Here is an 84,858-nt window from a genome sequence, read left to right as displayed (position 1 = left end):
GCGTCCCCTAGGGGACTCGAACCCCTGTTACCGCCGTGAAAGGGCGGTGTCCTAGGCCACTAGACGAAGGGGACACACTACAACATTCACTCCCTGCTTCGTATCGCTGTGTGCTTTACGCTGCAAGTGGCGCGCATTCTATGGATGGATTGGAAGGTCGTCAACCCCCTGATATAAATTTATTTAAATCAATGACTTCGCCCTGCTTTACGAGCCGATTCGGACTTTTCCGTCGCCCGACGATTGACGCCTATATTCCGCCACTCGCCAAGGCGCTATAGTCCACGGCAAAGGTGATGGCAATCTGCACCCCAAGGGCCAGCATTTATATAAGCAGCCCTGCGGCCGATACAGATTGAGCTTAGTCGATCCAACCCGTCGAGCGGCGCTAGGCTCCTATATGCCAAGCCACTACACTCGCACGCGAACCCTATAAAGAGGTCTTACCGGTGACACCACTCATGATCACCCTGCTAGTCATAGCCGGGATTGCAATCTTGATCGCCATTGGCTACATGAACCATGTGGTGGAAAACACCAAACTGGAGAAGGCCCGCACCAAGGTCGAACTCAACGACCGCCTGCGCCGTTGTGGCGAACTGACCGAAACCTTCCCCGGCCAGTTCATGACCCCGGCCCTCAAGCTGTTGATGACCCGCCTGGAACTGAACGTCTGCCAGCGCCTGCTGAACCTGGAAAAGACCAGCGCCACCACCAAGGCCCGCATCACCGAACTGAGCGCCCTCGTCGCCCAGGGCGAATCGATCCCGGTCAACAACCCGCCGGCCCCGATCCAGACCGAAGCCAAGGCCAAGGACGTCCGCTTCCTTCTTGAAGCCCTCCACGGCCAGATCACCCGCGCCGCCCAGGACGGTTTCCTGCCACCAAACGAAGCCAAGCACTGGATTCGCGAAGTACGCCATATCCTGGTGCTGCTGCACATCGAGTTCTTCAACAACCTCGGCCAGCACGCCCTGCAACAAAACCAGCCAGGCCAGGCCCGCCTCGCGTTCGAACGCGGCGTGCAATACCTGCGCAAACAGCAGGACCCGCAGATCTACGCCGAACAACTCCAATACCTGGAAAAACTCCTGGCCCGCGCCAACGCCCAGGTCATGGACAAGATTGCCCCGGTCGAAGGCGAAGAAAACCAACTGACTGCAGGCCTCAAGGATGTCGAGGCTGATGCGGACTGGAAGAAGAAAGTGATTTACGACTGAGTGCAGTCAGAGAGAAGCCACCGAGAGGTGGCTTTTTTATTGGGCGCGGCAAAGATCAAAATCCAAAGCGCCCTCACCCTAACCCTCTCCCGGAGGGAGAGGGGACTGACCGAGGTGATTGGGAGAGATACGCCGACGTGAAATACCGAGTCGAACTCGGGTTTTGAAACGCATGCAACTCGACTCCTGCTGCTACACCTTCTGCTTCTTCTGCTGCTGCTTCTTCTGCTTCTTCTGCTTCTTCTGCTTCTTCTGCTTCTTCTGCTTCTTCTGCTTTTACTCTTGCTTCTGCTTTGGCTTTGGCTTTTGCTTCCCACCACTCAACACGATGAGCGTTAGCTCGAGTACCGCTTTTGACGTGCCGGCCCCTTCGGCAGGCTGAGTGGAGGGATTTATCCGGGGGTGGGCGCGTAGCGCCGTTCGACGAAGTCGAACACATCGAGAGGAGGTGCAGCGAAGCAAACCGTAGGCGATGCCCCCGGATCAATCCCGGAACGAAGGAACACCGAGCCTCAGCGAGGGGCCGAACGCCGGGGCCCAGCCTTTTGGTTCCTTTTTGGCGTTTGAAAAAGGGACTCGCCGTAAGGGCGAAACCGCCAGCGGCAGCACCCAAAGAAACGGATATTCACACCAAACAACCAGCAACCTGGTCGGCCCAAAGGCCGCCAAGGTCAAATCCAAATCAAAGCCGAAAGTGCCCCACCATCCCCTTGAGCTCACTCCCCAACTGCGCCAGCTCAACACTCGAAGCCGCATTCCCGCGCATCGCAATCGAAGACTGATCCGCACTCGCCCGAATACTGGTCACACTGCGATTGATCTCCTCGGCCACCGAACTCTGCTCCTCGGCCGCCGCCGCAATCTGCTGATTCATCTGCTGAATCAACGAAACCGCCGCCGCAATACTCCCCAGCGCACTTTCCGTCTGCAACGCATCACTCACCGCCAGCTTCACCAGCTCGCCACTGCTCTGAATCTGCTGCACCGACGAATGCGCCGCCGAGCGCAAGGCACTGACCAGCCGCTCGATCTCCTCGGTCGACTGCTGGGTGCGTCGAGCCAGCGCCCGAACCTCGTCTGCAACCACCGCAAACCCCCTACCCTGCTCGCCCGCCCGCGCCGCTTCGATCGCGGCGTTGAGCGCCAGCAAGTTGGTCTGTTCGGCAACACTCTTGATCACTCCGAGCACCGTGCCGATGTTCTGGATTTCTGCGCTCAGGCTTTCGATGCTCGAACTGGCCGACGTCGCCGAATCCGCCAGTTGCTCGATCCGCGCCATGCTCTGGCGCACCACCTGCTGGCCACTCTCGACCTTGTCGTCGGCAGTCTGCGCGGCGAGCGCCGCTTCTTCGGCATTGCGCGCCACGTCGTGAACGGTGGCGGTCATCTGATTCATGGCCGTAGCGACCTGCTCGGTTTCCTCTTTCTGGCTGCTGACCTCAAGGTTGGTCTGCTCGGTCACCGCCGACAGCGATTGCGCGGAACTGGCCAACTGTTCAATACCCGCCTGCAACCCGCTGACGATGGTGCTGAGGCCCGCGCCCATCTGCTGCATGGACTGCATCAACTGGCCGATTTCGTCACGACGGGTCACCTCTACCGTTGCACTCAAGTCACCGGCGGCGATCCGCTGCGCGACATGCATCACACTGCGCAACGGGGCGACGATCAACCGGGTGATCACCCACGCCGCAATCAGACCGACCAGCAGCGCCAGCGCCGACGAGCCGATAATCAGCACCGAGTTCTTCTTCAACTCACCCTGCATCGCGACGTCCTGGGCGACATAGGCCTGATCGACCCGTTCCACTACCTGGGCAGCACGCTGATGCAGTTGCTCATAGACGGTTTTTTCCTGAGCCAGAAGCCCGGTGTACTCGGCGAGCTTGTCATTGAAACCAGCGATGTGGCCTGAGACCTCATTGAGGACCGTCAGATAACCTTCGTCCTTGACCGTGGATTTCAGTTGTTCGGCTTGCGCCTGGGCCTGCGCGGCCTGTTCGATGTTGCCCTTGGCGCTGTCGTCGCCCTTGCGACTCTGATCCAGCCGCACCCGCGCTTCGTTCATGGCCTGCAACATCAGGCGCGAGACCTGGCTGACCTGACTGGCCTGCTCGATGAACTGGGCCCCATCCTTGCCCTCGCTGTCTTTCAGCGTATAGGCGCCATCATCGGCAAGCCCGGCCTGCAGGACGTCGAGGTTGTTGGCGACGCTGGACACCGACCAACTGGCCATTTCCAGCGCCAGGTCCTTGGCCTGGGTCAACGAAACGAACTCATCGAACGCCTTGCGGTAAGCGCCCAGCGACTGCTGGACGTCGTTCATGACCGACTCATTGCCCGGCGACAGAGCCTTGAGCTGATCGGCCATGGCGATCAGACCATCCACGCCCTCGTGCACGGCATCGGCGGTTTTCGGATTGCCGTGCAAGGCGTAGTCCTGTTCCAGCAGACGCACCTTGAGCAGGCCGCTGTTGAGCGAGGACATCTGCTTGAGCCCGTCGAAGCGCTGACTGATGGTTTGCAGGGACCAGACGCCGATGGCCGCCACCAGCGCGGTCAAGAGCAAAACCAGCACAAACCCGATACCCAGTTTTTTCGCCATACCGAGGTTGGCAAAACGTCCTTGCACGGCCGAAATCATTGCGCGTAGTCCCCTGCCAAAGTCTGTTGCCGAAGAGTCGCAACGGCCATGAACCAGCACAAGACTCTGGCGTCGGAATAATGGCAAAAAGCTAGGTGTGCGTCGTTTTCAGAACACTTGAGGTCGATCCACGGCTGTACTGCGAAAGAACTGCCGCGCCCTCGGATCACAAGCGTAGGCCACATTGATCCTCTGCCAGTCACTGGCTTCGCCACTGGGGCTGAATGATGTCGCGCAGGACAGTTGCACACCATGACGCAAGGCCTGCCTGCGCAGGTGCTCGTCATTCGCCAGCGGCGAACGGGCCCAGATGAACAGCCCGCCAGTGGGTTTGCCGAACACTTCCCAATCGGCATCCTCCAGCGCCTGCAAGGCTGCTGCCCGATCGGTATTGAGCCGCTGACGCTGGCGCTGCACCAGTTTTCGATAGGCGCCACTGGCCAGCAGCGCCGCCAGAACCGCCTCGCTGAACCTTGAAGTGCCCATGCAACTGATCATTTTGACCCGCGCCAGTTGCTCGATCACCTCAACACTGGCCATTACGAAACCTGCCCGTAACGAGCTGCTCAGCGTCTTGGAAAAACTGCCGACGTAAATCACCCGCCCGTCTTCATCCAGTGCCGCCAGACGCGTGCCGCTGCCATTGTGCAGATCGGCGTAGACGTCGTCTTCGATCAACCGCAGGTCGTAGGTTTTGCTCAATTGCAGAATACCCCGCGCCACGGCCGGCGCCAGACAGCTCCCCGTGGGGTTGTGGTGATGACTGTTGATGAACAGCGCCGCCGGCCGGAACTGCTGCAACAACGCCTCAAGCGCCTCAAGGTCCGGCCCGCCAGGCGTACGGCGAACCTCCAGCATGCGCACACCGTGCAGCCGCAGGAGGTCGAACAGCGGCGCATAACCCGGTGTTTCCACCACCACACAGTCACCGGCCCGGAACAGGGTACGCACGATCAGATCCAGCCCGTGGCTGGCGCCGGCAGTGGTCAGCACCCGTTCGTCGTCAGCCTTGATATCGAGCAACCCGAGTCGTTTGACGATTTGCTCGCGCAGCGCGGGGAGCCCGAGGGGCGTGTTGTAGTTGAACAGGCTGGTCATGTCGGTGCGAGCCACCTGACGGATCGCGTAGCTGAGATCATCGGGCTCTCGCCAGCTCTGCGGCAAAACGCCGTCGCCCAGTTTCAGCCCTCTTTGCCATTCCGGATCCGTATCACAGCCGTGACGCTCACCCTCGAACGCAGGACTGTCGAAGGCCTTGCAACACTTCGGCAATGTGGCCGCGACCATGAACCCCGAGCCTTGCCGCGAGGCCAGGACACCCTGCGCCACCAGACGCTCGCAAGCTTCCATGACGCTCGACTGGCTGAGCAGGTTCAACCGCGCGATTTGTCGCACGGAAGGCAGGCGCGTGGCTGGCGGCACCTCTCCCTGCACGACCCATTCGATCAATCCATCAACAATCTGCTGCACAACCGGCACCATTGCCTGTCGGTCAATTCTCAATTCCATGAGTACCCAAACTCCTGTCCGTTTTGCCCGCGGCAGTAAATCACAGCCGCGCCGGTCAGGCTGTGCGACAACGCCGTCAAAAGCCACCGTTCTAACTATTTGATACACATTGTTTATCAACGACATGTAACTGACGGCAGACGAAAAAAAACCCGCCGGCGGGCGGGTCTTTTCCTGCATCAATGGACGCGTTTCAGAACGCGGTCACGCCACCGTCCACGGCCAGCGAATGGCCGGTGGTGAACGCTGCACCATCGCTGCACAGGTACAGCACGGCGCTGGCAATTTCCTCGACCTTGCCGATGCGACCCACCGGGTGCATGGCGTTGGCGAATTCGCCTTTTTTCGGGTCGGCCTCATAGGCGCGACGGAACATGTCGGTGTCGATCACCGCCGGGCAAACGGCATTGACGCGGATTTTCTTCTTGGCGTATTCGATGGCGGCCGACTTGGTCAGGCCGATCACTGCGTGCTTGGAGGCGGCGTAGATGCTCATCTTCGGCGCGGCGCCCAGGCCGGCCACCGATGCGGTATTGACGATCGCCCCGCCACCCTGGGCCAGCAGCAACGGCAACTGGTACTTCATGCACAGCCAGACGCCTTTGACGTTGACGCCCATGATTGCGTCGAATTCATCCATCGAACCTTCGGCCAGTTTGCCTTTCTCGATTTCGATCCCGGCGTTGTTGAAGGCATAGTCGAGTCGCCCGTAGGTCTTGATCACCTCGTCCATCAGATTTTTCACATCACTTTCGACGGTAACGTTGCACCGCACGAAAGTCGCTTCACCGCCGGCGGTACGAATCAGCGCCACCGTCCCCTCGCCCCCGGCGGCATCCAGGTCGGCCACCACCACTTTCAGACCTTCAGCGGCGAACGCCTGGGCGGTCGCGCGGCCGATACCGTTGGCGGCGCCCGTGACGACGGCGACCTGACCGGAAAACGTCATGCTCATTGTTATGTCCTCGAATGCGGGGATTGATGAGGGCAGCATAGCCACAGCCACCCCGACAGCGGCAGCACTATCAGAAGGCCGTTTAACCGCCCATGAATCGCAGTGATAAAACGGTGACAGCCACTATCACCCTGTTTGATCGACCTGCATTCGCCTCGTCAGCCAACCTTGCGGCATCACCAAGGAGGGTCTATCAACAAGGCTTCATCCCGTTGAGTGCCTGTCATGACTAACCAGACCAATCGTCAGTTCCTGCTCGCCAAACGCCCGGTGGGCGCCGCCACCCGCGAGACCTTCACGTATCAGCAAGTACCGGTGGGTGAACCGACGGCGGGACAGATCCTGGTCAAGAACGAATACCTGTCCCTCGACCCGGCCATGCGCGGCTGGATGAACGAGGGCAAGTCCTACATCCCGCCGGTGGGTCTGGGTGAAGTCATGCGCGCGCTGGGTGTAGGCAAAGTCATCGCGTCGAACAACCCTGGGTTTGCGGTCGGCGACTACGTCAACGGTGCCATTGGCGTGCAGGATTATTTCCTTGGCGAGCCAAGAGGTTTCTACAAGGTCGATCCGAAACTGGCACCGCTGCCGGTTTATCTATCCGCATTGGGCATGACCGGCATGACCGCCTACTTCGCCCTGCTCGATGTCGGCGCACCGAAGGCCGGCGACACCGTGGTGTTGTCCGGGGCCGCGGGTGCGGTCGGCAGCATTGCCGGGCAGATCGCCAAGATCAAAGGTTGCCGGGTGGTCGGCATCGCTGGCGGCGCCGACAAATGCAAGTTCCTGATCGACGAACTGGGCTTTGACGGTGCCATCGACTACAAGAGCGAAGACGTGTTGGCCGGCCTTAAGCGCGAATGCCCGAAAGGCGTGGACGTGTATTTCGACAACGTCGGCGGCGACATCCTCGACGCCGTGCTGAGCCGTCTGAACGTCAAGGCGCGCGTAGTGATCTGCGGCGCCATCAGCCAGTACAACAACAAGGAAGCGGTCAAAGGCCCGGCCAACTACCTGTCGCTGCTGGTCAACCGCGCGCGGATGGAAGGCTTCGTGGTGATGGATTACGCCGCGCAGTACGCCAGTGCCGCCCAGGAAATGGCCGGCTGGATGGCCAAGGGTCAGCTCAAGAGCAAGGAAGACATCGTCGAAGGCCTGGAAACATTCCCGGAGACCCTGGGCAAACTGTTCAGCGGCGAGAACTTCGGCAAGCTGGTGTTGAAGGTCTGAAAACAATGAAGGGAGCCATCGGGCTCCCTTCATTGCATCTTCAGCTGTTCGATCAGGCCAGTTCGGCGACCACCAAGGCCAGTGCCTTGGCCGGATCCGCCGCCTGGCTGATCGGACGGCCGATCACCAGATAGTCGGAACCGGCATCCAGCGCCTGACGCGGGGTCAGGATGCGACGCTGGTCGTCCTGGGCGCTGCCGGCCGGACGAATCCCCGGCGTCACCAGTTGCAGCGACGGGTGCGCGGTTTTCAGCGCCGTGGCTTCCAGCGCCGAGCACACCAGACCGTCCATCCCGGCCTTCTCGGCCAGTGCAGCCAGGCGCAGCACCTGCTCCTGCGGTTCGATGTCCAGACCGATACCCGCCAGATCCTCGCGCTCCATGCTGGTCAGCACGGTCACGCCGATCAGCAACGGTTGCGGGCCGCTGCGCTTGTCCAGCTCTTCACGGCAGGCCGCCATCATGCGCAGGCCACCGGAGCAGTGAACGTTGACCATCCACACGCCCATCTCGGCAGCGGCCTTGACCGCCATCGCCGTGGTGTTGGGAATGTCGTGGAATTTCAGGTCGAGGAATACTTCAAAACCCTTGTCACGCAGGGTGCCGACGATTTCCGAGGCACAGCTGGTGAACAGCTCCTTGCCCACTTTGACCCGGCACAGTTTCGGGTCCAACTGGTCGGCCAGCTTCAGTGCGGCGTCACGGGTGGGGAAATCCAGGGCGACGATGATAGGAGTCTGGCAGGCGGACATGGATGGGCTCTCAGGCAAGTCGAAATCGGCGCGCATTGTAGCGGAACCGGCGGCGGCGCGGCACCCGATGATCGGTAAATCGTCGCGCCGGACGTGATCAGCATAGCCTTGCAGGGTATTGTGTCGAAGCCGATACACAACCGACACGCCGACAACATGCGTCCGCGCTAGCCTCGCCAGCCGCAACATGTCCTTACAGCAGCCCTTCCCGCCTCACGGCCGGACGCCTATGCTGAAACCACAACCTCGCAGCCTATCTTTGTGGTTGGCGGCCTACTGGCAGATGAACAGCCTCATGCACAACTCCCAAGTCTCCGTGAATGAAGAGCAGAAAGACGACAAGCGCTGGAGCATCCGGGCCCTGATCGTCGACGATGACGTGCCGATCCGCGAACTGATGATCGACTACCTGGCCCGCTTCAACATTCACGCCAGCGGTGTCACCGATGGCGCGGCCATGCGCCAGGCGATGCAGGCCGAACATTTCGACGTGGTGGTGCTCGACCTGATGCTGCCCGGCGAAGACGGTCTGTCGCTGTGCCGCTGGCTGCGCGCCGAATCGGACATCCCGATCCTGATGCTCACCGCCCGTTGCGAACCCACCGACCGCATCATCGGCCTGGAACTGGGTGCCGATGACTACATGGCCAAACCGTTCGAACCCCGGGAACTGGTGGCGCGGATCCAGACGATTCTTCGCCGGGTGCGCGACGACCGCACCGAACAGCGTGCGAACATTCGCTTCGACAACTGGCGCCTGAACAGCGTCCTGCGCCAGTTGATCGCCGACGATGGCCTGGTGGTGCCGCTATCCAACGCCGAATTCCGCCTGCTCTGGGTGTTCATCGAACGCCCGCGTCGGGTGCTCAGCCGCGAACAGTTGCTGGACGCCGCCCGTGGCCGCTCGATCGAAGCCTTCGACCGCAGCATCGACCTGCTGGTCTCGCGCCTGCGGCAAAAACTCGGCGACGACCCGAAAGCCCCACAGTTGATCAAAACCGTACGCGGTGAGGGTTACCTGTTCGACGCACGGGACATCGGCTGATGCGGGCGCGCTTCGACACGCTGTTCGGCCGCCTGTTTGGCGTGCTGTTCGTGGCGATCGTCCTGGCGCACCTGTTGGCTTTCGCCTGGTTCCATCATTACGGCCCGCCACCACCGCCTCCACCACCGGAGTTTTCCGAAGGGATCGACGGCCAACGGCCACCGCCAGATCCGCGCTTCCCACGGCGCCCCCCACGCCCGTGGTTCGGCGGGCCGCTGGTGCCGCTGACCTTTCAGTTCATCTCATTGATGATCGCTGCGTGGTACGGCGCCAAGCTGCTGAGCCGCCCGATCCAGCGTCTGAGCGACGCTGCCGAACGCCTCAGTGAAAACCTCGACAGCCCGCCGCTGGACGAATCCGGCCCGCGCGAAGCACGCCAGGCGGCGCACACTTTCAACCTGATGCAGCAGCGGATTCGTGAACAGGTACAACAGCGTGCCCGCATGCTTGGCGCCGTCTCCCACGACCTGCGCACACCGCTGTCGCGGCTGAAACTGCGCCTGGAAAAGATCGACGACGACAAACTTCAGGGCCAGATGCGTCAGGACCTCAACGACATGATCGGCATGCTCGACGCCACCCTCACCTACCTGCACGAACAACGCACCAGCGAAGCGCTGCAACTGATGGACGTGCAGGCGCTGGTCGAGTCCCTGTGCGAGAACGCCCAGGACCAGGGCGCCGACGTGCAGGTCAGCGGCCACTGCGCGCCCTTGCAGGTGCAGCCGATGGCCTTGCGGTCCTGCATCAACAACCTGATGGACAACGCCTTGCGTTACGCCGGGCAAGCACACATCGAACTGCAGGATCAGCGCGAGCAACTGCTGATCCGCGTCATCGACCACGGCCCGGGCATCGCTGCGGACAAGCGTGAAGCGGTGTTCGAACCGTTCTTCCGCCTGGAAGGCTCGCGCAACCGCAACTCCGGCGGCGTCGGCCTGGGTATGACCATCGCCCGGGAAGCCGCGCAACGCCAGGGCGGACAACTCAACCTCGAAGAAACCCCCGGCGGCGGCCTTACCGCCGTGATTCGCCTGCCCCGCCACTGAAGCCGACTGTGTACCGCCCGGTACAAAATCCACATACCCACGACACCTCCCGCCTTGAGGCTGCATAAGCCGGTACACAAACCGGTTTTCCAGCCCAAGGAGAGAGCCCGATGATCGGTAGCGTGAGCAACTACACGAGCTACACCAGCACCAGCAGCACCACCACGCAAAACGCCCGCAGCCAGCAACTGCAAAAAGAACTGTTCGCCAAACTCGACAGCAACGGCGACGGCGCGGTGGATCAGGACGAACTGAACAGCGCCCTGTCGCAAAAATCCAATGACGGTTTGCTGGTCAACCTGAGCAAACAATTCGGCGACCTGGACAGCGACAGCAGCGGCAGCCTCAGCGCCGACGAAATGGCCGCCATGGCGCCACCACCGCCACCCGACCACAACCAGGCCCCCAACACCGACCTGGCCGACGCCCTGATCAAAGCCCTGGACACCGACGGTGATGGCGCCATCAGCGGCGACGAACTGAGCAGCGGCCTGACCAGCGCCGGCAGCACCGCCGACAGCAGCAAAATCTTCTCCGCCCTGGACAAGAACAAGGACGGCGTCGTCAGCCAGGACGAACTCACCGCCAGCCTCACCCCACCACCACCGCCGCCACCCCGGGTTTCCAGTGACGAACTGTTCAGCCAGCTTGATGCGGACGGCGACGGCAATGTGACGGCGACCGAACTGAGCAGTGCGTTGCAGGCCAGCGACAGCACCTCGTCGAACAGCAGCGACACCAGCGCGGCGTTGCTCAAGGTGCTGGATAGCGACAGCAGTGGTGGCGTGAGCAGTGATGAGTTGAAGGCGGCGTTACAGGCGGGGCGCCAGCGTCCGAGCGATGAACAGACTGCCAGTACTACTCAAACCACGACTGAAGCGTTGAACCGGATGATTGCCAATCTGAGCAAGCAGTATTCGCTCGATAGTGCGGCGTCGGTGGGCAAGTATTTGAATGTGGCGACGTGAGGTAATCCAAAAACAGGATGAGCGTTAGCTCGACAACGCTTTTGATCTTGATCCACCCGCCCCTTCGGAAGGCTGAGTGGAGGTGTTCATCCGGGGATTGGCACGTAGTGCCGTGCGGCGAAGCCGAACTCATCGACGAAGTCGATGCCCCCGGAGGGACACCGGAGCGAAGGAACCCGAGCCTGCGAGGGCCGAACGCCGGGGCGAGCGTTTTTTGCTTACTTTTTTAGGCGCTTGTAAAAAAGTGAGTCGCCGTAAAGGCGAAACCATAAGCCGCCGTTACCGAAGAAACGGATATTCACCCAAAACAACCCAGAGCCTGGCCGGCCCAAAGGTCGCCAAGGCCCACCGTCAACGCCGATCCTCAACCCGCCCCTGACTCTTGCTCCAATCCGTCAACAAACTATAAGCAACCGCCAAAAGCGTAGGCCCGATAAACAACCCGATAAACCCAAACGCAATCAACCCGCCAAACACCCCGAGCAACACAATCACCAGCGGCAGATTCCCGCCACGGCTGATCAGATACGGCTTGAGCACGTTGTCCACGCCGCTGATGATGAACGTCCCCCAGATCCCGAGAAACACCGCCATCCCGTACTCACCCTTCCAGGCCAACCACGCCGTGGCCGGAATCCACACCAGCGGCGGCCCCATCGGAATCAGACTGAGCAGGAACGTCACGATCCCCAGCACCAGAGCCCCCGGCACCCCGGCAATCAGGAAGCCGATCAGCGCCAGAATGGCCTGCGCCGCCGCCGTACCGATCACCCCGTTCACCACCCGCTGCACGGTGCCGGCCACCAACTCGATGTAGTACCCGGCGCGATCACCGATCAAGCGCTCCAGCAGACTGTGCACGAACGCCGCCAGCCGCGGCCCGTCACGGTAGAAAAAGAACACGAAGACAATGCTCAGGGTCAGCTCGAGAATCCCGCCGCCGATCTGCGCACTGCGCGCCAGCAGCCAGTTGCCGACCTGTCCCAGGTAAGGCTTGATCGACACCATCAGCGCCGCGCCCTGCTGATCGACACTGTTCCAGAACCCGACCAGCCGCTCCCCTACCAGCGGAATCGTGCCGAGCCAGGCCGGCGCTTCCGGCAGACCATCGACCTGCACATCCTTGATGAACACCGTGGCATCGCGCACGTGATCGGCCAGGTTGAACCCCAGCCATACCAGCGGTGCCGCCACCAGCACCATCCAGCCCAGGGTCAGGATACTTGCCGCCAGAGATTCGCGGCCGCCGAGCCAACGGGTCAGCAGGCGCATCAGCGGCCAACTGGCGAACGCCAGCACCGCGCCCCAGAACAGCGCCGACCAGAACGGCGCCATCACCCAGAAACTGGCGCCGAACAACACCAGCAACAGGATCTGCACCAGCAGACGATCATTATTGGGCATGTGAAATCTCGAAAAAGTCAGTCAGGCAAAGAGTAGGCGAACACGCCAAACGTGCCCGCCAGAGACACCTTATCGCAACAGATCGATGCGCAGGCCGGTACCTTCGACATTAGCGGTCTCCATGCGTGCCGCACGCACACCCTGGACGATCAACGCCTGACGCCAGGCCTCGGCCTTGGGCCCGGAGACCGTGACCCGCAACGTGGTGTCGAGGTTCAGGCCACGGGACAGCAGACGCAGCCAGGTGTCGTCGGGATCGCCGGTCAGTTTCGGCAACTTCAGCTCACCGGTGTCTTTCAACTGTCGCAACAGGGTCGCAGACGTCGGCAGCAGATCACCCAATGGCGTGGCGGCTTCAAACTGTTCGACGTGCAGATACGCTTTGCGATTGCCGCGAGTGATGCTGTACAGCGCCACCAGCGTGTTGTCACGAGGCGCCGCCAGCCTCAGCAGCAGATAGGCCTGCTGCTCGTCGGCGCCGTACAGCTTGGCGTTGCCGAACACTTCATTGGCCCACAGGCTGCTTTCGCCACAATCCCGGGCCTGACACCAGAACAACAGCTCGGCGTCCTGTTTTTGCAGGGCCTCACGGGCGACGGTGAACGCTTCATTGGCGGAATGTTCGGGCGGTAACTCGTAGGTGACCGAGGTGGTTTGCCCGCGGGCGCCGACCTGGCCGTCGAAACGCAACTGGCCGCTGATCTTGCGGATCGAGCCCATCGGGTAAATCCGCTCCAGTTCCACGGGAGGGCGATAGTCGACGATCTGCGCATCGGCCAGACGCGGCACGATCGGCAGATCCTGACTGCCCGGCAGGTCGGCAGCGAGCAACACGGGACTGAAACAGCACAGCGCCAGCAGACTGAAAGATCGCATGGACAGGCTCATCGGATCGGCATGGCCGGGGCGCCTTTCTGGCTATTCGGGTTCGCAGCGGTGTAGAAATCCATTGTGGTTGTCTCCCATTTCAACCCGCCCAGCCTCGACAGTTGCCCGGGGCAAGTCAAGGAATGGCGAAGAACCGATTGAAACAGTCTGCGACAAGAACCGCACCCGACTCGTCATTCAGGTGCAGATGGTGCCCGCCTGGCAGCTGTTCCCGGTTAAAGGGTAGACGCTCCAGCAGCTCGGGATGTTTGGCCAGCATGCCGTCGGCCGCCACCACCAATTGCGTAGGACAGGCGATGCGCTGGATGAAGGCCATCGCCTGTTCCTGAGTCAGACGCAATGGCGATGGCAGGGTCAGACGATTGTCGCTTCGCCAGGTGTAACCGCCGGGCACTGGCATCAGGCCTCGTTGCGCCAGCAGTTCGGCGGCTTCACGACTGACCGCCACCAGACCTTTCATGCGTGCTTCGATAGCCCGGTCGAGGGTGTTGTAGACCGGTTTGCGTTTTTCCCGAAGATCGAGCTGCGCCTGCAGGGCCATGCCCATGCGTTCGGCAGCGTTTTCGCCTTTGTCCGTCGGAGGAATCACCCCGTCGATCAACGCCAGGTGGGTGATGCGCTCCGGCAACGAGCCTGCCAGCACCAGCGAAACAATCGCCCCCAGCGAATGCCCGAGCAGGCCGAAGCGCTGCCAGCCCAGTTGTTCGGCGACTTGCAGCACGTCATGGGCGTAATCCCACAACGCATAACCCGCTCCAACCGGACGATGTCCCGAGTGACCGTGGCCGGCCATGTCCAGCGCCACGATGCGCAAGCCTTTCAGTTTCGGCGCCAGACGGGCGAAGCTGTTGGCGTTGTCCAGCCAGCCATGCAGGGCAATCACCGGCAACCCGTCTTCAGGGCCGAAAAGATGCGCCGCCAGTTCGATATGCGGCAGGCTCAGGCGCACCTCTTCGACCGCCGGGCTCATGCGCAATCCTTGTGCTGGCGGTTTTCCCAGCGAGTGAACAGTTTTTTCAGCAGTTGCGCGGTGTCCTGCGGGCGTTCGAGCGGAAACATGTGGCCGCCGGGCACGGTCAACGACTCGCCCTGAGGCAGACGGCCGACGAAGCGGGTGTGATGGTTCATCACCACGCGGCTCTTGTGCCCGCGCACCACTGCCAGCGGCACCTGGAGCTGGCGGGTACGCCCGGGACTGGTGTGCGGCACACCGCGATAAATACTGATCTCGGTGGCCGGATCGAAGCGCAGGCGCAATTTGTCGCCAACCTTGTGCAGACCGTGTTGCAGGTAGGCGTCGAAGCACTCGGGATCGAACCCGCGGAACAGGGTCTTGCCGGCAAAATAGCTGCGGGCACTGTCGAGATCGGCGAACTCTTCGCGTCGTCCCAACGTACGCCCGGCCGGGGTTAGTCTGTCGATAAAGCCAAAGCGCTTGGCAGCGCGGATCACCCAGCGATCGGTGCGGGTCAGCACCGGCGAGTCGAGCATCACCACCCCGCGATACAGTTCAGGGCAACGCAGCGCGGCGTGCAGATGCAGCATTCCGCCGAAGGAATGGCCAACGCCCCACACCGGCTCATCCTGTTGTTGCAGGTGATGAATCAGCTCGTCGACCAGGTGGTACCAGTTGTCACCTGCCGGAAAACGCGGGTCGTGGGCATGCTGCTCCAGATGCGTCACCCGGAACTCGGGCGCCAGCGCCGAGAACAGCTTGCCGTAGGTACCGGAAGGGAAACCGTTAGCGTGGGCGAAGAAGATCGGTTGCGACATACGGGCAAATCCATGGGCGGTAAACGTGGCGTTGATTGTCCGTAAGACCGCGCTTCACAGCAATGACCGTAACTGCCAGGAATGATGACAGTCCGGTCAGGGCTATGACGGATCGGTCAGCGTGCCGGCGGCTGTTCGCCCAGCGGCACCACCGCCATGGTCAGCCGCGACACGCAACTGGCCTTGCCTTCATCGCTGGTCAGGCGGATGTCCCAGACGTGGGTCGTGCGGCCGATGTGAATCGGCTTGGCCACCGCCGTTACCCGTCCACTGCGCAGGCCGCGCAGATGGTTGGCGTTGATCTCCAGGCCCACGCAATAGAACTTGCTGGCATCGATGCACAGGTAACTGGCCATCGAGCCGACGGTTTCGGCCAGCACCACCGACGCACCGCCGTGCAGCAGGCCATAAGGCTGGTGGGTGCGATGGTCGATCACCATGCTGGCGGTCAGGGACTCTTCGTCGAAGGACTCGAAACGGATGTCCAGCACTTCGCCGATGGTGTTTTTCTGGATTGCGTTCAACTGCTCGATGTTGGGAGTGGTGCGCCACAAGGTCATCGCAGGCTTCCTTTGTTGTTTTGATCGTCACTCAATCCTGCCACAGCACCGCCTCGCTGCGCTCGCTCCATTCTTCGAAGCGTGCGCCGTAGGTGTCTTCGATGACGTTGCGCTTGATCTTCAGGGTCGGCGTGAGAAAGCCGTTTTCCACCGCCCAGCTGTCCTTGACCACCACCAGACGCCGCAGGCGCTCGTGCTTGTCGAGGGCACCGTTGACCTCCTCCAGCAACTTTTCCAGGCTCGAATGCATTTGCGGTCGCGCTTCCTCGTGGCCGGCGGCCGAAAGCACACACAGCCCCAGCGGTGCACTCAAACCATCGCCGACCACGCAGACCTGCTCGATCCGCGTATGCACGGCGAGGCGGTTTTCGATCGGGGCCGGGGCGACGTATTTGCCTTTGCTGGTCTTGAAGATTTCCTTGAGCCGCCCGGTCAGGCGCAAACGGCCTTCGGCGTCCTGCTCGCCCTTGTCACCGGTACGCAGGAAACCGTCGGCGGTCAGCGTCTCGGCGGTTTTCTGCGGTTCCTTGAAATAGCCGAGCATGTTGGCCTGGCTGCGCACCTGCACTTCGCCAGTTTCGTCGATCCGCACTTCGACGTCAGGGCAAGGCTGGCCGATCCAACCCTGCTTGTACTGACCCGGCAGGCAGATGTGCGAATAGCCGCAGCTCTCGGTCATGCCGTAGACCTCCAGCACATCCAGCCCGAGTTTCTGATACCAGTCGAGCAAGGCCTGCGGCACCGGCGCGGCACCGGACAAGGCCACACGCAAGGCATCCAGCCCCAGCCCGGCAAGGACTTTGTGCCCGCCCCGCTTGCCGATGAAAGGCAAACCGAGCAGGAAATCCAGGCGTTTGGCGGGGATCTTCGCGTACACGCCCATCTGGAGTTTGGTCCAGATTCTTGGCACACCGAACATCGCCGTGGGCCTCGCGCGTTTCAGATCGGTGAGAAAGGTATCGAGGCTCTCGGCAAAGAACACCGTCTGCCCGGTATAGATCGACGCCAGTTCGACGAACATCCGTTCGGCCACATGACACAGCGGCAGATAGGACAGCAGACGATCGTTTTCATTGAGGCCGAACAACTGCGTGCCACGGGTGGTGGCGAAACCGAGATTGGCGAAACTGTGCATCACACCCTTGGGCAGGCCGGTGGTGCCGGAGGTGTAGATGATGGTCGCCAGTTGATCGGCGGCGGGTCGCGGATCGTCCTGGATCGGTGAGCTGCGTTGCAGGTCGTCCCAGTTGAAATCGAACGTGCCTGGCGGGTGCAGCGGCAGGCTGATGGTCGGCAAACCCACCGGCACACCGGTCGACATCCCCGGCCAGTCATCCAGTTTGCCGATGAACGCCAGCACGCTTTCGGAATGGGTGAGAACCTGATTGACCGAGTCGGCAGTGAGATTGGGATAGAGCGGCACCGAAACGTGTCCGGCCATCCAGATCGCCAGGTCGGCGATGATCCAGTGGGCACAGTTTTTCGAAATCAGCGCGATGTGGCTGCCTTGGGGCAACTCCCGGGAGCGCAGCCAGTGCGCGGCACAGCGGGCCTGATGGCCGACGTCGGCCCAGGTCAGCGTTTCGACCTGCCCACCGCCGATGGGCTGCACCAGGAAGCGTTGGCGCGGGTGCCGGACCTCGCGCTCGTAGAACACGTCCAGCGGCAATCGAAAAGCAGCAGACATGCGACTCGCTCCTTTCTTTTTGGGATGGAGCAAGCGTAGCCAACCAAGCAAGTGCTTGGTTGACTATTTCATACAAAAAATTTCACGGATGCTTGAGGCTGTTCAGCGTCATCGACCCGATCAACAACTCGCTGTGTTCGAGCTCGGCGAGCCCGGCGGTGCTGACCTTTTCCGGCGGATAGCCGGCGCCGTGTTGCAGGTAGCTGAGCAGATGCCCGACCAGCGGATTGTGGCTGACCAGCAGCACATTGCTCACCGACACCAGTTGCTCGGCGACACGATCCGGATCGACCTCTGGCGTCAGCCATTCGACCGTGCGGATCTCCGGCTCGAAACCCAACGCCTCGCGCACCAGTTGCGCGGTCTGCTGCGCCCGCAAGTACGGGCTGGCGTAGATGGCCGTCAGTGGCTGGCCCATCAACCGGGCGGCGCTGCTGAGCACTTCCTTGCGACCGTGAGCGGTCAGTTCCCGCTCCGAATCGGGGCGCGAGCCATAGGGCTCGGCCTCACCGTGACGCAATACCCAGAGTTTCATAGCTTGGGTTCCTCATCCCGGGCCGGATGCGGTGCTGGCGCAACAACGTGTGGCGCTTCACCTTCCGGGGTACGCGGCGCCGGCCAGTCGGCGAACGGCCAGGGCTTCTGGTCGCTGTGGAAACTGCCGAACCGGCCGATCTGGGCCAGGAACTGGCTCAGGCTGTCGCCGAAATTCATCAGACCGGCGCTTGGAGCGCCATAGATCAGTCTATACACAAGCTGCACCAGCACCACCGCGCCGAGGATGAACTGCGCCACCTGCCAGACCACGATGTAAACGATCATCCACAACACCCGCAGCAGGATGGATTCGTACTTGGCTTCGGTTTTCGGATCGTTCATGTCTAGCTCCCTTGCCCTGAAATAAAAAGCAATCAGTTGAAACCACTGGTGGAAATGAAGTCGACGTCGGTCTTCGGCTCGGCGCGCATCAACAGGCCGATCACCTGATCCAGCGTGCGCCCTTCGAACAGGATCGCGTGGAGCCCGGCGACCAGCGGCATGTACACGCCGACCTCCTGGGCCTTGGCCTTGAGCACTTTCAGGGTGTTGACCCCTTCAGCGACTTCACCGAGACGCGACACCGCTTCGTCGAGGCTCAAGCCCTGACCGAGGGCGAAACCGACCTGATAGTTGCGGCTTTTCGGCGACGAGCAGGTGACGATCAGGTCGCCGACCCCGGCCAGACCGAGGAAGGTCATCGGGTTAGCCCCCTGATTCACCGCAAACCGGGTCATCTCGGCCAGGGCGCGAGTGATCAACATGCTCTTGGTGTTCTCGCCCATCTCCAGCGCCACCGCCATGCCGGCGATGATCGCGTAGACGTTTTTCAGTGCGCCGCCCAGTTCCACGCCGAAACGGTCGGCACTGGCGTAGACGCGAAAGGTGCGGCCATGCAGCGCGGCCTGCACTTCTTTGCACAGTTCTTCGTCTTCGCTGGCGACTACCGTGGCGGTCAGCGCGTGTTCAGCGATTTCCCGTGCCAGGTTCGGCCCGGACAGCACGCCGATGCGCGCCTGCGGGGCGATCTCTTCGAGAATCTGGCTCATCAGTTTGAAGGTGTGAGCTTCAATGCCTTTGGTCAGGCTGACCAGCATCTTGCCGCTCAGGCGCTCGGCATGAGCCGCCAATACCGTGCGCAGCGCGCTGGACGGCAACGCCACGAAACACAATTCGCAGGCATCGAGGGTTGCCTGCAGGTCGGTGACCGCCGTCACGCCGGGCAGAATCTTGATGCCTTTGAGGTAACGCGGGTTCTCGCGATTGACCCGGATGGCCTCGGCCTGTTCGGGGTCACGCATCCACTGCCGGACTTGATGGCCGTTCTCGGCCAACAGATTGGCCACGGCGGTACCGAAACTTCCGCCTCCCAGGACCGCAATCGGGCGCTGTTCAGTCATATGTAATCCGTTAATCCATACCAGTGGCGATGCGGGCATTATACGGAGCGGCCCCTTCTCGGACAGCCCCGGCGTCAATTACCGGCACTTGTAGGAAGAAGACCAATAAAACCGAGGAAAATGCCCGCAACGTGACTGGAAAAGTCACTGTCCTCGGTTAACATGCGCGCCAATTCTTTGCTATCAAGGCTGCGTCGTGTTTTCTGGCACTCCCTCCCCGCGTTCGTCCCTGCTGTTGGCGCTGCTGTTCAGCCCGATGTTGCTGGCGGACGACCTGTTTCTCGACAGCGAGGCCTTGCCCCAGATCCTCACGGCAACGCGTCTGAAACAGTCCCCGGCGGAAGTCCCCGGCAGCATGACCGTGCTCGACAGCGAACTGATCAACGCCAGCGGCGCCCGGGACATCAGCGAGCTGCTGCGCCTGGTGCCGGGGATGATGGTCGGCAACATCAGCGGCAATCAGGCGGTGGTCAACTATCACGGCACCAACGCCACCGAAGCACGGCGCATGCAGGTACTGATCGACGGCCGCTCGGTGTACCGCGCCGGCCTGGCCACGGTGGACTGGAGCGACATTCCGGTGGCCATGGAAGACATCGAGCGCATCGAAGTCTTTCGCGGCCCGAACACTGTCAGCTATGGCGCCAACGCGCTGATGGCGGTGGTCAACATCATCACTCGCAACCCGGCGGACAGCCACGGCACACGGTTGAAAATCACCCGTGGCCAACGCGGCATCAACGATTTCTATGCCAGTCAGGGAACAGGCTGGAATGGCGGCGACCTGCGTCTGTCGCTGTCCGGCCAGGAAGATGACGGCTTCGACAGCGACCGCACCGGCGCCGATTACCGCGACAGCCGCCGCTTGAACCGCTTCAGCCTTGCGGTCAGCCAGACCCTCAGCGACAACCAGAGCGTGGACTGGCAGCTCAACGCCAAGGACGGGACCAACCAGCGGCCTTACACCTATCGCCCTGTGTTCTCGGGGATTACCGCCGCCGGGAACAATTCCGACGTGGTCGCCAAGGATTACGCCGGTTCGGTGCGCTGGAATCTGGACATCAACCCCGATCACAGCCTTTATGTACAAGGCTCGGCGCAACACTGGGACCGTCAGCAGACCTGGCGCGCCTGCGATGCCGAGGTGTCGTTCAGCCCGCAGCTGACGGAGTTGTGGCAACTCAACCCGAACTACACCGAGCAACTGGCGCGCAATATCACCCGCTTCATCGGGCCCGGTGCTGCACCCGGCACACCCACGGAAATGGCCTTGGCCAATCAAGTGCTCGATCAATGGCGCAATGGCGCCGGCCGGACTCTGTGCGGCGACATCGACCAGAGCGCCCGGGAATCGCGCTATGACCTGGAATTACAGGACACCCTCAGCCTGTCCGACAGTCTGCGTCTGGTCAGCGGCCTGAACTATCGTTACGACCGGGCCGATTCCGAGACCTATTTCAACGGAACGCTGGACGACACCACGTGGCGTGCGTTCGGCCAACTGGAATGGCGCGCCAGCGAACACTGGCTGTTGCAGGGTGGCGCCATGTTTGAAAACACCCAGTTGATCGGCAGTTCGCTGACGCCCAGGTTTGCCGTCAATTACCTGATCAACCCGCGCCACAGCCTGCGTGCGGTGTACTCGGAAGCGATCCGTTCACCGGACATGTTCGAGAACAACGTCAACTGGAGTTATCAGGTGACCAACCTGCGCCCGTCCGCCTTCGGCCAGTCTTCGGCCCGCTACTTCGTCAAGACCCGGGGCCCCGGCGATCTGGACCAGGAGCACATGCGCTCGCGGGAGCTGGGCTACAACGGCTTTTTCCCTGAATGGGGCCTGGCGCTGGACGTGAAGCTGTTCTACGACGAAATCACCGGGATGATCAGCGAGCCGCTGCGCAACAATCAGTACATCGCCAGCAACGCCAATGACTCGCGCTTTCGCGGCACCGAGACCCAGGTGGATTGGCGCCTGAGTGCGGCCGATCGGCTGCGCCTGACTTACGCCTACGTCGACGCCGAGGCGAGCAACCCGCTGGACCAGCAGTTCACCGCGCGCAACAGCGGCTCGGCCGGTTGGCTGCGCGATTGGGGCCAGGGCTGGAACAGCGCCCTCTTCTATTACGGTGACAACGCCCTCAACGGCTATCGCTTCGAGCGGGTCGACACGCGCATCGCCAAACGTATCCCGCTGGGCAAGACCCAACTGCAACTGGCCGGGGTGCTGCAACAGCGTCTGGACAATGAGCCGACCACCTTCGTCGACAACAACTACGACGAACGCCGGGTGATGTATTTCAGCGCCGAGCTGGAGTTCTAGATGCGCTACGCCCTGTCGCGGAAGATGCCAACGGCCGCCCAATGGCTGGCCGGGCTGTGCCTGTTCCTGACAGCCTGGCTGCACGGCGTGGCGGTGCAGGCGGCCGACATTCTTCTGACCGGCGCCGAGGAAAGCCCCGGCGTGCAATCGTTCGTGCAGGCCCTGAGCGAACTGCGCCCGACCGACCGCGTACATTTCCAGCCACTGGCGAGTCTGCCGGCGCCGGGCAAGCTGCCGTCCAGCCTGCGTCTGATTCTGCTGGACCTGCCGAGCCTCGACTGGCGCATGCAGGAACCCCAGGGGCCGGCGACGTTGGTTCTGCGCATCAGCCGTTTGCAGGCCCGACAACGCTTCGGCACTGCGCAACCGCCCCACTTGAGTCTGCTGTGGAGCGATCCGCCGCTGAGTCGCCAGTTACAACTGATCCGACGGATCCTGCCCCAGGCTCAGCGAGTCGGCGTGCTGTTCGATCAGCACAGCGAGTTCCTGCTCAAGGAGCTGCAATCGGCCGCCCAGCCGCTGAATCTGCAAATCGTCCCGCAGCGCTGGGACAACACCCACGACAGTCGCCCGTTGCAGACCGTGCTGAAAAACAGCGATGTGCTGCTGGGTCTCGACGATCCTGACCTGTACAACCCGAAAACCGCGAAAAACCTGCTGCTCAGCAGCTATTCGCGGCAACTGGCGCTGATCGGCCCGAACGTCTCGTTCGTACGCGCCGGCAGCCTCGCCAGTACTTACAGCGACCAGAGCGATTGGCTGGCGGTGCTCGACGAATTGCTCGACCGCCCGCCGGCCACCTGGCCGAGAGCGCTCTATCCCGAGCGTTTTAAAGTATCAAGCAATGCGCAGGTGGCTCGTTCATTAGGGATAGAACCGATGAATGAAGCGTCTGTTGCCGAAGAGCTGGCCCAAGGAGAGCGCCGCCCATGATTTTCCGCCGTTGGGACATCAATACCCGCACCCAGTTGATCAGCCTGGGTCCTGCGCTGTTGCTGACCTTGCTGCTGATCAGCTTTTTCACCTTCGTGCGCATCCAGGATTTGCGTCAGGAGCTGAACCACACCGGCCAACTGATCGCCAACCAGCTCGCACCCGCCACCGAATACGGGGTGATTTCCGGCAACAACGAAGTGCTGGAAAGCCTGCTCAAAGCCACACTGGCCACGCCGAACGTACGCTTTCTTGAAGTACAGGACAGCGCCAACCGCATTCTGGCGTATGTCGAACAACCGTCCGACACGCACAAACGCCCGCATCAGGTCGAAGTGTTCCAGTCGCCGGTGCGGCTGCAACGGATTGCCTTGCACAATGATTTCTTTCAGGACGGCAAAAGCAGCAACGGCGGCGCCAGCGAAGATTATCTGGGGCGGGTGATCGTCGGCCTGTCCAACGATGCCTTCAGTCAGCGCCAACAGGAAATCCTGCTCAAGGCCGGGATTCTGGCGCTGTTCGCCCTGCTCTTCACCTTTGTCCTGGCGCGGCGACTGGCCGGCAGCCTGTCGCAGCCGATCCGCGATATCGGCGATGCGGTCAAGGCGATTCAGGACGGTGACTACAAGACCCCGCTGCCAATTGTCGATGACACCGAGTTGGGCGCCCTTTCGCAACACATCAACAATCTGGCCCAGGCCCTGGAACAGGCTAGCCGCGAACAGCATCAGGCCATGGCGCAACTGATCCAGACCCGCGAAGAGGCGGAAAAGGCCAACAACGCCAAATCGGATTTTCTGGCAATGATGAGCCATGAACTGCGCACCCCGATGAATGGTGTACTGGGCATGCTGCAACTACTCGAAACCACCGAAATGACCGAGGAGCAGATCGAATACGCGGCGCTGGCCTCCGAGTCCACCGAGCACTTGCTCAAGGTGATCAACGACATTCTGGACTTCTCGCGCATCGAGCGTTCGGAACTGGAGCTGGAGCACATTCCATTCAACCTCGCCGACCTGATCGGCGCGTGCGCGCAGTCGTTCCAGCACAGTGCGGCGCAACGCGGCCTGGAGTTGCAACTGCGGATCCCCGAAGACCTGCGCGGCTTGCAGGTGCAGGGCGACCCGACGCGGATCCGGCAGATTTTGGTCAATCTGGTGGGCAATGCGCTGAAGTTCACCGAGCAGGGGCGCGTCAGCATCGAGGCCCAGTGGCAGTCGCTGGATCACGAATTGCTGTGGTTCACCTGCTCGGTGCGCGACAGCGGCATCGGGATTTCTTCGGAAAGCCTGGAATTGATGTTCAACGCATTCCAGCAAGCCGACAGCTCGATTTCGCGTCGTTATGGCGGAACCGGTCTGGGCTTGCCGATCGCACGCACCCTGGCCGAGCGAATGGGCGGCACCTTGCGCGCGCAAAGCGAAGAAGGTCGCGGCTCGGTGTTTACCCTGGAAATTCCGTTGGCTCTATATAAGCAGGCATTGCCTGCACTGGCAGCGCCGCGTGCAATCGATGGCAATGCGCACGGCGAAGGTCGCAATGTCTTGCTGGTGGAAGACAATCCGGTCAACCAGACCGTGATCGAGGCAATGTTGCGCAGTCTGGGCTTCACTGTGAGCGTCGCCACCGACGGTATGCAGGCCGTGCGCAGTGCCGGGGGCAGTCGTTACGAAGCTATCCTGATGGATTGCCGCTTGCCGATCATCGACGGTTACGAGGCGACCCGACAGATCCGCCGCCTGCCCGGCTGCGGTCATGTACCGATCATCGCCCTGACCGCCAACGCGTTGCAGGGCGACCGCGAAAACTGCCTGTCGGCGGGAATGAATGATTACCTGGCCAAGCCGTTCAAACGTAATGACCTGCAGCAGATTCTGCAGCGCTGGGTGCAGTAGGGAGGCCCTTTCGAGCATCTGCGACTGGCGTGAAAAGCGAAAGTGCGGCAGTCTTAGGCACCCGAACGAGCCTCAAAAGGGGCTTGAATAAAAATTTCAGTGCACAAGTGTACATTCATGTCCTTGGTGCTGTGACTTTCACCACAACGCAATAGTCTATGAGTAGGCTGCCGGTTCGAGGCATGAACGCGTCGATCGGTCGGGAAGATTTGCCCCACCTGCCGCATGGGATTATTGAGGAGCTCGCATGACCAAACAAAACGCCTTTACTCGGGAAGACCTGCTGCGCTGCAGTCGCGGTGAGCTGTTCGGCCCAGGTAACGCGCAACTGCCCGCCCCGAACATGCTGATGGTGGATCGCATCACCCTGATCAGCGAAGAAGGCGGCAAGTACGGCAAAGGTGAATTGGTCGCCGAGCTGGATATCAACCCTGACCTGTGGTTCTTCGCTTGCCACTTCGAGGGTGATCCGGTGATGCCGGGCTGCCTGGGTCTGGACGCCATGTGGCAACTGGTCGGCTTCTTCCTGGGCTGGCAAGGTCTGCCGGGCCGCGGCCGTGCGCTGGGTTCGGGCGAAGTGAAATTCTTCGGCCAGGTCCTGCCGACCGCCAAGAAAGTCACCTACAACATTCATATCAAGCGCGTCCTCAAAGGCAAGCTGAACCTGGCCATCGCCGACGGTTCGGTGACTGTCGACGGTCGCGAAATCTACACCGCCGAAGGCCTTCGCGTCGGCGTGTTCACCTCCACTGACAACTTCTAAGGGTTATTCGCATGCGCCGCGTCGTTATCACTGGTCTGGGCATTGTTTCGTGCCTGGGCAATGACAAAGAGACCGTCTCCGCTAACCTGCGTGCAAGCCGCCCTGGCATCCGGTTCAACCCGGAATATGCCGAAATGGGTCTGCGTAGCCAGGTTTCCGGCTCCATCGACCTCAACCTTGAAGAACTGATCGATCGCAAGATCTATCGCTTCGTCGGCCACGCAGCGGCTTACGCCTACCTGGCCATGAAAGACGCCATCACCGACTCCGGCCTGACCGAAGAGCAGGTGTCCAACCCGCGTACCGGCCTGATCGCAGGTTCCGGTGGTGCGTCGACCCTGAACCAGATGGAAGCGCTGGACATCCTGCGCGAGAAAGGCGTCAAGCGCGTCGGCCCATACCGCGTCACGCGGACCATGAGCAGCACCGTTTCGGCGTGCCTGGCCACTCCGTTCAAGATCAAGGGCCTGAACTACTCCATCGCTTCTGCCTGCGCCACCAGTGCTCACTGCATCGGTACCGCCATGGAACAGATCCAGATGGGCAAGCAGGACATCGTGTTCGCCGGTGGCGGTGAAGAGGAGCACTGGAGCCAGTCGTTCCTGTTCGACGCAATGGGCGCCCTGTCCAGCAAGCGCAACGACACCCCGGAAAAAGCCTCCCGTGCCTACGACGCCGACCGTGACGGTTTCGTCATCGCTGGCGGTGGCGGCATGGTCGTGGTCGAGGAGCTGGAGCACGCTCTGGCCCGTGGCGCGAAGATCTACGCGGAAATCGTTGGCTACGGCGCGACGTCCGACGGCTACGACATGGTGGCTCCAAGCGGCGAAGGCGCCATCCGCTGCATGCAGATGGCAATGTCCACCGTCGACACCCCGATCGACTACCTGAACACCCACGGCACCTCGACTCCGGTCGGTGACGTCGCGGAAATGAAAGGTGTGCGTGAAGTGTTCGGCGACAAGGCCCCGGCCATCAGCTCCACCAAGAGCCTGTCGGGTCACTCCCTGGGCGCCGCCGGCGTTCACGAAGCGATCTACTGCATGCTGATGATGGAAGGCAACTTCATCGCCGGTTCCGCCAACATCGACGAACTGGACCCTGAAGTGGCCGATCTGCCGGTGCTGACCAAGACCCGCGAAAACGCCACCATCAACACCGTGATGAGCAACAGCTTCGGCTTCGGTGGCACCAACGCCACCCTCGTGCTGAAGCGCTGGGAAGGCAAGTAATTCCTTCCTGCTGAGCCGCACATGAAAACGCCCCGACTGGTTCGGGGCGTTTTTTTTTCGCCTGGAGAAAAGCGCTTTTTCAGCAGCACCAAGATGAAACTTCTGTCATGCAACTTACTGCCCTGCGACCGAATGTCGCGTATTTGGCGGGCTCCAGGACTGTTGCAGATTTCGCAAGGATACATTGCACGAATCGAGCATTTACTTAGCAGGCTAACAAATTCTATAACAGAGGCCTGCACACGCCTTGCTGCAGATAACAGAGATTGGAGCTAGCAGATGACTGTAAAAGTAACTGAACGCGACGATTCACACATGTCCCATGAAGGCGTAGCCGCCGGTGTACGGATCTGGGATGTGCATCAACAAGACTTGCTGGTCGGCATGTTCCACAACGAGATCGACGCCCACAACTACAAGGCCGAACTGGAACTGCTCGAACGGCAACGTGACCAACGCTCTGCCTGAATCAAACCACAGCATTGAAAACGACAAACCCCGCCATGAGCGGGGTTTGTCGTTATTGGGCGTTTCAGCGCAGCTTCACAGCCCGGCGGGACCCGTTTACCACATCAGATCATCAGGGATCACATAAGCCGCGTACGGATCGTCCTCGGCATTGACCTCTTCAACCTTCTCGTTGAGCTGCACGATGCGCTGTGGATCGCGCTCCTGAATCTTCAGGGCCGCCTCACGAGGAATCACTTCGTAGCCGCCGGCATGGTGCACGATCGCCAGCGAACCGCTGCTGAGCTTGTTGCGCATCAGCGTGTTGACCGAGATGCGCTTGACCTTCTTGTCGTCGACGAAGTTGTAGTAGTCCTCGGTGGTCAGCTTCGGCAGACGCGAGACTTCGATCAACTGCTTGACCTGCGCGGCGCGGGCCTTGGCCTCGGCCTTCTCCTGCTGCTGACGGTTCAGCTCCTGGTCGCGCTTGACCTTCTCGGCCTGAGCTTCCTGGGCAGCGCGCTGCTGGGAGTCGTCCAGTTCGATCTGGCCTTTGTGGGCCAGACGCTGTTGTTTCTGCTTGTCTTTGCTGACCTGTTTGGCCTGCTTTTGGTTGACCAGTCCTGCCTTGAGCAACTGGTCGCGAAGGGAAAGGCTCATTGATGCTTACTCACTTGGGCAACGGCTCAGCCGCAGCTGGGCAAATTCTTTTCCTGACGTTTGGCTTCACCCCACAGGGCGTCCAACTCTTCGAGGGTGCAATCTTCTATGGGTCGGTGGGTGTCGCGCAATGCCTGTTCGATAAATCGGAAACGTCTTTCGAACTTGCCATTGGCGCCACGCAGCGCGGTTTCCGGATCGACCTTCAGATGCCGGGCCAGATTGACCACGGAAAACAGCAGGTCGCCGATCTCGTCGGCCACCGCTTGCGGGTCATTCTCGGACATGGCTTCGAGCACTTCATCAAGCTCTTCGCGCACCTTGTCCAGCACCGGCAACGCGTCCGGCCAGTCGAAACCGACCTGCCCGGCGCGCTTCTGCAACTTGGCCGAGCGGGACAATGCCGGCAACGCGGCGGGCACATCGTCAAGCAATGACAGTTGCTGCGGCGCGGTGGATTTCTCGGCGCGTTCTTCGGCCTTGATCTCCTCCCAGCGCTGCTTGACCTGCTCTTCGCTCAGGCGCGGCACGTCCAGCGGCGCATACAGATCGCCAGTGGGGAATACATGCGGGTGACGACGAATCAACTTGCGGGTGATGCTGTCGACCACACCGGCAAACTCGAACCGCCCTTCTTCCCGCGCCAGCTGGCTGTAATACACCACCTGAAACAGCAGATCGCCCAACTCGCCCTGCAAGTGATCGAAGTCGCCGCGCTCGATGGCGTCGGCGACTTCGTAGGCTTCCTCGAGGGTGTGCGGGACGATGGTCGCGTAAGTCTGCTTGATGTCCCACGGGCAACCGAACTGCGGGTCGCGCAGGCGATTCATCAGGTGCAACAGGTCTTCAAGGCTGTAGATCGATTTCATGGAGTCCGGTTACGCCGCGTCTCGATGATGTTCGGCAACTGGGAAATCCGCCCCAGCAACCGCCCCAGTGCGTCCAGCCCCGGAATCTCGATGGTCAGGGACATCAACGCCGTGTTGTCCTCCTTGTTCGAGCGGGTGTTGACCGCCAGCACGTTAATCCGCTCGTTGAGCAGCACCTGCGAAACGTCACGCAGCAGACCCGAACGGTCGTAGGCGCGAATGACAATGTCCACCGGATAGGTGAGCACCGGCACCGGGCCCCAGCTGACCTGAATGATCCGCTCCGGCTCACGCCCGGACAGTTGCAGCACCGAGGCGCAGTCCTGACGGTGAATGCTCACGCCGCGGCCCTGGGTGATGTAACCGACGATCGCATCGCCCGGCAACGGCTGGCAGCAGCCGGCCATCTGGGTCATCAGGTTGCCGACGCCCTGGATCTGAATGTCGCCGCGCTTGCCCGGCTTGTAGCCGGTGGCCTTGCGTGGAATCAGTTCCAGCTGTTCGTTGCCGCGTTCCGGCTCGACCAGTTGTTGCGCCAGGTTGACCAGTTGCGCCAGACGCAGGTCGCCGGCCCCGAGGGCGGCGAACATGTCTTCGGCGGTTTTCATGTTGGCCTTGTCGGCCAGCTTGTCGAAATCCACCGCCGGCAGACCGAGGCGATTGAGTTCGCGCTCGATCAGGGTCTTGCCGGCTGCGACGTTCTGATCGCGAGCCTGCAACTTGAACCAGTGAACAATCTTCGCCCGCGCCCGGGACGTGGTGACGTAACCGAGGTTCGAGTTCAGCCAGTCGCGGCTCGGCGTACCGTGCTTGCTGGTGATGATCTCGACCTGCTCGCCGGTCTGCAGGCTGTAGTTGAGCGGGACGATCCGCCCGTTGATCTTGGCGCCACGGCAGTTGTGACCGATTTCGGTGTGCACGCGGTAAGCGAAGTCCAGCGGCGTCGCACCTTTCGGCAAGTCGATGGCATGGCCGTCAGGGGTGAAGATGTAGACCCGGTCCGGTTCGATATCGACCCGCAACTGTTCAGCGAGGCCACCGATGTCGCCCAGTTCTTCGTGCCACTCGAGCACCTGACGCAGCCAGGAGATTTTCTCTTCGTAGTGGTTCGAGCCGGACTTGACGTCGGTGCCCTTGTAGCGCCAGTGCGCGCAGACGCCGAGCTCGGCCTCTTCGTGCATCGAATGGGTACGGATCTGGACTTCCAGCACCTTGCCTTCCGGACCGATCACCGCGGTGTGCAGCGAGCGGTAGCCGTTCTCTTTCGGGTTGGCGATGTAGTCGTCGAACTCTTTCGGAATGTGCCGCCACAGGGTGTGGACGATGCCGAGCGCGGTGTAGCAGTCGCGCATTTCCGGCACCAGCACGCGCACCGCACGCACGTCGTAGATCTGGCTGAACTCCAGACCCTTGCGCTGCATTTTGCGCCAGATCGAATAGATGTGCTTGGCCCGGCCGCTGATGTCGGCGTCGACGCCGGTGGCCTGCAATTCGTCCTTGAGCTGCGTCATCACATCGGCGATGAAACGCTCGCGGTCGAGCCGCCGCTCATGCAGCAACTTGGCGATCTGTTTGTATTGGTCGGGTTCCAGGTAACGGAAGGACAAGTCCTCCAGTTCCCACTTGATATGGCCGATGCCGAGTCGGTGGGCGAGCGGCGCATAGATGTCGAAGACTTCCCGGGCGACCCGGTTGCGCTTTTCGTCGTCGGCGGTTTTCACCGCGCGGATCGCACAGGTGCGTTCGGCAAGTTTGATCAGTGCGACGCGTACGTCGTCGACCATCGCCACCAGCATCTTGCGCAGGTTTTCCACCTGGCCCTGAGTGCCCATCACCATCGATTGGCGAGGACTGAGGCTGGCGCTGATCGCGGCCATGCGCTGCACGCCGTCAATCAGTTTGGCGACCACCGGACCGAAGCGCTGGCTGACCGCTGCCAGTTCGATCTGGCCTTCGCGCACGCCACGGTAAAGCACCGCCGCGACCAGCGAATCCTGATCCAGCTTGAGGTCGGCAAGAATCTCCGCGATTTCGAGGCCGGTGCTGAAACTGCCGCTGCCTTCGGTCCAGAGATTCTTGGCCGCATTGGACTGTTGCTCGGCCTGTCGAGCGAACTCACAGGCCTCTTTCAAGGCTTCGCGATCCAGTGCCAGATCGACACTGACCGCATGATCGAGCCAAGCCTCGAGATTGATACTGCCGTCGGTGTTGATCGGCTGGTGTGCTCTCACCTGTACCATCTTGCTTTACCTTCCCTACGACGCAGATTCAATGCGTCAAATCACTGACCTGTATTGCCCGTTCGCACTCGCGGGGCTAAGACGAGCGCTGCACGGGCGGACCAGTCGGATCAGACGAGCCATCCTAGCTCGCTTCAAATAACGCCATGGCCTCGACATGTGCCGTCTGAGGAAACATATCGAGAATCCCGGCACGTTTTAACCGGTAGCCCTGCTTGATCAATTCGACCGTATCGCGCGCCAGAGTTGCAGGGTTGCACGACACATAAACCAACCGCTCGGCACCCAGGGTCGCGAGCTTGCGCACCACCTCGAAAGCACCGTCACGCGGTGGGTCCAAGAGTACCGCAGAAAAGCCGTTTCCGATCCACTCGGCATCGGTCAAAGGCTGGGATAAATCGGCCTGAAAAAACTTTGTGTTATGCAAATTGTTGCTAGCGGCATTCGCCGCGGCCCGATCGACCATCGTCTGCACGCCTTCGACCGCTACTACTTCGCGCACAGCTTTGGCCAGCGGCAAGGCAAAGTTGCCGAGACCGCAGAACAGGTCGAGCACGCGCTCATCGGCGGTTGGTTTCAACCACTCCAGGGCCTGGGCAACCATGGCTTCGTTGACCCCGGCGTTGACCTGGATGAAATCTCCCGGCCGCCAGGCCAGTTCCAGATCCCACGGCTCCAGGCGATAGCCCAGCGACTGCGTGACATCGACCGGTTGCGGCCCGTCTTCGCCGTGCAGCCACAACTGCGCCTGATGGAATGCGCAGAAATCCTTGAGGATCGTCAGGTCGGCCTCGGACAGCGGCGCCATGTGACGCAGCAGAACGGCCAGGGACGAACCACTGAATAATTCCACATGACCCAGCGCCTGAGGTTTGCTCAGGCGACGGAGCATCTCCGGCAAACGGGTCATGATCGGTTGCAAGGGCTGTACCAGCACCGGGCATTCGCTGATCGCCACGATGTCCTGGCTGCCGGCGGCGCGGAAACCGACTTCGAGCGTTTTGGCCTTGCTGTCCCAGCGCACGGCCACCCGGGCGCGGCGACGGTAGCCGAATTCCGGACCGGTCAACGGTGCAGCCCATTCTTCAGGCTCGACACCGGCGACCCGCGAAAGCTGTTCGGCGAGCATGCGCTGTTTCAGGGCAAGCTGTTCGCCGTGGGGCAAATGCTGAACGCTGCAACCGCCACAGCGGCCGGCGTGCTGACAAGGTGCCGGGCGACGCAACTCGCTGGCCGTGAACACACGTTCGGTACGCGCCTCGACCACTTTGCCGTGGGCGCCCAGTACCCGCGCCTCGACCTCTTCACCCGCCAGGGCGCCGAGGACAAACCAGGTTTTGCCTTCAAAAAACGCGATGCCGCGACCGTCATTGGCCAGGCGCTCGATGTTCAAGCGCTGCTTTTTGCCGGTCGGGATTTGCGGGGCCTTGCTACCGCCGGTGGGCTGGAAGCGCAGGCCTCTCTCGTGCTTGGCCATCAGTTGGGCGCGTCGAAAATGCCGGTCGACAGGTATCGGTCGCCACGGTCACAGATGATCGCGACGATCACCGCGTTTTCAACTTCTTTGGACAGGCGCAGCATCGCTGCCACCGCACCGCCCGAGGACACGCCGCAGAAGATGCCTTCTTCGCGGGCCAGACGACGGGTGACGTCTTCGGCTTCGCTTTGCGCCATGTCGACAATGCGATCGACCCGATCGGCCTGATAGATCTTCGGCAGGTATTCCTGCGGCCAGCGGCGAATGCCGGGAATGGCCGAGCCTTCCATCGGTTGCAGACCGATGATCTGCACACTGTCGCTTTGCTCTTTGAGGTAGCGCGACACGCCCATGATGGTCCCGGTGGTCCCCATGGAACTGACGAAATGAGTAATGGTGCCCTGGGTCTGGCGCCAGATTTCCGGGCCGGTGGTGGTGTAGTGCGCTTCGGGGTTGTCGCCGTTGGCGAACTGATCCAGCACCTTGCCACGACCTTCGGCTTCCATCCGCTGGGCGAGATCGCGAGCGCCTTCCATGCCCTCTTCCTGGCTGACCAGAATCAGCTCCGCGCCATAAGCGGTCATCGCCGCTTTACGCTCGGCGCTGGAGTTGTCCGGCATGATCAGGATCATCTTGTAACCCTTGATCGCGGCAGCCATCGCCAGGGCGATCCCGGTGTTGCCCGAGGTCGCTTCGATCAGCGTATCGCCGGCGTGGATCTGCCCGCGCAACTCGGCACGGGTGATCATCGACAGCGCCGGACGATCCTTCACCGAACCCGCAGGGTTATTCCCTTCGAGCTTGAGCAATAGGGTGTTGCTGGTGACACCGGGCAGGCGCTGCAAACGCACCAGCGGCGTGTTGCCGACGCAATCGGCGATGGTTGGGTACTGCAAGGTCATGGCGTTTTTCGCAATCCGGACAGCGGGGGCGCCTATCATACCGGCAAACCTGCGCGGCCCATATCACGCAAAGTGTGGTGCTTATGGTTTCTTGGAATAAGCAGTAAAAGTCGCGCTGGTGGTGCGACTTTTTAATGAGTGTCAGCAGTGCTGACACTTTCTTGTACCGCTCAAACAATCTGCGGGCGATTCATGTTCACTGTGGGAGTTGGCTTGCCAGCGAAGGCGTCGGGAGTGACGGCACTGTCATCCGCCACCAACCGCAAATTCAATCGCAACCCTGACTCGCCGTTCTCAGCCCAAAGGCTCCCGCCCTGCCGCTGCACCGCATTCCTCGCAATGCTCAGCCCCAAACCAAATCCACCGTCCCCCGGCCGCGAGCCGTCGAGTCGGGTGAACGGCGAGAAGATCCGCTCCAGATCCGCCTCGGCCACACCGCCGCCCTCGTCCTCCAGCCATAGATGCCAGTAGTCCCCGTCACGCCGGCCATCCAGCCGCACGATGCCACCCGGTGGCGAATGACGGATCGCGTTGCGCAGGATGTTTTCCAGTGCCTGGGCCAGGGTATTGAGATTGCCGCGCACCCAGCACGATGCGTCCACCGCACATTGCAACTGGCCCACCGGACAGCAACTTTCGTAACAGGCGTTTTCCGTGAGCATTTCCCACAACGCCTGGATCTGGATCGCCTCGTCCGGCAGCGGTGCGCGTTCGGTTTCGAGCCAGGCCAGTTGCAGGGTGTCTTCGACCAACCGCTGCATGCCATCGACTTCGCGGCCAATGCGTTCGCGCAACGGCAACAAACCCTGCTCGCTTTCGCTGGCCACCCGCAGGCGACTCAGGGGGGTGCGCAGTTCGTGGGACAGGTCGCGCAACAATTGCTGTTGCAGGGCGACGGTCGATTGCAGGCGTTCGGACATCGAGTCGAAAGCCCGGGCCAGTTCGCCGAGTTCGTCCGGGCGCTGGGTAATGCCGCTCGACAGGCGCACATTCAATTGATCGGCACGCCACGCGTTGGCCTGCTCGCGCAGGTTGTTCAGCGGCACCACCAGCAAGCGATACAGACCCACACATAGCAGCAGGGTGAACAGGCCGGGAATCACGCCGTTGGTGATCACCCGCCAGAACACTCGGTATTTGCCCGGCAGGAATCGCTCAGGCAACTCGATGACCAGGCTGCCGGCGGAGGGTTCTGCGGGAAAGGGAACACGCAGCCACGGCCGGCCTTTCTTGTGAATCGGCCAGTCGAGCCCACGCAGAAAGGTCAGGTGCTGGATTTCCTTTTCGTTCAATGGATCACGGCTCAGCGACTGCAAGTTGCCGTCGATCACACCGACCCAACCAGCTTCGCGCAATTCCATGCTCTGCAACCAGCGGTCGACGCCGTCACGCTGATCGCGCCGCCAAGCCGCTTCGGCTTCGGCGGCATAACGCGTGAGCGTGCCGCGAGCCTCGTCGGAGAGGAACTGATTGCGCTCCTCCATATAACGGCCCCAGGACCAGCTCAGCCAGATCATCAACAGACAGAACGCCACCAGCAGACAGGCCAGTTTCCAAAAAAGTGAATGGCGGCCCGGCAGGTCAGACACCTTCATCGATGGCGCTCAGTACGTAGCCCTTGCCCCACACCGTGCGCACTTCCCGCTCGGTGTAGCCGATCGATTTGAGTTTGCGGCGGATCTGGCTGATGTGCATGTCGAGGCTGCGGTCGTGGGCCGCATAACCGCGCTGAAGTACATGCTGATAAAGGAAAGCCTTGCTCAGCACCTCTTCATCATTGCGATTGAGGGTTTCCAGCAAGCGGTATTCGCTGCGGGTCAGGCCGGCCGGTTGATTGCAGTAAGACACTTCGCACTGCTCGTCGTCGAAGTGCAGACCGCCCGCCGCAACCGGCTCAACGCTGACCGCCGGACGCCGATCGAGAGCGACCCGACGCAGGATCGCTTCGATCCGCACGTGCAGCTCCGCCATGCTGAACGGCTTGGGTAGATAGTCGTCTGCCCCCAGGCGAAAACCGCTGATGCGATCGGCCTCGGCCCCCAGCGCCGACATCAGCAGCACCGGCGTGGAATGACTCTGGCGCAGTTGCGTCAGCACGTTCAAACCATCGAGGCCCGGCAACAGAATGTCCATCAACACCACATCGAACGGCTGGCGCCGGGCAATGCTCAGGCCTTCGCTGCCGTTCTGGCACCAGGTGACCTGGAAGCCGCTGCGCCCCAATTGCTCGTGAACATAGGCACCGAGCACGGGATCGTCCTCGATGGAAAGAATGCGTGGCTGGCCAACAGAGACAGGAGTCATGACTATCTGCAAATAATTCTCAGTTGGGCGATTATTCAAGATTGCCCGCCGCCCGGCAACCCAAGGTTGACCTGTCGGACAAATGACCGGCGCAGAAACGACGGATCGCGACATGATTTTTCCCGGGAATGCCCGCAAGCAAATCGCTACACTGCGCCCATGCCGCGTGCCGGAAGCACGCAAGAGTCAATGATCAGCGGGATGCAGGAGATAGGCGTGCTCAAGAAACTGGGAATCAAAGGTCGCGTGTTGTTGCTGACCCTGTTGCCGACCAGCCTGATGGCACTGGTGCTGGGCGGCTATTTCACCTGGACGCAGCAGTCCGACCTGCAGGCCCAATTGATGCAGCGCGGCGAAATGATCGCCGAGCAACTCGCGCCGCTGGTGGCACCGGCCATGGGTCACGGCGATTCCGATCTGCTCGAGCGCATCGCCACCCAATCCCTTGAACAGCCGGACGTGCGCGCGGTGACCTTCCTCGCACCCGACCGCTCACCACTGGCCCACGCCGGCCCGACCATGCTCAACCAGGCCCCCAGCGGCGACAGCACGCAACTGCTGCGGCGCAGCGGCAACGACGCCACCCGCTATCTGCTGCCGGTGTTCGGCAAGCATCGCAACCTCGCTGGCGAACTGATCCCTGAAGAGTCCGACCGCCTGCTCGGCTGGGTCGAACTGGAACTCTCGCACAACGGCATGTTGCTGCGCGGTTACCGAAGCCTGTTCGCCAGCCTGCTGCTGATTGCGGCGGGACTGGCCGGCGCCGCACTGTTGGCCCTGCGCATGGGCCGCACGATCAATCGCCCGATCAGCCAGATCAAACAGGCGGTCGCGCAACTCAAGGACGGTCATCTGGAAACCCGCCTGCCGCCCCTCGGCAGTCAGGAACTGGATGAACTGGCGTCCGGCATCAACCGCATGGCCGGCACCCTGCAAAACGCCCGGGAAGAATTGCAGCACAGCGTCGACCAGGCCACCGAAGACGTGCGCCAGAACCTGGAGACCATCGAGATCCAGAACATCGAACTGGACCTGGCCCGCAAGGAAGCGCTGGAAGCGAGCCGGATCAAGTCCGAGTTCCTCGCCAACATGAGCCACGAAATCCGCACGCCGCTCAACGGCATCCTAGGTTTCACCCACCTGTTGCAAAAAAGCGAACTGACCCCGCGCCAGCTCGACTACCTGGGCACCATCGAAAAATCCGCCGACAGCCTGCTGGGGATCATCAACGAGATTCTCGACTTCTCGAAGATCGAGGCCGGCAAACTGGTGCTCGACCATATTCCGTTCAACCTGCGCGACCTGTTGCAGGACACCCTGACCATCCTCGCCCCCGCGGCCCACGCCAAGCAGCTGGAACTGGTGAGTCTGGTCTATCGCGACACGCCGCTGTCGCTGGTCGGCGATCCGCTGCGGCTCAAGCAGATCCTTACCAACCTTGTGAGCAACGCGATCAAGTTCACCCGCGAAGGCACCATCGTCGCCCGCGCGATGCTCGAAGAAGAACACGAAGACAGCGTGCAACTGCGCATCAGCATTCAGGACACCGGCATCGGCCTGTCGAACCAGGACGTGCGCGCCTTGTTCCAGGCCTTCAGCCAGGCTGACAACTCGCTGTCGCGTCAGCCCGGCGGCACCGGTCTGGGGCTGGTGATTTCCAAGCGTCTGATCGAACAGATGGGCGGCGAGATCGGCGTCGACAGCACCCCGGGCGAAGGCTCGGAGTTCTGGATCAGCCTGAGCCTGCCCAAGACCCGCGACGATGCCGAAGACCTGCCCGCCGCGCCGTTGCTCGGCCGCCGGGTAGCGGTACTGGAAAACCACGAACTGGCGCGTCAGGCGTTGCAGCATCAACTGGAAGACTGCGGGCTCGACGTCACGCCGTTCAATACTCTGGAAAGCCTGACCAATGGCGTCACTGGCGCCCACCAGACCGATCAGGCCATCGACCTCGCCGTGCTCGGCATCACCAGCAACGACATGCCGCCGGAACGACTCAACCAGCACATCTGGGACCTCGAACACCTCGGCTGCCGGGTACTGGTGTTGTGCCCGACCACCGAACTGACGCTGTTCCATCTATCGGTACCCAACCCGCACAGCCAGCTCCAGTCCAAACCGGCCTGCACGCGCAAACTGCGCCGGGCACTGTCGGACATGGTCAACCCGCGCCAGACGCGCAGCGAACCCGGCGAACCGCTGTCGAGCCGTGCACCGAAAGTGCTGTGTGTCGACGACAACCCGGCCAACCTGTTGCTGGTGCAGACCCTGCTCGAAGACATGGGCGCCAAGGTGCTGGCCGTCGAAAGTGGCTACGCGGCGGTCAAGGCTGTGCAGAGCGAAACCTTCGATCTGGTCTTGATGGACGTGCAGATGCCGGGCATGGACGGGCGCCAGAGCACGGAGACGATCCGTCAGTGGGAAAGCGAACGCCATTGCACACCGCTGCCGATCGTCGCCCTCACCGCCCACGCCATGGCCAACGAAAAACGCGCACTGCTGCAAAGCGGCATGGACGACTACCTGACCAAACCGATCAGCGAACGGCAACTGGCCCAAGTGGTGCTGAAGTGGACAGGACTGGCACTGCGCAATCAGGCACCGGACCGCAACAGCGAAAGCCTGGCGGGCCATCAGGACCTGCCGGTACTCGACCAGGAAGAAGGCCTGCGTCTGGCCGCCGGCAAGGCGGATCTGGCGGCGGACATGCTGGCCATGTTGCTGGCGTCCCTTGAGGCCGACCGCGAAGCGATCCGCAGCGCCCGCGACAGCCACGACCAGACCGGCCTGATCGAACGGGTGCATCGCCTGCACGGCGCCACCCGCTACTGCGGCGTTCCGCAATTGCGCGCGGCCTGCCAGCGCAGCGAAACCCTGCTCAAACAGGAAGACCCCAAGGCTTCCAGCGCTCTGGATGAACTGGAGCGGGCGATCAATCGTCTGGCGGCGCAGGCGAAGATCAGCGCCTGATCCACGGCAATGCCGATCAACGCCGACGCGGCTAAAGTGGTCGCGGGTGATTCGCGCCCGCGTCGATGCTTCAGGAGGATTGCATGCGCACGATCGTTTTCAGCAGCCAGACCTACGACCGCGACAGTTTTCTCGCCGCCGACTGCCCGGCCGGCATCGAGCTGCACTTTCAACCGGCCCGACTGAGTCTCGACACGGCACCGCTGGCCGACCGGCACGAAGTGGTCTGCGCCTTCATCAACGATGACCTCAGTGCTCCCGTGCTGGAACGTCTGGCGGCCGGCGGAACCCGGCTGATCGCCCTGCGCTCGGCGGGTTACAACCATGTCGACCTGAGCGCCGCCAAACGCCTGGGACTGGTCGTCACGCGCGTACCGGCCTACTCGCCCCACGCGGTGGCCGAGCATGCGGTGGCGCTGATTCTTGCGCTCAATCGCCGACTGCACCGAGCCTACAACCGCACCCGCGAAGGCGATTTCAGCCTGCACGGCCTGACCGGTTTCGATCTGGTGGGCAAGACCGTCGGCATTGTCGGCACCGGCCAGATCGGCGCGACGTTCGCGAAAATCATGCACGGTTTCGGCTGCGAGCTGCTGGCCTTCGACCCGTATCCAAACCCGGCCGTCGAAGCCCTGGGTGCGCGCTACCTGAGCCTGCCGCAACTGCTCGAACAATCGCAGATCATCAGCCTGCACTGCCCGCTCAACGAGCAGAGCAAACACCTGATCAACCGTGATTCGCTGGCGCACATGCAGCCGGGCGCGATGTTGATCAACACCGGTCGCGGTGGTCTGGTAGACACCCCGGCGCTGATCGACGCCCTGAAGGACGGTCAACTGGGTTATCTGGGGCTGGACGTTTATGAGGAGGAAGCGCAGCTGTTTTTCGAAGACCGCTCCGACCTGCCATTACAGGACGATGTGCTGGCGCGGCTGCTGACTTTTCCCAACGTGATCATCACCGCGCATCAGGCGTTCCTGACCCGCGAGGCGCTGGGCGCGATTGCCGCCACCACCCTGCACAACATCGCGACCTGGGCGGCAGGAACGCCGCAGAACCAGGTCGAGGGCTGACAATCGATCGTCAGGCCGGAGGCGTAGCCGGGGAAATCGCCACCCAGAAAATCAGCAGCGCCAGCCAGCCGAAGCCAATCAGTCGCTGCTTGAGGGAATGGCCCCGGCGCAGCAGGAACCAGACAAAGATGATCGGCATCAGGAACGCCATGACCTTCAGCCAGCCCTCCACCGGGCGAGAGCCATCGGCATTCAACTGAAGTTCGACCGCTTGTTCGGCCTGTTGCCGGCGCCGGCGTCCAGCGGCGGCGGGCATTACTTTCGGCGCCGGGGCTGGAGTGGAAGCGGATTCTGCGACGAAAGCGTCGGCAACCGCCTTGTTCCGGGGCAGACTGCCAAAGGAAATCGTTGATGTCGCGGTGGCCGGTCGGGTCGCCTGCAGCGGTGCATGTTTCCCCGTCATCGGAGCCCCGCAATGAATGCAGGTCTTCGCTTCGGGGCTGATGCTCCGCTTGCATTCATAACATTCGATCAGCGCCATGTTCCGTTCCTTAGAGATGAAGGCGGCAGTTTGCCACGACTGTAGTGTCGATTTGAACCGGATCGAAGGTCGCAAGCGCGCGTTATTCTGCAATCAAGCCCGTGCTAGCATGTCGCGCATATTTGGAGGACCCATGGTCGAACACGATTTCCGCTACACCCTGATGAACCCGCAACACACCCTCACCGAATGCCGCGCCCTCGTACCGGGCCGTTATCAGGTTACCGGCAACGGTGGCTCGATCCGTATCGGCGACGTGCTGGTCGTGACCCTCAAAGGCAGCAAGGACTTGTCCATGCGCCTGACCGTCGACACCGTCCGCCACCTGATCAACCCGCCGGGTCAATGGACCGCGATGACCACCGGCCCGGTGTTCGGCGAACTGGCGATCCACACCTGGCAGGTCAACTGCGACAGCTGCGCCAAGGAACTGAGCTTCGAATTCGCGGTGGACGCCAAGCTCGGCAAACCGGCAGAAAAACCGGCCGCCACGGCGCGTATCGCCGAACTGGGCTGGAAAGCCGTCGATGACAAGCACCTGTGCCCGAAATGCCAGGAGCCGGTGTGATGAAACACCTGGCCCTGACCGCCGCTGTCGGCGCCGGCCTGATGGGTTGCGCCGCGGAGCCTGTGCAACTGCAACAGAACCGCAGCTACATTCTGGAGTGGATCGGCGAACGGCCACTGATGGACTACAGCCACCTGACCGTGACCTTGGGCGATGATGGCCGGGCGTATGGCAATGGCGGCTGCAACCATTGGTTCGCGCCTTACACCCTGGAAGGCGACAAGCTCAGCTTCGGCAAGATCGGCAAGACCCGCAAACTGTGTGCCCCGGCGCTGATGGAGCAGGAGCAACGCTTCCTCCAGGCGCTGGAGCGTGTGGAGCGCTGGGATATCTCGCCAATCGAGCAGATGCGTTTCTGGCCTGCCGAGGGCAAGCCATTACGCTGGTGGCTGGAAGAAGGCTGAGCCTTCCAATCGTTCCCACGCACAGCGTGGGAACGATCCTCAGTTGGCCGCCTTCAACGCCTCAAGCTTCGCCATTACCCCCGCCGCCGTCTGCTCGCCCATCAACTGTTCCCGCACCTTGCCCTTGTTGTCGATGATGTAGGTCACCGGCAAGGCTTCGCTGCGCGGCAGTTCGAACGAGTCCGCCGGATCCTGCGCCAGCACGGTGAACTTGATGCCGAGTTTCTCGCTGGCACCTTTCAGTTCTTCGCCCTGCACGTTGTCGAAGTTGACCCCGAACACACCGATCTTCTTGCTCTTGAGCTCGTCCGCCAGATGATTGAGTTCCGGGATTTCCGTGCGGCACGGACCGCACCATTCGGCCCAGTAGTTGAGCACGACCCATTGTTTGTCCAGACGCTCGGACGCCACCTTCTGCCCGTTCTGGTCAATGCCGTAGTCGTTACCGCAGCCCCCCAGCATCAACGCCCCGATGATCGTCAATGCCGCTGCCAGTCGCCGTGTCATGTCATGTTCCTTGTCAAAAATTGAATGCGCCTGCGACCCATCGCCTCCCAAGGTTCTGGATTGCGCGCTGCACAGTTAGAATAGCCGCCACTCTACGCAAGAAGCGACCCGCCCATGACCGATCTGACGCTTTATCACAACCCGCGCTGCTCGAAATCCCGCGGTGCGCTCGAACTGCTCGAAGCCCGTGGCCTGACGCCGAACGTGGTGCGCTACCTCGAAACGCCGCTGGACGCCGCGCAAATCAAGGCGTTGCTCGGCAAGCTGGGAATCAGCGCACGGCAACTGCTGCGCACCGGCGAAGACGAATACAAGACCCTGAACCTGGCCGATGCCAGTCTCACCGAGAAACAATTGATCGAAGCCATCGCGGCGCATCCCAAGTTGATGGAGCGCCCGATTCTCGAAGCCGGCGACAAAGCCGTGATCGGCCGTCCACCGGAGCAGATCCTGGAGCTGTTGCCGTGAGTGCGCCATACATTCTGGTTCTGTATTACAGCCGCAGCGGTTCGACCAACGAGATGGCCCGGCAGATTGCCCGTGGCGTTGAGCAGGCGGGCCTCGAAGCGCGCCTGCGTACCGTGCCGGCGATCTCCACCGAGTGCGAAGCCGTGGCACCGGACATTCCCGATGAAGGCGCGCTGTACGCCACGCTGGATGACCTGAAGAACTGCGCCGGCCTGGCCCTTGGCAGCCCGACCCGTTTCGGCAACATGGCCGCGCCGCTCAAGTACTTCCTCGACGGCACCAGCAACCTGTGGCTGACCGGCGCGCTGGTCGGCAAACCGGCTGGCGTGTTCACCTCCACCGCCAGCCTGCACGGCGGTCAGGAAACCACGCTGCTGTCGATGATGCTGCCGCTGCTGCACCACGGCATGCTGATCACCGGTCTGCCCTACAGCGAGTCGGCGCTGCTGGAAACCCAGGGCGGCGGCACGCCTTACGGTGCCAGCCATCACGCCGGGGCCGATGGCAAAAGCGGTCTCGATCAGCACGAAGTGGCGCTGTGCCGCGCACTGGGCGCACGCCTGGCCAAAACGGCTTTGAAGCTGGGGAACTGAGATGGCGAAAAAGCCGAAAATCCTGCCCGCCGTCGAATGGCTGGAGCCACGGGTAAGGGCAATGCGGGTCGTCAGTCTGCTGTGTTTCTTTGGATTGGCCGGACTGCTCGCCGCTTATTACCTGCTGTTCGCCGACCTGCATGGTGCGCGGCCGTGGGTGATTCTGCTGATCGAGCTGATCCCGTGGATCGTGCTCGCACCGGGCATGATCATGGGCAGCGCCCGCGGGCATTCGTGGATGTGCTTCGTGGTGAACCTGTATTTCATCAAGGGCGCACTGGCGGCGTATGACCCGAGCCGGCAGCTGTTCGGCGTGCTGGAGATGATCGCCAGTCTGGCGGTGTTCTGCTCGGCGCTGCTGTATGTGCGCTGGCGGTATCAGCTGAACCGCAAACTGGCCGGCGAAGGCGAAATCTCCGTCGCCTGACAGCTGTCCCGAGATCGTTCCCACGTTTAGCGTGGGAACGATCACTCGGTCTCAATGATTGACGGTATACGCCAGCATCATCGATATCTGGCTCATCGGTCGCCCGCCGCTTTCTTCATGCCACTGGTTGAACGCGCTCTGCACCGTCGCCAGATCCCGCAGACTGCTCGGCACCTTGTCGACGATCTTCTGTGCATTCAACGCCGCGACCACGTCGTAGCTCGGCACGAACGTGTCCTTGCCAACCATCCGCAGAAAGCGTGGCGCCGACAGCCCGCCCAATTGATGGCCGTGCTTTTTCAGGTAGGTCCACAGGCCAACGATATCGGTCACCGGCCAGTCGGCGAGCAACGCGCCGAAACTGCCCTTCTCTTTCTCGACGTCCAGAATGAACTGCGCATTGCGCGGCACACTTTTGAGTTTGCCCAGGTGGCGGATGATCCGCGCATCCTGCATCAGCCGCTCAAGGTGTTCGGCGCTCATCAGCACGACTTTTTCCGGGTCGAACTTGAAGAACACTTCCTCGAAGGCCGGCCACTTGGCGTCCACCAGACTGTGCTTGAGCCCGGCGCGAAATACCCGCAGGGCCATGGTCGAGAGATAACGGTCGTCGCTGATCTGGCGCAGTTGCGCCGGGGTCTTGGGAACGGGCAGATGGGCTTCCAGTTCAGCCGCCGAACCGAAGCGGTTCAGACAGTATTCGTGCAGCCACTTGTAATCGCGCATGCCCTCTCCTAGAAAACGAATTGAAAACGGCGCCCGCGAGCGCCGTTTTTTTTCAAGCGATCGGATCGCTTACAGGTTCACCACGTTGACGAAACGCGAAGCGGCGGTTTCATCAATCTTCAGGCTGGTGAAATCGAACAGATTACGGTCAGCCAGTTGCGACGGGATCACGTTCTGCAGGCTGCGGAAGATGCTTTCGGTACGACCCGGGGTCTTGCGTTCCCAGTCCTGAAGCATTTCCTTGACCACCTGACGTTGCAGGTTTTCCTGGGAACCACAGAGGTTGCACGGAATGATCGGGAATTGCTTGAAGTCCGAGTAGGCCTGGATGTCTTTCTCGTTGCAGTAGGCCAGTGGACGGATCACCACGTTGCGCCCGTCGTCGGCGCGCAGCTTCGGCGGCATCGCCTTGAGGGAGCCGTTGAAGAACATGTTGAGGAAGAACGTCTCGACGATGTCGTCGCGGTGATGACCGAGGGCCATTTTGGTCGCGCCGATTTCGTCGGCGAAGGTGTACAGCGTGCCGCGACGCAGGCGCGAGCACAGCGAGCAGGTGGTCTTGCCTTCAGGAATCAGCTCCTTGACCACCGAGTACGTGTCTTTCTCGACGATGTGGTACTCGATGCCCAGCTCTTTCAGGTAGGCCGGCAGCACGTGCTCGGGGAAGCCCGGCTGCTTCTGGTCCATGTTCACGGCGACGATCTCGAACTTGATCGGTGCAACCTTCTGCAGGTGCATCAGCACGTCGAGCATGGTGTAGCTGTCCTTGCCCCCGGACAGGCAGACCATGACCTTGTCGCCGTCTTCGATCATGTTGAAGTCGGCGACCGCTTCGCCGGCCAGGCGGCGCAGGCGCTTTTGCAGTTTGTTCTGGTTGACCGTAAGAGTGCCCATGACGCGAAATCCGTGAGGTGTGACGAAAGGCGGGCATTTTACGCAAAAACACCGGGGTTGTGGCCACAGGTTGTCGCCCCTTCGATTGCCCGTTTGCACAGACCCCGACGCGATTACCCCGCCGGTTTACAGCGCGATTTGCTCTAAGACCCTATCACCTGTGCGGTTAAGACCTTTCTATACTGCGACATAAGGTCGCACACAATCTGAAGACCTGTATTTGCTCGGCCACATTGGCCCGTAGGCGCTCCGCTGGGGGGCGATGGCAATAACGAGAGGAGTGACTGGCATGATCCATCACGTAGTGGGACTTTTTACCCACCCCGATCAGGAATGGAAGGAAATCCGTGGCGACCAAGAGGAAAGCATCAGCCACATGTACCTGACGCACACGCTGATTCTGGCGGCGATCCCCGCTATTTCGGCTTTTATCGGCACGACTCAGGTCGGCTGGGTGATCGGTAACCGCGCGCCGGTGATGCTCACCGTCGAAAGCGCGATCTGGATGACCGTCATGTCGTACCTGGCGATGCTCGGCGGGGTCGCGGTCATGGGTGCCTTCGTGCACTGGATGGCCCGTACCTATGACGCCAACCCGAGCCTGGCCCGCTGCGTCGCGTTTGCCACCTACACCGCGACGCCGTTGTTCGTCGGCGGGCTGGCGGCGTTGTATCCGCATATGTGGCTGGGGATGATCGTCGGCACGGCGGCCATCTGCTACACGGTGTACCTGCTGTATGTGGGTCTGCCGACCTTCATGAACATTCCGTCTGACGAGGGATTCCTGTTTTCCAGCTCGGTGCTGGCAGTGGGTCTGGTGGTGCTGGTCGCCATCATGGCGTTTACCGTGATTGTCTGGGGACTGGGCGTGGGGCCCGTCTACACCAACTGACGACCGATCCAACCCGAGAAGAACAAGATCCGCCAACACAGGCCGCCGCAAGGCGGCCTTCTCGTGCCGGTTGAAAAAGAGCGACGACCATTCGGCAGTTCGGCGATTCGCAACGCCCCGAGGTTGCGGCATACTCGACGCCTCTGGAGATCCATCAAGCATGCCCGAGCAACTCAATACCCGCGTCGAAGACTGTTTCCAACTCGCTGAATCCTTTTTCAAACGTCCTTTCAAACGCCCCGTGGTGAGCCTCAAGCTGCGCGGGCAAAAAGCCGGGGTCGCGCATCTGCACGAGAACCTGCTGCGCTTCAACCCGCAGCTGTATCGGGAGAACGCCGAACACTTCCTCAAGCAGACCGTGGCCCACGAAGTCGCGCACCTGATCGCCCATCAACTGTTCGGTGACCGCATCCAGCCCCACGGCGAGGAGTGGCAACTGATCATGCGCGGCGTCTACGAATTGCCGCCGGACCGCTGCCATACCTACGCCGTCAAACGCCGCAGCGTGACCCGCTACATCTACAAATGCCCGTGCACCGACAGTGATTTTCCGTTTTCAGCCCAGCGTCATAGCCTGGTCAGGCAAGGTCGGCGCTATTTGTGCCGACGCTGTCGCAACACCCTGGTGTTCAGTGGCGAGATGCGGGTCGAGTAAGTCAGGCGATCACTTTGGCTCGCCGCAATTCGGCAATGCGCTCAACACTCAAGCCCAACTCCCCCAACACCTGATCCGTATGCTGCCCCAGCGCCGCCCCGACATGTCGCGGCGCCGGCAATGCCTCGGAGAACTTCAGCGGGCAAGCGATCTGCGCCTGCGAAGAGCCATCCCCGCGGGGCACCTGCGCCACTAATTCCCGCGCCTGCAACTGCGGATGCTGCACCGCCTCGCCCAGGTTCAACACCGGCTCGACACAGGCATCGATCCCGGCGAACAGCTCGCGCAGTTCAGCAAAGTCATGCTTCTCGAACTCGACCTTCAACGCCTCCTTGAGCGCCCGTTGCTGCTCGGGCTTGGGTGACAAGCCCTGGGCCGCCAGTTCCGGCCGGCCCAACGCTGCGCACAATTGCTGCATGAAGGCCGGCTCCAGACTGCCCACCGACATCCAGCGCCCGTCGCGGGAGCGGTAGTAATCGTAAAAACTGCCGCCATTGAGCATCTGATCCTCCCAGCGCGGTTCTTCACCGCAGGCCAGATACCCGGCGCCAGCCATGGCGTTCAGGCTGAACGCACAGTCAGTCATGCTCACATCCAGGTGCGTGCCCTGCCCGGTTTGCTGTCGTGATATCACCGCCGCCAGCAAACCGATCACCCCGTGCAGCGAGCCACCCGCGACATCCGCCACCTGCATGCCCAGCGGCAACGGCCCGCTGTCAGCGCGGCCGGTGTAGCTGGAGAGCCCGGCCAGTGCCAGATAGTTGATGTCGTGTCCGGCGCGATCCTTGTACGGGCCGGTCTGGCCGTAACCGGTGATCGACACGTAAATCAGCTTCGGATTGATCGCCTTCAGCGCCTCGTAACCCAGCCCCAGCCGCTCCATCACACCGGGGCGGAACTGCTCCAGCACGATGTCGTAGTCCGCCAGCAACTGCTTGACCAGCTCGAGCGCCTCGGGCTGTTTGAGATCCAGCGCCAGGCTGCGCTTGTTGCGATTCAGGTAGGCATGACTGGCCGAGATGCCGTGATCGTGGGGCGGCAAGACCCGCAACAGGTCGAGGCGGGTCGGCGATTCGATGCGCAACACCTCGGCGCCCATGTCCGCCAGCAGCAGCGAGGCGAACGGTCCCGGCAGCAAGGTCGAGAAATCCAGAATCTTCAGTGAGGCCAACGGTGCAGACATGGGCGATCTCCATCAACGATGCTTGCAGCCTAGGCAGCCGTCGGCGATGGGGCAATTACCGGATGCATCAGTTGCTGTGACCGTTGCGCTCAAATCGCCCGCTCAAATCACAGACATGAAAAAACCCGCCGAAGCGGGTTTTTCCAATCAAGCGATGCTTACTTCACGTTGCTCGGGGTTGGGCCTTCGGCCACACCCAGGTCGTCTTCGTGACGCTGGTCAACGATACCGCGACCGCCCGAGGCCAGCTCGGTTTGCAGCACGTCGGTGTCCAGTTCCTTGACCCACTTGGCCACAACGATGGTGGCAACGGCGTTGCCGACCAGGTTGGTCAGGGCGCGGGCTTCGGACATGAAGCGGTCGATACCCAGGATCAGCGCCAGACCGGCTACCGGCAGGTGACCTACCGCCGACAGGGTGGCGGCCAGCACGATGAAGCCCGAACCGGTCACACCGGCTGCGCCTTTGGAGGACAGCAGCAACACCACCAGCAGAGTGATCTGGTGAGTGATGTCCATGTGGGTGTCGGTCGCCTGAGCGATGAACACGGCCGCCATGGTCAGGTAGATCGCGGTACCGTCGAGGTTGAACGAGTAACCGGTCGGGATCACCAGACCCACTACCGATTTCTTCGCGCCCAGACGCTCCATCTTGATCAGCATGCGTGGCAGTACCGATTCCGACGAGGAAGTACCCAGCACGATCAGCAGCTCTTCACGGATGTAACGGATCATCTTCAGCACGCTGAAGCCGTGCATGCGGGCGATACCGCCGAGCACGATCAGGATGAACGCCAGGCACGTGATGTAGAAGCAGATCATCAGTTGACCCAACTGCACCAGCGAGCCGACACCGTAGGCACCGATGGTGAACGCCATTGCACCGAAGGCACCGATTGGCGCGAGCTTCATGATCATGTTGATGATGTTGAACATCACGTGGGCGAAGCGATCGATGAAGTCCAGGATCGGCTTGCCGTAGGCACCCAGGCGATGCAGGGCGAAACCGAAGATCACCGAGAACATCAGCACTTGCAGGATGTCACCGGTGGCGAACGCGCCGACGATGGTGGTCGGGATCACGTTGAGCAGGAAGCCGACGACGCTCTGGTCAGCGCCCTGTGCCACGTAGGTAGCGACTTTCGAGGCGTCGAGGGTGGCGACATCGATGTGCATGCCGTTGCCCGGCTGCACGATGTTGACCACAACCAGACCGACCAGCAGTGCGATGGTCGAAACGATTTCGAAGTACAGGAGTGCATAGCCACCGGTCTTGCCGACCGATTTCATGCTCTGCATGCCGGCGATGCCGCTGACCACGGTGCAGAAGATGATTGGCGCGATGATCATTTTGATCAGTTTGATGAACCCGTCACCCAGCGGCTTTACGGCCACGCCGAACTGCGGGTAGTAGTGGCCGAGCGCAATACCGATACAGATTGCGACGATCACCTGGAAATACAGGGATTTGTACAGTGGCTGACGAGTCGTCATTGCAAAGTTCCTCAAGAGTCCCGCGTAGCAACATCCATCTGTTGAACGCGACACTTGAATTGCGAACCCTCCTGCACTGGAGGGATTTGTTGTGTCGAACGACGCTTTTCCGGACCGGCTCGGCGCACGCTTCTGTCGCTCTTATCGCAAACCTCGTGCCACTTTGGTGCAATTCGCTGCAAGCCTTTTGATATCAGGGGATGCAGGTTTTTCTGTGTCACCATTCGGTTACCCAAGTATGGCGGATTTCCGCCAACGCACCGGGTCTCGTCCTACAATTTGGCGGAAATCCGCCTTGTTGCCGATCAAGGCCGCCGGCTACCATCGGTCGCCAGAGGAAGGATTTGCCGCTTATGCGCGAACGCACCATCGCCAGTCATTTCGCCCGTGCCGCCCTCGGTGGCGCACGCCGTCGCGGGTTCGATTATTCGGGCCTGCTGCTGCAGCTGGGCATCAGTCCCGAACTGCTCGACGAGCCGCGTGCGCGGATCGCCCCGGAACAATTCACCCAACTGATCCAGAACCTGTGGCTGGCCCTGGACGACGAATGCCTGGGCTTCGGCAACGCGCAGAGCAAACCCGGCAGCTTCGCCATGATGTGCCACGCCATCATTCATTGCCGCAGCCTGGAAAAGGCTCTGCAACGCGGCTTATTGTTTTATAGCCTATTCCCCGACGCTCCGCGCCTGACCCTGACCCATGAAGACGAATGGGTACGCCTGAGCCTCGACGATGCGCAATGGTGGGACCCGGATCACTTTCTCAGCGAGAGCCTGCTGGTGATCTGGCATCGCCTCGGCAGCTGGCTGATCGGCCAGCGGATTCGTCTGGAACAGGCTACTTTCAGCTACCCGAAACCGGCGCACGGGGCCGAATACGATCTGCTGTTCTCCTGCCCGCTGGAATTCTCGGCAACGCAAACCAGCCTGGTGTTTCACAGCCGCTATCTGCACATGCCGCTGTTGCAGGACGAGCGCACGCTCAAGCATTTCCTCGAGCGCTCCCCCGCCGACCTGCTGTCACGCCCGGATGACGGCAACAGTCTCAGCAGTCGATTGCGTCGCCTGCTCAGCCATGACAGCGCGCGCTGGCCGGACCTGGAAGCCGTGGCCGCGCACCTGCACATCAGCCCGCAAACCCTGCGTCGGCATTTGCGCGAGGAAGGCACCAGTTTTCAGGAGTTGAAGGACCAGTTGCGGCGGGACATCGCGATTTATCATCTGGGACGTGCGGATCTGTCGTTGCAACAGATCGCCGAACAGCTCGGGTTTTCCGAGCCGTCGGCGTTTCATCGGGCGTTCAAGAAGTGGACTGGGCTGACGCCGGGGGCTTATCGGGCGCAGGAACAGTAGGCAGTCACAACGCCGGAAAATGAATCCTGAACGCCGCCCCGCCCATTGGTGAATCACCCAGCGTCAGTTTCGCGTTGTAGCTCTCGATGATGTCCTTGACCACCGCCAGACCAATCCCCTGCCCCGGATGCTGGCGATCCAGACGCTCACCGCGCTCAAGAATTCGCGCCCGCTGATGCTGCGGTACGCCGGGACCGTCGTCCTCGATGCACAACTCGATCCCGGCCAGGCTTTCGCGCACGCTGATGCGTACTTCGCCGAGGCACAGGCGATAGGCGTTTTCCAGCAGGTTGCCCATCATTTCCAGCAAGGCGCCCTGCTCGATCGGCACGTAGCAGTGTTCCGGCAGGTCGAACGCCACGCGTACGCGTTTATCGCGGTAGACCTTGTCCAGCGTGTCGCACAGGCTTTTGAGCACCGGCCGCAGGTGCACCTGATGGCGTACCAGACCGCTTTTGCGCAGGCTGGCGCGCTGCAACTGGTAGCTGATCTGCTGGCTCATGCGTTCGATCTGGGTTTGCAGCACCCAGGCCTGATCGCGATCTTCGGGGCGCTGGGCCATGTCTTCGCTGACGCCCTGCAACACCGCCAGCGGGGTTTTCAGGCTGTGGGCCAGATCGTCGAGGGAGTCGCGGTAACGGCTGCGCTGCTGGCGTTCACTGTGCAGCAAGCGGTTGAGCGAGCCGGTCAGGCGCAGCAGTTCACGGGGGTGCTGTTCGCTGAGGCTTTCGAGGGTGCCGCCTTCAATTTCGTCCAGCTCCTGACTGAGCCGGCGCAAGGCTTTCAGGCCCCAGGTCAGGCCGATCCACAGCAGCGAGAGCAGCACCAGCAACGCGGCGCCGAAACCGAGGTAGAGGTTTTCCCGCAGGCCTTCGAGGGTGGTTTCGTATTCACGCACCGGTTGCAGCGCGACGATGCTGAACGCCGCATTCTTGCCGCCGAGCAGTTTGACTTCGACGTCGTAGACGAAGAACTCCTGGCCGCTGGCCTCACGAATCCGTGCGAACTCGTTACCCATCCCGTCGTAGCGCGGTTTGTAGTTGATCTGTTCTTCCTGGGTCGCTTTCGAACGCCAGACCAGATGACCTTCGCGGTCGTAGATGTAACCCAGCAGACGGAAATCGGCGAGGTTGAAGCGCTCGTCCGGCAACTGCATCGGCATCACCAGCCGGCCGTTTTCAATCCGCGCGGCAGAAATCAGTGTGGTGACGTCCGAGGCCAGGCGCTGCTCGATCGAATCCTGCAGCGCCAGGCTGAACGCACCTTGCATCGCCGGGAGCAAGGCGAGCATGAACAACACCGCCAACGTGGTGGCAGCCAACATCAAGCGAACACGAAGCGAACGGATCAAGTGCAGCGCTCATTGAACAGGTAGCCGAGGCCGCGCACCGTGTCGATCGGCTTGAACCCGGCCGGGCCTTCCAGCTTGCGACGCAGGCGCCCGACCAGCACTTCGATCACGTTCGGATCACGCTCGTCGTCGTCCGGGTACAACTGCTCCATCAGGCGATCCTTGGGCACCACTTGCTGGTGGTGGCGCATCAGGTATTCGAGGATCCGGTATTCGTAGGCGGTCAGCGCCAGCGGCTGCTCATCGAGGGTCGCCTGCTTGCGATTGAGGTCGAGCAGCAGCGGCCCGGCGACAATGGAAGACTGGGTGAAACCGCTGGAACGACGCAGCAGCGCATTGAGCCGTGCTTCGAGTTCTTCGAACTGGAACGGTTTGACCAGGTAATCGTCGGCGCCGGCGGCCAGGCCTTCGACCTTGTCCTGCCAGTTGCCACGGGCGGTGAGGATCAGGATCGGGAAGCTCTTGCCGTCCGAGCGCAACTGGCGGATCAGGTCGAGCCCGCCCATGCCCGGCAGGCCGAGGTCGATCACCGCCAGGTCAAAGTTGAATTGCCCGGTCTGGTACAGCGCCTCTTCGGCATTGGCCACGGACTCGACCACATGACCGCTTTCCGTCAGGCGGGTTTGCAGGTGATGGCGCAACAGCGCTTCATCTTCGACGACCAACAGTTTCATGACGCTCTCCCGGGCAAATCAGAATCTCCAACAGCATACCTGCGACAACGGTGTACTGCCGCTTTTGAGGGTCCTGTTTATTTCTCCCCTCGGACATGATTCAAGCTTACTGAACCGGGCCTGTACCTGCCCTGAACACACCCTGAACCCGAGCGCAATCAAATGAACTAGGCTGTTTTGACCTTTTATTGTCAGGAGACCCGATCATGCGCCTGTTCCTAGCCCTCACCCTGCTCGCCTTCAGCAGCCTCAGCGCGGCAGCCATCAAGACCGAGGAAATCCCTTACCAGAGCGCCGACGGCACCAAACTGATCGGCTACTACGCTTTCGACGATGCCATAAAAGGCCCGCGCCCGGGCGTTGTAGTGGTGCATGAATGGTGGGGCCTCAACGACTATGCCAAGCGCCGCGCCCGGGATCTCGCCGGGCTTGGCTACAGCGCGCTGGCCATCGACATGTACGGTGAAGGCAAGAACACCGAGCACCCGAAAGATGCCATGGCATTCATGCAAGCGGCCACCCAGAATGCCGATGCGGCCAGCAAACGCTTCCAGGCCGGCCTTGATCTGCTGAAGAAACAACCGCAGACCGACACCGGCAAACTGGCCGCCATCGGTTATTGCTTCGGCGGCGGCGTGGTGTTGAATGCCGCTCGCCAGGGCGTACCGCTGGCGGGTGTCGTGAGTTTCCACGGCGCACTGGCCACCAACACTCCGGCGACACCAGGCAGTGTCAAAGCCAAAGTCCTCGTCGAGCACGGCGCGCTGGACAGCATGGTCACCGCCGACAACGTCACGGCGTTCAAATCTGAAATGGACAAGGCCGGCGCCGACTATAAATTCGTCAGCCTCGACGGCGCCAAGCATGGCTTCACCAACCCCGACGCGGATCGCTTGAGCCATGGCGATCACGGTGGCCCGGATATCGGCTACAACAAGGCAGCGGATGAAAAGTCCTGGGCGGACATGCAGGCATTCTTCAAGAATATCTTTGGCTGAGCCGGAGTATGCTGATCGCTCCCACGTTCTGCGCGAGAGCGATCTGCACCAGCGCACTATTCAGCCTGAAGGCAACCCGGCAAAATGCCCGCCATGAATTCCAGCCCCCTCCTCCCCGCCTGCTGCACCCCGCTCGATGCCCACTGGCCGCTACCGACCGTGCTGCCGGACACCGTGCTGCTGAGCACTCATTTCGACCCGGCGCAACTGCTCGGCGATGACTTCCGCCGCAGCGCCATCGAGCCGCCGCCGAGCATCCAGCGCTCGGTGGCTAAGCGTCAGGCGGAGTTTCTGGCCGGGCGGATTTGCGCCCGGGCCGCGCTGCAACAACTGGAAGGCAAAAGCAGCGTCCCGGCCATTGGCGAGGATCGCGCACCCGTGTGGCCGGCACATATTTGCGGCTCGATCACCCACAGCACCGGCCGGGCCGCAGCGATTGTCGCCAACAAGCAGCACTGGCGCGGACTGGGCATGGACCTGGAAAACCTGCTCAACGCCGAACGGGCCGAGCGGCTGGCCGGGGAGATTCTGACGCCGGCAGAGTTGCAGCGCATGGCTGCCGGCGCCCGCGATCAACTGGCGTTGTGGGTGACGCTGACGTTTTCGGTGAAGGAAAGCCTGTTCAAGGCGCTGTACCCGATCGTCCAGAAGCGTTTCTATTTCGAGCACGCCGAAGTGCTCGAGTGGACCGAACAGGGTCAGGTACGACTGCGACTGCTGACGGACCTGTCCAGCGAATGGCGCAACGGGACCGAACTGGACGCACAGTTCGGGGTGCACGACGGGCAGTTATTGAGCCTGGTCAGCATCCAGGCTTGAGCGGCTTCAGCGCCGCTCCTGATTCCTCGGCCAGCTCAGGCTGAAACACGCCCCGCCAAGACTCTTGCTCTTGCCGATCAGCGCCCGGCCGTCATGCCAGTGGATGATCCGTCGCACGATAGATAAGCCCAGGCCGTGCCCGCCGGATGCCCGCGTACGGCTGTCGTCCAGCCGCAGGAATGGCGTGAAGATTTTCTCCCAGGCACTTTCCGGCACACCGGGGCCGTCGTCCTCGACGTCTACCCGGCAACGCATCTGCCCGACCTGATAACTGACCGTGACCCTTGAGCGCGCATGACGCATGGCGTTACCCACCAGATTCTGCAAGGCGCGATGCAGGTAACGCGGCTCGGCCTCGACCCAGGCATCGTCGCAGTCGGCGGCCGACAGGCACAAACCACGTTGCACCGTGACGTCGGCACGCAGTGGTGCCAGTTCTTCGATCACCTGATTGACCAGTGCATCGAGGTCGATGCGCTGGAACGTCAGCGCCGGTGAACCCTGCTCCAGCCGCGCATAGGTGAGCATTTCGTCCACCAGCTTATCGAGGTCCTCGATGTCGTGGTCCATGCCCTCACGGTACTTTTCCAGCGCTTGCGGGGTGGTGGCCGAACCGATCATTTCCAGACCGAAGCGCAGGCGCGCCACCGGTGTGCGCAACTCATGGGACACCGCACGCACCAGTTCACGCTGGATCGCCAGCAATTGCTGCAGGTGCTCGGCCATGCCGTTGAACGCCGCCGCCAGTTTCCCCACCGAGTCGGCGCCGCGGGCCGGCACCCGGGTTTCCAGACTGCCCTTGGCGATACGCGTGGCCGCCGCTTCGAGGCCACGCAAACGCCGCTCGAGCTGGCGCACCAGTAAATAGACGATAAGACCGATCAGGGTCAGGCCCAGCGCGGCGATCAGCACCAGCCACTGCGGCGGGTACGGATTCATCTGATAGAGCGGGCCGATTTCCAGCACCCACGGCGTACCGACCATCCCGGCGAACACCCGGATCGAGTCCCCGCCCTTGCCCAGCGCCATCACCGTATCGCCTTCCGACACGCGACGACTCTGGTCTTCATCCATGTCGGCCTCGTTCACGGTGACCAACCGCAGGTCGAAACCGAAGCCCTTCTCTTCCTTCAATTGCGCCAGTCGTTTGGGCTGCTCGCCCACCGGCACCCGCACCAGCTCATCGGCCAGCAGATAAATGGTCGCCCGGGCCAGTTGCTCGCTGATCTGCTGCACCTCGCCCACCAGCACAAGCTGCTCCTTGTCGCTGACCAGTCGATAGACCTTTGCCGCGTGCGGCCCGGTCTGCTCGACCAGTGCCTGGCCGCGTTGCACGCGGGTGCGCTGGGTGAGGTCGAGATCGGTCTGGGCGAAGGTTTTCAGTGCCAGCGGAATCCCCAGCAGCCGTTCCCACACCAGCAAGGCGCGGTGGCGCTCGGTCTCGTTCATCGGTTGCAGGTTGTCGGCCATCAGCGAAAACGTGCCGTGGGCCAGGCGCTCTCGGTACTGCTCGCTGCGCACCTGATTGAGCAGGTGCAGCGCCAGAACGCCGAGCACCGCCACCAGAATCAGCGCCGCGCACATGCCGCCGTAGATGCGCAGGAAGATCGAGTTCACAGCGGCAGTTCTACGCAAGCTTCAGGCACGAACAGATAGCCTTTGCTGCGCACGGTCTTGATCAGGCGCGGGTGATCGGGGTCGTCGCCGATCTTCGGACGGATGCGCGAGATGCGCACATCGATCGAACGGTCCTGGCCGTCGTAGCCGATGCCGCGCAGCGCGGTGAAGATTTCTTCCCGCGACAGAATCCTTCCGGCGTTGGACACCAGCAGCCACAGCAGATCGAACTCGGCGCTGGTCAGTTCGATGCCGCTGTCGCTCAGCCAGGCTTCGCGCAAGGCGTTGTCCACCACCAACGGGCCGAATTGCAGACGGCGGGGTTTGCCCGACGCCGACTCCGGTGCGTCACTGCGTCGCAACAACGCCTGGATGCGCGCCAGCAACAGCCGTGGGCGAACCGGTTTGCACACGTAGTCATCGGCGCCGATGTCGAGGCCGAGGATCTGGTCGGCATCGTCGGTGCGCGCGGTCAGCATCAGGATCGGCCCGTCGTACTGGTCGCGCACCTTGCGGCAGATGCTCAGGCCGTCTTCACCGGGGAGCATCAGGTCGAGGATCACCAGGTCCGGTTGCTCCTTGATGATCCGCGCCGCCGCCAGGGCGCCGTTGCCTTCGATCTCCACGCGCAATCCATTGGCTTGCAGGTATTCGCGGGTCAGTTCGGCCAGACGCTGGTCGTCCTCGACTATCAATACCTGCCAGGCTTCTTGCTCCACGGATGACCTCTGCTTGCCGATGTTGCGAATAAAGGAAGGATCCTCCCGTCTTTTTGTCATCTTTAAGGAGGATAAGAATGCGTGTGACAGGGCCGATTGTATAAACGGCGTACAGCGAGATCACAAGTCGGTAAATGCGTTCGGACAAGGCCGTTTTTTGTGATAGGGTTCGCGCCCTTAAAAATCCGCTGAAGCGTTTTTCCCGAAGAGAAAACAGTGACAAACGGTCTAACTCAGCAGGTTCGCGGCCTACAAAGGAATTCCCTGTTTCGCACACAATTTACGCACAGGGTTATCCACAGGCTGTCCGTTGCAATCGCCCCCCAAAACGCATTATCTTGTAGCCCGCGCTCAAAAAAACCCTACATATAGGGTTTGACGCTAAAAACCAAACACAAACCGGACAGTGAATTCAAGGCTTTTTATTGCCATTGTCGGGTTGAACCAAACGTATTTTCAGAAGCCCAAACCGCGCCTGCGGATGGCTACCGTTTTTCAGCCGATCACGGCGTAAACGGTACGGGTGTTGCAGTTCAAAACTGCTCCCCGAAAGGAATGCGGTTTCACGCGTATCGCGCGAACCGAAGACTTCGGCATGGAAGCGGCGCCCACAAGGCCCACTTCCTGAACTGTCCCGAAGTCGTTACCCGGCGCTGGCCGGTCGTAGTGCTTCAGGACGGAACGGTGGGCACCGTGATGGTGCCCAAACAAACATAGAGAACGTGGAGACACCCATGCAAACCGACACAACTCGCGAGAACCCGCAGGGCACCTTGCCGCAGGCCGCCGATTCGAATTCGGATCTGGCTGCCACCGCGCCTGGTCAACTGCGTGTGATCAAGCGTAATGGCACTGTCGTTCCTTACACCGATGACAAGATCACCGTCGCTATCACCAAAGCGTTTCTCGCAGTTGAGGGCGGCACCGCTGCCGCTTCGTCGCGAATCCACGACACCGTTGCCCGCCTGACCGAACAGGTCACCGCGACCTTCAAGCGTCGCATGCCTTCGGGCGGCACCATCCACATCGAAGAAATCCAGGACCAGGTCGAACTGGCCCTGATGCGTGCCGGCGAGCAGAAAGTGGCTCGCGACTACGTGATCTACCGTGACGGCCGTTCGAAAGAACGCGCTGCCCACGCTCCGGCCGAAGCCGCAGTCAACGCTCACCCGTCGATCCGCATCACCCGCGCCGACGGCAGCCTCGCGCCGCTGGACATGGGTCGCCTGAACACCATCGTCACCGAAGCCTGCGAAGGTCTGGCCGAAGTCGACGGCGACCTGATCCAGCGCGAAACCCTGAAGAACCTGTACGACGGCGTTGCCCTGAACGACGTCAACACCGCGCTGGTAATGACCGCCCGTACCCTGGTCGAGCGCGAGCCGAACTACTCGTTCGTGACCGCCCGCCTGCTGATGGACACCCTGCGTGCCGAAGGCCTGGGCTTCCTGGGTGTTGCCGAGAGCGCGACTCACCACGAAATGGCCGACCTGTACGCCAAGGCGCTGCCGGCCTACGTCGCCAAAGGTATCGAGTTCGAACTGCTGAACCCTGTGCTGGCCTCCTTCGACCTGGAAAAACTGGGCAAGGCGATCAACCACGAGCGCGACCAGCAATTCACCTACCTGGGCCTGCAAACCCTGTACGACCGTTACTTCATCCACAAGGATGGCGTGCGTTTCGAACTGCCACAGATCTTCTTCATGCGCGTGGCCATGGGCCTGGCGATCGAAGAGAAGCAGAAAGAAGACCGTGCGATCGAGTTCTACAACCTGCTGTCCTCGTTCGACTACATGGCTTCGACCCCGACCCTGTTCAACGCCGGTACCCTGCGTCCACAGCTGTCGAGCTGCTACCTGACCACCGTTCCGGATGACCTGTCGGGCATCTACCACGCGATCCACGACAACGCCATGCTGTCGAAATTCGCCGGTGGCCTGGGCAACGACTGGACGCCGGTGCGTGCACTGGGTTCGTACATCAAGGGCACCAACGGCAAGTCGCAAGGCGTGGTTCCGTTCCTGAAAGTCGTGAACGACACCGCCGTTGCCGTTAACCAGGGTGGCAAGCGCAAAGGCGCTGTGTGTGCCTACCTGGAAACCTGGCACATGGACATCGAAGAGTTCATCGAGCTGCGCAAGAACACCGGTGATGACCGTCGTCGTACCCACGACATGAACACCGCCAACTGGATCCCTGACCTGTTCATGAAGCGCGTCTTCGATGACGGCAAGTGGACCCTGTTCTCGCCATCCGAAGTACCAGACCTGCACGACCTGACCGGCAAGGCATTCGAAGAGCGCTACGAGTACTACGAAGCCCTGACCGAGTACCCAGGCAAGGTCAAGCTGTTCAAGACCATCCAGGCCAAAGACCTGTGGCGCAAGATGCTGTCCATGCTGTTCGAAACCGGCCACCCATGGCTGACTTTCAAGGACCCGTGCAACCTGCGCAGCCCGCAGCAGCACGTCGGCGTGGTGCACAGCTCGAACCTGTGCACCGAGATCACCCTGAACACCAACAAGGACGAGATCGCGGTCTGCAACCTGGGCTCGATCAACCTGCCGAACCACATCGTCGACGGCAAGCTGGACACCGCCAAGCTCAAGCGCACCATCGACGTAGCCGTTCGCATGCTCGACAACGTGATCGACATCAACTACTACTCGGTACCGCAGGCGAAGAACTCCAACTTCCGCCACCGTCCGGTCGGCCTGGGCATCATGGGCTTCCAGGACGCGCTGTACCTGCAGCACATCCCTTACGGTTCCGACGCTGCCGTCGAGTTCGCCGACAAGTCGATGGAAGCGGTCAGCTACTACGCGATCCAGGCTTCCTGCGACCTGGCTGACGAGCGCGGTTCGTACGAGACGTTCCAGGGTTCGCTGTGGTCCAAAGGCGTACTGCCGCTGGATTCGCAACAGATCCTGATCGAAGCACGTGGCCAGAAGTACATCGACGTCGACCTGACCGAGTCCCTGGACTGGGCACCGGTTCGCGCCCGTGTACAGAAAGGCATCCGTAACTCGAACATCATGGCCATCGCACCGACCGCGACCATCGCCAACATCACCGGCGTATCGCAGTCGATCGAACCGACCTACCAGAACCTGTATGTGAAATCGAACCTGTCGGGCGAATTCACCGTGATCAACCCGTACCTGGTTCGCGACCTGAAGGCTCGCGGTCTGTGGGACTCGGTCATGATCAACGACCTGAAGTACTACGACGGTTCGGTTCAGCAGATCGAGCGCATCCCGCAAGAACTCAAAGAGCTCTACGCGACCGCGTTCGAAGTGGACACCAAGTGGATCGTTGACGCCGCCAGCCGTCGTCAGAAGTGGATCGACCAGGCCCAGTCGCTGAACCTGTACATCGCCGGCGCATCGGGCAAGAAACTCGACGTGACCTACCGCATGGCCTGGTACCGTGGTCTGAAAACCACCTACTACCTCCGTGCCCTGGCTGCGACCAGCACCGAGAAGTCGACCATCAACACCGGCAAGCTGAACGCTGTTTCCAGCGGCGGCAACCACGGTGACGATTCGGTCCTGGCAGCGCCTGCCGGCCCTGCTCCAGTACCGAAGGCTTGCGCCATCGACGAGCCGGATTGCGAAGCTTGCCAATAAGCTGAGCTGAATCGGGCGTTGCGAGACGCCTGATTCCTCCAGACAAAGGAAACCCCCGACAGACTTCTGGTTTGTCGGGGGTTTTCTTTTGTCTGCCAAACACCAAGGCTCTAACGAACAGGTTTCAGCAGATACAAAAAAGGCCCCTTCACAGAAGGAGCCTCCCTATCGGTGCTTACCGACGGCAGCCGCCGTTGTTGAAAGGACCGGCAACACGAACCCAGCCACTGGCTTGCGGAACGTTGCTGCACATAGTACGGCCGGTCGAAGCCGACTCATAAAGCCACCAGGAAGCCGGAGCAGCTTGAACAACGACTGCACCCAACAGCAAACTTGCGGCCAAAGTCAGACCAAAACCAATACGCAGCGACATAACGATCTCCATTTCAAATAAACGTCTCAAACGGCCGTCAGCGCAATAACTTCATAGTTCATCATCTTGCCGACACAACCAGAGACAGCAGTAAGAGTGTTGCAACCGAACACCCATCTTTTCATCAAGACCCTGACGAAAGAGCGCGCACCTTACATTGCGAAACAACTAAAAACAATAAAGAAAATTCCCACAATCGAAATTATTTATTAATTAAATAAACTCAAAAAAATCAACAAACACGCAAAAACCTACAACCTTAATTGCATATAAACCATTGACCCAAATCAAAAAAATACGCTAACTAAAACCAGACACGCGACACAATCTTCCTTAATTAAAAACAACGCTCCAACAAGTTAACGTTTGTCTGCGCAATAAATTAACGCGCGAAGCCTCCGCCCAGCGCCAGGTACAGTCCCATTTGCGCCTGCAGTCGGTCGAAGCGATTCTGCGCCAGCGAAATTTGCGCAGCACGACGGCTCTCTTGCAGATCCAGCCACTCCTTGATACCCGTTTGCCCGCTGCGATAACGAATTTCGGCCAACCCTTCGGCTTTCATTGCGGCGACCAGAGCCTGCTCTCGCCGTCCCCCCTGATCAGCAAACTGCACTTGCGCCGACAGCGCATCTTCAACTTCCGCCAGCGCGATATATAGGCTCTGGCGAAAATCGATTATCGCCGCCTCATAGTCCACCGCCGATATACCCACTGTGTACTTGCGAACATTCCATTGCACAAACGGCAGACTGATACCAACGCCCAATAGACCGACAGGGTTATTGAGCACTTGGCTTAACTCCCGACTACCACCCGTCGCCAGACCGCCAGTCAGTGTGAACGAAGGATAGAAACTGGCACGCGTTGCGTCATAGTTCGACAGCGCCTGGCGTAATCGCCATTCAGCCGCCTGCAGATCCGGGCGTCGATCAACCAGATCAGCCGGCAAGCCTGCCGGCACACTCGCCAATGCCATCGAAGGTAATTGCACAAGTTCTGCAAACCGATGCTCGGGTGCCTGATCGAAGACAATGGCCAGTGCGTTACGCGCCACTTCAAGTTGCTGCAGATAGTCGCTCAATACAGCACGCTGCGTGGCCAGTACCTGCTCGGCTTGCGCCTCTTCAAGTCCGCTCGCCGCACCCGCCAGACGTTGGGACTGCACCAGTTGCAACGTCTGCTCGGCGTACCGGATACTTTCCCGCGCAGACCGGGCCAGTTCGTTGAACAGGCCGATCTGCCAATAAAGGCGCGCTGTCGTACCCACCAGACTCAGCGCACTGGCACGCCGGTCAAAATCGGTCGCCAACAGCGCCCACTGCGCGGCATCGCGCGTACTCGCCAGCCGCCCCCACAAATCAACCTCGTAACGCACCGACGAGTTCGTGGAAAATCGACGCTGGCCTGAATTGTCTCGATGTAGATTCCTGCTCCAGTCCGCCCCCGCCCCCACGTCCAGATCGGGCGTGATATTGGTCCCGGTGAGTCCTGCCTGAAGCGTTGCCCGACGCACTCTGAGCGCAGCCACTGCAAGATCGTTATTGCGCGCCAGAGCGTCGTCAACCAAGGCGTTCAGACGTGGATCATCAAACGTTTCCCACCATCGCTCCCGCACACTCAATGAGCCCTCACGGGATGCGTCACCAAACCAGAAGGCCGGCGTCTTCACTTCCGGTTGACGGTATTCGCTGTGCAGCAGGGCGCTGCAACCACCCAACAACAAAGGCAACTGCAATGCCCAGATCCACTTGCGCTTCATGTACTTCATTCTCGGGACAACGCCTGAATGGGATCAAGCCGGGCGGCATTGCGCGCCGGGATATAACCGAACAACACGCCGACCAGCAGCGAACACAAACACGCTGAAATCATGGCCAAAGCCGTGAACTCCATAACGATTGCCTGCACGAAGTAGCCGAATACCTGACTGATCAACAACGAAAGCAGGACGCCCAACAAGCCCCCCAGCAGACAGACCAGCACAGCCTCGATCAAAAACTGCTGCAGAATGTCTGCGCGCCGCGCGCCGACGGCCATGCGGATGCCAATCTCCCGGGTACGCTCGGTGACCGATACCAGCATGATATTCATCACCCCGATACCACCGACCAAGAGCGAAATGAACGCCACGGCAGAGATCAGCAGCGTCAGGGTGTCCGTGGTTTTCTGTACGATTTTCAGGATGCTGTCGCTGGAACTGAGGAAAAAATCCGCGCGCCCATGACGTGCCACCAACAATGTTTGCAGTGCTTGTTCTGCCGCGGGACTGGCAACCTGCTCCTTGAGCCGAACCTTGATCGAATTGAAATGGCTCTGCCCCAACAAGCGCCCCATTACCGTCGTATAAGGCAAATAGACTTGCAGGCTCGGCCCTGAAAAACCGTCATCGCGACTTTCCATGACCCCCACCACCGTACAAGGCAGGCCACCAACCAGGATGACTTTGCCCAGCGGTTGCTCCCAGTCCTTGAACAGCCGTTGTCGAGTGTTGTGGTCAATGATCAGTGTCTGAGCGCGGCGCATCACATCGCCTGCATTGAACATCGCGCCCTGGGTCACGCGGATGCCCATCACCTGAAAGTAATCCTGGCTGACACCATTGACCGTGGCACTGACATGCAGATTGCGGTAACGAATCGTCCGGCTGCCATTGACCATCGCAGAAACACTGTCTACCCAGGACTGCGCCTGGATGATCCGCAAGTCCACGGGCTGCAATGTCCGGATTGAAGCTGCCTGCTCATCCCCCCAATCCTTGCCGGGATAAACATCGATGGTATGGGTGCCCATCGCACTGATATCACGCAGCACCCGGGTCTGTGCGCCCTGCCCCAGCGCTACCACCGAAACCACCGAGGCAATACCGATGACGATCCCGAGCATGGTCAGCAATGTGCGCATGCGATGGCTGCGCAGAGAGATCCAGGCCATCTTGAAGGCCTCGCTGAAGCGGCGCCAATGCACCGCCGTCGCGTCACGCTCCTGAGTTTGCGGGAGGTCGCCTGGCTCGGCGACCGGCGCCGCAAGCACCTTGCGGTCGGCATTCAAACGATCACCGACGATTTCGCCATCATGTATCTCGATGATGCGGTCTGCGTACTGCGCCACCTGCGAGTCATGGGTCACGATAATGATCGTGTGACCGCTGCGATGCAGTTCACGCAGGATCGCCATCACCTCCTCGCCACTGCGCGAGTCCAGCGAGCCGGTGGGCTCGTCGGCCAGAACAACCGCACCGCCATTGATCAGCGCACGAGCAATGCTGACCCGTTGCTGCTGCCCACCGGAGAGTTGCGCTGGCCGATGCAGCATGCGCTGACCCAGACCGAGACGTTGCAGCAGCCCCCTGGCCTTTTGCCGATGCTCGGTAAACGGCTGATCGGCGTAAATGGCCGGCACCTGCACGTTGGCCTCCGCACTCAGATGCGACAGCAAATGAAAGCGCTGAAAAATGAATCCGAAATGCTCACGACGCAGCGTCGCCAGCTCATCGCTACTCATTTCGGCCATGTCAGCACCGTTGATGCTGTAGCGGCCAGCAGAGGGACGATCCAGGCATCCGAGGATATTCATCAGACTGGATTTTCCAGAGCCCGACGGCCCGACGATCGCTACCATTTCACCGGCGGCGATGGTCAGGTTCACGTCGCGCAGCACATGAGTCCGTGCCTCACCCTCGGCGAACCAACGCTGCACGCCTTCAAGAGCCAACAACGGCGTGACCGGCAGCTCGTCTTTCACGGGATCTGGCGTCCAGCCATGAAGATTACTGGCGCTGCTCATCGAGGCTCCGGCTCTTCGCCGAGAACGACTTCGTCATTTTCCTTGAGCCCGTCCAGCACCTGAACGCTCAGGTCATTTCGCAACCCGGTTGTCACCAGCACCGTCTGCGGCTGACCATCCACCAGTCGGCGAACTTCGTAGCGACCGTCAGCGGCACGCTTGCCCAGCGCAGCCACCGAGACCGTTGTGGCTTTGGGCACCGAGTCGAGCAGAACGCTGACTTGCGCCGTCATCGAGGTGCGCAACGAACGATCGTCATTGGGTACGTCAAACAGCGCGTTGTAGTACACCGCTGCATCGGTGCCGCCGGCAGTCGAGCCACCGCCACCCTGCATTTGATCCTGCCGGGCAATGGATTCGGGCGCCGGCTCTACCGCCCGTATATGGCTGGTAAAACGCCGGTCCGGATCACCCAGAATATTGAAGGACACGGCCTGGCCCGCCTTGACCCGAACCACGTCAGCTTCCGAAATTCGCGCTTCGACCGTCATCCGGTCCAGACGGGCAAGTATCAGCAATGTCGGGACACTCTGTGCGGAAACGACGGTCTGGCCCTGTCTGGTCACCACGGCAATGACCTCGCCGTCCATCGGCGCACTGATCCGCGTATATCCGAGGTTGACTTCGGCGATCCTGATTTCTATCTCCGCCTGGGAAATCTGCGCAGCCAGGGATGCCAGCTCGGCGCGCGAACTTTGCAGCTGCGCCTCGGCAATTTCCAGATCGGCCCGCGATCCGGCTTCACTGGCAACCAGGCTTTGCTTGCGACGAAAATCAAGTTCGTACTGGCGAATCATCGCCTGCCGGGCTTTGTATTGCGCGCGGACACTGAGCAACGCAGCCCGGGATTTGAGCAATTCATTCTGTGGCAGCAACGGGTCGATTTCAGCCAACAGCTGACCCTGGCGAACCGTATCACCCAACCCGGCTTTCAGACTCTGGAGTTGCCCATTGACCTGCGCGCCGACGCTGACTTGCTGGAAGGGCTTGACCGTACCACTGGCCAATACGGTCTCTTCAAGATCTTCAACGGTGACGGTCGCTGTCAGGAATTTCTTTGGAGGGGTGCCCCAGCCTTGGCCCCATACAAACCAGACCAACAAGGCAACAACAGGCAGCGTCCCGAACACGATTCGAGAGCGAGAGAAAAAAACCATGAAGTAGTCGTTACATCCCTGTCAGTGGTTGGGCGAACCGCTCATTGGCGCCCGGGTATAGCGTGAGCAGGCGTGTGAATACACGCGCGCAAATGCGAATGCAGCGGACGAGTGGCCCCGGCGCGCGCATTAAACAAGAAAGCCCCTCAAAGAGGGGCTTTCCGTTACAGCTTTTTACAAAGCATCGAGATCAGGTCATCTGAATGATGGTCTGCATGATGGTGCTCTGGGTGGAGATGGTCTTGGCGTTCGCCTGATAGTTGCTCTGGCCCTTGATCAGGTCTACCAGTTCGTTGGTCAGGTTAACGTTGGACTCTTCCAGCGAGTTGGACTGGATGGAGCCCAGAGTGCCGGTTTCCGGAGCGTCATAACCCGGAATGCCCGACGCGAAGGTTTCCTTCCAGCTGGTGCCGCCGATCGCTTGCAGGCCTTGTTCGTTGGTGAAGCTGGCCAGCGCAACCTGGCCGATGGCCTTGTTCTGATTGTTGCTGAAGTTGGCAAACAAAGTACCGGTGCCGTCGATGGTCAGGTTAGTGATCTGGCCAGTGGCATAGCCGTCCTGAGTCGGGATCGAGCGCGCGGTGTCGGCGTTGTACTGAGTGGTACTGGCCATCGAAATGGTGATGCCGGCCGGGTTTGCTGCTGCACCGTTAGGCTTGAAGGTACCGTTGACGACATTGCCTGGTACCCAACCGCTGATCTTCAGGTCACTGCTGATCACCGGACCAGGCAGAGTGCTGACCTGAGTCAGCTTGCCAGCAGAGTCGAAGGTCATGGTCGAAGGCACCGGGGCGGTGGTTTTCGGATCACTGCCGGTAGCGTCCGGGTTGCGACCGTCGACCAGGGTGTAGACCTTCCAGGTGTTGGCACCGGTTTTCACCACGTACTGATCCATCGGGTGCATGTTGCCCTGGCTGTCATAGATCGGGGTGCTGAACGACTTGGTGTAGGTCGCCAGGTTGGTCGGGTCGAATTTGCCGGCTGGAACCGTGTCGTCGATCACCGGAGCGGTCGAGTTCAGGTTGATGGTCGAAGTCACCAGCGAAGTGGACTTCGGTGCCAGGTTCGAGGTGTCGATCTTCAGGTCGGTCAGTACGCCGTTGATGACCTTGCCGTTGGCATCCACACCATAACCTTGCAGGCGCGAGGTGTAGTCGGTGTTGGTGATGAAACCCTTGTCGTCGACCTTGAACGTACCGGCACGGGTATAGGAAATCGAGCCGTTGTTGCTCATGGTGAAGAAACCGGAGCCGTTGATGCCCATGTCCAGCACGTTACCGGTGTTGTTGATGTCACCCTGGGTGAACTGCTGGGAAACGTTGGCCAGGCGCACGCCGTTGCCGATGACCTTGCTGCCGCTACCCAGGCGAGTCGCCGAGTAGACGTCTTCGAATTCTGCGCGGGACGATTTGAAACCGGCGGTCGCGACGTTGGCGATGTTGTTGCCGGTCACGTCCAGTTGCTTGTTGGCTGCATAGAGACCGCTAAGGCCGATATTGAAAGACATATTCCACTCCTTTGTGCCGGTTAGTCGGCTCTATATACCAATGGTTTGTACTTTGGACAGGGCAACGGTGCCCTTGCCGGACAGGTTGAGCATCAGCTCGCCGCCGGTCTGGCTGATCGTCACGCTGGTGACGGTGGCCGGCAGGTAGGTCGCCATATCGGTCGCGGTGCCGTTGATCGATGCGTTGGCCTTGACGGTATAGGTACCGGTCTTGACCAGATTGCCGTCCTTGTCCTTGCCGTCCCAGGTGAAGCTCGCGGCGCCTGCGGCGCGACTGCCCAGATCGAGGGTGCGAACAATCGTGCCGCTGCTGTCGGTGATGCTGACGGTGCCGCCGGCAATCGACGACGGAACGGTGACCGAACCGGTCATGCCTTTGCTCGGATCGTCGAGCTGGACCGAGTTGGTCTGCACGATCACGTTGCGACCGACCAGCGAAGAAGCCTGCAGGGCTTGCGACGAGTTGTAATTGCCGGCCAGCGAACTCACGGTGCTGTTGAGGGTAGTAATACCCTCGAGGCTGCTGAACTGCGCCAACTGGGCAACGAATGCGCTGTTGTCCTGCGGGTCGAGCGGGTTCTGGTTTTTCAGCTGGGTTACCAGCAATTGCAGGAACGCGTCCTTGCCCAGGGCCTGGCCGCCGGTGGAACTGTTAGTGGCCGAAGCAATGCCATCGGTTGTCGAACTGGTCTTTTTCGACGAGTTCGCCAGGATGTCCTTCATGCTCAGGCTGCTGGTGGTATCGGAAACACTCATGGCAGTCGCCCCTTATTACTGACCGAGGGTCAGCACCTTCTGCATCATGGTTTTGGCCGTGTTCATCATTTCAGCGTTGGTCTGGAACGAACGGCTCGCGGAAATCATGTCAGCCATTTCTTCCACCACGTTGACGTTCGGGTAGTAGACGTAGCCCTTGGCGTCGGCGGCCGGATGGTTCGGCTCGTAGCGCGCTTCGAGGTTGCTCTGGTCTTCGACCACGCCCATGACCTGCACGCCCTGGCCGGCCGCGTCCTGGTTCTGGAACAGCGAGTTGCTGCCGCCGCTCTGGCCGCCCTGGAACATGGTGGCGAACACCGGGTGACGGGCGCGATAGGTCTGGTCGATGCTCGACGAAACGGTTTCGGCGTTGGCGATGTTCGAAGCCACGGTGTTCAAACGCGTGGTCTGTGCGCTCATGCCGCTGCCGGCAATGTTGAAAACGCTGGACAGGGACATGGATTACTCTCCGCGCAGGGCTGACACCAGCCCTTTGAATTTGCTGTTGAGCAGCGTGAAGCTGGCCTGGAAGCCGACGGCGTTTTCCGCGTAGTTCGACTGTTCCAGCTGGGCATCAACGGTGTTCTGGTCGATCGACGGCTGCATCGGCGTGCGATACATCAGCGACTCGTCGCCATTGCCCAGGCCTTCAGCTTCGATGTGACGGCTGTTGGTCATGTTCAGGGCGATAGTGCCGTTGGCGTTCTTCTGGCTCTGTGCCTCGAGCACTTTGGAGAACTCAAGATCCCGAGCCTTGTAGTTCGGGGTGTCGGCGTTGGCGATGTTGTTGGCCAGGACTTCGGCACGCTGGGCGCGGAAGCCCAGGGCTTTTTCGTGAATTCCGAGCGCTTTATCGAAGCTGATGCTCATGTCGGGAACCTTCAGGTGACCGGGTTTTTCGTAACTGGGTTATAGCAAGCGTCGTGCCAGTTTTAAAAAGCCCCGGATTCCGGGGCTTTGCAGGGGATCGGCAATGCGGCAATGCCAGAAAAGCGGCAACGGGTTTCCGCCGGATGCCGCTTTTCTGCCGCTTGCCGTCCCTGCAAAAACGGCCAGGCATAAAAAAACGGGAGCCCCTGAGGACTCCCGTTTTTGTGTTGCCGGTGCCAATCACTTCGCCTGGTAAATGATCCCCGGGCTGCACTGGACCATCTGGTAATGGTCCGGCAAACCGTTCAGCGCTTCGGAAGCGCCGAGGAACAGATAACCGCCCGGCTTCAGCGTGCTGTGGATACGCAACAGGATGTCTTTCTTCACCTCGGCGGAGAAGTAGATCAGCACGTTGCGGCAGAACACGATGTCGAACTTGCCAAGGCTTGCGTAGCTGTCGAGCAAGTTGAACGAGCGGAACTCCACCCGGTTCTTGATCGGCGCCTTGATCACCCAGCGCCCCGGCCCTTTCGGGTCGAAGTAGCGCTGCAGACGATCGGCGGACAAGCCGCGACCGATCGCCAGGCTGTCGTACTCGCCGGTCTTGCAGTTGGTCAGCATGCTGCCGGACAGATCCGTGGCAACGATCTGTACGCCCATTTTCAACTGACCGATGTTGGTCCGTTCGAACTCGTCGATCGACATCGACAGCGAATAGGGTTCCTGACCCGACGAGCACGCCGCCGACCAGATCCGCAGACGCTGGTTGGGAGCAGCCTTGATCGCTTCGGGCAGCACCTTGTTCTTCAAGACTTCAAACGGATAGGTGTCGCGAAACCACAGGGTTTCGTTGGTCGTCATGGCATCGACCACCTGCTCGCGCAAACCGCTGCGCGGCTGGGTCTGGATGCGCTGTACCAGCTCACCCAGGGACTTGATGCCTTGCTGCTCCATCAGTTTGTTGAGACGGCTCGAGACCAGGTACTGCTTGTTTTCACCGAGCAAAATGCCACAGGCTTTTTCCAGGAAGACCCGGAACTGTTCGAAATCCAAATTACCCGTAGACAAATGATGCCGCCTCTTAAATCGTGTTGATCGCCAGGGACGAAAAGTCCCTAGCTGATATCTGCTGCTTTGATCCGGTCGACTACCCGGGATGCCAGGTCATCAGGACGGAATTTGGCCAGGAAGTCATCGGCACCGACCTTCTTGACCATCGCCTGGTTGAACACACCCGACAACGAAGTATGCAGGATGATATGAAGCTTTTGCATGCGAGGGTCGCTGCGGATTTCGGCCGTCAGGGTGTACCCGTCCATCTCCGGCATTTCGATGTCGGAGATCATCATCAGGAACTCTTCTTCCGGCTTCTTGCCCTCATCGACCAGCTTGCGCAGGTAATCCAGCGCCTGCTTGCCGTCGTTCAGCGCCACCACTTCAACGCCAACCGTCTGCAGGCAACGCGTCACCTGCTTGCGCGCCACCGACGAGTCATCGACCGTCAGCACCCGCAGAGACAGCGCCTTGCTCTGGGTCTCGACATCCACCACGCCGACCGAAATCGCTTCCGGTGTCGGTGCGACTTCCGCCAGCACCTTCTCGACGTCGATGATTTCGACTAACTGATTGTCCACCCGAGTCACAGCGGTCAGGTAATGATCACGACCGGTCCCCTTGGGTGGCGGATGGATCTCTTCCCAGTTCATGTTGACGATACGTTCCACCGAGCGCACCAGGAAACCCTGGGTCTTGGTGTTGTATTCCGTGATGATCACGAACGGACTGTTCTTGTCTTTCAACGCCCCGGAGCCGGTTGCCATTGCCAGATCAAGGATCGGAATGGTCGCCCCCCGGATATTCGCCACCCCGCACACGACAGGACTGGACTTGGGCATCAGCGTCAGTTGCGGGCACTGCAGCACTTCCCGAACCTTGAACACGTTGATCCCGTAGAGTTGCTGGCCGTCGAGACGGAACAACAACAGCTCCAGGCGATTCTGCCCCACCAGTTGCGTGCGCTGGTTCACCGAATCCATTACACCAGCCATGCCCAGACTCCTACACCAACGCCAAGTGTTGTTGCGACGCACATTCATTGCTAAACGGCACGGCGCTTGCTTTTTAACTCTTATGAACATTCAAACGACATTTTTCCGACGCCTGACATCCCCCCTTCGCAGAGGACTTTGCGCGGTGTCTGCCGCTTGCCTGTTTTTCGCGGGCAGCCCTGCCATTGCTGATGCGGTTACCTTGCCTGACATGCTTATCGGCGTCACTCAGGGCTTTCTTGAATTCACCGTAGAAGACTATCTGGCTACCAGTCAAACGGAAGGGCGTTATGAAATCGAGGTCAAGCAGCTCGATCCGCGCATGCACATGCCTATGTGCGACAAGGAATTGACAGCGTCGCTGGAGAGCCCGGCACGTCCTTTGGGGCGCGTAACCGTCAAGGTTCGCTGCGAAGGCGCCTCCCCCTGGACCGTGTTCGTACCCGCTCAAGTCCGCCTGTTTCGCCCGGTCGTGACCACCACTCGCCCGCTCAAGCGCGCCGGGATCATCGAGCCTCAGGACGTGACCCTGCGCGAGCATGATGTGAGCCTGATCAACCAGGGCTTCCTGACGTCGGTGGATGAGGCGATCGGGCAAAAATTAACCCGACCAACGGTCGCCGACCAAGTGATTACCCTGGTGCATCTGGAACAGGCGGAAGTCGTTCGCAAAGGCGATCAAGTGGTGATTACCGCCCGCAGCGGCACGCTCTCCGTGCGCATGCCGGGCGAGGCCCTGTCCAACGGTGGCCTGAAAGAACAGATTCGCGTGAAAAACCTCAATTCCCAACGGGTCATCAAGGCGCAGGTCATGGCGCCGGGCCAGGTGGAAGTGGCAATGTGAGCAACGACTGGAGCAATGACAGGAAAGCCTCGTGAGGGATCGCGCAGAAAACTGGCGCCAACCTGAGCTGTTCCCTAAACTGTGCCGCAGCAGGATCTGTGCGGCGCATGCAGGCTCATTGGTAAAAGAGCCTAAAGTTTTCCAGGGGATGGCCGAGAACATGGCAAGCGTCCAAATTCCCAGAGGTTTTTAACATGGTCATCGATTTCAGCCGTTTGAACAGCTCCTCGTCACTTACGGGCAGTACACGTACCAGCACGCCTAAGGAAACCGCCGAAACCGGTACTTCCGCGACGCTGAATACCCCGGCCGAACAGGCCAGTACCGCAAAAAGCGGGGAATCGGTACACCTCAGCAATGAGGCTCAACAGTTGCAGAAGGTCACTGACAAGCTGCGCGATCAGCCTGCCGTCGACAAAGCCCGCGTGGCCGAGTTGAAAGCAGCGATTGCCGATGGCAGCTATAAAGTCGACAGCAACCGTGTAGCCAGCAAACTGCTCAACTTCGAAGCCCAGCGCTAGGCCTCGGTCAGCGCCAGGCTTTTGGACGCTTAAAACCCAAGGCCAGCCATGCACGACACTACTTTATTGCAACTGATCACCGACGACTTTGCTCCAGCTCAACAATTGCTGGAGTTACTGCAATCCGAGTCCCTCGCCTTGCACGGTCGCGACATGCCGCTGCTGGAAGAAATTCTGGCGCGCAAACAGGCATTGATCATTCTGCTTGAGCAGCATGGCCGCAAACGCAGCGAAATCCTCGCCAGCCTCAATCTGTCGCTCGACCGTCAAGGCCTGGAACAACTGGCCAGCCAGTCGAGCATCGGCGAGCAGTTGCTGACCCAGAGCGACGTTCTGACCGATCTGATCGCCCAGTGCCAGGCGACCAATGCCAAAAATGGCCAGTCGATCGTGATTCAGCAGGCCGCCACGGCCAATCAGCTGAAAATCCTCACCGGCGGCGAGCCACCCGCGCTCTATGACGCCAGTGGCACCTTCTCCAAACTGCAGAAACCCCGCGCGCTCAGTCAGGCGTGATGCGTTCTTCTATGCTTGCGCCCTATCAACGCGCGAAACATGCTGGCAAAATACTGGCCAGCCGTAGTCAAATTTTGTCTGGAGATTGATTTAACGTGTCCAACGTCCTCAGCGCGGATGATTCTCCGCAGCCACCAAAGGTGCTCACCACGCCTCTGGAAATCTCCAGCAACCTGCGCCAGCTGCAAGAGAGCCACGATCCGCTGATCATCACCTTTCACGAACGCAGCCAGCGCTTCCAGAGTTACCTGATCAAGGTTGACCGGGATACCGCCACGATTGCCCTGGATGAAATGATCCCGCGCGATGGCGAACGCTTCCTGCTGGCGGGCGAGCCGTTCAAGGTCGAAGGTTTCCATGAAGGCGTACGCATTGCCTGGGAATGCAACGGCACGCTGGATATCAAGGAATCCGACGGTGACCGCTTTTACATTGGCGAGATGCCCACCGAAGTGGTCTATCACCAGCGCCGCAACGCCTTTCGCGCGGCACTGAAGCTGACCGATCTGGTCAGCGTCGAACTGGGTGGCGAAAAGCTCAAGTCGCCGATCGGTGGCAAGTTGCTGGATATTTCCGCCACCGGCTGCAAGCTGCGTTTTGAAGGTGATATCACCGACCGCCTGCAACTGGGCCAGGTCTACGATCGCCTGATCGCCCCGCCGCTGTTCGGCAATCAGCCAACATCGGTCGAGCTGCGCTACCTGCACTTCGAAGAAAAACTCAACATCACCTTCGCCGGCCTGCGTTTTCACAACATCAGCGGCCCGGCTGCGCGTAACGTCGAGCGTTTCGTCTATCAGCTGCAACGTGAAGCACGGCGTTTCGACAAAGACGATCTCTGATTCGTACGCACCATGAAAAACGGGCAGTCCCTTGCGGTGACTGCCCGTTTTTTATGCTTGGTGTTTTTTCAGAATCAAGGCCTGGCGCCGCTGATGTCCGGCGCAGGATTGTCGTTGCCGGCCTCTGGCTCCACAGGTGACTCAGATTCAGGTGCGGACTCAGGTGCCGGTTCAGGCGCGGCGTTATTCTGCATCTGCTCCTGCACCACTTGCTCATCGACCCGCGGGTCGAGCGCGGCCACCAGCGGCGAACTGGACATGCTGTCCGGCATCGCCACGTGATGCAGCGGTGCGTCGTCGACCTGGTGCAGATTGGTCACGGCTTTCGGCCGGATGCGCCACACCAGCACCAGCGCGAAGAAGCTGAAGAACGCATACAGGCTCTGGCTACCGAACATTTTCATCAACACACCGGCCAACAACGGCCCGATGCTGGCGCCGACCCCGTAGGTCACCAATAGCATCGCCGTCAGCGAGACCCGCCGATCCCCTTCGACATGGTCGTTGGAGAACGCCACGGCCAGCGGGTACAGGCAGAACTGCACCAGCGAGCACAGGAAACCGACGCCGAACAAGACCTCCAGTGGCACCTGCGGCAGGATCGCCAGCGGCAACGCGGCTACGGCCAGAAACCCGGCAAAGCAACGGATCAGCAAGGCCCGGTCATAGCGGTCGGACAACCAGCCCAACGGCCACTGCACCAGCAGCCCGGCGAAAATGCAGGTACCCATAAACAGACCGACCTGCTCGGTGGACAACCCCTGCTGCGACGCATAGAGCGGCGCCAGACCGTAGAACGAACCGATGATCAAACCGGCACCGAGTACCGTACTCAACGACTGCGGTACGCGCTTGATGAAGAAGCGAGGTTCCATCGGTGCCGGATGCAGCGGCGCCGGGTGAATCCGTCGGGTCAGTGCCACCGGCACCAGACACAGGGCAAAACACAGGGCGACCAGCATCAGCAGTTCCAGGCCCAGCCCCGGGTGCATGACCAGAATCAGCTGACCGAGTACCAGCCCCAGGTACGAGGCGATCATGTAGCCGCTGAACACCACGCCGCGCTGGTTGGCGTCAGCCTGTTCGTTCAGCCAGCTCTCGATCACCATGTACTGGCACATCATGCCGAGGCCGACGATGGTCCGCAGCACCAGCCAGGCCGGCAACCAGTCCACCAGACCATGACCGAGCACCGCCGCGCCGACGATCCCGGCACACGCCGAGTAAGCACGGATATGCCCGACCCGGGCAATCAACCGGTGACCGATCTTGCCGCCCAGCACCAGACCGAAATAGTTGGCCGCCATCAACGCACCGACCCACAGTCCGTCGACATGGTCGGCCGCCAGACGCAAAGCCAGATAAGTAGAAAGAAGGCCCGAGCCGATCAACATCATCAGCGAGGCGAAATACAGCGCTCGAAAGGATTTCCAGATTTGGCGCATCGGCGTTCCGAGCGGCTCCTTGCGGTAAGTATCGGGCTATCAAACGATAGCCCGATGGCGACAGTTCGTCAGGCCTGGGCAGCTAGAACACGCCGTTCCCAGGGAGTGATTTCATCAAAGAAACTGGTCAACTCCATGGTTTTCGAAGCGATGTAGCCTTCGATGAACTCCTTGCCGAACAGTTCCTTGGCCAACTGGCTGCGTTTCAGACGCTCAAGTGCAGCGTGCATCGTGCACGGCAGCGAAAGATTGTCCGGCACTTCGAATTCACCCTGGATCGGCGCGCTCGGCTCCAGCTCATGTTCGATACCGTGCAGACCGGCCGCCAGACTCGCGGCAATCGCCAGGTAAGGATTGGCATCGGCGCCCGGCAAACGGTTCTCGACCCGACGGGCGACCGGCGAACTGGCCGGAATCCGCAGGCCCGCAGCACGGTTGTCGTGGGACCAGCAAGCATTGTTCGGCGACGCAAACGGATGGCACAGGCGCTGGTAGGAATTGACGTTCGGTGCAAACAGCGCAGTGAAATCAGCCATGCCCGCCTGCTGCCCGCCGATGAAGTGGCGGAACATCGCGGTCGGCTGACCGTTCTCATCGCTGAACACATTCTTGCCGCTGCCGATTTCGACGATGCTCTGGTGAATGTGCATCGAACTGCCCGGCGTGTGCGCCAGCGGCTTGGCCATGCAGACCACGGTCAGGCCATGCTTGAGCGCGACTTCCTTGAGCAGGTGTTTGAACAGGAAGGTCTGGTCGGCCAGCAACAGCGGATCACCGTGCAGCAGGTTGATCTCGAACTGGCTGACGCCCATTTCGTGCATGAAGGTATCGCGCGGCAGGCCCAGGGCCGCCATGCATTTGTAGACTTCACTGAAGAACGGTCGCAGACCGTTGTTGGAGCTGACGCTGAAGGCCGAGTGACCGTCCTCGCGACGACCGTCGAGACCGACTGGCGGCTGGAACGGTTGGGTCGGGTCAGTGTTCGGAGCGAACACAAAGAATTCGAGTTCAGTCGCCACCACCGGCGCCAGGCCGAGAGCTGCGTAGCGAGCAATGACTTTCTTGAGCTGGCCACGGGTCGACAGGTTGGAGCTTTCGCCGGTCAGTTCGTCGGCATCACAGATGGCCAGCGCGCGCGGCTCCTGGCTCCACGGTAGAGGATGGATTTGCGCAGGGTCGGCCACCAGCGCCAGGTCGCCATCATCGCTGCCGTAGAACCGCGCAGCGGGATAGCCCCCCATGATGCATTGCAGCAGCACCCCCCGGGCCATCTGCAAACGCCGCCCTTCGAGGAAACCCTCGGCGGTCATTACCTTGCCTCGTGGTACGCCGTTCAAATCCGGCGTGACACATTCAATCTCATCAATGCCCGTCAATCGCTGCGCGAGTGAACGCTGGCCATCGGTTGTCATGACGCAATCCTTGTTATTGTGCGAGCCGCGAACGGCGACCCGGACAAAATAGGCTTCAGCTGTTCGGAATATCAAGCAGCGGCCAACAAAAAGACTTCGAGTCGATGAATCCGTGATTCAGGGCAGGTAAATACTGAACACACCACCACCCAGTGGCCCGCCATTGCGGATCTCGGTCCGGCCGCCGACACCGTTGCGCTGATGCAGTGCCGCAATGCGCCCGGCGAAGTACAGACCGAGGCCGGTACTGCCGCTGCTGTGATTGATGCCCTGCACATAATCGGCCTGGCGCTCGAGCATCTCGACCGGGTAACCGGGGCCATCGTCATTGATGCTCAGAACCAGCTGCCCGGCCTCGTCGCTGACAGTGATCAGCAGCGATTCACGGGCGTAACGGATCGCGTTGTTGATGCAGTTGCCGAGCACCGAGGCGATCAGTTCCCGGTCGAAGAAACCCAGGGGGCTGAGCGGGTCGACTTCATAAGTGGCAATGATCCCGCGACTGGCGAAGACCTCTTGATGAGCCGCCAGTTGCGCCTCGATGAAATCGTCCAGCTCGTGATAGGCCGGCTGCAACGGCATCTGGTTGACGCCAAGCTTGTACAGCCCGAGCAACTGCACCAGCATGCCGTTGAGGTGAGCGAACTCGAAGTCGATCACGCCCTGCTCCGGCACCTTGCGCTGAGCCTCGGGCAGACGCGCCAGCCATTGGCTGTGGGCCTGCATCAACATGGCCAGAGAGTTCTTCATGTCGTGCACGGTGGAGGCAATCACCGTGGAAAAATCCAGTGCCTGCTCGTCTTGGTTCATTCGCCAAACGCCTTGCTTTTCAGCTTCTGATAACGCGGATAACGCGCGTCGGTGTCGGGCATCATGCCCACCAGTTTCAGGCAGGCCCGACATTCTTCCAGCTCCGCCGACGGCACACTGGTGTCGGTGCCATGCAGCAGCGACTGCGCCATGTTCAGCGCAATACTGATGTTCTTCGGTTGCATCTTCAGCGCCTTGCGGAACACCTCGCGGGCCTCCACCAGGTTGCCGGTCTTGTACACGCGCACGCCCTGACGGTTGAGGTCGGCGGCGGCATTGCTGGAGCTGAGAATAGTCGGGTCGTCGGTGAGCTTGGCGATGTCTTTCATCACCGTCGGGTCATCGCCGTAGATTTCCGCGCAGCTCTTGAGCATCGACGTGCCCGCCTCGGCCTGGCCGAGCATCTGCAATTGCTTGGCGACCAGCAGCGCGGCTTCGGGGCTCATGAACTGCTCCATGCCGTCGAGACGCATCAGCGCTTGTTCGGTGAGTTTCTCGGCAGTTTCGGCGTCGTTGAGCAGCAGACTGGTGGCCTTCATCAGACGCGCACGAATCTGCAGGCCCGGGTCGGTCGGGTTCTCCTTGGCCACGGCGCTGAGGGTGGTGTTGATCTCCAGTCGCGTGCGGGTATCGAGGCCTTTCTCGCTGCCCTTGCTGATCAGCGCATGGGCCAGGCCCAGATTGCTCTCCGGGTCCTTGAAGCGCGACTGCGCGCCTTGGGACACGGCCTGACGGTAGGCCCGCGACGCCGTGTCGAAATCCTCGTTGGCCATCGCCAGTTTGCCGAGCAGTGCCTGGCGACGTACCGCCAGCGGCGACAGACGGATCGCCTCTTCCAGCACCTGTTGCGCGCCCTTGGTGTCGCCTTCAGCCACTAGGACATCCGCCATGCCGTCGTACAGCGCCGGCATCATCGGGAACACCTTCAGGGCTTTTTCATACACGCCTTTGGCCTGGGCAATCTGACCGCGCTTGAACAGCAACTTGCCCAGCCCGGCAAATGCCCATGGCAGCGGTCGGTCGGCGATGATGCTGTCATACAGCCGCTCGAGTGCTTCGTTCTGGTTCATGTCGCGCAAGGCATCGGCGCGGTAACGCAGGCACAGCGGCGAATAGCGGATGTCCTGTTTGCACAGGGCGATACAGGCGTTGAGCACCTCGACCGGTTTGCCACGGTCGAGGGCCTGCAGAATCGGTTTGAGCAGGGTCTTGCGCTGCTCCAGACGCTCCAGGCGCTGGGCCAGGCCGATGCGGTTGAACGGTTTGGTCAGGTACGCATCCGGCTCGTGCTCCAGGGCACTGAGCACCATCGCCTGACTGGTCTCGGCGGTGACCATCACAAACACCGCTTCGTGACTGATCAGCTTGTCCACCATCAGGTCTTCCAGCACCTGCTGACCGTTTTTCTTGCCGTCACCGAGGTGGAAGTCCTGGAGGATGAAGTGGTAGGACTTCTGAGCGCACATTTTCAGCGCCTGCTCACCGGTGTCGGCGGTGTCCACGTCCTTGACGCCCAGCTCGCGCAACATCGAGCGTACGGAACTGCGGAAATCCGAGAAATCATCGACGATCAGAAAACTCTTTTGGTGATACGACAGCATCGAGGATTTCCAGGCAATTGAAGAGGATGGACCGAGGGCAAATTTCAGGCGCGCAGATGATAGCTGCCGGCCAAATGCTATCAAGCGATTTCGTGCGACTCTGAAGTCACCGAATGGGTTATCGGCCGGATCAACGGTTCTCTTGAAGCGGGGCTTCAAGATTCGTTGTACAGCGATTACCCTGCGCACCTGCTCTCACCCTCCTACTTCAAGGTTTTCATCGTGTACATCAAAGGACGCTACATCGTGTCGGCCTGTGCACTGCTGTTTTTCCAGCAGGCACAGGCGACCGGAATGGACTGCACAAAGGCTGCGAGTGTTGTGGAAACCACCATTTGTGCGAACAAGCCTCTGTATGAGCTGGATGCGCAGATGGCCTCGATTTATGGGCGGTTAATCAGGGCTATTGCGCCGGGACAGGCCGGGATCAAGACTGCCCAGCGCGAGTGGCTGAAGACAAGGGAAGCGTGCGGCGAAGATGTGGATTGCCTGAATCGGAGCTATTCACATCGCATAGAAGGATTGCATGCGCAGTGGATCGACGCCGTCGCCTATCAACCTGACGACACCGACAAACAGGTCATGCAAGATCTGCAACAACGCATTCGCGCCGCGACCAAGGTCAAACCGGAGTTCGCCCTGGAACGGGCGCTGGGTTCTCTCACGATCAGCAAGGGTCAAACCTCATTCGATGGCGATCCAAATGATGACCCGTCCGAGGATCACACACTGTTTCCCAAAACCATTCCCAAGGGTGTCACACAGGATGAATGGAAGGCGCTGACCGCATCAGGACTCGAAGCAGATGCAGAGCAAGGTCGGGCCAGTTACACACTTGTGGATCTGGACGGTGACGGTCAACGCGACTTACTCATTGCAACCTACACCGGCGGCACCGGCCTGTTCACGTTCTATGAAACCTTTCGCCGTGATGGAGAGCGGTTTACTCGCCGATTGACGCCTTATGATCCTGAATCAGGCGCTGGCAGCTCGTTGTTTTCCGTTAGTGAACGCGGAGCCGAACAATGGGCAAGCTGGATCAAGTCTCACGGGAGAACGTATCTCGCCTTCCGCAATGGCTCATACGGTGTTGATGAGCTGTACTTGATCAATCCCCTGAAGATCAATCGTCAGATACCAACAATTACGGTTCGGTACGACTACCAACTGACCGTGCCCCACAACCAAAACCGCGAGAACGACAATACCGCCTACAAGCTTCAACCAGGTTTGCAAAAGACGCTCAGCCAAGCGTTGACCAAATCGAACGCTGGCAAACCACAGCAGCCGAGCGAGCATAAAGGCCCTCTCTGCCCCATTCCTGCATCGGGAGAAGGCGACGATACTTACTACAGCTATGGTGCCGGCTACTACGTAGACGAACCTGTGACCGATATGCCGGTGATCATCGGCAAAGAGTGCTACATCGCAAGATTGATCAATTGGTATGGGCGTTACGGCGATAAAGACGGGCTGTATGCAAAGTTGATGTTGCGCAAGCCGGGGTCGACGGATCCGGAGCAGAGTTACTCGGTCAAAGGACGTCGGCATGTGACGCAGGTCAGTTCCGAGATCAGTACTCGCGGAGCCGAGCTTTTCTAGCAGTTGATTCTGCGCCGCCGAGAGCCACAAAAAAGCCCCGCCAGATCACTCTGCGCGGGGCTTTTGAATATGTGGTGTCCCAGGGCAGGTTCGAACTGCCAACCTTCCCCTTAGGAGGGGGATGCTCTATCCAATTGAGCTACTGAGACACAGGACTGTCGGTGCAACAGACGGCGTGCATGTTAACGGCCAGGCCCTGATTTGTCATGTCGTCCGCAGGGCTTTTTAAGTGTAGGCAGGCGCCCTGCAATGCAGTCGGACGTTTTATCGTGCAATTTGCACCCCTCCAAAAAGCCATCATTGCAGAATGCAATCCACGCCCTGCTAAAAACCCTGCTAAATGCTTGTTTTTAAAGGACTTGGCAGCGGTTAGACTAGTGGCACGACGGCTGCTTCAGTCATTCTTATAAAAGAACAACTGGAGAACCGCCTCATGAACCGCGTCCTCTTGCTCGCCAACGCAATCGCCCTGACGGCTCTGGTGGGGTTTCAATTCGCCCCCCAGCACACTGAGGCAGTGGCACAGCGCATGCCGCACTACCTGCAAGTACAGAAGGCGCCACAGTGGGCGGTGCTGAGCGATCAGCGCGGCGGTGTTGCGCAAGATGTCAGCGAGTCAGATCAGGCACAGACGACACCGATGTCCGAACGCCTGGTGTTTTGAATCATTTTCGGAGTACAGCATGTCCAAATCCGCCCTGGGGTTGTTGATCCTCGCTTTCTTGAGCGGTGTTTTGCATTTCTCGCTCTTCGAAGAGACGGAAATCTCTTTGCCCCTGATTGGCTGCGGCGTTTTCGCTGTGCTGTTTGCGCTGGCCCTGGTTGCCGGGCGCAAGATCAAGTTTGATCCGGTACTGCGTTGAGCCTGACCAGATCCAGCAGATGACCAACGGCATCGGCCAGGTCGCCCGAGTTGTCGATCAGATGCACAGTCATGTCAGTTGAACGCCTTTCCTTGAACAGCGCATTGCGAGCGAGCCTGGCATCAATCTGTTCAAGCGTCTCCCGGCCACGCCTGAGCAAGCGCTCACGCAACACATCATCGCGAACGGTCAGCAACACTGGCACCAATGTCGGGTAGCCTTCCAGCGCTTGTCGAAGGTTCGCCCGAGAGCCGTTGACCAGCACATGCTTCCCGGCTTTCAACCACTGGTCCATTTCCACCGAAATTCCGTAAGAGAGGCCGTTGGCTTGCCACGCGAGAGAAAAATCCCCGGCGCGCTGACGCTGTTCGAACTCTTGCGGCGTCACACCGATCGCATCCTCGCCTACCGATTCAGCCGAACGCGTGATCACCCGCCGCATCACTTCGCAGTTCAACGCATGTAATGGCTCACGCGCAGCCTCGATCAGACTGTCCTTGCCGGAACCGGATGGCCCCATGAGATAAATCAGCCTGCCATCCATCCTGAAAACGCCCTCCGGCGGGCATTTGCCCCTAGTAAATCGGCCATTTGCCACTATCCTGTACAAGGTAAGGAACAAGGATTCTAGCCGCATAGCATGCACGGTCTGACGTCTTCGGGCATCTGTTCGTGCGCTTCAGGACGCGGTCAGCGATACGGGCCGACGCATTCTTTTCAAACCAGTCCGCATTTCTGATAATTGGTGCTGGCATTACGCCTTTACCCGGATCAATATTTGTCACAGAATTGACGCCAATGATCTGGCAATTTTGAGGCATGATGCGAGCCTCTTAACAATTCAGGTTGAACCATTTGGCGCGGATGCTTGTCCTACGACTCATCCTGCGGCCAATCCCGAGAACCGCTCCCCTGAACTAACCGGTTAAATATATGCGCCCATTGAAACAGGCAATTTATTCCAGCCGTACGGCTGACAAGTTCGTCGTACGTCTGCCAGACGGAATGCGTGAACGCATTGCCGAGGTGGCTCGCAATCATCATCGCAGCATGAACTCCGAGATCATTGCGCGCCTTGAGCAGAGTCTTATTCAGGAAGGTGCACTGGGCGAAGAGCTGAGCATGCGCCTCGACAGCCCGGAGCTTTCGCTGCACGAACGCGAGTTGTTGCAACGCTTCCGTCAACTCTCCCATCGCCAGCAGAACGCGCTGGTTTCTCTGATCGCCCACGACGCCGAAATGGCCGCAGACGCATCCTGAGTCAAACCGAACATCTCAAGCCAGCATGAATGCTGGCTTTTTTTTGCCCATTTTTCGGGCTTTTCAAGGACGAAAAAAAGCCCGCCAATCGGCGGGCTGTTTCGATGCGAGCAATCAGAGCAGGAAAATCGTCGCCAACCCCAGGAAGATGAAGAAGCCACCACTGTCGGTCATGGCCGTGATCATCACGCTGGCCCCCATCGCCGGATCGCGGCCCATCTTGGCCAGGGTCATCGGGATCAACACCCCCATCAACGCTGCCAGCAGCAGGTTCAACGTCATGGCGGCGGTCATCACCACGCCCAGCGACCAGCTGCCATAGAGCAAGTAAGCCACCACACCGATCACACCACCCCAGACCAGGCCGTTGATCAAGGCTACGGCGAGCTCCTTGCGCATCAGGCGCGACGTGTTGCCGGTGCTGACCTGATCGAGCGCCATGGCGCGAACGATCATGGTGATCGTCTGGTTGCCGGAGTTGCCGCCAATGCCCGCCACAATCGGCATCAGGGCCGCCAGCGCCACCAGCTTCTCGATCGAGCCCTCGAACAGGCCGATCACCCGCGACGCAACGAATGCCGTGATCAGGTTGATCGCCAGCCACGCCCAACGGTTGCGCAGGGATTTCCAGACCGACGCGAAAATGTCTTCCTCTTCACGCAGACCCGCCATGTTGAGGACTTCGCTTTCGCTCTCCTCACGAATCAGGTCGACCATTTCGTCGATGGTCAGACGGCCGATCAGCTTGCCGTTCTTGTCGACCACCGGGGCCGAGATCAAGTCGTAACGTTCGAACGCCTGAGCAGCGTCATAGGCGTCTTCGTCCGGGTGGAAACTCACCGGATCGCTGGCCATCACTTCGGAAACCTGTTTCTCCGGGTCATTGACCAGCAAACGCTTGATCGGCAGCACGCCCTTGAGCACGCCGTCGTAATCGACCACGAACAGTTTGTCGGTATGGCCCGGCAGCTCTTTGAGGCGGCGCAGGTAACGCAGAACCACTTCAAGACTGACATCCTCACGGATGGTCACCATCTCGAAGTCCATCAGCGCACCGACCTGCTCCTCGTCATAGGAAAGGGCCGAACGCACGCGCTCGCGTTGTTGCTGATCCAGGGTCTCCATCAGCTCATGGACGACGTCTCGCGGCAGCTCGGAGGCCAGGTCAGCAAGTTCGTCGGCATCCATGTCCTTGGCGGCAGCCAGGAGCTCGTGATCGTCCATGTCGGCGATCAGCGTTTCACGGACGGAGTCGGATACTTCGAGAAGAATGTCGCCGTCGCGATCAGCCTTGACCAACTGCCAGAGCGTCAGACGATCGTCCAGCGGCAGGGCTTCAAGAATGTAGGCAACGTCGGCGGAGTGCAGATCATCGAGCTTGCGTTGCAGCTCGACGAGATTTTGCCGGTGGACCAGGTTCTCGACCCGGTCATGATGTGCGCCTTCCTGGCGGTGAGTCAGGTCTTCGACGACCCGTTGGCGCTGCAGCAGCTCAACGACCTGAGCCAGGCGATCCTGCAGGCTTTCCTGTGTTTTCTTTACTTCGATTTCGGACATAGGCGAACTCCACTCCCAGCAGCGGGGCACGCCGGAAGGATCAATCAGTCAATTCATGATTGGTAAAACGGGGTACTGAGTAACTACTGGGTAAGTCCATGGAGGTTTTCCATAAGCCCCGGCGGGGCTGACGGGCGCAATGATACACCGCCTGACGGTTTTAAACGTTAAAAATCTAGGCTGAAACAAGCGCTTGCGAGACAAACCTGAGCGCTGTCCTGACTCTTCAGACTGCGACGACTCATCCTGAAAAGAAAACACACCGACGGTGAAAAAACTGCCGGCTACGCTTGAGGAGGAACGTCATGGAGGACGCCGAATGCCATCGAAAACATCCCGATTCATGCTGACCACCCTGCTCTGCCTCCCACCCACAGGGAACGCAACGACACTTCATCGCTGCGAAGCCCCTGACGGCAACCTCACCTTCACGACACTGAGCTGCGCGAACGATGAGCATCTTTCACTTCAGGAGGTACGCCCCTACTCGCCTGGCTCGACGGTGGCACTGATGCCCGAAGCCCGGCACGAAGAAATATCCGGTATGAATATCAGAAAACGCGAAATGGCCGTCGTCGGGCGCACTCAGGACAAATGCGGAGATCTGATCGACGCGCGACAGAAGCGCGAAGCAATCATCAATCAACGAATCATCGCCGGCATGAGCCAACAGGACGTTGAAAGCGCCCTGGGCAAACCCGACAAGGTGAGCATTCGCAATTCGGCAACGAGCTATCGTTACGACCTCAAGCGAGGTCGCAGTGCTCAAGTCGATTTTGATGAAAAAGGATGCGTGACGGGAAAAGCCAAATCCCGGACAGCAAAAAGCCCGCGTTAAACGCGGGCTTTCTGGTATATGGTGCACTCGACAGGATTCGAACCTGTGACCGCTCGGTTCGTAGCCGAGTACTCTATCCAGCTGAGCTACGAGTG

Annotated in this window: 79 protein-coding genes, 2 tRNA genes and 1 pseudogene; 33 read left to right on the top strand and 49 right to left on the bottom strand. The window is 60.5% G+C overall.

What is annotated here, in order from left to right:
- Position 1: 1 nt before the first annotated feature.
- Positions 2-74 (bottom strand) — tRNA-Glu (locus tag AC1RMX_RS17295).
- 387 nt (positions 75-461) lie between these two features.
- On the opposite strand from AC1RMX_RS17295, the gene AC1RMX_RS17290 reads away from it, so the two are divergent.
- Positions 462-1,220: a hypothetical protein gene (locus tag AC1RMX_RS17290; protein WP_065261849.1), complete on the top strand. Its 759-nt coding sequence runs from the start codon at positions 462-464 to the stop codon at positions 1,218-1,220.
- Positions 1,221-1,902: 682 nt separating this feature from the next.
- Here AC1RMX_RS17290 and AC1RMX_RS17285 read toward each other — a convergent pair.
- From AC1RMX_RS17285 to AC1RMX_RS17270, 4 genes and pseudogenes are all read right to left on the bottom strand, one after another.
- The gene (locus AC1RMX_RS17285; protein ID WP_493072596.1) at positions 1,903-2,607 is read right to left on the bottom strand and encodes a methyl-accepting chemotaxis protein; all 705 of its coding nucleotides are present in this window, start codon (positions 2,605-2,607) and stop codon (positions 1,903-1,905) included.
- Positions 2,608-2,811: 204 nt separating this feature from the next.
- Positions 2,812-3,708, bottom strand: a pseudogene (locus AC1RMX_RS17280) (HAMP domain-containing protein); the annotation flags it as partial.
- A 264-nt stretch (positions 3,709-3,972) separates the two neighbouring features.
- Positions 3,973-5,373, bottom strand: coding sequence for an aminotransferase-like domain-containing protein (locus AC1RMX_RS17275; RefSeq protein WP_096817975.1), 1,401 nt, complete (start codon positions 5,371-5,373; stop codon positions 3,973-3,975).
- Positions 5,374-5,566: 193 nt separating this feature from the next.
- Complete coding sequence (locus AC1RMX_RS17270) at positions 5,567-6,328, bottom strand: SDR family oxidoreductase (protein WP_260520574.1); 762 nt, start codon at positions 6,326-6,328, stop codon at positions 5,567-5,569.
- 225 nt (positions 6,329-6,553) lie between these two features.
- On the opposite strand from AC1RMX_RS17270, the gene AC1RMX_RS17265 reads away from it, so the two are divergent.
- Positions 6,554-7,558 carry an NADP-dependent oxidoreductase gene (locus AC1RMX_RS17265; RefSeq protein ID WP_493072591.1) on the top strand — a complete coding sequence of 335 codons (1,005 nt, stop codon included), beginning with the start codon at positions 6,554-6,556 and terminating at the stop codon, positions 7,556-7,558.
- Between the two features lie 52 nt (positions 7,559-7,610).
- On the opposite strand, the gene pyrF is transcribed toward AC1RMX_RS17265, so the two are convergent.
- Positions 7,611-8,309 (bottom strand): orotidine-5'-phosphate decarboxylase, encoded by a 699-nt coding sequence (pyrF, locus tag AC1RMX_RS17260; protein ID WP_493072590.1) that lies wholly within the window; start codon positions 8,307-8,309, stop codon positions 7,611-7,613.
- A gap of 295 nt (positions 8,310-8,604) precedes the next feature.
- Between pyrF and AC1RMX_RS17255 the strand changes: the two genes are divergently transcribed.
- The 3 genes from AC1RMX_RS17255 (at position 8,605) to xopAW (ending at position 11,371) form a co-directional block, all read left to right on the top strand.
- Positions 8,605-9,354: a response regulator gene (locus AC1RMX_RS17255; RefSeq protein ID WP_085710962.1), complete on the top strand. Its 750-nt coding sequence runs from the start codon at positions 8,605-8,607 to the stop codon at positions 9,352-9,354.
- The gene (locus AC1RMX_RS17250) at positions 9,354-10,403 is read left to right on the top strand and encodes a sensor histidine kinase (protein WP_096817981.1); all 1,050 of its coding nucleotides are present in this window, start codon (positions 9,354-9,356) and stop codon (positions 10,401-10,403) included. The genes AC1RMX_RS17255 and AC1RMX_RS17250 overlap by 1 nt, the downstream gene beginning before the upstream one ends.
- A gap of 110 nt (positions 10,404-10,513) precedes the next feature.
- Positions 10,514-11,371: a XopAW family type III secretion system calcium-binding effector gene (xopAW, locus tag AC1RMX_RS17245; protein ID WP_493072589.1), complete on the top strand. Its 858-nt coding sequence runs from the start codon at positions 10,514-10,516 to the stop codon at positions 11,369-11,371.
- Between the two features lie 351 nt (positions 11,372-11,722).
- Here the strand turns inward: xopAW and AC1RMX_RS17240 are convergent, their stop codons facing one another.
- The 9 genes from AC1RMX_RS17240 to AC1RMX_RS17200 all read right to left on the bottom strand — a co-directional run bounded on the left by AC1RMX_RS17240 (position 11,723) and on the right by AC1RMX_RS17200 (position 19,620).
- Entirely contained in the window at positions 11,723-12,775 is a 1,053-nt protein-coding gene (locus tag AC1RMX_RS17240; protein ID WP_096817984.1) for an AI-2E family transporter, read from the bottom strand.
- Between the two features lie 69 nt (positions 12,776-12,844).
- The gene (locus AC1RMX_RS17235) at positions 12,845-13,651 is read right to left on the bottom strand and encodes a DUF4892 domain-containing protein (RefSeq protein WP_096817986.1); all 807 of its coding nucleotides are present in this window, start codon (positions 13,649-13,651) and stop codon (positions 12,845-12,847) included.
- Positions 13,652-13,778: 127 nt separating this feature from the next.
- Positions 13,779-14,633, bottom strand: coding sequence for an alpha/beta hydrolase (locus AC1RMX_RS17230; protein ID WP_096817988.1), 855 nt, complete (start codon positions 14,631-14,633; stop codon positions 13,779-13,781).
- Positions 14,630-15,436, bottom strand: coding sequence for an alpha/beta fold hydrolase (locus AC1RMX_RS17225; RefSeq protein ID WP_096817990.1), 807 nt, complete (start codon positions 15,434-15,436; stop codon positions 14,630-14,632). Before AC1RMX_RS17225 ends, AC1RMX_RS17230 begins: the two co-directional genes overlap by 4 nt.
- Before the next feature lie 116 nt (positions 15,437-15,552).
- Positions 15,553-15,996, bottom strand: a complete 444-nt coding sequence (locus tag AC1RMX_RS17220) for a hotdog fold thioesterase (RefSeq protein ID WP_007957810.1) — start codon at positions 15,994-15,996, stop codon at positions 15,553-15,555.
- Between the two features lie 31 nt (positions 15,997-16,027).
- Complete coding sequence (locus AC1RMX_RS17215) at positions 16,028-17,683, bottom strand: AMP-binding protein (protein ID WP_096817992.1); 1,656 nt, start codon at positions 17,681-17,683, stop codon at positions 16,028-16,030.
- Between the two features lie 82 nt (positions 17,684-17,765).
- The gene (sixA, locus tag AC1RMX_RS17210; protein WP_085710970.1) at positions 17,766-18,218 is read right to left on the bottom strand and encodes a phosphohistidine phosphatase SixA; all 453 of its coding nucleotides are present in this window, start codon (positions 18,216-18,218) and stop codon (positions 17,766-17,768) included.
- Positions 18,215-18,562, bottom strand: a complete 348-nt coding sequence (locus AC1RMX_RS17205) for a DUF4389 domain-containing protein (RefSeq protein WP_096817994.1) — start codon at positions 18,560-18,562, stop codon at positions 18,215-18,217. The genes sixA and AC1RMX_RS17205 overlap by 4 nt, the downstream gene beginning before the upstream one ends.
- Before the next feature lie 32 nt (positions 18,563-18,594).
- On the bottom strand, positions 18,595-19,620 hold the full coding sequence (locus tag AC1RMX_RS17200; protein WP_096817996.1) for an NAD(P)H-dependent glycerol-3-phosphate dehydrogenase: 1,026 nt from the start codon (positions 19,618-19,620) through the stop codon (positions 18,595-18,597).
- A gap of 256 nt (positions 19,621-19,876) precedes the next feature.
- Between AC1RMX_RS17200 and AC1RMX_RS17195 the strand changes: the two genes are divergently transcribed.
- The 6 genes from AC1RMX_RS17195 to AC1RMX_RS17170 all read left to right on the top strand — a co-directional run bounded on the left by AC1RMX_RS17195 (position 19,877) and on the right by AC1RMX_RS17170 (position 27,234).
- Entirely contained in the window at positions 19,877-21,940 is a 2,064-nt protein-coding gene (locus AC1RMX_RS17195) for a TonB-dependent receptor plug domain-containing protein (RefSeq protein WP_493072595.1), read from the top strand.
- Complete coding sequence (locus AC1RMX_RS17190; RefSeq protein ID WP_192558734.1) at positions 21,941-22,873, top strand: ABC transporter substrate-binding protein; 933 nt, start codon at positions 21,941-21,943, stop codon at positions 22,871-22,873.
- Entirely contained in the window at positions 22,870-24,771 is a 1,902-nt protein-coding gene (locus AC1RMX_RS17185) for an ATP-binding protein (RefSeq protein WP_102620998.1), read from the top strand. Before AC1RMX_RS17190 ends, AC1RMX_RS17185 begins: the two co-directional genes overlap by 4 nt.
- Before the next feature lie 247 nt (positions 24,772-25,018).
- Entirely contained in the window at positions 25,019-25,534 is a 516-nt protein-coding gene (gene fabA, locus AC1RMX_RS17180; protein WP_003227150.1) for a 3-hydroxyacyl-[acyl-carrier-protein] dehydratase FabA, read from the top strand.
- A gap of 11 nt (positions 25,535-25,545) precedes the next feature.
- Positions 25,546-26,766 carry a beta-ketoacyl-ACP synthase I gene (gene fabB / locus AC1RMX_RS17175; protein ID WP_096818004.1) on the top strand — a complete coding sequence of 407 codons (1,221 nt, stop codon included), beginning with the start codon at positions 25,546-25,548 and terminating at the stop codon, positions 26,764-26,766.
- A gap of 279 nt (positions 26,767-27,045) precedes the next feature.
- The gene (locus AC1RMX_RS17170) at positions 27,046-27,234 is read left to right on the top strand and encodes a hypothetical protein (RefSeq protein ID WP_096818006.1); all 189 of its coding nucleotides are present in this window, start codon (positions 27,046-27,048) and stop codon (positions 27,232-27,234) included.
- A gap of 96 nt (positions 27,235-27,330) precedes the next feature.
- Here the strand turns inward: AC1RMX_RS17170 and AC1RMX_RS17165 are convergent, their stop codons facing one another.
- From AC1RMX_RS17165 to AC1RMX_RS17135, 7 genes are all read right to left on the bottom strand, one after another.
- Entirely contained in the window at positions 27,331-27,873 is a 543-nt protein-coding gene (locus AC1RMX_RS17165; protein ID WP_007957793.1) for a DUF2058 domain-containing protein, read from the bottom strand.
- A gap of 26 nt (positions 27,874-27,899) precedes the next feature.
- Positions 27,900-28,733: a nucleoside triphosphate pyrophosphohydrolase gene (mazG, locus tag AC1RMX_RS17160; RefSeq protein ID WP_096818637.1), complete on the bottom strand. Its 834-nt coding sequence runs from the start codon at positions 28,731-28,733 to the stop codon at positions 27,900-27,902.
- 5 nt (positions 28,734-28,738) lie between these two features.
- Complete coding sequence (gene relA, locus AC1RMX_RS17155) at positions 28,739-30,982, bottom strand: GTP diphosphokinase (protein ID WP_096818008.1); 2,244 nt, start codon at positions 30,980-30,982, stop codon at positions 28,739-28,741.
- Between the two features lie 124 nt (positions 30,983-31,106).
- A complete protein-coding gene (rlmD, locus tag AC1RMX_RS17150) occupies positions 31,107-32,459 on the bottom strand; it encodes a 23S rRNA (uracil(1939)-C(5))-methyltransferase RlmD (RefSeq protein WP_493072588.1) in 1,353 nt (450 codons plus the stop codon).
- Positions 32,459-33,361 carry a cysteine synthase CysM gene (gene cysM, locus AC1RMX_RS17145; RefSeq protein WP_096818012.1) on the bottom strand — a complete coding sequence of 301 codons (903 nt, stop codon included), beginning with the start codon at positions 33,359-33,361 and terminating at the stop codon, positions 32,459-32,461. The genes rlmD and cysM overlap by 1 nt, the downstream gene beginning before the upstream one ends.
- Before the next feature lie 170 nt (positions 33,362-33,531).
- Positions 33,532-34,956 carry a histidine kinase sensor domain-containing protein gene (locus AC1RMX_RS17140; RefSeq protein WP_493072587.1) on the bottom strand — a complete coding sequence of 475 codons (1,425 nt, stop codon included), beginning with the start codon at positions 34,954-34,956 and terminating at the stop codon, positions 33,532-33,534.
- Positions 34,943-35,665 carry a response regulator transcription factor gene (locus AC1RMX_RS17135; RefSeq protein ID WP_493072586.1) on the bottom strand — a complete coding sequence of 241 codons (723 nt, stop codon included), beginning with the start codon at positions 35,663-35,665 and terminating at the stop codon, positions 34,943-34,945. The genes AC1RMX_RS17140 and AC1RMX_RS17135 overlap by 14 nt, the downstream gene beginning before the upstream one ends.
- 216 nt (positions 35,666-35,881) lie before the next feature.
- Here AC1RMX_RS17135 and AC1RMX_RS17130 point away from each other — a divergent pair, with 216 nt between their 5' ends.
- Together AC1RMX_RS17130 and AC1RMX_RS17125 are read left to right on the top strand one after the other, a co-directional pair.
- Positions 35,882-38,635, top strand: coding sequence for a response regulator (locus AC1RMX_RS17130; protein ID WP_493065948.1), 2,754 nt, complete (start codon positions 35,882-35,884; stop codon positions 38,633-38,635).
- A gap of 83 nt (positions 38,636-38,718) precedes the next feature.
- Positions 38,719-39,708 carry a 2-hydroxyacid dehydrogenase gene (locus AC1RMX_RS17125; protein ID WP_102621004.1) on the top strand — a complete coding sequence of 330 codons (990 nt, stop codon included), beginning with the start codon at positions 38,719-38,721 and terminating at the stop codon, positions 39,706-39,708.
- Positions 39,709-39,718: 10 nt separating this feature from the next.
- Here AC1RMX_RS17125 and AC1RMX_RS17120 read toward each other — a convergent pair whose 3' ends face one another.
- Positions 39,719-40,189 carry a hypothetical protein gene (locus AC1RMX_RS17120; RefSeq protein WP_096818020.1) on the bottom strand — a complete coding sequence of 157 codons (471 nt, stop codon included), beginning with the start codon at positions 40,187-40,189 and terminating at the stop codon, positions 39,719-39,721.
- A 133-nt stretch (positions 40,190-40,322) separates the two neighbouring features.
- Here AC1RMX_RS17120 and AC1RMX_RS17115 point away from each other — a divergent pair, with 133 nt between their 5' ends.
- Both AC1RMX_RS17115 and AC1RMX_RS17110 read left to right on the top strand, forming a co-directional pair.
- The gene (locus AC1RMX_RS17115) at positions 40,323-40,757 is read left to right on the top strand and encodes a hypothetical protein (RefSeq protein WP_096818023.1); all 435 of its coding nucleotides are present in this window, start codon (positions 40,323-40,325) and stop codon (positions 40,755-40,757) included.
- Positions 40,757-41,161, top strand: a complete 405-nt coding sequence (locus tag AC1RMX_RS17110; RefSeq protein WP_096818024.1) for an META domain-containing protein — start codon at positions 40,757-40,759, stop codon at positions 41,159-41,161. The genes AC1RMX_RS17115 and AC1RMX_RS17110 overlap by 1 nt, the downstream gene beginning before the upstream one ends.
- A 39-nt stretch (positions 41,162-41,200) precedes the next feature.
- On the opposite strand, the gene AC1RMX_RS17105 is transcribed toward AC1RMX_RS17110, so the two are convergent.
- Entirely contained in the window at positions 41,201-41,668 is a 468-nt protein-coding gene (locus tag AC1RMX_RS17105) for a TlpA disulfide reductase family protein (RefSeq protein WP_493072585.1), read from the bottom strand.
- Between the two features lie 114 nt (positions 41,669-41,782).
- On the opposite strand from AC1RMX_RS17105, the gene arsC reads away from it, so the two are divergent.
- From arsC to AC1RMX_RS17090, 3 genes are read left to right on the top strand one after another with little or no spacing between them, the layout of a single operon-like run.
- Entirely contained in the window at positions 41,783-42,136 is a 354-nt protein-coding gene (gene arsC, locus AC1RMX_RS17100; RefSeq protein WP_011335489.1) for an arsenate reductase (glutaredoxin), read from the top strand.
- Positions 42,133-42,729: an NAD(P)H:quinone oxidoreductase gene (wrbA, locus tag AC1RMX_RS17095; RefSeq protein WP_192558739.1), complete on the top strand. Its 597-nt coding sequence runs from the start codon at positions 42,133-42,135 to the stop codon at positions 42,727-42,729. The genes arsC and wrbA overlap by 4 nt, the downstream gene beginning before the upstream one ends.
- 1 nt (position 42,730) lies before the next feature.
- Positions 42,731-43,156, top strand: coding sequence for a DUF2069 domain-containing protein (locus AC1RMX_RS17090; RefSeq protein WP_096818030.1), 426 nt, complete (start codon positions 42,731-42,733; stop codon positions 43,154-43,156).
- Between the two features lie 51 nt (positions 43,157-43,207).
- Here AC1RMX_RS17090 and AC1RMX_RS17085 read toward each other — a convergent pair whose 3' ends face one another.
- Both AC1RMX_RS17085 and ttcA read right to left on the bottom strand, forming a co-directional pair.
- Entirely contained in the window at positions 43,208-43,882 is a 675-nt protein-coding gene (locus AC1RMX_RS17085; protein WP_096818031.1) for a DNA-3-methyladenine glycosylase I, read from the bottom strand.
- A gap of 69 nt (positions 43,883-43,951) precedes the next feature.
- Positions 43,952-44,776 carry a tRNA 2-thiocytidine(32) synthetase TtcA gene (gene ttcA / locus AC1RMX_RS17080; RefSeq protein WP_096818033.1) on the bottom strand — a complete coding sequence of 275 codons (825 nt, stop codon included), beginning with the start codon at positions 44,774-44,776 and terminating at the stop codon, positions 43,952-43,954.
- 289 nt (positions 44,777-45,065) lie between these two features.
- Between ttcA and AC1RMX_RS17075 the strand changes: the two genes are divergently transcribed.
- Positions 45,066-45,668: a Yip1 family protein gene (locus AC1RMX_RS17075; RefSeq protein ID WP_053122787.1), complete on the top strand. Its 603-nt coding sequence runs from the start codon at positions 45,066-45,068 to the stop codon at positions 45,666-45,668.
- A gap of 160 nt (positions 45,669-45,828) precedes the next feature.
- Complete coding sequence (locus AC1RMX_RS17070) at positions 45,829-46,323, top strand: SprT family zinc-dependent metalloprotease (RefSeq protein WP_493072584.1); 495 nt, start codon at positions 45,829-45,831, stop codon at positions 46,321-46,323.
- Position 46,324: 1 nt separating this feature from the next.
- Here the strand turns inward: AC1RMX_RS17070 and AC1RMX_RS17065 are convergent, their stop codons facing one another.
- On the bottom strand, positions 46,325-47,506 hold the full coding sequence (locus AC1RMX_RS17065) for a CaiB/BaiF CoA transferase family protein (protein WP_493072583.1): 1,182 nt from the start codon (positions 47,504-47,506) through the stop codon (positions 46,325-46,327).
- A 158-nt stretch (positions 47,507-47,664) separates the two neighbouring features.
- Positions 47,665-48,999, bottom strand: a complete 1,335-nt coding sequence (locus AC1RMX_RS17060) for a dicarboxylate/amino acid:cation symporter (protein WP_096818039.1) — start codon at positions 48,997-48,999, stop codon at positions 47,665-47,667.
- Between the two features lie 353 nt (positions 49,000-49,352).
- Between AC1RMX_RS17060 and AC1RMX_RS17055 the strand changes: the two genes are divergently transcribed.
- Positions 49,353-50,351, top strand: coding sequence for an AraC family transcriptional regulator (locus AC1RMX_RS17055; protein ID WP_493072582.1), 999 nt, complete (start codon positions 49,353-49,355; stop codon positions 50,349-50,351).
- A gap of 4 nt (positions 50,352-50,355) precedes the next feature.
- On the opposite strand, the gene AC1RMX_RS17050 is transcribed toward AC1RMX_RS17055, so the two are convergent.
- Positions 50,356-51,702, bottom strand: coding sequence for an ATP-binding protein (locus AC1RMX_RS17050; protein WP_493072581.1), 1,347 nt, complete (start codon positions 51,700-51,702; stop codon positions 50,356-50,358).
- On the bottom strand, positions 51,699-52,376 hold the full coding sequence (locus AC1RMX_RS17045; protein ID WP_096818046.1) for a response regulator transcription factor: 678 nt from the start codon (positions 52,374-52,376) through the stop codon (positions 51,699-51,701). Before AC1RMX_RS17045 ends, AC1RMX_RS17050 begins: the two co-directional genes overlap by 4 nt.
- Before the next feature lie 206 nt (positions 52,377-52,582).
- Between AC1RMX_RS17045 and AC1RMX_RS17040 the strand changes: the two genes are divergently transcribed.
- Together AC1RMX_RS17040 and AC1RMX_RS17035 are read left to right on the top strand one after the other, a co-directional pair.
- Positions 52,583-53,374: a dienelactone hydrolase family protein gene (locus AC1RMX_RS17040; protein ID WP_493072580.1), complete on the top strand. Its 792-nt coding sequence runs from the start codon at positions 52,583-52,585 to the stop codon at positions 53,372-53,374.
- A 93-nt stretch (positions 53,375-53,467) separates the two neighbouring features.
- The gene (locus AC1RMX_RS17035; RefSeq protein WP_096818641.1) at positions 53,468-54,193 is read left to right on the top strand and encodes a 4'-phosphopantetheinyl transferase family protein; all 726 of its coding nucleotides are present in this window, start codon (positions 53,468-53,470) and stop codon (positions 54,191-54,193) included.
- Between the two features lie 6 nt (positions 54,194-54,199).
- Here AC1RMX_RS17035 and AC1RMX_RS17030 read toward each other — a convergent pair whose 3' ends face one another.
- Together AC1RMX_RS17030 and AC1RMX_RS17025 are read right to left on the bottom strand one after the other, a co-directional pair.
- Positions 54,200-55,810 (bottom strand): ATP-binding protein, encoded by a 1,611-nt coding sequence (locus AC1RMX_RS17030; protein ID WP_096818050.1) that lies wholly within the window; start codon positions 55,808-55,810, stop codon positions 54,200-54,202.
- Positions 55,807-56,529, bottom strand: a complete 723-nt coding sequence (locus tag AC1RMX_RS17025) for a response regulator (RefSeq protein ID WP_493072579.1) — start codon at positions 56,527-56,529, stop codon at positions 55,807-55,809. Before AC1RMX_RS17025 ends, AC1RMX_RS17030 begins: the two co-directional genes overlap by 4 nt.
- Before the next feature lie 734 nt (positions 56,530-57,263).
- Between AC1RMX_RS17025 and AC1RMX_RS17020 the strand changes: the two genes are divergently transcribed.
- A complete protein-coding gene (locus AC1RMX_RS17020; RefSeq protein WP_096818053.1) occupies positions 57,264-60,158 on the top strand; it encodes a ribonucleoside-diphosphate reductase subunit alpha in 2,895 nt (964 codons plus the stop codon).
- 175 nt (positions 60,159-60,333) lie between these two features.
- On the opposite strand, the gene AC1RMX_RS17015 is transcribed toward AC1RMX_RS17020, so the two are convergent.
- From AC1RMX_RS17015 to AC1RMX_RS16970, 10 genes are all read right to left on the bottom strand, one after another.
- Positions 60,334-60,531, bottom strand: a complete 198-nt coding sequence (locus AC1RMX_RS17015) for a hypothetical protein (protein WP_096818055.1) — start codon at positions 60,529-60,531, stop codon at positions 60,334-60,336.
- A gap of 382 nt (positions 60,532-60,913) precedes the next feature.
- The gene (locus AC1RMX_RS17010; protein ID WP_493072578.1) at positions 60,914-62,290 is read right to left on the bottom strand and encodes an efflux transporter outer membrane subunit; all 1,377 of its coding nucleotides are present in this window, start codon (positions 62,288-62,290) and stop codon (positions 60,914-60,916) included.
- Positions 62,291-62,295: 5 nt separating this feature from the next.
- On the bottom strand, positions 62,296-64,314 hold the full coding sequence (locus tag AC1RMX_RS17005; RefSeq protein WP_493072577.1) for a MacB family efflux pump subunit: 2,019 nt from the start codon (positions 64,312-64,314) through the stop codon (positions 62,296-62,298).
- Positions 64,311-65,471, bottom strand: coding sequence for an efflux RND transporter periplasmic adaptor subunit (locus AC1RMX_RS17000; RefSeq protein ID WP_493072576.1), 1,161 nt, complete (start codon positions 65,469-65,471; stop codon positions 64,311-64,313). The genes AC1RMX_RS17005 and AC1RMX_RS17000 overlap by 4 nt, the downstream gene beginning before the upstream one ends.
- Before the next feature lie 190 nt (positions 65,472-65,661).
- Positions 65,662-66,978: a flagellar hook protein FlgE gene (gene flgE / locus AC1RMX_RS16995; protein WP_102621015.1), complete on the bottom strand. Its 1,317-nt coding sequence runs from the start codon at positions 66,976-66,978 to the stop codon at positions 65,662-65,664.
- Between the two features lie 30 nt (positions 66,979-67,008).
- Positions 67,009-67,734, bottom strand: coding sequence for a flagellar hook assembly protein FlgD (gene flgD / locus AC1RMX_RS16990; RefSeq protein ID WP_096818065.1), 726 nt, complete (start codon positions 67,732-67,734; stop codon positions 67,009-67,011).
- A 15-nt stretch (positions 67,735-67,749) separates the two neighbouring features.
- Positions 67,750-68,193 (bottom strand): flagellar basal body rod protein FlgC, encoded by a 444-nt coding sequence (gene flgC, locus AC1RMX_RS16985; protein WP_007960329.1) that lies wholly within the window; start codon positions 68,191-68,193, stop codon positions 67,750-67,752.
- 3 nt (positions 68,194-68,196) lie between these two features.
- The gene (flgB, locus tag AC1RMX_RS16980) at positions 68,197-68,604 is read right to left on the bottom strand and encodes a flagellar basal body rod protein FlgB (RefSeq protein ID WP_007960328.1); all 408 of its coding nucleotides are present in this window, start codon (positions 68,602-68,604) and stop codon (positions 68,197-68,199) included.
- A gap of 240 nt (positions 68,605-68,844) precedes the next feature.
- Entirely contained in the window at positions 68,845-69,672 is an 828-nt protein-coding gene (gene cheR / locus AC1RMX_RS16975) for a protein-glutamate O-methyltransferase CheR (RefSeq protein WP_007960327.1), read from the bottom strand.
- A 47-nt stretch (positions 69,673-69,719) separates the two neighbouring features.
- On the bottom strand, positions 69,720-70,652 hold the full coding sequence (locus AC1RMX_RS16970; RefSeq protein WP_007960326.1) for a chemotaxis protein CheV: 933 nt from the start codon (positions 70,650-70,652) through the stop codon (positions 69,720-69,722).
- An 82-nt stretch (positions 70,653-70,734) separates the two neighbouring features.
- Here AC1RMX_RS16970 and flgA point away from each other — a divergent pair, with 82 nt between their 5' ends.
- The 4 genes from flgA (at position 70,735) to AC1RMX_RS16950 (ending at position 73,375) form a co-directional block, all read left to right on the top strand.
- Positions 70,735-71,496 carry a flagellar basal body P-ring formation chaperone FlgA gene (gene flgA / locus AC1RMX_RS16965; protein WP_096818067.1) on the top strand — a complete coding sequence of 254 codons (762 nt, stop codon included), beginning with the start codon at positions 70,735-70,737 and terminating at the stop codon, positions 71,494-71,496.
- 194 nt (positions 71,497-71,690) lie between these two features.
- Positions 71,691-72,017 carry a flagellar biosynthesis anti-sigma factor FlgM gene (gene flgM, locus AC1RMX_RS16960; RefSeq protein ID WP_096818069.1) on the top strand — a complete coding sequence of 109 codons (327 nt, stop codon included), beginning with the start codon at positions 71,691-71,693 and terminating at the stop codon, positions 72,015-72,017.
- 48 nt (positions 72,018-72,065) lie between these two features.
- On the top strand, positions 72,066-72,533 hold the full coding sequence (locus AC1RMX_RS16955) for a flagella synthesis protein FlgN (RefSeq protein ID WP_096818071.1): 468 nt from the start codon (positions 72,066-72,068) through the stop codon (positions 72,531-72,533).
- Between the two features lie 95 nt (positions 72,534-72,628).
- Positions 72,629-73,375, top strand: a complete 747-nt coding sequence (locus AC1RMX_RS16950) for a flagellar brake protein (protein ID WP_096818072.1) — start codon at positions 72,629-72,631, stop codon at positions 73,373-73,375.
- A gap of 74 nt (positions 73,376-73,449) precedes the next feature.
- Here AC1RMX_RS16950 and AC1RMX_RS16945 read toward each other — a convergent pair whose 3' ends face one another.
- The 4 genes from AC1RMX_RS16945 to AC1RMX_RS16930 form a co-directional block, all read right to left on the bottom strand.
- Positions 73,450-74,820, bottom strand: a complete 1,371-nt coding sequence (locus tag AC1RMX_RS16945) for an MFS transporter (protein WP_102621018.1) — start codon at positions 74,818-74,820, stop codon at positions 73,450-73,452.
- Between the two features lie 68 nt (positions 74,821-74,888).
- A complete protein-coding gene (locus AC1RMX_RS16940) occupies positions 74,889-76,130 on the bottom strand; it encodes a glutamine synthetase family protein (protein WP_173861370.1) in 1,242 nt (413 codons plus the stop codon).
- A gap of 219 nt (positions 76,131-76,349) precedes the next feature.
- A complete protein-coding gene (locus tag AC1RMX_RS16935) occupies positions 76,350-77,042 on the bottom strand; it encodes a sensor histidine kinase (RefSeq protein ID WP_096818078.1) in 693 nt (230 codons plus the stop codon).
- Entirely contained in the window at positions 77,039-78,643 is a 1,605-nt protein-coding gene (locus AC1RMX_RS16930) for a tetratricopeptide repeat-containing response regulator (protein ID WP_192558748.1), read from the bottom strand. The genes AC1RMX_RS16935 and AC1RMX_RS16930 overlap by 4 nt, the downstream gene beginning before the upstream one ends.
- 222 nt (positions 78,644-78,865) lie before the next feature.
- On the opposite strand from AC1RMX_RS16930, the gene AC1RMX_RS16925 reads away from it, so the two are divergent.
- Complete coding sequence (locus AC1RMX_RS16925) at positions 78,866-80,245, top strand: lysozyme inhibitor LprI family protein (RefSeq protein WP_493072575.1); 1,380 nt, start codon at positions 78,866-78,868, stop codon at positions 80,243-80,245.
- Between the two features lie 72 nt (positions 80,246-80,317).
- Here AC1RMX_RS16925 and AC1RMX_RS16920 read toward each other — a convergent pair.
- Positions 80,318-80,394 (bottom strand) — tRNA-Arg (locus AC1RMX_RS16920).
- 284 nt (positions 80,395-80,678) lie between these two features.
- Between AC1RMX_RS16920 and AC1RMX_RS16915 the strand changes: the two genes are divergently transcribed.
- Positions 80,679-80,909 carry a hypothetical protein gene (locus AC1RMX_RS16915; protein ID WP_493072574.1) on the top strand — a complete coding sequence of 77 codons (231 nt, stop codon included), beginning with the start codon at positions 80,679-80,681 and terminating at the stop codon, positions 80,907-80,909.
- A 19-nt stretch (positions 80,910-80,928) separates the two neighbouring features.
- Positions 80,929-81,108: a PA3371 family protein gene (locus AC1RMX_RS16910; RefSeq protein WP_249482435.1), complete on the top strand. Its 180-nt coding sequence runs from the start codon at positions 80,929-80,931 to the stop codon at positions 81,106-81,108.
- Here AC1RMX_RS16910 and phnN read toward each other — a convergent pair.
- Positions 81,083-81,652, bottom strand: a complete 570-nt coding sequence (gene phnN / locus AC1RMX_RS16905; RefSeq protein WP_493072573.1) for a phosphonate metabolism protein/1,5-bisphosphokinase (PRPP-forming) PhnN — start codon at positions 81,650-81,652, stop codon at positions 81,083-81,085. The genes AC1RMX_RS16910 and phnN overlap by 26 nt on opposite strands.
- Before the next feature lie 389 nt (positions 81,653-82,041).
- On the opposite strand from phnN, the gene AC1RMX_RS16900 reads away from it, so the two are divergent.
- The gene (locus AC1RMX_RS16900) at positions 82,042-82,368 is read left to right on the top strand and encodes an Arc family DNA-binding protein (protein ID WP_003178899.1); all 327 of its coding nucleotides are present in this window, start codon (positions 82,042-82,044) and stop codon (positions 82,366-82,368) included.
- Positions 82,369-82,482: 114 nt separating this feature from the next.
- Here AC1RMX_RS16900 and mgtE read toward each other — a convergent pair whose 3' ends face one another.
- Entirely contained in the window at positions 82,483-83,925 is a 1,443-nt protein-coding gene (gene mgtE / locus AC1RMX_RS16895; protein WP_085730362.1) for a magnesium transporter, read from the bottom strand.
- Between the two features lie 319 nt (positions 83,926-84,244).
- On the opposite strand from mgtE, the gene AC1RMX_RS16890 reads away from it, so the two are divergent.
- Complete coding sequence (locus AC1RMX_RS16890) at positions 84,245-84,763, top strand: cell envelope protein SmpA (RefSeq protein ID WP_493072572.1); 519 nt, start codon at positions 84,245-84,247, stop codon at positions 84,761-84,763.
- The last annotated feature ends 95 nt before the right edge of the window (positions 84,764-84,858 follow it).

It is taken from the genome of Pseudomonas sp. GW822-FHT03F04, assembly GCF_058801405.1.
This window is presented reverse-complemented; position numbering and strand designations above follow the sequence as displayed.

Excerpts from the sequence above, each read along its gene's own strand:
- AC1RMX_RS17290 (WP_065261849.1), top strand. The coding sequence starts at position 462 with ATGATCACCCTGCTAGTCATAGCCGGGATTGCAATCTTGATCGCCATT.
- AC1RMX_RS17285 (WP_493072596.1), bottom strand. The coding sequence starts at position 2,607 with ATGACCGCCACCGTTCACGACGTGGCGCGCAATGCCGAAGAAGCGGCG.
- AC1RMX_RS17275 (WP_096817975.1), bottom strand. The coding sequence starts at position 5,373 with ATGGAATTGAGAATTGACCGACAGGCAATGGTGCCGGTTGTGCAGCAG.
- AC1RMX_RS17270 (WP_260520574.1), bottom strand. The coding sequence starts at position 6,328 with ATGAGCATGACGTTTTCCGGTCAGGTCGCCGTCGTCACGGGCGCCGCC.
- AC1RMX_RS17265 (WP_493072591.1), top strand. The coding sequence starts at position 6,554 with ATGACTAACCAGACCAATCGTCAGTTCCTGCTCGCCAAACGCCCGGTG.
- pyrF (WP_493072590.1), bottom strand. The coding sequence starts at position 8,309 with ATGTCCGCCTGCCAGACTCCTATCATCGTCGCCCTGGATTTCCCCACC.
- AC1RMX_RS17255 (WP_085710962.1), top strand. The coding sequence starts at position 8,605 with ATGCACAACTCCCAAGTCTCCGTGAATGAAGAGCAGAAAGACGACAAG.
- AC1RMX_RS17250 (WP_096817981.1), top strand. The coding sequence starts at position 9,354 with ATGCGGGCGCGCTTCGACACGCTGTTCGGCCGCCTGTTTGGCGTGCTG.
- xopAW (WP_493072589.1), top strand. The coding sequence starts at position 10,514 with ATGATCGGTAGCGTGAGCAACTACACGAGCTACACCAGCACCAGCAGC.
- AC1RMX_RS17240 (WP_096817984.1), bottom strand. The coding sequence starts at position 12,775 with ATGCCCAATAATGATCGTCTGCTGGTGCAGATCCTGTTGCTGGTGTTG.
- AC1RMX_RS17235 (WP_096817986.1), bottom strand. The coding sequence starts at position 13,651 with ATGCGATCTTTCAGTCTGCTGGCGCTGTGCTGTTTCAGTCCCGTGTTG.
- AC1RMX_RS17230 (WP_096817988.1), bottom strand. The coding sequence starts at position 14,633 with ATGAGCCCGGCGGTCGAAGAGGTGCGCCTGAGCCTGCCGCATATCGAA.
- AC1RMX_RS17225 (WP_096817990.1), bottom strand. The coding sequence starts at position 15,436 with ATGTCGCAACCGATCTTCTTCGCCCACGCTAACGGTTTCCCTTCCGGT.
- AC1RMX_RS17220 (WP_007957810.1), bottom strand. The coding sequence starts at position 15,996 with ATGACCTTGTGGCGCACCACTCCCAACATCGAGCAGTTGAACGCAATC.
- AC1RMX_RS17215 (WP_096817992.1), bottom strand. The coding sequence starts at position 17,683 with ATGTCTGCTGCTTTTCGATTGCCGCTGGACGTGTTCTACGAGCGCGAG.
- sixA (WP_085710970.1), bottom strand. The coding sequence starts at position 18,218 with ATGAAACTCTGGGTATTGCGTCACGGTGAGGCCGAGCCCTATGGCTCG.
- AC1RMX_RS17205 (WP_096817994.1), bottom strand. The coding sequence starts at position 18,562 with ATGAACGATCCGAAAACCGAAGCCAAGTACGAATCCATCCTGCTGCGG.
- AC1RMX_RS17200 (WP_096817996.1), bottom strand. The coding sequence starts at position 19,620 with ATGACTGAACAGCGCCCGATTGCGGTCCTGGGAGGCGGAAGTTTCGGT.
- AC1RMX_RS17195 (WP_493072595.1), top strand. The coding sequence starts at position 19,877 with ATGTTGCTGGCGGACGACCTGTTTCTCGACAGCGAGGCCTTGCCCCAG.
- AC1RMX_RS17190 (WP_192558734.1), top strand. The coding sequence starts at position 21,941 with ATGCGCTACGCCCTGTCGCGGAAGATGCCAACGGCCGCCCAATGGCTG.
- AC1RMX_RS17185 (WP_102620998.1), top strand. The coding sequence starts at position 22,870 with ATGATTTTCCGCCGTTGGGACATCAATACCCGCACCCAGTTGATCAGC.
- fabA (WP_003227150.1), top strand. The coding sequence starts at position 25,019 with ATGACCAAACAAAACGCCTTTACTCGGGAAGACCTGCTGCGCTGCAGT.
- fabB (WP_096818004.1), top strand. The coding sequence starts at position 25,546 with ATGCGCCGCGTCGTTATCACTGGTCTGGGCATTGTTTCGTGCCTGGGC.
- AC1RMX_RS17170 (WP_096818006.1), top strand. The coding sequence starts at position 27,046 with ATGACTGTAAAAGTAACTGAACGCGACGATTCACACATGTCCCATGAA.
- AC1RMX_RS17165 (WP_007957793.1), bottom strand. The coding sequence starts at position 27,873 with ATGAGCCTTTCCCTTCGCGACCAGTTGCTCAAGGCAGGACTGGTCAAC.
- relA (WP_096818008.1), bottom strand. The coding sequence starts at position 30,982 with ATGGTACAGGTGAGAGCACACCAGCCGATCAACACCGACGGCAGTATC.
- rlmD (WP_493072588.1), bottom strand. The coding sequence starts at position 32,459 with ATGGCCAAGCACGAGAGAGGCCTGCGCTTCCAGCCCACCGGCGGTAGC.
- cysM (WP_096818012.1), bottom strand. The coding sequence starts at position 33,361 with ATGACCTTGCAGTACCCAACCATCGCCGATTGCGTCGGCAACACGCCG.
- AC1RMX_RS17140 (WP_493072587.1), bottom strand. The coding sequence starts at position 34,956 with ATGAAGGTGTCTGACCTGCCGGGCCGCCATTCACTTTTTTGGAAACTG.
- AC1RMX_RS17135 (WP_493072586.1), bottom strand. The coding sequence starts at position 35,665 with ATGACTCCTGTCTCTGTTGGCCAGCCACGCATTCTTTCCATCGAGGAC.
- AC1RMX_RS17125 (WP_102621004.1), top strand. The coding sequence starts at position 38,719 with ATGCGCACGATCGTTTTCAGCAGCCAGACCTACGACCGCGACAGTTTT.
- AC1RMX_RS17120 (WP_096818020.1), bottom strand. The coding sequence starts at position 40,189 with ATGGCGCTGATCGAATGTTATGAATGCAAGCGGAGCATCAGCCCCGAA.
- AC1RMX_RS17115 (WP_096818023.1), top strand. The coding sequence starts at position 40,323 with ATGGTCGAACACGATTTCCGCTACACCCTGATGAACCCGCAACACACC.
- AC1RMX_RS17110 (WP_096818024.1), top strand. The coding sequence starts at position 40,757 with ATGAAACACCTGGCCCTGACCGCCGCTGTCGGCGCCGGCCTGATGGGT.
- AC1RMX_RS17105 (WP_493072585.1), bottom strand. The coding sequence starts at position 41,668 with ATGACACGGCGACTGGCAGCGGCATTGACGATCATCGGGGCGTTGATG.
- arsC (WP_011335489.1), top strand. The coding sequence starts at position 41,783 with ATGACCGATCTGACGCTTTATCACAACCCGCGCTGCTCGAAATCCCGC.
- AC1RMX_RS17090 (WP_096818030.1), top strand. The coding sequence starts at position 42,731 with ATGGCGAAAAAGCCGAAAATCCTGCCCGCCGTCGAATGGCTGGAGCCA.
- AC1RMX_RS17085 (WP_096818031.1), bottom strand. The coding sequence starts at position 43,882 with ATGCGCGATTACAAGTGGCTGCACGAATACTGTCTGAACCGCTTCGGT.
- ttcA (WP_096818033.1), bottom strand. The coding sequence starts at position 44,776 with ATGGGCACTCTTACGGTCAACCAGAACAAACTGCAAAAGCGCCTGCGC.
- AC1RMX_RS17075 (WP_053122787.1), top strand. The coding sequence starts at position 45,066 with ATGATCCATCACGTAGTGGGACTTTTTACCCACCCCGATCAGGAATGG.
- AC1RMX_RS17070 (WP_493072584.1), top strand. The coding sequence starts at position 45,829 with ATGCCCGAGCAACTCAATACCCGCGTCGAAGACTGTTTCCAACTCGCT.
- AC1RMX_RS17065 (WP_493072583.1), bottom strand. The coding sequence starts at position 47,506 with ATGTCTGCACCGTTGGCCTCACTGAAGATTCTGGATTTCTCGACCTTG.
- AC1RMX_RS17060 (WP_096818039.1), bottom strand. The coding sequence starts at position 48,999 with ATGACGACTCGTCAGCCACTGTACAAATCCCTGTATTTCCAGGTGATC.
- AC1RMX_RS17055 (WP_493072582.1), top strand. The coding sequence starts at position 49,353 with ATGCGCGAACGCACCATCGCCAGTCATTTCGCCCGTGCCGCCCTCGGT.
- AC1RMX_RS17045 (WP_096818046.1), bottom strand. The coding sequence starts at position 52,376 with ATGAAACTGTTGGTCGTCGAAGATGAAGCGCTGTTGCGCCATCACCTG.
- AC1RMX_RS17040 (WP_493072580.1), top strand. The coding sequence starts at position 52,583 with ATGCGCCTGTTCCTAGCCCTCACCCTGCTCGCCTTCAGCAGCCTCAGC.
- AC1RMX_RS17035 (WP_096818641.1), top strand. The coding sequence starts at position 53,468 with ATGAATTCCAGCCCCCTCCTCCCCGCCTGCTGCACCCCGCTCGATGCC.
- AC1RMX_RS17020 (WP_096818053.1), top strand. The coding sequence starts at position 57,264 with ATGCAAACCGACACAACTCGCGAGAACCCGCAGGGCACCTTGCCGCAG.
- AC1RMX_RS17015 (WP_096818055.1), bottom strand. The coding sequence starts at position 60,531 with ATGTCGCTGCGTATTGGTTTTGGTCTGACTTTGGCCGCAAGTTTGCTG.
- AC1RMX_RS17010 (WP_493072578.1), bottom strand. The coding sequence starts at position 62,290 with ATGAAGCGCAAGTGGATCTGGGCATTGCAGTTGCCTTTGTTGTTGGGT.
- AC1RMX_RS17005 (WP_493072577.1), bottom strand. The coding sequence starts at position 64,314 with ATGAGCAGCGCCAGTAATCTTCATGGCTGGACGCCAGATCCCGTGAAA.
- AC1RMX_RS17000 (WP_493072576.1), bottom strand. The coding sequence starts at position 65,471 with ATGGTTTTTTTCTCTCGCTCTCGAATCGTGTTCGGGACGCTGCCTGTT.
- flgE (WP_102621015.1), bottom strand. The coding sequence starts at position 66,978 with ATGTCTTTCAATATCGGCCTTAGCGGTCTCTATGCAGCCAACAAGCAA.
- flgD (WP_096818065.1), bottom strand. The coding sequence starts at position 67,734 with ATGAGTGTTTCCGATACCACCAGCAGCCTGAGCATGAAGGACATCCTG.
- flgC (WP_007960329.1), bottom strand. The coding sequence starts at position 68,193 with ATGTCCCTGTCCAGCGTTTTCAACATTGCCGGCAGCGGCATGAGCGCA.
- flgB (WP_007960328.1), bottom strand. The coding sequence starts at position 68,604 with ATGAGCATCAGCTTCGATAAAGCGCTCGGAATTCACGAAAAAGCCCTG.
- AC1RMX_RS16970 (WP_007960326.1), bottom strand. The coding sequence starts at position 70,652 with ATGGCTGGTGTAATGGATTCGGTGAACCAGCGCACGCAACTGGTGGGG.
- flgA (WP_096818067.1), top strand. The coding sequence starts at position 70,735 with ATGAACATTCAAACGACATTTTTCCGACGCCTGACATCCCCCCTTCGC.
- flgM (WP_096818069.1), top strand. The coding sequence starts at position 71,691 with ATGGTCATCGATTTCAGCCGTTTGAACAGCTCCTCGTCACTTACGGGC.
- AC1RMX_RS16955 (WP_096818071.1), top strand. The coding sequence starts at position 72,066 with ATGCACGACACTACTTTATTGCAACTGATCACCGACGACTTTGCTCCA.
- AC1RMX_RS16945 (WP_102621018.1), bottom strand. The coding sequence starts at position 74,820 with ATGCGCCAAATCTGGAAATCCTTTCGAGCGCTGTATTTCGCCTCGCTG.
- AC1RMX_RS16940 (WP_173861370.1), bottom strand. The coding sequence starts at position 76,130 with ATGACCGCCGAGGGTTTCCTCGAAGGGCGGCGTTTGCAGATGGCCCGG.
- AC1RMX_RS16935 (WP_096818078.1), bottom strand. The coding sequence starts at position 77,042 with ATGAACCAAGACGAGCAGGCACTGGATTTTTCCACGGTGATTGCCTCC.
- AC1RMX_RS16930 (WP_192558748.1), bottom strand. The coding sequence starts at position 78,643 with ATGCTGTCGTATCACCAAAAGAGTTTTCTGATCGTCGATGATTTCTCG.
- AC1RMX_RS16915 (WP_493072574.1), top strand. The coding sequence starts at position 80,679 with ATGAACCGCGTCCTCTTGCTCGCCAACGCAATCGCCCTGACGGCTCTG.
- AC1RMX_RS16910 (WP_249482435.1), top strand. The coding sequence starts at position 80,929 with ATGTCCAAATCCGCCCTGGGGTTGTTGATCCTCGCTTTCTTGAGCGGT.
- phnN (WP_493072573.1), bottom strand. The coding sequence starts at position 81,652 with ATGGATGGCAGGCTGATTTATCTCATGGGGCCATCCGGTTCCGGCAAG.
- AC1RMX_RS16900 (WP_003178899.1), top strand. The coding sequence starts at position 82,042 with ATGCGCCCATTGAAACAGGCAATTTATTCCAGCCGTACGGCTGACAAG.
- mgtE (WP_085730362.1), bottom strand. The coding sequence starts at position 83,925 with ATGTCCGAAATCGAAGTAAAGAAAACACAGGAAAGCCTGCAGGATCGC.
- AC1RMX_RS16890 (WP_493072572.1), top strand. The coding sequence starts at position 84,245 with ATGCCATCGAAAACATCCCGATTCATGCTGACCACCCTGCTCTGCCTC.